The organism is Ensifer sp. MJa1 (genome assembly GCF_037026475.1).
Lineage (GTDB): Bacteria > Pseudomonadota > Alphaproteobacteria > Rhizobiales > Rhizobiaceae > Ensifer.
This window is the reverse complement of sequence record NZ_JAKUMO010000013.1, coordinates 55396-164358: the sequence shown is the minus strand read 5'-3', so window position 1 is coordinate 164358 and position 108963 is coordinate 55396. Positions and strand designations below refer to the sequence as shown.

Annotated in this window: 117 protein-coding genes, 2 tRNA genes and 3 pseudogenes (2 of these 122 cut by a window edge); 58 read left to right on the top strand and 64 right to left on the bottom strand. The window is 63.1% G+C overall.

Annotated elements, in window-relative coordinates; genetic code table 11:
* The 7 genes from truB to MKZ91_RS18670 all read left to right on the top strand — a co-directional run.
* Nucleotides 1-389 carry the final stretch of a tRNA pseudouridine(55) synthase TruB gene (gene truB, locus MKZ91_RS18700; RefSeq protein ID WP_336172556.1) on the top strand. The gene continues 547 nt to the left of window position 1, outside the view, so the window shows 389 of its 936 coding nt (coding positions 548-936); its start codon lies beyond the left edge, outside the window; the stop codon is at nt 387-389.
* A 294-nt stretch (nt 390-683) separates the two neighbouring features.
* Nucleotides 684-2408: a sensor histidine kinase gene (locus MKZ91_RS18695; protein ID WP_336172555.1), complete on the top strand. Its 1725-nt coding sequence runs from the start codon at nt 684-686 to the stop codon at nt 2406-2408.
* A 57-nt stretch (nt 2409-2465) separates the two neighbouring features.
* Nucleotides 2466-2783, top strand: coding sequence for an SH3 domain-containing protein (locus tag MKZ91_RS18690; protein WP_336172554.1), 318 nt, complete (start codon nt 2466-2468; stop codon nt 2781-2783).
* Nucleotides 2784-2953: 170 nt separating this feature from the next.
* Nucleotides 2954-3223 (top strand): 30S ribosomal protein S15, encoded by a 270-nt coding sequence (rpsO, locus tag MKZ91_RS18685; protein ID WP_029742369.1) that lies wholly within the window; start codon nt 2954-2956, stop codon nt 3221-3223.
* A gap of 359 nt (nt 3224-3582) precedes the next feature.
* Nucleotides 3583-5736 carry a polyribonucleotide nucleotidyltransferase gene (gene pnp / locus MKZ91_RS18680; protein ID WP_104662462.1) on the top strand — a complete coding sequence of 718 codons (2154 nt, stop codon included), beginning with the start codon at nt 3583-3585 and terminating at the stop codon, nt 5734-5736.
* Nucleotides 5737-5817: 81 nt separating this feature from the next.
* Nucleotides 5818-6834 carry a class I SAM-dependent methyltransferase gene (locus tag MKZ91_RS18675; protein WP_336172553.1) on the top strand — a complete coding sequence of 339 codons (1017 nt, stop codon included), beginning with the start codon at nt 5818-5820 and terminating at the stop codon, nt 6832-6834.
* Nucleotides 6835-6999: 165 nt separating this feature from the next.
* Nucleotides 7000-7221, top strand: coding sequence for a hypothetical protein (locus MKZ91_RS18670; RefSeq protein ID WP_336172552.1), 222 nt, complete (start codon nt 7000-7002; stop codon nt 7219-7221).
* A 96-nt stretch (nt 7222-7317) separates the two neighbouring features.
* On the opposite strand, the gene MKZ91_RS18665 is transcribed toward MKZ91_RS18670, so the two are convergent.
* A complete protein-coding gene (locus MKZ91_RS18665) occupies nt 7318-7761 on the bottom strand; it encodes a hypothetical protein (RefSeq protein ID WP_336172551.1) in 444 nt (147 codons plus the stop codon).
* A gap of 462 nt (nt 7762-8223) precedes the next feature.
* Here MKZ91_RS18665 and MKZ91_RS18660 point away from each other — a divergent pair, with 462 nt between their 5' ends.
* Both MKZ91_RS18660 and MKZ91_RS18655 read left to right on the top strand, forming a co-directional pair.
* On the top strand, nt 8224-9066 hold the full coding sequence (locus MKZ91_RS18660) for a hypothetical protein (protein ID WP_336172550.1): 843 nt from the start codon (nt 8224-8226) through the stop codon (nt 9064-9066).
* Nucleotides 9067-9085: 19 nt separating this feature from the next.
* Nucleotides 9086-9850, top strand: a complete 765-nt coding sequence (locus MKZ91_RS18655) for a hypothetical protein (RefSeq protein ID WP_336172549.1) — start codon at nt 9086-9088, stop codon at nt 9848-9850.
* 177 nt (nt 9851-10027) lie between these two features.
* On the opposite strand, the gene fabI is transcribed toward MKZ91_RS18655, so the two are convergent.
* The 3 genes from fabI to fabA are packed head-to-tail and all read right to left on the bottom strand — an operon-like array spanning nt 10028 to nt 12622.
* Nucleotides 10028-10834, bottom strand: a complete 807-nt coding sequence (gene fabI, locus MKZ91_RS18650; RefSeq protein WP_336172548.1) for an enoyl-ACP reductase FabI — start codon at nt 10832-10834, stop codon at nt 10028-10030.
* Nucleotides 10835-10838: 4 nt separating this feature from the next.
* On the bottom strand, nt 10839-12062 hold the full coding sequence (gene fabB, locus MKZ91_RS18645; protein WP_336172547.1) for a beta-ketoacyl-ACP synthase I: 1224 nt from the start codon (nt 12060-12062) through the stop codon (nt 10839-10841).
* A gap of 44 nt (nt 12063-12106) precedes the next feature.
* The gene (fabA, locus tag MKZ91_RS18640; RefSeq protein ID WP_327496686.1) at nt 12107-12622 is read right to left on the bottom strand and encodes a 3-hydroxyacyl-[acyl-carrier-protein] dehydratase FabA; all 516 of its coding nucleotides are present in this window, start codon (nt 12620-12622) and stop codon (nt 12107-12109) included.
* 321 nt (nt 12623-12943) lie between these two features.
* On the opposite strand from fabA, the gene irrA reads away from it, so the two are divergent.
* Nucleotides 12944-13366: an iron response transcriptional regulator IrrA gene (gene irrA, locus MKZ91_RS18635; RefSeq protein WP_336172546.1), complete on the top strand. Its 423-nt coding sequence runs from the start codon at nt 12944-12946 to the stop codon at nt 13364-13366.
* A 123-nt stretch (nt 13367-13489) separates the two neighbouring features.
* Here the strand turns inward: irrA and MKZ91_RS18630 are convergent, their stop codons facing one another.
* Both MKZ91_RS18630 and MKZ91_RS18625 read right to left on the bottom strand, forming a co-directional pair.
* Complete coding sequence (locus MKZ91_RS18630) at nt 13490-14125, bottom strand: trimeric intracellular cation channel family protein (protein WP_336172545.1); 636 nt, start codon at nt 14123-14125, stop codon at nt 13490-13492.
* Between the two features lie 63 nt (nt 14126-14188).
* Nucleotides 14189-14977 (bottom strand): YdcF family protein, encoded by a 789-nt coding sequence (locus tag MKZ91_RS18625; protein WP_336172572.1) that lies wholly within the window; start codon nt 14975-14977, stop codon nt 14189-14191.
* Nucleotides 14978-15189: 212 nt separating this feature from the next.
* Between MKZ91_RS18625 and MKZ91_RS18620 the strand changes: the two genes are divergently transcribed.
* On the top strand, nt 15190-15504 hold the full coding sequence (locus MKZ91_RS18620) for a hypothetical protein (RefSeq protein WP_336172544.1): 315 nt from the start codon (nt 15190-15192) through the stop codon (nt 15502-15504).
* A 31-nt stretch (nt 15505-15535) separates the two neighbouring features.
* On the opposite strand, the gene MKZ91_RS18615 is transcribed toward MKZ91_RS18620, so the two are convergent.
* Nucleotides 15536-15611 (bottom strand) — tRNA-Ala (locus tag MKZ91_RS18615).
* A 201-nt stretch (nt 15612-15812) separates the two neighbouring features.
* Nucleotides 15813-16205 carry a TIGR02300 family protein gene (locus MKZ91_RS18610; RefSeq protein ID WP_336172543.1) on the bottom strand — a complete coding sequence of 131 codons (393 nt, stop codon included), beginning with the start codon at nt 16203-16205 and terminating at the stop codon, nt 15813-15815.
* A gap of 300 nt (nt 16206-16505) precedes the next feature.
* Between MKZ91_RS18610 and aroA the strand changes: the two genes are divergently transcribed.
* The 4 genes from aroA (at nt 16506) to rpsA (ending at nt 21199) form a co-directional block, all read left to right on the top strand.
* Nucleotides 16506-17852, top strand: a complete 1347-nt coding sequence (gene aroA / locus MKZ91_RS18605; protein WP_336172542.1) for a 3-phosphoshikimate 1-carboxyvinyltransferase — start codon at nt 16506-16508, stop codon at nt 17850-17852.
* A gap of 8 nt (nt 17853-17860) precedes the next feature.
* Nucleotides 17861-18691, top strand: a complete 831-nt coding sequence (locus tag MKZ91_RS18600; RefSeq protein ID WP_336172541.1) for a hypothetical protein — start codon at nt 17861-17863, stop codon at nt 18689-18691.
* Nucleotides 18688-19326, top strand: coding sequence for a (d)CMP kinase (cmk, locus tag MKZ91_RS18595; RefSeq protein ID WP_336172540.1), 639 nt, complete (start codon nt 18688-18690; stop codon nt 19324-19326). The genes MKZ91_RS18600 and cmk overlap by 4 nt, the downstream gene beginning before the upstream one ends.
* Before the next feature lie 148 nt (nt 19327-19474).
* A complete protein-coding gene (rpsA, locus tag MKZ91_RS18590; protein ID WP_272939246.1) occupies nt 19475-21199 on the top strand; it encodes a 30S ribosomal protein S1 in 1725 nt (574 codons plus the stop codon).
* A 184-nt stretch (nt 21200-21383) separates the two neighbouring features.
* On the opposite strand, the gene MKZ91_RS18585 is transcribed toward rpsA, so the two are convergent.
* Nucleotides 21384-23015, bottom strand: coding sequence for a hypothetical protein (locus tag MKZ91_RS18585; RefSeq protein ID WP_336172539.1), 1632 nt, complete (start codon nt 23013-23015; stop codon nt 21384-21386).
* A 536-nt stretch (nt 23016-23551) separates the two neighbouring features.
* On the opposite strand from MKZ91_RS18585, the gene MKZ91_RS18580 reads away from it, so the two are divergent.
* Nucleotides 23552-23887 (top strand): DUF6665 family protein, encoded by a 336-nt coding sequence (locus tag MKZ91_RS18580; protein ID WP_336172538.1) that lies wholly within the window; start codon nt 23552-23554, stop codon nt 23885-23887.
* Here the strand turns inward: MKZ91_RS18580 and MKZ91_RS18575 are convergent.
* Nucleotides 23884-24639: a hypothetical protein gene (locus MKZ91_RS18575; RefSeq protein ID WP_336172537.1), complete on the bottom strand. Its 756-nt coding sequence runs from the start codon at nt 24637-24639 to the stop codon at nt 23884-23886. The genes MKZ91_RS18580 and MKZ91_RS18575 overlap by 4 nt on opposite strands.
* Nucleotides 24640-24915: 276 nt before the next feature.
* Entirely contained in the window at nt 24916-25455 is a 540-nt protein-coding gene (locus MKZ91_RS18570; RefSeq protein ID WP_336172536.1) for a BA14K family protein, read from the bottom strand.
* Between the two features lie 312 nt (nt 25456-25767).
* Here MKZ91_RS18570 and MKZ91_RS18565 point away from each other — a divergent pair, with 312 nt between their 5' ends.
* From MKZ91_RS18565 to MKZ91_RS18555, 3 genes are all read left to right on the top strand, one after another.
* Nucleotides 25768-27201, top strand: a complete 1434-nt coding sequence (locus MKZ91_RS18565) for a phosphomannomutase (protein WP_336172535.1) — start codon at nt 25768-25770, stop codon at nt 27199-27201.
* A gap of 77 nt (nt 27202-27278) precedes the next feature.
* Nucleotides 27279-27365, top strand: a tRNA-Leu gene (locus tag MKZ91_RS18560).
* Between the two features lie 274 nt (nt 27366-27639).
* On the top strand, nt 27640-28596 hold the full coding sequence (locus MKZ91_RS18555) for an adenylate/guanylate cyclase domain-containing protein (protein WP_336172534.1): 957 nt from the start codon (nt 27640-27642) through the stop codon (nt 28594-28596).
* Nucleotides 28597-28618: 22 nt separating this feature from the next.
* Here MKZ91_RS18555 and MKZ91_RS18550 read toward each other — a convergent pair whose 3' ends face one another.
* The 3 genes from MKZ91_RS18550 to MKZ91_RS18540 form a co-directional block, all read right to left on the bottom strand.
* Nucleotides 28619-30619, bottom strand: coding sequence for an adenylate/guanylate cyclase domain-containing protein (locus MKZ91_RS18550; RefSeq protein WP_336172533.1), 2001 nt, complete (start codon nt 30617-30619; stop codon nt 28619-28621).
* Nucleotides 30620-30918: 299 nt separating this feature from the next.
* Nucleotides 30919-31959 (bottom strand): hydroxyacid dehydrogenase, encoded by a 1041-nt coding sequence (locus tag MKZ91_RS18545; RefSeq protein WP_336172532.1) that lies wholly within the window; start codon nt 31957-31959, stop codon nt 30919-30921.
* A 229-nt stretch (nt 31960-32188) separates the two neighbouring features.
* Complete coding sequence (locus MKZ91_RS18540; RefSeq protein WP_336172531.1) at nt 32189-32500, bottom strand: hypothetical protein; 312 nt, start codon at nt 32498-32500, stop codon at nt 32189-32191.
* A gap of 108 nt (nt 32501-32608) precedes the next feature.
* Here MKZ91_RS18540 and MKZ91_RS18535 point away from each other — a divergent pair, with 108 nt between their 5' ends.
* The gene (locus tag MKZ91_RS18535) at nt 32609-33235 is read left to right on the top strand and encodes a ribonuclease D (RefSeq protein WP_336172530.1); all 627 of its coding nucleotides are present in this window, start codon (nt 32609-32611) and stop codon (nt 33233-33235) included.
* 12 nt (nt 33236-33247) lie between these two features.
* On the opposite strand, the gene MKZ91_RS18530 is transcribed toward MKZ91_RS18535, so the two are convergent.
* The gene (locus tag MKZ91_RS18530; RefSeq protein WP_336172571.1) at nt 33248-33592 is read right to left on the bottom strand and encodes a YqaA family protein; all 345 of its coding nucleotides are present in this window, start codon (nt 33590-33592) and stop codon (nt 33248-33250) included.
* An 83-nt stretch (nt 33593-33675) separates the two neighbouring features.
* The gene (locus tag MKZ91_RS18525; protein WP_104662489.1) at nt 33676-33957 is read right to left on the bottom strand and encodes a SelT/SelW/SelH family protein; all 282 of its coding nucleotides are present in this window, start codon (nt 33955-33957) and stop codon (nt 33676-33678) included.
* A 293-nt stretch (nt 33958-34250) separates the two neighbouring features.
* Here MKZ91_RS18525 and MKZ91_RS18520 point away from each other — a divergent pair, with 293 nt between their 5' ends.
* Nucleotides 34251-34706, top strand: coding sequence for a DoxX family protein (locus MKZ91_RS18520; protein WP_336172529.1), 456 nt, complete (start codon nt 34251-34253; stop codon nt 34704-34706).
* 82 nt (nt 34707-34788) lie between these two features.
* On the opposite strand, the gene rnk is transcribed toward MKZ91_RS18520, so the two are convergent.
* A complete protein-coding gene (gene rnk, locus MKZ91_RS18515) occupies nt 34789-35193 on the bottom strand; it encodes a nucleoside diphosphate kinase regulator (RefSeq protein ID WP_336172528.1) in 405 nt (134 codons plus the stop codon).
* A 367-nt stretch (nt 35194-35560) separates the two neighbouring features.
* Here rnk and MKZ91_RS18510 point away from each other — a divergent pair, with 367 nt between their 5' ends.
* The 5 genes and pseudogenes from MKZ91_RS18510 (at nt 35561) to MKZ91_RS18495 (ending at nt 37888) form a co-directional block, all read left to right on the top strand.
* Nucleotides 35561-36316 carry a type 1 glutamine amidotransferase gene (locus tag MKZ91_RS18510; RefSeq protein WP_336172527.1) on the top strand — a complete coding sequence of 252 codons (756 nt, stop codon included), beginning with the start codon at nt 35561-35563 and terminating at the stop codon, nt 36314-36316.
* Nucleotides 36313-36792: a GFA family protein gene (locus tag MKZ91_RS18505; protein ID WP_336172526.1), complete on the top strand. Its 480-nt coding sequence runs from the start codon at nt 36313-36315 to the stop codon at nt 36790-36792. The genes MKZ91_RS18510 and MKZ91_RS18505 overlap by 4 nt, the downstream gene beginning before the upstream one ends.
* A 20-nt stretch (nt 36793-36812) precedes the next feature.
* Nucleotides 36813-36950: pseudogene (locus MKZ91_RS31630) on the top strand (maltose acetyltransferase domain-containing protein); the annotation flags it as partial.
* 228 nt (nt 36951-37178) lie between these two features.
* Nucleotides 37179-37328 (top strand): annotated as a pseudogene (locus MKZ91_RS31625) (DapH/DapD/GlmU-related protein); the annotation flags it as partial.
* Nucleotides 37329-37375: 47 nt separating this feature from the next.
* Nucleotides 37376-37888 (top strand): GNAT family N-acetyltransferase, encoded by a 513-nt coding sequence (locus tag MKZ91_RS18495; RefSeq protein WP_336172524.1) that lies wholly within the window; start codon nt 37376-37378, stop codon nt 37886-37888.
* Nucleotides 37889-38190: 302 nt separating this feature from the next.
* On the opposite strand, the gene MKZ91_RS18490 is transcribed toward MKZ91_RS18495, so the two are convergent.
* On the bottom strand, nt 38191-38805 hold the full coding sequence (locus tag MKZ91_RS18490) for a TetR/AcrR family transcriptional regulator (protein WP_336172523.1): 615 nt from the start codon (nt 38803-38805) through the stop codon (nt 38191-38193).
* 130 nt (nt 38806-38935) lie between these two features.
* Here MKZ91_RS18490 and MKZ91_RS18485 point away from each other — a divergent pair, with 130 nt between their 5' ends.
* A complete protein-coding gene (locus tag MKZ91_RS18485) occupies nt 38936-40402 on the top strand; it encodes an MFS transporter (protein WP_336172522.1) in 1467 nt (488 codons plus the stop codon).
* A gap of 245 nt (nt 40403-40647) precedes the next feature.
* Here MKZ91_RS18485 and lepA read toward each other — a convergent pair whose 3' ends face one another.
* Entirely contained in the window at nt 40648-42474 is a 1827-nt protein-coding gene (gene lepA, locus MKZ91_RS18480; protein ID WP_427345131.1) for a translation elongation factor 4, read from the bottom strand.
* A gap of 70 nt (nt 42475-42544) precedes the next feature.
* Nucleotides 42545-43786, bottom strand: a complete 1242-nt coding sequence (locus MKZ91_RS18475; protein WP_336172520.1) for an MFS transporter — start codon at nt 43784-43786, stop codon at nt 42545-42547.
* 207 nt (nt 43787-43993) lie between these two features.
* Here MKZ91_RS18475 and MKZ91_RS18470 point away from each other — a divergent pair, with 207 nt between their 5' ends.
* The 4 genes from MKZ91_RS18470 to MKZ91_RS18455 all read left to right on the top strand — a co-directional run bounded on the left by MKZ91_RS18470 (nt 43994) and on the right by MKZ91_RS18455 (nt 46868).
* Complete coding sequence (locus MKZ91_RS18470) at nt 43994-44572, top strand: helix-turn-helix domain-containing protein (protein ID WP_336172519.1); 579 nt, start codon at nt 43994-43996, stop codon at nt 44570-44572.
* Nucleotides 44573-44574: 2 nt separating this feature from the next.
* Complete coding sequence (locus MKZ91_RS18465; protein ID WP_336172518.1) at nt 44575-45102, top strand: GNAT family N-acetyltransferase; 528 nt, start codon at nt 44575-44577, stop codon at nt 45100-45102.
* A 283-nt stretch (nt 45103-45385) separates the two neighbouring features.
* Nucleotides 45386-46411 (top strand): histone deacetylase family protein, encoded by a 1026-nt coding sequence (locus MKZ91_RS18460; protein WP_336172517.1) that lies wholly within the window; start codon nt 45386-45388, stop codon nt 46409-46411.
* Nucleotides 46412-46514: 103 nt separating this feature from the next.
* A complete protein-coding gene (locus MKZ91_RS18455) occupies nt 46515-46868 on the top strand; it encodes an antibiotic biosynthesis monooxygenase (protein ID WP_336172516.1) in 354 nt (117 codons plus the stop codon).
* Nucleotides 46869-46941: 73 nt separating this feature from the next.
* On the opposite strand, the gene MKZ91_RS18450 is transcribed toward MKZ91_RS18455, so the two are convergent.
* Nucleotides 46942-47580 (bottom strand): exopolysaccharide biosynthesis protein, encoded by a 639-nt coding sequence (locus MKZ91_RS18450; RefSeq protein WP_336172515.1) that lies wholly within the window; start codon nt 47578-47580, stop codon nt 46942-46944.
* Between the two features lie 248 nt (nt 47581-47828).
* Between MKZ91_RS18450 and MKZ91_RS18445 the strand changes: the two genes are divergently transcribed.
* Nucleotides 47829-48491 (top strand): OmpA family protein, encoded by a 663-nt coding sequence (locus tag MKZ91_RS18445; protein WP_336172514.1) that lies wholly within the window; start codon nt 47829-47831, stop codon nt 48489-48491.
* Between the two features lie 79 nt (nt 48492-48570).
* On the opposite strand, the gene MKZ91_RS18440 is transcribed toward MKZ91_RS18445, so the two are convergent.
* From MKZ91_RS18440 to epmA, 6 genes are all read right to left on the bottom strand, one after another.
* Nucleotides 48571-49386: a class I SAM-dependent methyltransferase gene (locus MKZ91_RS18440; protein WP_336172513.1), complete on the bottom strand. Its 816-nt coding sequence runs from the start codon at nt 49384-49386 to the stop codon at nt 48571-48573.
* 108 nt (nt 49387-49494) lie between these two features.
* Entirely contained in the window at nt 49495-50922 is a 1428-nt protein-coding gene (locus MKZ91_RS18435; RefSeq protein WP_336172512.1) for an MFS transporter, read from the bottom strand.
* 83 nt (nt 50923-51005) lie between these two features.
* A complete protein-coding gene (gene sigJ / locus MKZ91_RS18430; protein WP_336172511.1) occupies nt 51006-51902 on the bottom strand; it encodes an RNA polymerase sigma factor SigJ in 897 nt (298 codons plus the stop codon).
* Complete coding sequence (locus tag MKZ91_RS18425; protein ID WP_336172510.1) at nt 51902-52333, bottom strand: carboxymuconolactone decarboxylase family protein; 432 nt, start codon at nt 52331-52333, stop codon at nt 51902-51904. Before MKZ91_RS18425 ends, sigJ begins: the two co-directional genes overlap by 1 nt.
* 165 nt (nt 52334-52498) lie before the next feature.
* Nucleotides 52499-53551, bottom strand: a complete 1053-nt coding sequence (locus MKZ91_RS18420; RefSeq protein WP_336172509.1) for a lysine-2,3-aminomutase-like protein — start codon at nt 53549-53551, stop codon at nt 52499-52501.
* On the bottom strand, nt 53548-54600 hold the full coding sequence (gene epmA / locus MKZ91_RS18415) for an EF-P lysine aminoacylase EpmA (RefSeq protein WP_336172508.1): 1053 nt from the start codon (nt 54598-54600) through the stop codon (nt 53548-53550). The genes MKZ91_RS18420 and epmA overlap by 4 nt, the downstream gene beginning before the upstream one ends.
* 160 nt (nt 54601-54760) lie before the next feature.
* Here epmA and efp point away from each other — a divergent pair, with 160 nt between their 5' ends.
* The gene (gene efp / locus MKZ91_RS18410) at nt 54761-55330 is read left to right on the top strand and encodes an elongation factor P (protein WP_336172507.1); all 570 of its coding nucleotides are present in this window, start codon (nt 54761-54763) and stop codon (nt 55328-55330) included.
* A 175-nt stretch (nt 55331-55505) separates the two neighbouring features.
* The gene (locus MKZ91_RS18405) at nt 55506-56747 is read left to right on the top strand and encodes a cyclopropane-fatty-acyl-phospholipid synthase family protein (protein WP_336172506.1); all 1242 of its coding nucleotides are present in this window, start codon (nt 55506-55508) and stop codon (nt 56745-56747) included.
* Here MKZ91_RS18405 and MKZ91_RS18400 read toward each other — a convergent pair.
* The gene (locus MKZ91_RS18400) at nt 56737-57567 is read right to left on the bottom strand and encodes a lipo-like protein (RefSeq protein ID WP_336172505.1); all 831 of its coding nucleotides are present in this window, start codon (nt 57565-57567) and stop codon (nt 56737-56739) included. The two genes, MKZ91_RS18405 and MKZ91_RS18400, sit on opposite strands and share 11 nt — an antisense overlap.
* A 166-nt stretch (nt 57568-57733) precedes the next feature.
* On the opposite strand from MKZ91_RS18400, the gene mbfA reads away from it, so the two are divergent.
* Nucleotides 57734-58717: an iron exporter MbfA gene (gene mbfA / locus MKZ91_RS18395; RefSeq protein WP_336172504.1), complete on the top strand. Its 984-nt coding sequence runs from the start codon at nt 57734-57736 to the stop codon at nt 58715-58717.
* Nucleotides 58718-58822: 105 nt separating this feature from the next.
* Here mbfA and MKZ91_RS18390 read toward each other — a convergent pair whose 3' ends face one another.
* Both MKZ91_RS18390 and MKZ91_RS18385 read right to left on the bottom strand, forming a co-directional pair.
* Complete coding sequence (locus tag MKZ91_RS18390) at nt 58823-59443, bottom strand: transglutaminase-like cysteine peptidase (protein WP_336172503.1); 621 nt, start codon at nt 59441-59443, stop codon at nt 58823-58825.
* A gap of 289 nt (nt 59444-59732) precedes the next feature.
* The gene (locus tag MKZ91_RS18385) at nt 59733-60533 is read right to left on the bottom strand and encodes an alpha/beta hydrolase (protein ID WP_336172502.1); all 801 of its coding nucleotides are present in this window, start codon (nt 60531-60533) and stop codon (nt 59733-59735) included.
* 219 nt (nt 60534-60752) lie between these two features.
* Here MKZ91_RS18385 and infC point away from each other — a divergent pair, with 219 nt between their 5' ends.
* The 9 genes from infC (at nt 60753) to pheT (ending at nt 69656) form a co-directional block, all read left to right on the top strand.
* Nucleotides 60753-61289, top strand: coding sequence for a translation initiation factor IF-3 (gene infC, locus MKZ91_RS18380; RefSeq protein ID WP_173518054.1), 537 nt, complete (start codon nt 60753-60755; stop codon nt 61287-61289).
* Between the two features lie 205 nt (nt 61290-61494).
* Nucleotides 61495-62064, top strand: coding sequence for a hypothetical protein (locus MKZ91_RS18375; protein ID WP_336172501.1), 570 nt, complete (start codon nt 61495-61497; stop codon nt 62062-62064).
* A gap of 254 nt (nt 62065-62318) precedes the next feature.
* Nucleotides 62319-62822 carry a PepSY domain-containing protein gene (locus MKZ91_RS18370; protein WP_336172500.1) on the top strand — a complete coding sequence of 168 codons (504 nt, stop codon included), beginning with the start codon at nt 62319-62321 and terminating at the stop codon, nt 62820-62822.
* Between the two features lie 7 nt (nt 62823-62829).
* The gene (locus MKZ91_RS18365; RefSeq protein WP_336172499.1) at nt 62830-63495 is read left to right on the top strand and encodes a response regulator transcription factor; all 666 of its coding nucleotides are present in this window, start codon (nt 62830-62832) and stop codon (nt 63493-63495) included.
* Nucleotides 63492-64859 (top strand): sensor histidine kinase, encoded by a 1368-nt coding sequence (locus MKZ91_RS18360; protein ID WP_336172498.1) that lies wholly within the window; start codon nt 63492-63494, stop codon nt 64857-64859. Before MKZ91_RS18365 ends, MKZ91_RS18360 begins: the two co-directional genes overlap by 4 nt.
* Before the next feature lie 243 nt (nt 64860-65102).
* Nucleotides 65103-65306, top strand: a complete 204-nt coding sequence (gene rpmI, locus MKZ91_RS18355) for a 50S ribosomal protein L35 (protein WP_077962740.1) — start codon at nt 65103-65105, stop codon at nt 65304-65306.
* Between the two features lie 39 nt (nt 65307-65345).
* Nucleotides 65346-65750: a 50S ribosomal protein L20 gene (gene rplT, locus MKZ91_RS18350; protein ID WP_230807925.1), complete on the top strand. Its 405-nt coding sequence runs from the start codon at nt 65346-65348 to the stop codon at nt 65748-65750.
* A gap of 272 nt (nt 65751-66022) precedes the next feature.
* Complete coding sequence (gene pheS, locus MKZ91_RS18345) at nt 66023-67105, top strand: phenylalanine--tRNA ligase subunit alpha (protein ID WP_336172497.1); 1083 nt, start codon at nt 66023-66025, stop codon at nt 67103-67105.
* Between the two features lie 124 nt (nt 67106-67229).
* Nucleotides 67230-69656, top strand: coding sequence for a phenylalanine--tRNA ligase subunit beta (gene pheT / locus MKZ91_RS18340; protein ID WP_336172496.1), 2427 nt, complete (start codon nt 67230-67232; stop codon nt 69654-69656).
* A gap of 208 nt (nt 69657-69864) precedes the next feature.
* Here the strand turns inward: pheT and MKZ91_RS18335 are convergent, their stop codons facing one another.
* The 3 genes from MKZ91_RS18335 to MKZ91_RS18325 form a co-directional block, all read right to left on the bottom strand.
* The gene (locus MKZ91_RS18335) at nt 69865-70221 is read right to left on the bottom strand and encodes a glyoxalase (RefSeq protein WP_336172495.1); all 357 of its coding nucleotides are present in this window, start codon (nt 70219-70221) and stop codon (nt 69865-69867) included.
* Nucleotides 70218-70580: a nuclear transport factor 2 family protein gene (locus tag MKZ91_RS18330; RefSeq protein WP_336172494.1), complete on the bottom strand. Its 363-nt coding sequence runs from the start codon at nt 70578-70580 to the stop codon at nt 70218-70220. The genes MKZ91_RS18335 and MKZ91_RS18330 overlap by 4 nt, the downstream gene beginning before the upstream one ends.
* A gap of 103 nt (nt 70581-70683) precedes the next feature.
* Nucleotides 70684-71679 (bottom strand): aldo/keto reductase, encoded by a 996-nt coding sequence (locus tag MKZ91_RS18325; protein WP_336172493.1) that lies wholly within the window; start codon nt 71677-71679, stop codon nt 70684-70686.
* Between the two features lie 251 nt (nt 71680-71930).
* Here MKZ91_RS18325 and MKZ91_RS18320 point away from each other — a divergent pair, with 251 nt between their 5' ends.
* Complete coding sequence (locus tag MKZ91_RS18320; protein WP_336172492.1) at nt 71931-72821, top strand: LysR family transcriptional regulator; 891 nt, start codon at nt 71931-71933, stop codon at nt 72819-72821.
* Nucleotides 72822-72932: 111 nt separating this feature from the next.
* Nucleotides 72933-73568, top strand: coding sequence for a hypothetical protein (locus tag MKZ91_RS18315; protein ID WP_336172491.1), 636 nt, complete (start codon nt 72933-72935; stop codon nt 73566-73568).
* Here the strand turns inward: MKZ91_RS18315 and MKZ91_RS18310 are convergent.
* Both MKZ91_RS18310 and MKZ91_RS18305 read right to left on the bottom strand, forming a co-directional pair.
* Nucleotides 73520-73993, bottom strand: a complete 474-nt coding sequence (locus MKZ91_RS18310; RefSeq protein WP_336172490.1) for a GNAT family N-acetyltransferase — start codon at nt 73991-73993, stop codon at nt 73520-73522. The two genes, MKZ91_RS18315 and MKZ91_RS18310, sit on opposite strands and share 49 nt — an antisense overlap.
* Before the next feature lie 19 nt (nt 73994-74012).
* Nucleotides 74013-74963, bottom strand: a complete 951-nt coding sequence (locus MKZ91_RS18305; RefSeq protein WP_336172489.1) for an aldo/keto reductase — start codon at nt 74961-74963, stop codon at nt 74013-74015.
* Between the two features lie 200 nt (nt 74964-75163).
* Here MKZ91_RS18305 and MKZ91_RS18300 point away from each other — a divergent pair, with 200 nt between their 5' ends.
* The gene (locus MKZ91_RS18300) at nt 75164-76150 is read left to right on the top strand and encodes a Gfo/Idh/MocA family protein (protein WP_336172488.1); all 987 of its coding nucleotides are present in this window, start codon (nt 75164-75166) and stop codon (nt 76148-76150) included.
* A gap of 76 nt (nt 76151-76226) precedes the next feature.
* Here MKZ91_RS18300 and MKZ91_RS18295 read toward each other — a convergent pair whose 3' ends face one another.
* Nucleotides 76227-76634 carry a hypothetical protein gene (locus MKZ91_RS18295; protein WP_336172487.1) on the bottom strand — a complete coding sequence of 136 codons (408 nt, stop codon included), beginning with the start codon at nt 76632-76634 and terminating at the stop codon, nt 76227-76229.
* Nucleotides 76635-76759: 125 nt separating this feature from the next.
* Here MKZ91_RS18295 and MKZ91_RS18290 point away from each other — a divergent pair, with 125 nt between their 5' ends.
* The gene (locus MKZ91_RS18290) at nt 76760-77539 is read left to right on the top strand and encodes a helix-turn-helix domain-containing protein (RefSeq protein WP_336172486.1); all 780 of its coding nucleotides are present in this window, start codon (nt 76760-76762) and stop codon (nt 77537-77539) included.
* Between the two features lie 110 nt (nt 77540-77649).
* Here MKZ91_RS18290 and MKZ91_RS18285 read toward each other — a convergent pair whose 3' ends face one another.
* Nucleotides 77650-77796 (bottom strand): hypothetical protein, encoded by a 147-nt coding sequence (locus MKZ91_RS18285; RefSeq protein ID WP_336172485.1) that lies wholly within the window; start codon nt 77794-77796, stop codon nt 77650-77652.
* A 161-nt stretch (nt 77797-77957) separates the two neighbouring features.
* Nucleotides 77958-78143: pseudogene (locus tag MKZ91_RS18280) on the bottom strand (glycosyl transferase); the annotation flags it as partial.
* A 261-nt stretch (nt 78144-78404) separates the two neighbouring features.
* Here MKZ91_RS18280 and xseA point away from each other — a divergent pair.
* Both xseA and MKZ91_RS18270 read left to right on the top strand, forming a co-directional pair.
* The gene (gene xseA, locus MKZ91_RS18275) at nt 78405-80015 is read left to right on the top strand and encodes an exodeoxyribonuclease VII large subunit (RefSeq protein WP_336172484.1); all 1611 of its coding nucleotides are present in this window, start codon (nt 78405-78407) and stop codon (nt 80013-80015) included.
* Between the two features lie 174 nt (nt 80016-80189).
* Nucleotides 80190-80780, top strand: coding sequence for an NAD(P)H-dependent oxidoreductase (locus tag MKZ91_RS18270; RefSeq protein WP_336172483.1), 591 nt, complete (start codon nt 80190-80192; stop codon nt 80778-80780).
* Between the two features lie 22 nt (nt 80781-80802).
* On the opposite strand, the gene MKZ91_RS18265 is transcribed toward MKZ91_RS18270, so the two are convergent.
* Complete coding sequence (locus MKZ91_RS18265) at nt 80803-81285, bottom strand: MarR family winged helix-turn-helix transcriptional regulator (protein WP_336172482.1); 483 nt, start codon at nt 81283-81285, stop codon at nt 80803-80805.
* 108 nt (nt 81286-81393) lie between these two features.
* On the opposite strand from MKZ91_RS18265, the gene MKZ91_RS18260 reads away from it, so the two are divergent.
* The 3 genes from MKZ91_RS18260 to MKZ91_RS18250 all read left to right on the top strand — a co-directional run bounded on the left by MKZ91_RS18260 (nt 81394) and on the right by MKZ91_RS18250 (nt 83403).
* The gene (locus MKZ91_RS18260; protein ID WP_442892311.1) at nt 81394-82272 is read left to right on the top strand and encodes an EamA family transporter; all 879 of its coding nucleotides are present in this window, start codon (nt 81394-81396) and stop codon (nt 82270-82272) included.
* Nucleotides 82273-82346: 74 nt separating this feature from the next.
* On the top strand, nt 82347-82979 hold the full coding sequence (locus MKZ91_RS18255) for an RNA polymerase sigma factor (protein ID WP_336172481.1): 633 nt from the start codon (nt 82347-82349) through the stop codon (nt 82977-82979).
* A gap of 22 nt (nt 82980-83001) precedes the next feature.
* Nucleotides 83002-83403, top strand: coding sequence for a VOC family protein (locus tag MKZ91_RS18250; protein ID WP_336172480.1), 402 nt, complete (start codon nt 83002-83004; stop codon nt 83401-83403).
* Nucleotides 83404-83494: 91 nt separating this feature from the next.
* On the opposite strand, the gene MKZ91_RS18245 is transcribed toward MKZ91_RS18250, so the two are convergent.
* The 3 genes from MKZ91_RS18245 to MKZ91_RS18235 form a co-directional block, all read right to left on the bottom strand.
* A complete protein-coding gene (locus tag MKZ91_RS18245) occupies nt 83495-84748 on the bottom strand; it encodes an aminopeptidase (RefSeq protein WP_336172479.1) in 1254 nt (417 codons plus the stop codon).
* Between the two features lie 88 nt (nt 84749-84836).
* Nucleotides 84837-85757 (bottom strand): MBL fold metallo-hydrolase, encoded by a 921-nt coding sequence (locus tag MKZ91_RS18240; protein WP_336172478.1) that lies wholly within the window; start codon nt 85755-85757, stop codon nt 84837-84839.
* A gap of 49 nt (nt 85758-85806) precedes the next feature.
* Complete coding sequence (locus tag MKZ91_RS18235; protein WP_336172477.1) at nt 85807-86487, bottom strand: glutathione S-transferase family protein; 681 nt, start codon at nt 86485-86487, stop codon at nt 85807-85809.
* 82 nt (nt 86488-86569) lie between these two features.
* Here MKZ91_RS18235 and MKZ91_RS18230 point away from each other — a divergent pair, with 82 nt between their 5' ends.
* Nucleotides 86570-87025: a MarR family winged helix-turn-helix transcriptional regulator gene (locus MKZ91_RS18230; RefSeq protein WP_336172476.1), complete on the top strand. Its 456-nt coding sequence runs from the start codon at nt 86570-86572 to the stop codon at nt 87023-87025.
* A 253-nt stretch (nt 87026-87278) separates the two neighbouring features.
* Here MKZ91_RS18230 and MKZ91_RS18225 read toward each other — a convergent pair whose 3' ends face one another.
* The 5 genes from MKZ91_RS18225 to tatA form a co-directional block, all read right to left on the bottom strand.
* Nucleotides 87279-87866, bottom strand: coding sequence for a dual specificity protein phosphatase family protein (locus MKZ91_RS18225; protein WP_336172475.1), 588 nt, complete (start codon nt 87864-87866; stop codon nt 87279-87281).
* 70 nt (nt 87867-87936) lie between these two features.
* On the bottom strand, nt 87937-88410 hold the full coding sequence (gene ybaK / locus MKZ91_RS18220) for a Cys-tRNA(Pro) deacylase (protein ID WP_336172474.1): 474 nt from the start codon (nt 88408-88410) through the stop codon (nt 87937-87939).
* A 24-nt stretch (nt 88411-88434) separates the two neighbouring features.
* Nucleotides 88435-88788: an ArsC family reductase gene (locus MKZ91_RS18215; RefSeq protein ID WP_336172473.1), complete on the bottom strand. Its 354-nt coding sequence runs from the start codon at nt 88786-88788 to the stop codon at nt 88435-88437.
* 126 nt (nt 88789-88914) lie between these two features.
* A complete protein-coding gene (locus MKZ91_RS18210; RefSeq protein ID WP_336172472.1) occupies nt 88915-89547 on the bottom strand; it encodes a YitT family protein in 633 nt (210 codons plus the stop codon).
* An 8-nt stretch (nt 89548-89555) separates the two neighbouring features.
* Nucleotides 89556-90725, bottom strand: coding sequence for a tyrosine aminotransferase (gene tatA, locus MKZ91_RS18205; RefSeq protein ID WP_336172471.1), 1170 nt, complete (start codon nt 90723-90725; stop codon nt 89556-89558).
* Between the two features lie 205 nt (nt 90726-90930).
* Between tatA and MKZ91_RS18200 the strand changes: the two genes are divergently transcribed.
* Nucleotides 90931-91404 carry an Lrp/AsnC family transcriptional regulator gene (locus MKZ91_RS18200; RefSeq protein WP_336172470.1) on the top strand — a complete coding sequence of 158 codons (474 nt, stop codon included), beginning with the start codon at nt 90931-90933 and terminating at the stop codon, nt 91402-91404.
* A 53-nt stretch (nt 91405-91457) separates the two neighbouring features.
* Here MKZ91_RS18200 and MKZ91_RS18195 read toward each other — a convergent pair whose 3' ends face one another.
* Entirely contained in the window at nt 91458-92516 is a 1059-nt protein-coding gene (locus tag MKZ91_RS18195; protein WP_336172469.1) for a succinylglutamate desuccinylase/aspartoacylase family protein, read from the bottom strand.
* A 168-nt stretch (nt 92517-92684) separates the two neighbouring features.
* On the opposite strand from MKZ91_RS18195, the gene MKZ91_RS18190 reads away from it, so the two are divergent.
* A complete protein-coding gene (locus tag MKZ91_RS18190; RefSeq protein ID WP_336172468.1) occupies nt 92685-93311 on the top strand; it encodes a glutathione S-transferase family protein in 627 nt (208 codons plus the stop codon).
* Nucleotides 93312-93454: 143 nt separating this feature from the next.
* Here the strand turns inward: MKZ91_RS18190 and MKZ91_RS18185 are convergent, their stop codons facing one another.
* From MKZ91_RS18185 to MKZ91_RS18165, 5 genes are all read right to left on the bottom strand, one after another.
* Nucleotides 93455-94366, bottom strand: a complete 912-nt coding sequence (locus MKZ91_RS18185; protein ID WP_336172467.1) for an alpha/beta fold hydrolase — start codon at nt 94364-94366, stop codon at nt 93455-93457.
* 263 nt (nt 94367-94629) lie between these two features.
* Entirely contained in the window at nt 94630-95043 is a 414-nt protein-coding gene (locus MKZ91_RS18180; RefSeq protein ID WP_336172466.1) for a GFA family protein, read from the bottom strand.
* A gap of 124 nt (nt 95044-95167) precedes the next feature.
* Nucleotides 95168-95635, bottom strand: a complete 468-nt coding sequence (locus MKZ91_RS18175; protein ID WP_336172465.1) for an SRPBCC family protein — start codon at nt 95633-95635, stop codon at nt 95168-95170.
* Complete coding sequence (locus MKZ91_RS18170; RefSeq protein WP_336172569.1) at nt 95632-95961, bottom strand: ArsR/SmtB family transcription factor; 330 nt, start codon at nt 95959-95961, stop codon at nt 95632-95634. The genes MKZ91_RS18175 and MKZ91_RS18170 overlap by 4 nt, the downstream gene beginning before the upstream one ends.
* Nucleotides 95962-96094: 133 nt before the next feature.
* A complete protein-coding gene (locus MKZ91_RS18165) occupies nt 96095-96853 on the bottom strand; it encodes an alpha/beta hydrolase (RefSeq protein WP_336172464.1) in 759 nt (252 codons plus the stop codon).
* 151 nt (nt 96854-97004) lie between these two features.
* Between MKZ91_RS18165 and MKZ91_RS18160 the strand changes: the two genes are divergently transcribed.
* A complete protein-coding gene (locus MKZ91_RS18160; RefSeq protein ID WP_336172463.1) occupies nt 97005-97451 on the top strand; it encodes a MarR family winged helix-turn-helix transcriptional regulator in 447 nt (148 codons plus the stop codon).
* A gap of 203 nt (nt 97452-97654) precedes the next feature.
* On the opposite strand, the gene MKZ91_RS18155 is transcribed toward MKZ91_RS18160, so the two are convergent.
* From MKZ91_RS18155 to MKZ91_RS18135, 5 genes are all read right to left on the bottom strand, one after another.
* Entirely contained in the window at nt 97655-98398 is a 744-nt protein-coding gene (locus MKZ91_RS18155) for a class I SAM-dependent methyltransferase (RefSeq protein ID WP_336172462.1), read from the bottom strand.
* A gap of 12 nt (nt 98399-98410) precedes the next feature.
* Nucleotides 98411-99973: a glutamine-hydrolyzing GMP synthase gene (guaA, locus tag MKZ91_RS18150; RefSeq protein WP_336172461.1), complete on the bottom strand. Its 1563-nt coding sequence runs from the start codon at nt 99971-99973 to the stop codon at nt 98411-98413.
* Between the two features lie 112 nt (nt 99974-100085).
* Entirely contained in the window at nt 100086-100724 is a 639-nt protein-coding gene (locus MKZ91_RS18145) for a 5'-methylthioadenosine/S-adenosylhomocysteine nucleosidase (RefSeq protein ID WP_336172460.1), read from the bottom strand.
* Complete coding sequence (locus MKZ91_RS18140) at nt 100721-101173, bottom strand: PaaI family thioesterase (RefSeq protein WP_336172459.1); 453 nt, start codon at nt 101171-101173, stop codon at nt 100721-100723. Before MKZ91_RS18140 ends, MKZ91_RS18145 begins: the two co-directional genes overlap by 4 nt.
* Nucleotides 101174-101252: 79 nt before the next feature.
* Complete coding sequence (locus MKZ91_RS18135) at nt 101253-101705, bottom strand: TspO/MBR family protein (protein WP_336172458.1); 453 nt, start codon at nt 101703-101705, stop codon at nt 101253-101255.
* 83 nt (nt 101706-101788) lie between these two features.
* Between MKZ91_RS18135 and MKZ91_RS18130 the strand changes: the two genes are divergently transcribed.
* Nucleotides 101789-102343, top strand: a complete 555-nt coding sequence (locus tag MKZ91_RS18130) for a GNAT family N-acetyltransferase (RefSeq protein ID WP_336172568.1) — start codon at nt 101789-101791, stop codon at nt 102341-102343.
* A 13-nt stretch (nt 102344-102356) separates the two neighbouring features.
* On the opposite strand, the gene MKZ91_RS18125 is transcribed toward MKZ91_RS18130, so the two are convergent.
* The 6 genes from MKZ91_RS18125 to MKZ91_RS18100 form a co-directional block, all read right to left on the bottom strand.
* Nucleotides 102357-103442, bottom strand: a complete 1086-nt coding sequence (locus MKZ91_RS18125; protein ID WP_336172457.1) for a DUF1513 domain-containing protein — start codon at nt 103440-103442, stop codon at nt 102357-102359.
* A gap of 97 nt (nt 103443-103539) precedes the next feature.
* Nucleotides 103540-104529 (bottom strand): magnesium transporter CorA family protein, encoded by a 990-nt coding sequence (locus MKZ91_RS18120; RefSeq protein WP_336172456.1) that lies wholly within the window; start codon nt 104527-104529, stop codon nt 103540-103542.
* 208 nt (nt 104530-104737) lie between these two features.
* Nucleotides 104738-105850, bottom strand: a complete 1113-nt coding sequence (locus tag MKZ91_RS18115) for an imelysin family protein (RefSeq protein ID WP_336172455.1) — start codon at nt 105848-105850, stop codon at nt 104738-104740.
* A complete protein-coding gene (locus MKZ91_RS18110; protein WP_336172454.1) occupies nt 105850-107379 on the bottom strand; it encodes a di-heme oxidoreductase family protein in 1530 nt (509 codons plus the stop codon). Before MKZ91_RS18110 ends, MKZ91_RS18115 begins: the two co-directional genes overlap by 1 nt.
* 47 nt (nt 107380-107426) lie before the next feature.
* Nucleotides 107427-108707, bottom strand: a complete 1281-nt coding sequence (locus tag MKZ91_RS18105) for an imelysin family protein (protein ID WP_336172453.1) — start codon at nt 108705-108707, stop codon at nt 107427-107429.
* Between the two features lie 189 nt (nt 108708-108896).
* Nucleotides 108897-108963, bottom strand: partial view of an RsmB/NOP family class I SAM-dependent RNA methyltransferase gene (locus MKZ91_RS18100; protein WP_336172452.1) — the 3' portion only. The gene runs 1223 nt beyond the window's last position; the window shows 67 of its 1290 coding nt (coding positions 1224-1290); the start codon falls outside the window, past its right edge; it ends in the stop codon at nt 108897-108899.

Genomic DNA, 108963 nt, shown 5'->3' with positions numbered 1-108963 from the left:
CGCTTGCGCGCGACATGGGCCGTGACCTTAACTGTTTCGGCCATATCGCATCGCTGCGCCGCACCTTCGTCGCTCCCTTCGGCGAAGAGGACATGGTACCGCTCGCCGATCTTGTGGCGCTGGAAAAGATCGAGAACGACGAGGAACGCCTGGCGGCGCTCGACGAATACCTGATCGAGACCGGCGAGGCGCTTTCCAGCCTGCCGCACATTGCCGTCAACGATGATCAGGCCCATCGCCTGAGAATGGGCAACCCGATCATCCTGCGTGGCCGCGATGCGCCGCTGGCAACGCCAGAAGCCTATGCGACGGCGCGCGGCAAGCTGATTGCCATCGGCGAGATCGCCGAGGGTGAATTCCGCCCGAAGCGGGTCTTTGCCACCGGCTGACCGCCGGGCGAAGACGAGGGCTGGAGGGCGCCAATGTTCGGGCGAACGCTCAACGGCGCCCTAGCGCCTTGTTTTCAGGTCATCTTTTGCTTTCCGGTGGTTCGCTCGAAAGTGAATGCGCTAGTGTTTGCCTTTGCCGCAGCCATGACGCATGATCGCCGCTGTGGGTTTCCAATCCATCCGAGGTGATTCCGTTTCCGCACCGTACTCTGGTATCGATTGGCGATCGCGCCCATTCCAGGCGTGCGCGCCGAAGGCGGCTGTGTCGCTGATGCGGAACGAACAAGGGCGATCATGGTGACGGGTGTGTCGGATGAAAGACAAGGGAAGGGGCAGGGTGGCTTGACCGCACTCGCCGATCTTGTCCGTCATCGCCTGACCCGACCGTTCAGCTTTTATCTGACGTCGCTGCTGCTGGTGGCGATCGTGCCGGCCTTCATCTTCTCGCTCGTCGTGCTGAAGCGCAGCGTCGATGCGCAGGAGCAGGTGATAACGGCACTGCTTCAGGCTTCGACCGGATCCGTCACGCGCATCGTCGAGCGCGACATCGAGGGCATGTTGACGACGCTGAAGGTGCTGTCGACGTCGCGGGCGATCGAGGGCGGTAACCTGGAGGCCTTCTATGAGAGGGCAGCGACCGCGCTTGCGCAGACCGACTCCTATCTGCTCGTCATTGATCGAAAACACAACCAGCGGCTCAACACGCGGGTGCCCTTCGGCACGCCGCTTGGGCCAGCCTCCGATCCCGATTCGGTCGAGCGCGCGTTCACCAACAATGGCGCACCGCTGATCTCCAACGTCTTCTTCGGCAGGACCGCCGAGCGGTGGGTGTTCAACGTCTATTTGCCGGCAAAGCTGTCGACCGGCGAGGAATACCTGCTGACGCTCACGCAGAATGCCGAGAGCATGGCCAAGGCCGTCAACCGTGACACGCTCTCTCCCGGCTGGAACGCTGCTTTGGTGGATGGCGCCGGCAAGGTCATTGTCTCGTCGGATGCGGGCGTGAAGCCAGGTGAAGCGTTCTTCCTCGACAAGGTACCGGCGATCAGCATCGGCGTGCGCAACATCAGCGAGAACGGTGTCGAATACCGGGTGGCGACTGAGTTCTCCGTCATCACCGGCTGGCGGATTATCGCCTGGGCACCGCGGTCGATCGTCGACGCGCCCGCCGTCTGGTCTTTCCTTTGGCTGTCGCTCGGCGGCATCATCTTCGCGGGCATCGCGATTGCCGGCTCGCTGGCGATTGCCCGCCTTCTGTCGCAGGGCGTCAAATCGGTGGCACAGGACGCCCGCCGTCTCGGCGCCGGCGAGCGGATCGAGCCGCGCCCGCACATGATCGCCGAGGTCGAGCAGGTTTCAAGGGCGCTGGCAAAGGCCGCAGCGGCCCGCACCAAGGCAGAGGGCGAGATCCGCTTTCTCATGCGCGAGGTGGCGCACCGCTCGAAGAACCAGCTGACCGTCATCCAGTCGATGCTGAACCAGTCGGTCTATACCGCCGAGAGCGCGGCCGATTTTGCCGACAGCTTTCGCAAGCGCATCGCCGGGCTGGCGCGATCCACTGATCTGATGATCGCCAACGCGGCGCAAGGCGTCGATTTCCGCGAGCTCGCGCAGAACCAGTTGCAGCCGTTCATTCCCGATGATCCGAAGCGCGTGATCCTGTCCGGCCCGCCACTGAGGCTCGACACGCAGATTGCCCAGACGCTCGGCATGGCGCTGCACGAGCTTGCCACCAACGCCACCAAATATGGCGCGCTTGCCAACACCACCGGGGTCGTCAAGCTCAGCTGGTCGCTGGAGGATGACGGTACCGCCATACGCTGGCGCGAGGAGGGAGCTGACCTTGCGAGCAAGCCGTCTGATCCGGTCCGCAAGGGTTTTGGAACGCTGGTGCTCGAGCGCATGCTCGGCATGGCACTGAACGCCGGGCTGGAGCGGGTGATGCATGCCGACGGCATCGAATGGCGGATCTCGATTCCACATCAGGAAAAGAACGAAGATCCGAAGTCCGAGGCGTGACAACTGTGATTTGATGGGGCAGTGGCGGTGAAACGATCGATTGGTCGCATTGGCTTCTTGGTAGTCTTGCAGACGGTGCTGATGCTTGTGGTCGGCCAGTTGGCGGCTGCCGAAACCCGATGCACGGTTGCCGATCCCACCGGCACGCCGCTCAATGTGCGTGACGCGCCAAACGGTCGTGTAGTGATGACGCTGTCGAACGGCGCCAAACTGCGCAAGACCGGCGAGCGCGAGCACAAGGGCAAGCGCTGGTCGCTGGTCGCCAATGAGGCGGGCGCACTCGGCTGGGTTTTTTCCGCCTATCTCGACTGCGCCACCGTTGACCTCGATCAGCCGAAATCGGCACCCATGCGGCCGCGTCCGACGAGCAATTGAGACCCAACTGCCAGTGCTCCGGGGTGCCGGTCCATGACCCTTTCCTTTTTCATCCAATTCGTTTATAGGCACGCCAGCAAAAGGCGCATGCCCGTTGCATTCACGGCCGCAGCTGGACGACATCCCGGCTGACGGCGTCCCTAAATCCTCGAAATCGAAAGGATCATCCGATGTCGATTGCTGCAGAGCGTAAGGCTCAGCTCATCAAGGAATTTGCAACCGTTGAAGGCGACACCGGTTCTCCGGAAGTCCAGGTTGCTATCCTGACGGAACGGATCAACAACCTGACCGAACACTTCAAGGGCCACAAGAAGGATAACCATTCCCGCCGTGGCCTGCTCGCAATGGTTTCCAGCCGTCGTTCGCTCCTCGACTATCTGAAGAAGAAAGACGAAGCGCGCTACACCAAGCTGATCGGTGCCTTGGGCATCCGTCGCTAAGCGACTTATCCGGCGGGTCATTGCGGCCCGCCGGCTTTTTTATGGAGCGCTCGGCGCTCAAGAAATGATCTCTCCGGCCGCTTAGGAAGCGGGATACCAGGAGAGCGTCCAGCGAACCGGATGGGCCGGTATCGCGGATCAACCGATGGCCCGTCATGGGGCAGGATTGCAGGATGCTTCGGCGCCTGCTTGCCGGACCGCCGCTCAGCAATGTGGGCGCGGACGGTGAAGCGGACAGCGACCGATTTCAATTGTGAAGCCTCCCGTTGTCTTGCCCGTGATGCGCCATACCATGCGGTTCCTCGACCATTCGCGCTGCAACAGCCGCGAAAAGGTCCGCCGCACACGAAGGACAGAACATGTTCGATACCCACAAGGTAGAAATCGAATGGGCTGGGCGTCCGCTCAAGCTCGAAACCGGCAAGATCGCCCGCCAGGCTGATGGCGCCGTTCTCGCCACCTACGGCGAAACCGTCGTTCTCGCCACCGTCGTTTCGGCCAAGTCGCCGAAGCCGGGCCAGGACTTCTTCCCGCTGACCGTCAACTACCAGGAAAAGACCTACGCCGCCGGCAAGATTCCGGGTGGCTACTTCAAGCGCGAAGGCCGTCCGAGCGAAAACGAAACGCTCGTTTCGCGCCTGATCGACCGCCCGATCCGCCCGCTGTTCCCCGATGGCTACAAGAACGACACGCAGGTCATCGTCACGGTCATGCAGCATGACCTCGAAAACAACCCCGACGTCCTGTCGATGGTTGCCGCTTCTGCAGCGCTGACGCTGTCGGGCATCCCGTTCATGGGCCCGATCGGCGGCGCGCGCGTCGGCTACATCAATGGCCAGTACGTTCTCAACCCGCATCTCGACGAGATGGACGAATCGACCCTCGACCTCGTTGTCGCCGGCACCCAAGAAGCGGTGCTGATGGTCGAATCCGAAGCCAAGGAACTGCCGGAAGACGTCATGCTCGGCGCCGTCGTCTTCGGTCAGAAGGGCTTCCAGCCGGTCATCGACGCCATCATCAAGCTTGCTGAAGTCGCTGCCAAGGAGCCGCGCGAGTTCGAACCGGAAGATCATTCCGCTCTCGAAAACGCCATGCTCTCGATTGCCGAAGACGAGCTGCGCAACGCCTACAAGATCACCGAGAAGGCTGCACGCTACGCTGCCGTCGACGCCGTCAAGGCCAAGGTGAAGGCGCACTTCCTTCCTGAGGGCATCGAGAACCCGGCCCATACGGCCGAAGAAATCGGCGCCGTCTTCAAGCACCTGCAGGCCAAGATCGTTCGCTGGAACATCCTCGACACCAAGAGCCGCATCGACGGCCGCGATCTCGAGACCGTTCGCCCGATCGTGTCGGAAGTCGGTGTTCTGCCGCGCACCCACGGTTCGGCGCTGTTTACCCGCGGTGAAACCCAGGCGATCGTCGTTGCCACGCTCGGCACCGGCGAAGACGAGCAGTACGTTGATTCCTTGACGGGCATGTACAAGGAAAACTTCATGCTGCACTACAACTTCCCGCCCTTCTCGGTCGGTGAAACGGGCCGCATGGGCTCCCCGGGCCGCCGCGAAATCGGCCACGGCAAGCTTGCCTGGCGCGCCATCCACCCGATGCTGCCGACGGCGGAACAGTTCCCCTACACGCTGCGCGTCGTTTCCGAAATCACCGAATCCAACGGCTCCTCGTCGATGGCCACCGTCTGCGGCACCTCGCTCGCACTGATGGACGCCGGCGTTCCGCTGGCCAAGCCGGTTGCCGGTATCGCCATGGGCCTGATCAAGGAAGAAGAGCGCTTCGCCGTTCTGTCCGACATCCTCGGCGACGAAGACCACCTCGGCGACATGGACTTCAAGGTTGCGGGCACCGAAGCCGGCATCACCTCGCTCCAGATGGACATCAAGATCGAGGGCATCACCGAAGAGATCATGGGCATCGCGCTCAACCAGGCCAAGGGCGGTCGTCTCCACATCCTCGGCGAAATGGCCAAGGCCATCTCGGAAAGCCGTGGCCAGCTCGGCGAGTTTGCCCCGCGCATCGAAGTCATGAACATTCCGGTCGACAAGATCCGCGAAGTCATCGGTTCGGGCGGCAAGGTCATCCGCGAAATCGTCGAAAAGACCGGCGCCAAGATTAACATCGAAGACGACGGCACCGTGAAGATCGCCTCCTCGTCCGGCAAGGAGATCGAAGCGGCCCGCAAGTGGATCCACTCGATCGTTGCTGAGCCGGAAGTCGGCCAGATCTACGAAGGCACCGTTGTGAAGACCGCCGACTTCGGCGCCTTCGTCAACTTCTTCGGCGCCCGCGATGGCCTCGTCCACATCTCGCAGCTCGCATCCGAGCGTGTCGCCAAGACCACCGACGTCGTCAAGGAAGGCGACAAGGTCTGGGTCAAGCTCATGGGCTTCGACGAACGCGGCAAGGTTCGCCTGTCGATGAAGGTCGTCGATCAGGCCACCGGCAAGGAAGTTGTTGCCGAGAAGTCTGAAAAGAAGGGCGACGGCGAAGCCGCCGAATAAGCGCGCTTCACCCGAATGCATTCGGGGCGCGGGGCAGATCGCTCCGCGCCCCTTTCTTGTAGGAAGATGACGGATAGACCGATGAGCCGAGATGCGTTGAAGACCCTGTTTTACCCGTTCGACAGCGGCGTGATCGATCCGCCGGGCGAGGGCGAGCGTGTGCTCTTCCTCGGCGCCGAGGCCGGCTACAGGCTGCCAGAGGGCTTTGCCGCATCGATCGTTGCCGTCCAGCCGCTCAGGCCGCTCTATCGCGCCCTGGAGGCCGCTCGCGCCGATGTGGCACCTGAAGTCACTGGCGAAGACTACGACGTCACGCTGGTGCTTGCAGGCAAGCACAAGGGCGAGAACGAGGACCGGATCGGCGAGGCGCTGAAGCGTACCCGCGAAGGCGGCCTGATCGTCGTTGCCGGTGGCAAGGAAGATGGTATCCAGTCGCTGAAGAAACGGATCGCCAAGTTCGAATGGGACGGCGACCACCTGCCGAAGTATCACGGCGTCGCCTTCTGGTTCACCCGTCCGCAAGATGTCACCGAGGCCGTGCAGAAGCTTGCCAAGGTTCCGGTGCGCGTCGACGGCCTGTTCGAGGCTTCGCCCGGCATGTTCTCGCATGATCGCATCGATGCCGGCTCCGAACTGCTCGCCTCGCGCCTGCCGATTGATTTCCACGGCCATGCCGCCGATTTCGGCGCCGGTTGGGGTTATCTCGCGGCGAAGCTTGCCGAAGCGTCGCCGGGCACCAAGGGCATCGACCTGTTCGAGGCGGATCACGAGGCGCTCGAGGCGGCCCGGGTCAACATGATGGCGAACGCCCCGCGCATGCCGGCACGCTTCTACTGGTTCGATCTGACGAGCGAAGAGCCGCGCGACAAGTACGATCTCATCGTCATGAACCCGCCCTTCCATGAAAGCCATGCCGCCGAGCCTGCGCTTGGCGTCGCCATCATCAAGACGGCACTGAAGGCGCTGAAGCAGGGCGGCAAGCTGATGCTCGTCGCCAATCGCGGCCTGCCTTACGAGCAGGTACTCGCCGAGAACTCCAGGGAATACGGCGAGACCTGCCGCAACGCCCGCTTCAAGGTGCTTTGGGCCAAGCGGTAAGCGCAACAGCCTTCAATCAGAACATGGAGCCGGGCCTTAAGCCCGGCTTTCGTTTTTTGGCCGGTCGGTTCTCCACGCAGATCCGGGCGGAGATTGCCTGTTGCCATCGCTTCTGATCGGGCTCACATTGGCGCCGTCGGTAATTCTCGTCAAAGGATGAGTGCCATGACATCAGGACTGAACAGGCCGCCATTGACCGAAGATGCGGCCGAGGCTGTGGCGAGAGACATCAAGCACGCAGAAGGGCACAGCGGGACGTCCGAAGTGCCGATGTCGTTCCTGAAGAGCCTCTATCGAATGCCCCTGGATCCGGCGCGCCGCAAGCATACGGGCTTCATCGCACTGGCGATCATCGTCGCCCTGCTGATCCTGTTTCTTCTGCCCTGAAGCTGCCGGTCTACAGCGGTTCGGAGTGCATCAGGGCACTGCGCCTGCTGCTGCATTCCTCCACCAGTTCGGTGTTTCCCGACCGGTGGCCTCTTCTTAGGCGGGAATAAACTTTCCCTCGTAACGCACGCGAAAATTCCGCCGCTGGGCATCTTCCCGAAAACAGACGAATACCAGTTCAAGGTCGTTCGCACTGCTGCGTCGCCCAAGCAGGCTCAGCGTGATCACGATCACGCCGCCATAGGCACGCGTCAGATCGATCGCGGCTCTTCTGATTTCATTGGTACCAGCGTCGTCCCGCTCTTCGCGCCGTTCGTATACCTGCCAGAAGCTTGCTGCTTCCCAGGCCGAACGCAGCGCCTCGGTGATCTGGTCCTTGAACTCGTCTACGGACCTGCCCTTGCTCCACGAAACCGTCTTTTCGGTGTGATCGCCGAAGATATCGAGATAGCCGTCATAGTCGTATGGATCTGAAAAACACTGTTCGATCATTCCGAATGCTACGTCATCGGAAATCGCTGCCTTGAAGAAAATTGCCATCGAATCGCTAACCTTGCCTTGAGTGCCTATGTTGTCAAAGCGTTGGCAGCGTATCTAGTCCCCAAAGCATGTGAGCGATACCCTGCGATCGATGATCGTCGTGCGGCGGAGTCTTCAGTGATCACGTCGCCTATGACGCGCGATCATATACATGAGTGTTGCCTTATATTGCCGAGGCGTGCTATTTTTGGTTTTATTACTGGTGGATGCAACCGCTTCTGTGTTCGTCTTTCTGCGGACAGTTCCAGTGGGCGCATGATTTGTTTCAATATTGATACTTTGCAACATGAGAGCTTTTAAATCTGGCGCAGTATTGAAGGGCGATCCAGTCTTCGGAGAGATTGCTCTGATTTGAACTCCCATGCAGTAACAGTCGGGGGGTACCGTCTTTTGTTGGGCATGACGTTTCCGCGAAAAGTTTTTCTGCGTTCAGTGGTTATTGTCTGTCTGTTGGTGGGGCTCATGGCCCCTGCCGCGACTGTTCGAGCAGAGCCGGGCGAAGATGCCGACATGCAGTTCCTGGTGGTTCGCAGCGGTCATCCGGGCTGCGAGCCCACCTGTCCGGAGTGGATATCGGCGGAAGGCAAGATTGTGGGCGGCACTCCGGCACGCTTCAAGAAGTTTCTCAAATCCCTTGGCAACCGTCGCTTGCCGATCGTGGTGACATCGCCTGGTGGCGATGTCGATGCCGCGCTGGCGCTCGGGCGGATGATCAGGGCGCGAAAACTGGAAATGGCGGTCGGCAAGACCCGCTTTACCGGTTGCCAGCCGCAGCAGAAGGATTGCGTCCTCAACAACGGCAAGGGGGCCCGCTACATCGGCACGGCCTATTCCGGCGAAGCCTACTGCAATTCCGCCTGTCCGCTGATGCTGGCCGGCGGCGTCCGGCGCGTCGTTGGCCAGTGGGCCTATCTGGGCGTTCACCAGATCACCACCACCTATGTTCGCACGGAGACGCAGTATCGGACCCAGTACCGCATCGTGAACGGCAAGAAGAAGATTACCAGCAAGAAGGTGGTCAGTCGCAAGAATGTCGGCGGCTACAAGGTCTACGAGATGAGCCGGGCGATCGAGCGGCAGTTGGCGGCCTATCTGGCCGAAATGGGTGTCAGCCGTGCGGTCATCGATCGCATGAAGGTCACGCCGGCCTCGGACATGAGCAAGATCGAACCGGTTGCGATGCTGGAGATGGCGCTGACCACGCAACTGGGCGGGGTCGAAACGCTGACGTCCGGCGAGGTTTGCAAGACCGTACCGGCGGCCGCCAATTGCCGGGTCTTCATCATGTCGGATCTGAAGCGTTAGAGCCAAGCTGGAGACCGGGATGCACGCGTGGAGTTCACTTGCCGACAGGACCGTGTACCGCCTGCGACGGGCCGTTCAGTTGATCTTTCTGGTGGTCGCGACTCTCTTGACTGAGTGGCCGGCAATGGCGGAAGAGCAGCAGATGCGGTTCGTCGTCGTGCGCTCCAACCAGGCCGGTTGCGAGCCGACATGCACGGAATGGATATCCGCCGAAGGCGCCATCGGTCCGAAGACGCCGAGCCTGTTGAAAGCAACATTAAAGGCCATCGGCGACAGAAAGCTGCCGCTGGTGCTTGCATCGTCTGGCGGCGACATGGCCGCCGCCATGGCAATTGGCCGCCTCGTTCGCAAGAACAAGCTGAGCGTTGCCGTGGGAACGACGAATTTCGTCGGCTGCCAGCGGGACCAGGAGAACTGCACGGCAAATGACAAAAGAGGGGCGCACTACATCGGCGACGCGGCCTCGTACGGCGAATGCGTGCGTGCCTGCACTCTGGTTCTGGCATCAGGTGTTCGGCGTCTCGCCGGAGAGGGAACATTCGTCGCGGACGCTCCGATGACCGCTGCCAGTTTGGCCGAAACCAAGCGGCTGGTGGCCTATTACGGCGAAATGGGCGTGCGATACAACGCGCTTGTCGAAGGCGATCCCGGCCACTGGCAATTGTTCAAAGCGCTGCTGTTGACCAGCACGCTTCCCGTCGGCCAGGTGGTTGATGCGGAGATTTGCCGGGGTACGCCCGCGCCCAACAATTGCCGGGTCTTCACAACGATGGACCTGGAGTAGATATCGGCGACGTGAGCCGTCCTATCCTGCCAGTGATGAGCCCACGCCGCCGGAGTAGTGGGCCGGCGCGATCTGCCGAACCGCATCCCCACCCCTTAACGAAAAGCCCCGACGAGAATGTCGCCGGGGCTTTCGCATGAAGGCTGTGTTTCTATCGATCAGTGATCGCGCCCGCTGTTACTCGGCGTCCGCGGACCTCAGCGTGTCGAGCGCGGGCATCGAGGTGATGTTGTAGCCGCTATCGACATAGTGGATCTCGCCGGTGACCCCGCGCGAAAGATCAGACAGCAGATAGAGCGCCGAGTTGCCGACGTCGTCGATCGTGACGGTGCGGCGCAGCGGCGAGTTCTTCTGCTGCCAGGAAAGCATCGCCCGGGCGTCGGAAATGCCGGCGCCGGCAAGCGTGCGGATCGGGCCGGCGGAAATCGCGTTGACGCGGATGCCGCGCGCGCCGTAGTCGGCGGCGAGGTAGCGCACTGACGCTTCGAGTGCCGCCTTGGCGACACCCATGACGTTGTAGTTCGGCATGACGCGCGTCGAGCCGCCATAGGTGAGCGTCAGCATCGAGCCGCCGTCATTCATCAGTTCGGCTGCCCGCTTGGCGATCTCGGTGAAGGAGAAGCAGGAGATCACCATCGTGCGGCTGAAATTGTCGCGCGACGTGTCCGCGTAGAGCCCCTTCAGTTCGTTCTTGTCGGAAAAGCCGATGGCATGCACGATGAAGTCGAGCTTGCCCCAGCGCGCCTTGATCTCGGCAATGACCGCGTCGACCGACGCGATGTCCTCGACGTCGCATGGCAGCAGGAAGTCGGATCCGACCTCGGCAGCAAGCGGCTTCACCCGCTTGCCAAGCGCTTCGCCCTGGTAGGTGAACGCGAGTTCCGCGCCTTGCGCTGCAAGCGCCTTGGAAATGCCCCAGGCAATGGAGTGGTTGTTGGCCACACCCATGATGAGGCCACGCTTTCCGGTCATCAGTCCCGTCATGGTTTTACCCGTTGTAGCGCTGGAAGACGAGCGTCGCATTGGTGCCGCCAAAGCCGAAGGAGTTCGACAGAACAGTGTCGATCTTGGCATTGTCGATGCGCTTGCGGACGATCGGAACACCGTCGAATTCCGGGTCGAGCTCGGTGATGTGTGCGCTTTCGCCGATGAAACCGGCCTGCATCATCAGGAGGCCGTAGATCGACTCCTGCACGCCGGCTGCACCGAGCGAGTGACCGGTCAGCGACTTCGTCGACTGGATGTGCGGGATCTTGTTGCCGAAGACCTCGCGGATCGCGCCGATCTCCTTGCTGTCACCAACCGGCGTCGAGGTGCCGTGGGTGTTGATGTAGTCAACCTCGCCCTTCACGGTCGAGAGCGCCTGGCGCATGCAGCGGACAGCACCTTCGCCCGACGGGGCGACCATGTCGTAACCGTCGGAGGTCGCGCCATAGCCGACGATCTCGGCATAGATCTTGGCACCGCGCGCCTTGGCGTGCTCCAGCTCTTCGAGCACCAGAACGCCCGCGCCGCCGGCGATCACGAAACCGTCGCGGTTGAGGTCATAGGCGCGCGAGGCGGTCGCCGGCGTGTCGTTGTACTTCGACGACATCGCGCCCATGGCGTCGAAGAGGTTGGACATGGTCCAGTCGAGATCTTCGTGGCCACCGGCAAACATCACGTCCTGCTTGCCCCACTGGATCATTTCAGCGGCATTGCCGATGCAGTGCGCCGAGGTCGAGCAGGCCGACGAGATCGAATAGTTGACGCCGTGGATCTGGAACCAGGTGGCAAGTGTCGCCGATGCGGTGGACGACATCGCCTTCGGAACGGCGAACGGGCCGATGCGCTTCGGGCTGACATTCTTGCGGGTGATGTCGGACGCCTCGACGATGGTGCGGGTCGACGGGCCGCCCGAACCCATGATGATGCCGGTGCGCTCGTTGCGGGCGATGACGGCTTCTTCGAGACCGGAATCGGCAATCGCCTGCTTCATGGCGACGTGGTTCCAGGCGCCGCCCTGCGACAGGAAGCGCATGGCGCGGCGGTCGACGAGCTCGGTCGGATCAAGCGACGGCGCGCCCCAGACCTGGCATTTGAAGCCATTCTCGGCGAAATCCGGAGAAAACGTGATGCCCGACTTGGCGTCGCGCAACGACGACGTGACTTCGTCTGCATTGTTTCCGATCGAGGAAACAATGCCGAGGCCCGTGACAACAACCCGTCTCATGATAGTGACCTTTTCGTTATTTCGTTCGGTGCGGCAGGCCCGGATTACTCGGCCTTGTCCTTGGACAGGCCGACGCGCAGGTCGGTCGCCTGATAGATAGTCTCGCCATCGGCCTTCAGCCAGCCGTCGGCCGTGCCGAGCACGAGCCGGCCGCGCATGACGCGCTTGAAGTCGATGCCGTACTCAAGCAGCTTCGTGTGGGGACGAACCATGCCCTTGAACTTCACTTCGCCGGTCGAGAGCGCCATGCCGCGGCCGGGCTCGCCGAGCCAGCCGAGGTAGAAGCCGGTCAATTGCCACATGCCGTCGAGGCCAAGGCAGCCCGGCATGATCGGGTTGCCCTGGAAGTGGCAGGGGAAATACCAGTCGTCTGGCCGCACGTCATATTCTGCGCGCAGGAAGCCCTTGTCGAAGGCGCCGCCGGTTTCCGAGATCTCGGTGATGCGGTGAACCATCAGCATCGGCGGCAGCGGCAGCTGGGCGTTGCCGGGGCCAAACAACTCACCACGGCCGCAGGCCAGGATTTCCTCATAGCTGAAGCTGGATTGTCTGGTCGTCATGAATGGTTGTTTCCCCACGTAACAAAATGTGTTGTCCGACCTGCTTTAGAGCAAGTTCGTCATGAAATGAAGCGCAACAACGCAAACCTTGCAGTTTCCGGCCCGGTCTTGGGCGCTTCCGCTGGCATTTTCATTCCGCCGTCGCTTACAGGATCAATGTGGGCGCGACCAGAGTTAATTGCCAGCCTTCCCCGAGTTTGACCGGTTTTTCGGGCTTTGCAACGCATGTTGCGGCCGGAATCTATTGAAAGGAGTGGGCGCAAAAGTTATATCGCAAGGGAAGTATTGTGAATTTCGCCGGGATACATGGAACGACCCTTGATGACGAAAGCAACTGAAGTGAGTTCGGGAGAAAGGCTGCGCCATTCCGGCCTGCGTCCGACACGTCAGCGCGTTGCCCTCGCCGATCTCATCTTTGCCAAGGGTGATCGCCATCTGACCGTCGAGGAGCTGCACGAGGAGGCCGTCATGGCTGGCGTGCCCGTTTCACTGGCAACCGTCTACAACACGCTGCACCAGTTCACCGAGGCCGGGATGATCCGCGTTCTCGCTGTCGAAAGCGCCAAGACCTATTTCGACACCAACGTCTCGGACCACCATCACTTCTTCATCGAGGGCCAGAACGAGGTTCTCGACATTCCGGTCAGCAACATCCAGATCGACAATCTGCCGGAGCCTCCCGAAGGCATGGAGATCGCGCATGTCGACGTGGTGATCCGGCTGCGCCGCAAGGGCGGTCGCTGATCGCGCCGTCTTCAGCGCCGCGCGCCTGACAGGTGCGCAAAGGTCGGTAGCCGTAGCGCTTTGCAGTAGCCAGTGTTCAAGATAAGTTGATCGCGCGTTGCCTGTGCCGAACACCAGCACCTCTCACATCACATCGTCAGGATCCCGGCCCGGCAGTGCCTTGCCCGTCGGCAGGGTCCAGCCGAACTTGAGTGCGCCGCCGCGGACCGCAAAGGCTGAAATCACGCCGAGCGTCGATGCTGCCGTAAGCGGCAGTCCGGCGATTGTCGCCAGCACGAAGGCGCCGGCGCCGATCAGGGCTGCCGTGACATAGACTTCCGGCCGCAGAAGCACGGATGGTTCTCCGGCAAGAATGTCGCGAAGAACGCCGCCGAAGGTCGCGGTCAGCATGCCGGTGACGAGCGCTACCGTCGCCGAGCCGGTCGCCGCGAACCCCTTGGCAGCCCCCATGACGCTATAGGCCGAAAGGCCGACCGCATCGAGCCAGACGAGCACCCGGTAGCGCGAGTCGAACAGGTGTGCGGTGAAGAACAGGGCGACTGCGACCGTGACGCAGACGAGCAGGTAATTGGGATTGGTGACCCAGAAGACCGGAGTGGCCCCCAGCACGACGTCGCGCATCGTGCCGCCGCCAATGCCGGTCACCGATGCGAGAAACAGGTAGCCGATGATGTCGAGCTGCTTGCGCGAGGCCGAGAGCGCGCCCGTGGCCGCAAAGACGGCGACACCGGCATAGTCGAGGATTTCGAGGATCGGCATGGGGGCTCCAAGATTCGGCGTGTCGTTGAAGCTGGGGCATTCTGCGCCCCCGCGTCAACAGCCTCATGGGGCAGGCAGCATCGACGGTGTCCGTCCCGAGAGGTAGTAGGCAAGAAGCCCGATCCATTCGCGCACCGCCGTCGTCGTCAGCTGAGCGTTCAGCGACGGTTGGGTAAAATCGAAGCCAAGGCCAATGTTGCCGCTGGTGCGGTAGTCCGTCGGCCAGGGGATGATCGGAATGTCGAGCGCGCGGAAAAGCCCGACCGAGCGCGGCATATGGAAGGCGGAGGTGACGAGGGCGCAGTTCGAAAGGCCGTTTTCTGCAAGAATCGCCTTGGTGTTGCGGGCATTCTCGAACGTCGTGCGCGACTCCTCCTCACGGATCAGCCGCTCATCGCTCACACCGAATGCGGCGAGGAAACCGCGCGACGCGTCGGCATCGCCGGCATAGGCGCCGCTGAACGAGCCGTCTCCGCCGGAAACCAGGATACGCGCCTCAGGATAGCGCTTCGCCAGGACCACCGTCTCGATGAAACGGTCCGCCGCCTGATTGAACTCCATGCCGCCACGGCCGGCCATCACCTCGTTTTCGAAGGCGCCGCCAAGCACGATGATGCAGGCGAGCGAGGCGGGCGCCGCCGGGCGCGGGAAGCGATCCTCGAGCGTTTGCAGGGCGTAGGGGCCGGCGGCGGTAAACAGGGTGACAAAGAGCGTGAGCGCGCCGAGGCCGGAGAACAGGACGCCGATGCGCCGCAAGCCCGCAGCCATTGCCATGAGCCCGGCAAGGGCTGCGAGGAACGAGAGCGACAGCGGCTGCGCCACGAGCCAGAAGATTTTCGAGACCAGGAACATGGACACCAGCTTCTGCGTTCCGATGCTTAACAAATCGTCAATGCGGTCCGTTGCGGTGGCTCTTGGGACGCGGCCATGGATGCGTGTTTTCCGGATCTGGGCGTACGCGCGTGTAGCTTTGTGCCCGCGCCCATGTTGTCCTCACCCGAACGTTGCACGTCCGCAAGGAGCTACCACTTTCATTTGAGCCCGAAAGGAGTATCATTGCGGAGATGACCACGATATCGGGCTTCAGATCCCAGCTGTTCCGCGCCGCCAATGAGGTCCATCAACTCACCCCGTTGCAGGCGCAACGGCTGCTCGAAGGCGCAGTGGCGCTGATCCGCTGCATGCGCGAGCAAACCGGCATGGAGCCGAACACCGACGCGCCTGACGTCACCAATGTCCTCTTGGATATCGCCGCCTCCATACCGACCCGGTCGGAGCGTGAAATCCGCAACGCCCTGCTCGAATCGGCCGACATCATCCGGCTGTTGACGATGATCCTGGACTCGCTCGACGAAATGGAAGCGGGCAGCGGACCTTAGGGTTTTTACAGTTATCGCTTCGAGAGAAGTTTGGTGGAGCTAAGCGGGATCGAACCGCTGACCTCTTGCATGCCATGCAAGCGCTCTCCCAGCTGAGCTATAGCCCCATATCGGGTTCCGGCTAGGCCGGTCCGGGAAGTTCGTCGGGCTGTTTGTTTCCGGCGAGTGGCGGCTTATTACTTCCCCTTTTTGAGGATGGCAAGCCGAAAAATGCGTGGCCTGTGGATTTATTTTTGTCCGGGCCTGTTTTCTCCCGTCCGGGCCGCTATCGGCCGAGGACGGGAGCATTCCTTTGTCATTTGAAGCGCTTAGACGTCTTCGTCGTCGTCCGAAACGCCGATGAGGTCGCTCATGTCGTCGTCATCGTCTTCGTCGTCGGTCTGCAGGAAGGTGTCGTCATCGTCGTCGCCGTCGATCTCGACATCGTCGTCGCCGAGATCCGGCAGGTCGTCGCCGCCCGCTGCCTCATCATCGGCATCCTCGAGCGAAACGAGTTCGACTTCGGTGTTCTCTGCATCGACTTCCGTGACGTCTTCTTCTTCTTCCTTCTCGAGCACCTTGGCGACCGAGGTTTCTTCGAAGAAGTTCAGCGGGTAGGACTTGCCGGTGTAAGGCGAAACGATCGGATCACGGTTCAGATCGTAGAATTTGCGCCCCGTTTCCGGGTCGATGCGCTTTGTTCCAAGTTCCGGTTTTGCCACTGTCAAAGCCTCTTGAATGGCCGGCCGAGCCGGCGCTTGCCGGAAAACCGGCGGGTGGAAAGGGTATCAAGCTTATGATGATTAGCCGGTCCCCATAATCATCTTGACCGCATCTGTCAAAGGCAAAACGCCAAAGCCCCGGTGCGGCGGGCCTCGGAGCGCTTGCGAGGATCGCTGCTCGCCATGTTTTATGGGAACATGCAGCAGGGGTTGTGATAGGAGTGCTGCGCAAAATGGGTGCGGGTGCGCGCCTGTCTGCAGGATCGCGCCAGCGGCCTGTACTTGCTTTAAGGAAACCGCATGTCCCAAGGACTGGGTCCAAGACCCGCCACCGCTCGTAAGTCGGCTGATCTTCGCGGTATCGTCCGCGTTCCCGGCGACAAGTCGATCTCGCACCGGGCGCTGATGCTGGGCGGGCTTGCCGCCGGCGAAACGCGCATCACCGGCCTGCTCGAGGGCGCGGACGTGATCGCCACCGCCAAAGCGATGCAGGCGATGGGAGCAAGGATCCGCAAGGAAGCTGATGGCTGGCGCGTCGATGGCACCGGCAACGGCGCGCTGCTTGCGCCCGAAGCGCCGCTCGATTTCGGCAATGCCGGCATCGGCTGCCGCCTCGTGATGGGGCTTGCCGGCGTCTATGATTTCGAGACGACGTTTATCGGTGATGCCTCGCTCGCAAAGCGGCCGATGGCACGGGTGCTCGATCCGCTGCGCGCAATGGGCGTACAGGTGAAGGCTGCGGTCGGTGACCGGCTGCCGGCAACGCTTCGCGGCCCGAAGACGCCGACGCCGATCAGCTATCGCGTGCCGCTTGCGTCCGCCCAGGTCAAATCGGCCGTACTCCTTGCCGGTCTCAATGCGCCGGGCATCACAAGCGTGACCGAACCGGTGATGACCCGCGACCATACGGAGCGAATGCTCAGGGGATTCGGCGCCGCGCTTTCGGTCGAGACTGATGTCGAGGGCGTGCGCACCATTCGCCTTGAAGGTCGTGGCAGGCTCGCCGGCCAGTCGATCGATGTGCCGGGCGATCCGTCCTCGGCGGCCTTCCCGCTGGTTGCAGCCCTTATCGTCCCGGGTTCGGACATCATCATCGAGAACGTGCTGATGAACCCGGCGCGCACCGGCCTCATCCTGACGCTGCAGGACATGGGAGCGGATATCGAGGTGCTGAACGCCCGGTCGTCCGGGGGCGAGGACGTGGCAGACCTGAAGGTGCGCCACTCCGAACTGAAGGGCGTGAAAGTGCCGGTCGAGCGGGCGCCGTCGATGATCGATGAGTATCCGGTACTCGCCATCGCCGCCGCCTTTGCCGAGGGCGCAACGACCATGAACGGCCTCGAAGAACTGCGGGTGAAGGAGTCGGATCGTCTTTCGGCCGTGGCCGAAGGCTTGAAGCTGAATGGCGTCGATTGCGAGGAGGCAAAGTCCTCGCTCGTCGTGCGTGGCCGCCCAGGCGGCAAGGGCCTTGGCAATGCCTCCGGCGAACGCGTCGAGACCCACCTCGACCACCGTATCGCCATGAGCTTCCTGGTGATGGGGCTCGCCTCTGAGCACCCGGTCACCGTCGACGACACGACGATGATTGCCACCAGTTTTCCTGGTTTCACCGAGCTGATGACCGGCCTTGGGGCGAGGATCGAGTGAAGGGCGACGTGAGCCCGAAGCTGAAGACCAAGGGGCTGCTGGCGACCGCTGCCGTCCTCGTCCTCACGCTGCTGACGCAGATCGGCGGCGTCATTCTCATCCTCTCGTTCGCCCTCGCACGGCTGAGGAAAGGTGGCGTCGGCGCCTTCGGTTTTCTCGCGCTTTTCGTTGGTCTCTACACGATCGGCAGCGGGCTAAGCTATGCGGTTGCGCCACTCTTCGGCCGGGTGCCGTTGCCCTGCCTTGACGATGGCTCCTCGCGTCTCAGAATGCAGTCACCGCTGTATTGTGCTTTGAACCGCCAATATGTCTCACCGAAGCTGCAGGAAGCGGCGACGGCCTTGTCGCAACGAATGGATCAGGCATTTCCGGGAACCACCACCTTGGCTCTCGACGCCAACTTTCCGTTCTTCGATGGCTTTCCGCTGTTTCCGCATCTGTCCCACTCGGACGGCCGCAAACTCGACGTGGCGTTCTTTTATCAGGATGCCGACGGCCGCTTTCTGGACCAGGCGACACGCTCGCCGATCGGCTACTTCGCCTTCGAAGAGCCGCTTCCGGGCAGCCCTCTTCCCTGCGGCAATCGTCAGGACCTCTTGACCTTGCGCTGGGATTTGGCGTTCTTGCAGCCACTGTGGCGACCGGTGCCGCTCGAACAGGGCCGGACGCGGGAGGCGCTTCGCTGGCTCTCCGACGAAGGTCGTGGCTTCGGCGTCGCGAAAATATTCGTGGAACCGCATCTGGCGCAAAGGCTTGGCGTCGAGGCGGACTCCATTAGGTTTCAGGGGTGCCGGGCCGCCAGGCACGACGACCATATACATATGCAGGTTGGAAAATGACATTCACCATCGCCATCGACGGGCCGGCCGCGGCCGGCAAGGGCACGCTCTCGCGCCGGATCGCCGAGGAATACGGCTTCCACCATCTCGACACGGGGCTCACCTATCGCGCCACTGCGAAAGCGCTGCTCGATGCCGGCCTGCCGCTTGACGACGAAGCGGTTGCCGAGACGATGGCGCGCGAGGTGGAGCTGGCGGGTCTCGATCGCGCGGTGCTTTCAGCTCACGCAATCGGCGAGGCGGCCTCGAAGATCGCGGTCATGCCGGCGGTGCGCCGAGCCCTGGTCGAGGCGCAGCGCGCCTTTTCGCTGCGCGAGCCCGGAACGGTACTCGACGGCCGCGACATCGGCACGGTCGTTTGCCCGGATGCGCCCGTGAAGCTCTATGTCACCGCGTCGCCAGAGGTGCGGGCGAAGCGTCGCTATGACGAGATCATCGGCAACGGCCAGACGGCCGACTACGCTGCGATTTTCGACGATGTAAAGAAGCGCGACGAGCGCGACATGGGCCGTGCCGACAGTCCATTGCGCCCGGCCGACGACGCGCACTTGCTTGATACGTCTGAAATGAGTATAGAGGCGGCGTTTCAGGCCGCGAAGACTTTGATCGATGCGGCCCTGATCAAGAAGATCTGAAGAAGAGCCCATCCCCGACTTGGTCAGGATCGCCCTTCTTGCATAGCCTGAAATTCCGTCCACGCGCCGGATTGCTTCTTAGACGAAGCGGACTGGGTTCAGGCCTGTTCAACACCAGCCCCCCGGCGCATGTGCGTCTCCACGCGAGATGCATGCAGGAGATTCCATGTCTGCTACCAATCCTACCCGTGACGATTTCGCCGCCCTTCTCGAAGAATCCTTCGCGAAGACCGATCTCGCCGAAGGCTATGTTGCCAAGGGCATCGTTACGGCCATCGAAAAGGACGTCGCCGTTGTCGACGTCGGTCTGAAGGTCGAAGGCCGCATCGCTCTGAAGGAATTCGGCGCGAAGGCCAAGGACGGCTCGCTCAAGGTCGGCGACGAAGTCGAAGTCTACGTTGAGCGTATCGAAAACGCGCTCGGCGAAGCTGTTCTGTCGCGCGAAAAGGCTCGCCGCGAAGAAAGCTGGATGCGCCTGGAAGTGAAGTTCGAAGCCGGCGAACGCGTCGAAGGCATCATCTTCAACCAGGTCAAGGGTGGCTTCACCGTCGATCTCGACGGCGCAGTCGCCTTCCTTCCGCGCTCGCAGGTCGACATTCGTCCGATCCGCGACGTGACCCCGCTGATGCACAACCCGCAGCCCTTCGAAATCCTCAAGATGGACAAGCGCCGCGGCAACATCGTCGTTTCGCGTCGTACGGTTCTTGAAGAGTCCCGCGCCGAGCAGCGTTCTGAAATCGTTCAGAACCTTGAAGAAGGCCAGGTTGTCGAAGGCGTCGTCAAGAACATCACCGACTACGGTGCGTTCGTCGACCTCGGCGGCATCGACGGTCTGCTCCATGTCACCGACATGGCATGGCGCCGCGTGAACCATCCGTCGGAGATCCTGAACATCGGCCAGCAGGTCAAGGTTCAGATCATCCGCATCAACCAGGAAACCCACCGCATCTCGCTCGGCATGAAGCAGCTCGAGTCGGATCCGTGGGATGGCATCGGTGCGAAGTACCCGGTCGGCAAGAAGATCTCCGGTACCGTCACGAACATCACCGACTACGGTGCGTTCGTCGAGCTGGAGCCGGGCATCGAAGGCCTGATCCACATCTCCGAAATGTCCTGGACCAAGAAGAACGTACACCCCGGCAAGATCCTGTCCACGAGCCAGGAAGTCGACGTTGTCGTTCTCGAAGTCGATCCGACCAAGCGTCGTATCTCGCTCGGCCTCAAGCAGACGCTCGAGAACCCGTGGCAGGCATTCGCGCATAGCCACCCGGCTGGCACCGAAGTCGAAGGCGAAGTCAAGAACAAGACCGAATTCGGCCTGTTCATCGGCCTCGACGGCGACGTCGACGGCATGGTTCACCTTTCCGACCTCGACTGGAACCGTCCGGGCGAGCAGGTCATCGAAGAGTTCAACAAGGGCGACGTCGTTCGCGCTGTTGTGCTCGACGTCGACGTCGAGAAGGAGCGCATCTCGCTCGGCATCAAGCAGCTCGGCAAGGATGCAGTCGGCGACGCCGCTGCTTCGGGCGAACTGCGCAAGAACGCCGTTGTCTCGGCTGAAGTCATCGCGATCAACGATGGCGGCATCGAAGTGAAGCTCGTCAACCACGAAGACATCACCTCGTTCATCCGCCGCGCTGACCTGTCGCGTGACCGTGACGAACAGCGTCCGGAGCGTTTCTCGGTTGGTCAGGTTGTCGACGCTCGCGTCACCAACTTCTCCAAGAAGGACCGCAAGATCCAGCTGTCGATCAAGGCTCTGGAAATCGCTGAAGAGAAGGAAGCCGTTGCTCAGTTCGGTTCGTCCGACTCGGGCGCTTCGCTCGGCGACATCCTCGGTGCCGCTCTGAAGAACCGCCAGAACAACGAGTAATCGTTGCCTGACGTTTGAATTGGAAGACCCGCGGAGAGCGATCTCCGCGGGTTTTTCTTTGCGAACGCCAATGGGAAAAAAGAGGGACCGATCTGCCCGCCGAGCACCGAAATTGCGGGTTCACCCCGCAGAAGCGGCGTCAATCCTGACTGACGGTCATCTCACGCCGTCCTTGGGCCTCCCCTCAGCCAAGGCCGCCAAGTCTGCGATAGAGATCATAGGCGTCCGAGGCTTCGGGCACGTTGTCTTCCGCCAGGGCGTCGTTCATCTCGCCAGCGTTTTCGTCTGCCTCCGCGCCACCATCTTCCGCTGGCGCTTCCTGTTCTTCCGCCGATGCCTCATCTTCCGACCCACCGGGCATTTCGTGCGCGGCGTCTTTGAAATGCTCGGCATCATCGGCGGCGGCTGGGTAGGGGATGATGGTGAAGGGAATGGCTTCGCGCGGAAGACCGTTTTCGACCAGCCGGGCGATCACCTGCTGCATCGTCTGCTCGTCGGCCGGGCGTTGCGGTTGCATGTCGGTCGGCGCCCTTTGTGCTGTCGCCGTGTCTTCAGGCTGATCGTCGAGCAGCGACGGCAGGGGACTGCCGCCGTCCGGTGCCTCGCGTCGGCGGGCTGCCGCATCGGCTTCGCGTCCCGGCAGAGCGGCCTCTTCTGCCGACGTCGGAGGCGGTGCAGACAACGGCCCGGTGTCGTCCGGCTGCGTTTCAGCCGCGGCCGCCCCCGCGGGCAGCGCCACGCTGTCACGAATGAGCGTCTTGATCGCGTCGGAAAGCACCCGGGCCGGGCGTGTTTCCGCTTCGCCCCGTCCGGGCGATCTTGTTGCTGTCCTGTCGACGTCCTCATCCGTGTCTGGCAGCGGGCCGTAGGTCCCATCGGGATCCTGGTCATCGACCACGTCACCGATCGGGCTGTCGACGGTTTCACCCGCCTCCATCTCATTGGCCTGCTGTGCCTCGGGAGCGGTGTCACTGGTCGTCGGATCGGTCGCGGGGGGATTGCGGACCGGCTCGGAATGTGGCTCGGTTGCCTGGGCGATTTCGGCTGTTTCGGCACGAAGCGGCGCCACGTCGTCGATCTCGCCTTCGCCGGCAAGCAGCGCGGCAGCGCTGCCGGCCTCGGCACCATCGGTGGACGGGTGCCTTCCCGTACGAGCCTCGGCCCGCGCTGGTGCTCTGTCAGCCCGGTCCTGTTGCAGGTTGGATGGCGACGGCCGCTCGCTGTCTTCCCCTTGCGCTTCGAAGACATCGCTGTCGTTGCCGACGCTGAATGTCTTGCGCAGCACAGCCTGCAGCAATGCGACTTCCCCGGCAACGGCGGCGCGTGCAGCGCTCGGGTTCAGCGGCATGGCAGGCTGGAGCGAGGGATTGCGCAGGATCACGTCGCGCGCCTGGGCGGGCATCGGCGTCGCCGTACCGTTCGGCGCGGGCGCACCGTTGCGGATGGCCGGCAGGTCGGCAAGCAGGCCGACCCGAAGGGCGAGGCTGCGGCCGCCAAGCTGGCGCTCCAAGAGCAGCCGGTCGGACGGCGGCATGGTTTCGAGGAAGGCCACCAGGCGCCTGACGAAATCGCGCCCGCCCTCCTGCGGCAGCGGCGGAAACTTGAGGATCCGTGCCAGGTCCTCCATCAGCCGCACCAGCGCATCCTTTGACAGGATCTCGCGACCGGAAAGGTGTCGCGTCAGTGCATCGAGAATCTTCTGGATCGCTTCGCCGCGCTGCGAGGCCGGTAACGGAATGGCCGGCTGCTGCGTCTTGAGGCTGGCGTCCTCGGCGGGAGCGGCCGCGGCTCGGGCCGTCTGGATGGGTATCAGCATTCTGGTCTCCATCTCGCTTGGCCTACAGCGCCGCGCGCCTTACCGGACGCGCAAAGGTCGCCTTGGCCCTTTGAATCGCTGCATGTTTTTATCCTTCAATCGACCACGATCAAAGGAAACATGCAGTAGGGTTGACCAATCGTCGTTAGCCGACGAAACGCGGGTGCACGCTTGGGCGCTGGCCAATTTCCGGGCCGCGCGGACTGTTCACTTCGTCACTGACGGGTTGGCGCCTCATGCGCGTCTCGGCCAAGGGCCGGACAGCCGCGGCCCGGCCGCGGATAGGGGATTCGGCATGATGGCCAAGATTAGGAGAAAGAGGTTTACGAAACCTTAACCATGTTCGACGGGCCCGCAGGCAGCGTCACCGCTTGCCTGAGGCGCTGCAGAGGTCCATCTTTAACGGGGCTAGACCGGCTGAGCCCCCGACAGCGTCGCGCGCGTGCCAGACGCCGATGGTCGCTGTGGCACTTGTGAACCGCGGCATCTTTCGTCGTTTCATCGGCTGCGGTCAAAGGATGCAGTAGGAGTTTCGGATGACCCTTCGTCCCCCACGGGGCTTGAGCTCGAACATCTCCACCGGCAGCGCCTTCAACGTGCTCGAATACGAACTGATGTCGGAACGGGCGGATGCGCTCGGACGGCATGGCCTCAAGGTGGAAAAGGCGCTGGCGGCGTTGTCGGATCTCAAGGCGGAGGCGGGACCGGATCTGCGCGAACGTCTTCTCGATGAAGCCGCCGATGCCGTCTGGGCCTTCTTCATCCAGCGCGAGATTTGCGGTCTGCGCGACAGCCGGGATGCGGTTCGCCGCTACGGCATCCCGAAGGAAGTGCTGGCGCGGCTCGGTATCGTGCGCAGAAAACAGGTCTAGAGGCTCTGGGCGGCGGGACTGTAGAGGCCGCTCTCATCAATGCGGATCAAGGGCAGCTGTCGCTCGCGCCTGTCGGCGACGCTCTCCAGTTCATCCTTCAGTTGAAGGGCGCGCACCTGTTGTTCCTGTTCGTCCAGCGACTGCTTGTTGGTGCTGCGGGTCGGATCGTTGCGCAAGCTGTTGACCTGCGCCTCTTCGAGCGACCCGGTCTCGCTCGCGGATTTCAGGCGATCGACCGCCTTGGCGGCCTGTGCTTGGCCCTGTGCGCCGTTTTCGCCCGTTTCGCCCAGCGCCGCCTTCAGCATTTCGTTTTCTCGGCCTGAAGGGTTCTTGAGCGCCTCGACCAGATCGCCGAGGGACATGCCGAGTTTGTCGACGCCGAGTTCCTCCTCGATCTTGGCAATCTCGTCCGCCTTCAGGTTCTTGAGCTGGTTTTCGACGTTTCGGGCAAAGGCGGCGTCGGAGTTGAACGTCTCGCGATCGATGCCGAAGTACTCGCCGACCGCGCGGATCAGCACGGCGCGGTTGTTGCTGGCGTCTCCCCGGGCATTGTCGAAGAAGTGGGCGTTGATCTTCTCGTTGGCGGCCTTGCGGGCATCGTCGGATATGACCTGAGCCTTCAGGATCTTGTCGTCCTTGGTGCCCTTGGCCTTTTCCTCTTCTTCCGCCTGCCGCTTTTCGATGTCCTTGAGGATCGAGCCGACGAGGCTGGTCGTGGCGGTGGCGGATGATTGCTGGGTCGGAAGCAGCATGATTTATCCCGGCAGCATTGTGGAGCTTTCCGGAACGCTAGATTCTTGCGGTTAATGGCGGCTTAACCGAGAACTCCGACATATCGGGACACAACGGTCACCTTCCCGCAGGTGCGGGCTATTGCATGTTTCCGTTCATCGCAGTCGATTAAAGGATAAATACATGCAGCCCTTTAAAGGGCTACAGCATCCTTTCGCACGTCCGGCAAGACGCGCGGCGCTGTAGGTACGATGGGAAACGATGCGGCAATTACGCCGCATCGCGGGTGAAAATGCCTATCGGTACGGCGAATAGCAGATCTTGTAGACGCCGCTGTAGCTCAAGAACCGGTTGGTGGCCGGATTATAGGAGCGGTAGCGCGACAGGCACCAACTGACATGCGTATTGCCGCCGCCGACATAGCGGTCGCGATAGTAGTAGTTGCCGCCGTAATAATTGCCGCCGTAGTAGCGCCGCGGGTAGTAGCGCGGGTAGTAGCCATAGCGCGGGTAGTAACCGTAGCGGGGATAGTAGCCGTAGCGGGGGTAGTAGCCGCCGCCATAGTAGCTGCCGCCATAGTATCCGCCCGTGCCGAAGGAGAAGCTCAGGCCAGAGCCGTAGTAGGGGCCGCCCCAGCCGCGCCGGTAGTAGGGTCCGCCCCATCCGTACCCACCATAGTAACGCCGATGGTAGTATTGCACCGTTTGGACGTCGCCCTGTGCCTTGATCTTGAGGTCGGGCGCCTGGATCGGCATTGCCTGAACAGGTCCGAGGGGGGTGATCAGGGAGGCGGCGGCCACACTGCAGCCGATAACGAAATTGCGAAATCCCGTCATTTTGTCCTCACTTTCAGAAGGCTATGCCTTCCGGTTGTGTCCCTGCATGCATTACGTTTGTTTTTCTTGGTTTATTCATGGCGAGGAACGCACGGCAACCGCTGCCGGAAACCGCCGGATTTCCGTCCTTTCGCCGTCCTGGCAGCGCCGCGCGCCCTTCGGTGCGCAAGGTCGCTGTAGCACTTTGAATTTCCGTATGTTTCTATCCATAAACCGGCGACGATCCAGGGAAACACGCCCTAGGATGCGCCAGACCTTCGGCCGTGTCACTGTGATTCTGTCCGATAACGCCTGATGCCAGCGAGGAATGCCATGCAATTGAAGTTCGGTACCAGCGGCCTGCGTGGCCTTTCCGAGGAGTTGAAGGGCGAGCCCTCGGCCCGCTACGCGACTGCTTTTGCCCGGCATCTCGTCGCAAGCGGTCATGCGAGGTCGGGCGATCCCATCCTGATTGCCCGCGATTTTCGCGATTCGAGCCCGGAGATTGCCGCAGTCTGTGCCGCAGCACTCTCGCAGGAAGGTCTGCGCGTGCTCGATTGCGGCACCGTGCCGACGCCGGCGCTTGCGCTCTACGGCCTTGCAAACGGCGCAGCGGGACTGATGATCACCGGCTCCCATATCCCGGCCGATCGCAACGGCATCAAGTTCTATCGACCCGATGGCGAGATCGACAAGGCGGATGAACTGGCGATCGGCCGCATCGCCGACGGCATCGCCGGCCAGATCGAGCCGATCGCCGATGCCGGGATCGGTGAGGACCATGCGGACCGGGCCGCCGATCTCTTCCACAACAGAAACCGCCACCTGCTGCCGGCCGGCGCGCTTTCCGGCCTCAAGGTCGGCGTCTACCAGCACAGCACCGTCGCGCGGGATCTGATGGCCGAGCTCTTGGCGTTTTTCGGTGCCGATGTCGTTGCGCTCGGGCGCTCGGAACATTTCATCCCTGTTGATACCGAGGCCGTGTCGGCCGAGACGATTGGACGACTGCAGGGCTGGGCTCGGGAACATCGGCTCGACGCCATCGTTTCGGCGGACGGCGATGGCGACCGCCCGCTCGTTGCCGACGAGACCGGGTTGCCACTGCGTGGCGATCTCTTGGGCCTGGTGGCATGCCGTTTCCTCGGTGCGACGCTTGCCGTAACCCCCGTCACCTCGAATTCCGGGCTGGAGCGCAGCGAGGGGCTGTCGATCCTGCGCACCCGCGTCGGTTCGCCTTTCGTCATCGAGGGCATGCAGCAGGCACTGAAGGATGGTGCGCGGAAAGTGGCGGGCTTCGAGGCCAATGGCGGTACGCTGACGGCAAGCGCCTTCCTCGTCAACGGCAGCGAGCTCGGTGCGCTGCCGACCCGTGACAGCATCCTGCCCATTGTCGCCATGCTGGCAGCGGCGGCTGAGGCAAAGCTCTCGCTCTCGGCGTTCGCCGCCTCTTACCGGCTCCCGGTGGCACTCAGCGACCGGCTCGAAAACTTCGCGGTCGAAACCAGTTCGCGGCTGATGGCCTTTCTGCGCGGCAGCGAAGCGAACCTTGCCGATTTCCTTGCTCCAATCGCTCGGCCGCAGGTCGTGAGCGACATCGATGGGCTCAGGGTGACGCTCGATGATGGCCGGATCATCCATTTCCGCCCCTCCGGCAACGCGCCGGAGATGCGCTGTTATGTCGAGGCGGAGTCGGCGGAGGCGGCCGAAGCGCTGCTTGCAACAGGTCTATCCACAATCCGCCGATGGGCAGAAACCGCCTCGAACTGAGTTTTTTGCAATCCGACACGAAAACTTCAAAATGCCTGTTGACACTTCAGCTCTGGCCTTTTACATCCCCGCTCGTCGCCCAGATGGCGGAATTGGTAGACGCGCCAGCTTCAGGTGCTGGTACTCGAAAGGGTGTGGAGGTTCGAGTCCTCTTCTGGGCACCATTCCTTTAGCCAAATCTTTGATTTTGTTTCGAAAAACCCCGGTCCTCCGGGGTTTTTTCGTTTCCGGCACATCGTCGGATTTTGCGGCGATTTCCTGCTTGCAAATCTCTGTTCTATCTTCCTGATGGTTGCATGTCGGCGTTATTTTCGCGCGGCGCGCCTTGAAGCTTTCGCGGGCAGCATTGATATTCTATGCGCAGCGAAAGGGCTGGACCGCACGAATGCGGCATGATGCAATCGTCCGCGGCGGCGGATCTTGAGCGAGGACGGAGCGATGTCTGAGACGCGTCGCAAGCTGACGACAATCCTATCCGCAGATGTTCAGGACTACACGCGGCTGATGCGTGCCGACGAAGAGGGCACGCTTGCGACGCTGAAGCGTCATCGCGATCAAATGGGGCGGCTGATCGAGGCGCGTGAGGGGCGCGTGGTCAACACCTGGGGCGATGGTCTGATCGCCGAGTTTCCGAGCGTGGTGGAGGCGCTGCGCACGGCAATCGACGTCCAGAACGAATTGGCTGGCTGCAACGCCACGTGCCCTGCCGACCAGCAGATGCTGTTTCGCATTGGCATCAATCTCGGCGATGTGATTGCCGAAGGTGACGATCTCTACGGCGACGGCGTCAATGTCGCGGCGCGCCTGCAGGCCTCGGCTCCGGCCGGCGGTATCGTCATCTCCAACACAGTTTATGACCAGGTGCGCAACAAGGTCGCCGTCGGCTTCGATTTCCTCGGCCAACTCGAGGTGAAGAACATCGATGGCGGGATTGCGAGCTATGCCGTGCGCATTGGCACGACTGACGCCCGCCCGGCGGTTGGCGGCACGGGTTTTGGCCGTCCCACCGGTGGTGCTGCCCCCGAAACGTCCAGCCTTGCTGCCAGCGCAACCGCGGCCAGCGGAGCGATGGCGGCGGCCAAGCGCGGATCGTTGCCCGTGCTTGCAGTGATTGCTGCGGGGCTGGTCGCACTCAACCTGCTCACATGGGACGGTGTCCTCTGGTCCATCTGGCCGCTGCTTGGTCTTGGGATCCTTTGGGGCCTTGCCTGGCTCAAGCAGAACCCGTGGCTCGATCGTGGCATTGGAATTCTGGCGCTTGCCGGATTGGTGCTGCTGGCGATCAATCTTCTGACCTGGCGGGGCGTGTTCTGGTCCGTCTGGCCCCTGCTTGCCTTTGCCGTCATCGGCGGTATCCGCTGGGTAATCCGAGCGCGCCGCAGCGCCAGACCCTGAGGCCTCTTGGACAAGAAGTAGTCTAGGTGCTTTGCCCGTTCTGTAAGCCTTCCGGATCGGCCGGCGGCGTTTGGGTGGGTGCGTTTTCTTCGGGCTCCGCCCCCAGCACCTCGTAGATATCGAGTGCGGTCGCGCGGCCCTTGGCCTGCGCCGCCCCGAGCGGCCTGAAACGGATCGCGTCGCCGGCCTGGGCGACCACCGCGCCGCTCGCCATGATCGTCGTGTCGTAGTTCTTGTTCATGCCCTCGAGGCGCGAGGCAACGTTCACCGTGTCGCCCATGGCGGTATATTGCAGCCGCTCCTTGGCGCCGACATTGCCGACGACGGCGGTGCCGGTGTGGATGCCGAAGCGGGTGCGAAACTCCGGCAGCCCCTTCTTGCGCTGACCCTCGTTGAAGACGCGCAGGCGTGCTTCGACGGCGAGCGCGCAGCGACAGGCATGTTCGGCATGCCTGTCGTCCGGCGCTGGTGCGTTCCACATCGCAAACACCGAATCGCCGAGAAACTGGATGATCGTGCCGTCGTGCTGCCCCACGGTTTCGCTGAAGATGTCGAAATACTCCGACAGCATCGCCACGACCTCTTCCGGCGAGTGCTTCTCGCTGAGCGTGGTGAAGTCATAGATGTCGGTGAACAGCGCGGTGACCTCCTGCCGCCACGCCGAGCGGCCGCTGAAGTGGCCGGATTCGATGCCCTTGCGCACCAGTTCTTTCGGCACATAGAGCGCGAAGGTGAAGATGGCATCGCGCGCCCGGTTCATCGCGCCGCCGAGCGTCGAGATCTCGCTGACATGCGACGACACGTCGATCGGCGTGGTAAAGTCGAGATCCTGCAGCCGGTTGGCGCTGGCGGTCAGCTGGTTCAGCCCCTTGGTGATCAGATGAGCGAGCACCAGCGAGGCGAGCACCGCAAGCGCCACGACCGCGCCGGAAATCGCCAGGCCCTGCACCAGGGTGCGGTTCGCCTCCGCCATCAGCTCGTCGAGCGGCGCGGCCACCACGGCGCGGTTGCCGGAGAGAAGCAGCGCGGACTCAAGCGGCGTCACCATGACGAGATAGGTTCGGTCGCCGACTTGAACGAAGTCAGCTTTTCCGGGCGCCGGCGGGTGGAGCCGGATGCTCTGGATGAGGGGATCGCTCTCGGCCTGGACAATCGGGCTATCCTTGTCCTTCGCCGCCATGATGCGGCGCATCATCACCCGGTCGGAATGGATGATCGGTCGACCGAAGGCATCGAGGATGAACGAAACGGAACCGGCCGTCAGTCGTTCGCGGGCGAGAAAATCGGTGATCGTATCGAGGATCACATCGGCGCCGATGACGATCTGCGGATTGCCGCGATGGGCTTGCGAGATGGTCATTCCAAGCGTTTGGGTCGTCGCACTTTCGTAAGGACCGGTCGAGACCGCAGCCTTTCCGTTGACGGCTGCCCGATACCAGGGCCTGGTGCGGGGATCGAAACCTGTCGGTGGCACGACCCGCTCGGAGAACTGCATGCCGTCCTTGTCGAGGAAAAGCACGCGCTGAAGCGGCTTGTCGTTGGCGTCCCTTTCCATCGAGCGCACGGCGATGGCTGCGCCTCGCGGTGCATCGAGGGCCACGCGCCAGGCGACCTGCTTCAGGTCGACCATCTGAAAGAAGGCGCCATTGGGATAGCCGACATAGACGCCGTCAATATGTGGCGAACGGGTGATGCCCTCGCGCAGGACCGCCACCTTGTCGCTCATTCGCTCCGGCGGCGGCACGAGGAAGGAATTGGCGACGGAGGAGACGAGGCTGACGAGCGCCGAGGTGTCGCCCGAGAGCACGCCCAGTCGGTCGACAAGCCGGCTCATGAAGCCTTGCATGTTGGCCTCGGCGTCGGCGATAGCGGCATTGCGCGAGCGATGATAGTCAAGCCCGACCAGTATGGCCGATACGGCAATCAGCATGGCCACCATGACCAGGCTGAACAGCGATCGGAGCGAGCTGTTCCAGGTGTCGCTTGTGTTGCTGCGTCGAGCGCTTTGCGCCTTGTCTGCCATTGCGGATCTCTGGTTCGTGCTGCCATCTGTCGCTCCGGCTCGATCGGAAGCTTCGGGCGTCAAGCGGTCAAGTGCTGTCGCGACCTTGGCGTGCACCACCGGTCGCATGTGCAGGCAAAGTTAAATGCGATTCCCATAAAACATGTTAATCAGCGCCAATGCATCAGCCGCTGAAGCGGTTGGCAACAGTCGGCTGCTATCACCAGCCTCTCGCGCTCAGGTGCGGCAGTCTTGCGTCAACGGCACGCTGAAATCAAACAGTTAAGCGCACAACGGTTCGATCACGCTTTGCCCAAGGCTCAGTTCATCGTCACCGGCTTTGAACGCATGCGGGCCACCGTTTCGCGCTCGGCGCGTTTGCAGCGCATGGGCGGCAGGTCGCGGTCCATCAGGTCCATGTCCTCGAGCACCATGTCGCCCATCTTCTTGAAGGCGCTGTCGAGCGCGCCGGCGCGGTGGGCCGAACGCAGGAATCCGGGAAGCTTGCGAACCGGATGATTGAGCGGCAAAGGTTCTTCCGGAAAGACGTCGCTTGCCGCCACGATGTGGCCGCGCCCGACCGCCGCCATCAGGGCATCGAAATCGACGACGCCGGCGCGGCTCAAGAGGATGAAGGCAGCGCCGGGGCGCATGCGGGCAAAGGCTTTCTCGCCGAGAAAACCTTCGTTCTCGCTGGTGACGGCAGCAACGACGAAGACGAAGTCGCTCTCGGTCAGAACGGTTTCAAGTGTCGCCGGCTCGACGCCGTTGTCCTTCAGGATCGATGCCGGCATCCACGGGTCGAAGACGCGGATCCGGGCGCGGAAGCCCGAAAGCACCCGGTTGAGCGCCCTGCCGAGATCGCCGAAGCCGATGATGCCGATGTCGGAGCCGGAGAGCAGGCGCGCCGAGCGGTTGCCGTCGCCACCCCAGAGCTCTCGGCCCTCGCGAAAGGCAAGATCTGCGTCGACGATGCCGCGGGCGATGTTGAGCGCCATGGCGAGACCCAGTTCCGCCACCGGTTCGGCAAACACCTGCCCGGTCGTCACCACATGGATGCCCCTCTCGAACAGCACCTCGTAGGGCATGTTGTTGATCAGGTTGCTCTCGACATTCAGGATCGCCTTCAGCTTGCCCATGCGATCAAGCGTCGCGTGGTCGAGCGGCGGCTGGCCGATGATGTAACGGGCTTCAGCCAGCACCTCGTCACGAAGGCTGGCGATATTGTCCGGCTCGGCTTCGATGATGCGGTAGCGTCGATGGAGGTCGCCAAGCGCCGCCGGCGTGAAGATCAGCTCAAGCGTGCGCGGAGCTGGGGCGCTGATCGCGAACGGCCGGTTGTCGGATACGGTATCGGGCATGCTTCCCCCCACAGCGTGTTTCCCTCGATCGCAGCCGATTAAAGGATAAAACGTGCGACAATTCAAAGGGCAACATCGCCCTTTGCGCGCCTGAGAAGACGCGCGGCGCTGAAGATGGCGGTGGCCTCCGCTTCCGGCCGTCAGACTGAGAACAGATCCAGGCTTCGCCAAGCGGCAGGCGGAAGGCACGTGGCGGAAGGATTGACAGGACGCGCCAAAGCGCGCCGGGTCAATACCCCAGCCCACGCTTCTGCCGATAAAGCGACGGCGGCAGGTCGCTGCCCTGGAAGACCGGTCCGTCGCCACGGCGGCAGTTGTAGATCGTGTCGTAGACCGGGCGGCCGCGGGCAGTCGATTCGAACGGATAGTTGCGGTCGACGAAGGTCTGCTCACAAACGATCCTGTCGCCATTGCCGTTCAGCGGGTCCATCTCCCGCACGCCGGGCAGGTCCCGATAGGTTTGCGCCGGTGCGGGCAGGGCCGTCAAGGCCAGTGCCAGAGAGAGGGCCGAAAGAGCAAGAGCGGGGCGAAACGGCGTCATTGTCAGGACTTTCGAGGCGGCGGACGGCGGGTGTGGCGCGTCGGCGGTATCGCTAGCGTCAACTTTGCGCTATAGGCCACACCGTTTCATTTGATCTGGGGATTTTCGATGGCGAATGCAATACGGTTCCACGAAGGTGACATCTCCGCGTCCGATGCCGACCGTTACAGGGGTGCGATCGCGATCGACACGGAAACCCTCGGCCTCATACCGCGCCGCGACCGCCTCTGCGTCGTGCAGCTTTCCCCAGGCGATGGTACCGCTGATGTGATCCGCATCGCCGCCGGCCAGAAGGAGGCGCCGAACCTCGTCGCCATGCTCGCCGATCCGGCCCGCCAGAAGATCTTCCATTTCGGCCGCTTCGATATCGCTGTGTTGTTTCACACCTTCGGGGTGACGACGACGCCGGTGTTTTGCACCAAGATCGCCTCGCGTCTGACGCGGACCTATACCGACCGCCATGGTCTCAAGGACAATCTCAAGGAAATGCTCGACGTCGACATTTCCAAGCAGCAGCAGTCGTCGGACTGGGCAGCGGAAATCCTGTCGCCGGCGCAGCTCGAATATGCCGCTTCCGACGTGCTGCACCTGCATGCGCTGCGGGAGAAGCTGACGGCCCGCCTGCTGCGCGACGGCCGCATGGAGCATGCGGATGCCTGCTTTGCCTTCCTGCCGACCCGCTCCAAGCTCGACCTGCTCGGCTGGGACGAGACGGATATCTTCGCGCACAGCTGAGGTGTTGCGCGGCTACGGTGTCAGGTAGAGCACGACCGCATAACGTGCCGCCTTGCCGATCGTGACGAACAGCAGGAACAGCGGCAGTTTCATGCGCAAGAGGCCCGCAACCAAAGTCAGCGGGTCGCCGATGATGGGCACCCAGGAAAGCAGCAGCACCGGTTGGCCATAGCGGGCAAACAACGTCTCCGCCTTCTGCCGCGCCGAAGGGGACACGGGAAACCAGCGCCGCCCCTCGAAGCGGATGAGAAAGCGTCCGAGCACGAAATTGACGACGGCGCCAAGCACATTGCCGAGTGTCGCCGCAAGGAAAAGGGCCGCTCGATCAGTCTGTCCGTGCAGTGCGGCCGCGACGATTGCCGCTTCCGACATGCCAAAGAGTAGCGTCGCCGACAGGAACGCGGCGGAAAAGACGCCGGCGAGAATTCCGAAATCCAGGATCAGCTCCTGTCGGTGTGGCCGAGATCGCGCTCCGGCTCGATGATGTCGCGGATGCGCTGCTTCAGTTCCTTCGGTCCCGGAAAGCCGCCATCGCGCTTGCGTTCCCAGACGAGCGCGTCATTGACGCGGATCTCGAAATTGCCGCCGGTGCCGGGAATGAGCGCCACTTCGCCGAGCGATTGCCCAAAGGTCTGCAGCAGTTCCTGCGCCATCCAGCCAGCCCGCAGCAGCCAGTTGCACTGGGTGCAGTAGAGGATGGTGATGCGTGGCTTCTGGTCCATCGATCGTTCCAGTTTCAAGCACAGTGTCCGGATCCAGGCGATCCGAAATCTTGCAGTGTTTCAAGGTGGTAGCGCACCCGGCGCGCAAGGCTGACTATTTGCGCGCGGGCGCCGACCATACCGGCGACGCAGCGCGGAAACAACTGCGGCACGATGCTCACGCTGCGCTCACATAATTGTCAACCAATCTAGTCATGTTTTTATCGCGTGGCAGCTTGCTTTGAGCGCCGGTCGCGGCGAGACATTGCGGCATTGCACAAATTGTCGCACCCCAACCGCCGGAGAGGCCAACCATGACCGACGTCACCGCTACCACTTCCCGCCCGCGTGCCATCCTGCCGGCGCTGGAGAAGATCTATCTGCCGCTCGACACCTTTGCCGAGACGCTTCTGCGCATTCTGGCCGGCGTCCTGCTCGCGGTGCACGGCTTCGGCAAGATCACCAATCCCTTCGGCGCGATCGGCATGGTCGAGGGCCTTGGCTTCTATCCGGGTGTCTTCTGGTCGCCGCTTCTCGCCGCTACCGAATTCTTCGGCGGCATCCTGATCGCAATCGGCCTTCTGACCCGCCCGGCTGCCTTTGCCGGCATGATCGTTCTGCTCGTCACCGTCTATTTCCACGGCATCGTGCAGGCCGAAGGTCTCTTCGGCGCCGAGAAGTCGATCCTTTGGGCGGCGATCCTGTTCTTCTTCGCCATCCGCGGCGCCAACAGCCAGTCGGTCGACGCCAAGCTCGGCAAACAGTTCTGATCTGTCGAGCGACGGTCAGAGGAACGGGGAGGCGGTGAAAACCGGCCTCCCCGTTTTCGTTTGGGCGCCTGCCTAAAGGCGCTCAGGCGCTTTCGCTCGCCGTCACCGTGCGGATCGTCATGCGATGGACCTTGCCCGAGCGATCCAGCCAGTCGATCGACTGGCCGACGGAAAGGCCGATCAGTGCCGCTCCGATCGGCGTCAGCACCGAAATACGTCCGGCTTCGATATCGGCCTCGCCGGGATAGACGAGCGTTACCTGTTTGGAAAAGCCGTTGTCGGCTTCGAAGGCGACGGTGGAGCCCATTTGGACGCTATCGGCAGGCAGCTTGGCCGGATCGCCGATCCGTGCGCGATCGAGTTCGGCGAGCAATGCCTCGGCAACTTCGGGCACGCGCTCGAGTGCGGCCGAGGCGAGCGCCGTCAACCGCTTGTGGTCCTCGGCATTGATGATGATCGGTGGAAGTTTCTTGCGGGATGCTGCCATGATGTGACCTGACACATAAGATCGACGCGCACCGGTGGGGCGCAATCGAAACGGATTCTTTTGGAGATTCGGCGCTCGTTCGGTCGCGTTCGGAAATTCCTTTGCCGACGCGAAAGGCTCCCCTCACCCGGAGAGCGCAAGCATCCGGGCCGGGGTCAGGTTCCTGCGATCGGGCACACCCGGAAGCAGCTGTTTGAAGACATTGTCGACATCATGATGCGCCAAGGGTCGGAAAGTTTGGCGGCGAAGTCAAGGCCGCCCCGCGTGCTGCGCACCGTGCGGCGGCTCGATCGCCCGAGCAATCGCCTCTTGAACAGCGAAGGCGCTCGTGGTCATTTTCTGTTCGCAATGGCGAAGGGAAGCGGTGATGCGGATATTGGTGATTGAAAACATGGCGAAGACCGAGCTCGGCCAGGTCGGCACGGCCCTTCGCGAGGCAAAGGCCGAGATCGAAGTCCGCCGCGCCTATCTGGGCGAAGCCGTACCCGAAGCGCCCGACGGCTATGATGCGCTGGTCGTGCTCGGCGGCGAGCAGAGCGCGCTCGACGATGCCGCCTATCCTTATTTGCCTGATCTTGCCGCGCTGATGCGCGCCTTTGGCGACAGCGACCGCTCCGTGCTCGGCATCTGCCTCGGCAGCCAGCTTCTGGCGCGCGCCTATGGGGCTGCAAACCTTCTCGGCGCCGCCAAGGAGTTTGGCTGGTGCCAGGTGCATGTGCGTGGCGAGGGTGCCGCTGACCCGGTGCTATCCAGCGTCGGCGAGAGCTTTCCGATCTTCCAGTGGCATGGCGATACCTTCACCCTGCCGGAGGGTGCGGTGCATCTCGCCGAAAACACCGTCACCACCCACCAGGCGTTCCGCGTCGGCCGCGCCGCCTATGGCACGCAGTTCCATTTCGAAGCCGACACGCATCTGGTCGAGGATTGGAACCGCGCCTTTCCGGAGACGATCAACAGGCTCGATCCCACCTGGCTCGCGCGCTATCGTGAGCACGCCGCACGCCATGGCCGGGAGGCCGATGCCGCCGGCCTGGCACTGGCGCGGGCCTGGGTGGCGACGATCGGCGGCCGCAATGGCGCGGCTGCAACTGCTGGGCCGGTGCTGGAGGATGTCGACGGATGAGCGAGATTGCACATGGCGGCTGTTTCTGCGGTCGCATTCGCTATCGGCTGAAAGCCGCGCCGATGTTCGTCAACTGCTGCCATTGCAGCGATTGCCAGCGCCAGGTCGGCAGCGCCTTCGTCGTCAATGGCGTGATCGAGCGCGACAACATCGAGCTCAAAAAGGGCGAGCCCGTCGTCGTGACGCTGCCCACCGACAGCGGCCGGCCGCATGACGTCTACCGCTGCGCCTCCTGCCAGACGGCGCTCTGGAGCGACTATGGCCGGCGCGGCTGGCTCTCCTTCCTCAGGATCGCCAGCCTCGACCGTCCCTCGGATTTCCCGCCGGATGCCCATATCTTTACCCGCTCCAAGGTCAGCTGGCTGTCGCTTGAAGGCGGCGCCCCGGCCTTCGAGATCTTCTACGACATGAAGACGATGTGGCCGCCTGAAAGCCTGGCGCGGCGCGCGGCGGCGGAAGCAAAGGCAAAAGCGTGAGCAGCAGCGAGCGCGAGAAAATGGCCGCCGGCGAGTGGTATTCGTGCCTCGACCCCGAGCTCGACGCACTTCGGATGACGGCGCGTGAAGCTGTCCACCAGCACAACACCATGCCGCCGAACGAACGCGGAAACATGGCGCCGCGCCTGCGCGCGCTCTTTGGAGCGATTGCCGACGACGTTTTCATTGAAGCGCCGTTCCATTGCTCCTACGGCATCAACATCAAACTTGGCGCCCGGGTCTATCTCAATGCCGGTTGCACCATCCTCGATAGCGGTGCCGTGACCATCGGCGAGGGAACGATGCTCGGGCCGGGTGTGCAGATCTATTGCGCCGAACACCACAAGGATACGGTGCTGCGCGGCCAGGGTCTCGAGGTTGCCCGCCCGGTGACGATCGGCAGCGATGTCTGGATCGGTGGCGGCGCGATCATCCTCGGCGGAATTTCGATCGGTGACGGTGCGATCGTCGGCGCGGGCTCGGTGGTGACCAAGGACGTGCCGGCCGGGGCGACCGTGGTCGGCAACCCGGCGCGCCAGCTCGGCCAATCGATATGATAAGACATTTCAGGAGGCCATTTTTAATGACGAACGAGACCAGGACGATCCATGTGCGCCCGGCGCGGCACGACGATGCACCAGCGCTGTGCGCCTTCCTCAACGAAATCATCCGCATCGGTGGCACCACCGCCCACCAGACGCCATTCACGTCCGAAGCCTTTGTCGAGCATTATCTCGCCGGTCCAGGCTTCGTCAGCTGCTTCGTCGCCGAGGACGAAACCGGTGCGCCCTGCGCCTTCCAGGCACTGGACCGCTGGGATGGAATTCCCGAGGATTGGGCCGATATCGGAACCTTCTCGCGTCCCGGCAACAAGGTTCCCGGCGCCGGCACAGCGCTCTTCAAAGCCACCTGCGATTTTGCCCGCTCGATCGGTCTCAAAGCCCTTAACGCCACCATCCGCGCTGACAATACCGGCGGGCTTGCCTATTACGGCAAGATGGGTTTCGTCGATTACAAGGTCGACAAGGCGGTGCCGCTGAAGGACGGCAAGCTGGTGGACCGCATTTCGAAGCGGTTTTTGCTTGGGCAGGCGTGACGTGGATGCTCTCGCACTGACGCTGCCTCACTCTCCGCGACGTCATCCTCGGGCTTGACCCGAGGATCCAGACCCAAGCCCGAATGATCATGAGCCAGACCCGAGGCCAATCGGCCAACTTTCCATTGTTGACGCCAATGCTTAGATTTTGCAGGGCTGGATGGCGGCCCTGCGTCGGATGCATCTTCGCTGCCCCGCCCTTCGTCGGCATGACCGGCCATACACGCAGCTCACCGATGCATGCATCCTCGGGTCAAGCCAGAGGATGACTGAAACAGAGGACGTCCGCGTTCCGTTCCGGGCTACCGGCCGCCTCTTTGCACCATGGCAACGATCGTCTCGTAGAGTTCGCGCTCCGCCTCGTCGGCCGTGATCTCTCCTGTCGCTGCAGCATTGGACAGGCCATCGGCGGCGCCAAGCATTGCCCAGAATCCGGCCGCAGCTATGCCCTTCTCATCCGTGAACGGGCTCAGCACCTTTCGGCACTTCTCGATGTAGACCCGTTGGTAAGCCCGCTTGACGGTCTCAAGCTCGGGTGAACCGGCAAGCGCCGCCAGCACGCCGGGGATCTCGCGGCCCTGCGTCAGCACGCAGTCGACATAGGACGAGGCAATGGTCCTGGCTGTTGCCTCCAGTGTCGGCTCGCTCGCCGCAATGGCAGCGTCCATCACCACCGTCTGGCGTGCGTCGAAGTCCTGGTAGAGCGCCGCAAGCAATCCGTTGCGCGTGCCGAAATGGTCGTAGACCACCGGCTTGGCGACGGCAGCCTCTTCGGCCAGGCGCGGCAGCGTCAGCGCATCGGTTCCCTCCTCGCGAACGAGCCTCCACGCCACATCGATGAGCTGATTTAGCCGTTGTTCGCGGGTGAGACGAACGCGTTTCGTGGCGACAGGGTTCTTTTCCGTTGCGCTTGACATCACTATATACCAAAAGTAACTTACCTGAAGTATATAGAACTAAACCTCCGACCGCAACCATTCGCCAGCCTCATCGCCGGCGGCGGACGCGGCATGCGATCGCATGCCGTTCGCAAAGGATTTGTGCCCGATGACTGACACTTCTCTATCAAGATCCACAGATCGAAGCGCGTGGCTCGGCCTGATCGCCGTGCTGCCCCTGGTGCTGCTCGTGGCCATGGATGGCTCCATCCTCTATCTCGCCATGCCGCGCGTGACCTCGGCGCTCATGCCCACCGCCGACCAGGCGCTCTGGATCCTCGATATCTACGGCTTCGTGGTCGGGTCACTGCTGATCGCCTTCGGCAATATCGGCGATCGTTATGGCCGGCTGAAGCTGATCATGATCGGTGCCGTAGTCTTCGGCGCTGGATCGCTCGGGGCTGCCTATTCGCAGTCACCCATGGCGCTGATCGCCTCGCGGGCGCTGATGGGGCTCGGTGGTGCGACCTTGCTGCCCTCTGGGCTTGCGATCGTCAGCGCCCTGTTCCCCGACCCGCGCCAGCGCGCCCAGGCGATCGGCATCTTCGCGGCCACCTTTGCCGCCGGCTTTGCCATCGGTCCGGTTCTCGGCGGCCTGCTGTTGCAGCGGCTGGAGTGGGGTTCTGTGTTCCTGATCAATGTCCCCTTCGTGCTCGGCTTCCTGGTCGCCGCACCGATCCTCTTACGTGAAGTGCGCACCACGACTTATGGCCGCATCGACCTGCCGAGCTTCGTCTTGTCCTTTGCCGGCATCCTGCTCTTCACCTATTCGCTGAAGACGGCTGCCGTCCACGGATTCACGGCGCTGCAAGCCGCCGCCGGGATCGTCGGCATCCTTGCGATCGCGCTGTTCCTTCGCAGGCAAACGCGGATCGCCTATCCGCTGCTCGACCTTAGTCTGTTCCGCGACCGGATCTTTTCCATCGCCGTCCTCACCGGCCTCCTGCCGCTGGTCGTCTGGTCCGCTGTCGGCTACCTCTCGGGCATCTATCTGCAGTCGGTGCTGGGCTTTGACGTCTTCACCGCGGCGCTGCTGACCTTGCCCGGCGCCGTCGTGCTCATGGCAACCTGTGTCGGCACGGCCCGCATCGTCGATGAGATCGGCCGCAGGACGGCGCTCGTCGCGACGCATTTCCTGATCGCGGCCGGTGTCTTCCTCCTTCTCTTTACGACCGCCGAGGCTGGCGTCGCCCTCTTCATCGCCTCGACTGTTGTTGCGGGCATCGGCTACGGCCTTTCCTTCAGCCTCGTGGCCGAGATCGCCGTGTCGGCCGTGCCTGCCGAACGCGCCGGTGCGGCCGGTTCGATCGCCGAGACCAGCAACGAACTCGGCAACGCATTGGGCATCACCCTGCTGGGCTCGCTGGCGGCGCTCAGTTTCCGCCTCTTCGGTCCCGGTGTGGCGGGTACGCTCAATGAAACGCTCGATCAGCCGGACCTGTCGCCCGAAACGGTCGGTCAAGCCAAGGAGGCTTTCCTCACCGGCCTGCATGTGGCCGCCTCCGTCGGAGGGCTGGCACTCCTCGCATTGGGCATCATCGCGTGGCTCTGGCTGCCGAAGAAGCTGCCGGAGTGAGGGTCACGAGAATTAACGGACATCGCGATCGGTGACCGTGACGTGAGAACCCGGCAACGATGCATTGGTGGTCGAGGGCGATAGAACAGCCCTGCAATTCAAGCATTGCCAACCCTCTCGGTTGTCATCCTCGGGCTTGAGCCCGAGGATGACGTCGGAGGAGACGGCGAGACTCCCACACAAAAAAGAAAAGGGAGGCAAAGCCTCTGGCAATGCCTCCCTGATCGATCCGACCTGACTGGTCCTCACTCGTCGCCCATCTTGAGCGCGGCGATGAAGGCCTCCTGCGGGATCTCCACCTTGCCGAACTGGCGCATGCGCTTCTTGCCGGCCTTCTGCTTTTCCAAGAGCTTGCGCTTGCGGGTGGCGTCGCCGCCGTAGCACTTGGCGGTCACGTCCTTGCGCAGCGCCGAGATGGTCTCGCGGGCAATGACGTTGCCGCCGATCGCCGCCTGGATTGGGATCTTGAACATGTGCTTCGGGATCAGCTCCTTGAGCTTCTCGCACATTTCGCGGCCGCGCTTCTCCGCCGCCATCCGGTGCACCATCATCGACAGCGCGTCGACCGGCTCGCCGTTGACGAGGATCGACATCTTCACAAGGTTGCCTTCCTTGTGCTCGGTGATCTGGTAGTCGAACGAGGCGTAGCCCTTGGAGATCGACTTCAGCCGGTCGTAGAAGTCGAAGACGACTTCGTTGAGCGGCAGGTCGTAGGTCAGCATCGCGCGGGTGCCGACGTAGGTCAGCTCGATCTGGATGCCGCGGCGGTCCTGGCAGAGCTTCAGGATACCGCCGAGATAATCGTCGGGGGTCAGGATCGTCGCGCGGATCCACGGCTCGTGGATTTCCGAGATCTTGACGACGTCGGGCATGTCGGCCGGGTTGTGCAGCTCGCGCTCGGAACCGTCGGTCATGAACAGCTTGTAGACGACCGAAGGGGCGGTCGCGATCAGGTCGAGGTCGAACTCGCGCTCCAGGCGCTCCTGGATGATTTCGAGGTGCAAGAGGCCGAGGAAGCCGCAGCGAAAGCCGAAGCCGAGGGCTGCGGACGATTCCATTTCGAAGGAGAACGACGCGTCGTTGAGGCGCAGCTTGCCCATCGCCGAGCGCAGGTCCTCGAAGTCGGCAGCATCAACCGGGAAGAGGCCGCAGAAGACCACCGGCTGTGCCGGCTTGAAGCCCGGCAGCGCCTTGTCGGTCGGGCGCTTGTCCTCGGTGATGGTGTCGCCGACGCGGGTGTCGGCCACTTCCTTGATCGAGGCGGTGATGAAGCCGATCTCGCCGGGCCCAAGCGCATCCATCGCCACCATCTTCGGCGTCAGCACGCCGACGCGTTCGATCGTGTACTTGGCGTCGGTGCCCATCATGCGGATGGTCATGCCCTTTTTCAGCGTGCCGTCGATGATGCGCACGAGAACCATGACGCCGAGATAGGTGTCGTACCAGCTGTCGACGAGCAGCGCCTTCAAAGGGGCGGCGTCGCCGCCGTCGCTCTTCGGCGCCGGCAGCTTGGTGACGATCGCTTCGAGCACGTCGGGGATGCCGAGGCCGGTCTTGGCCGAAATCAGCACCGCGTCGGACGCGTCGATGCCGATCACTTCCTCGATCTGCTCCTTGATGCGGTCGGGTTCGGCCGCCGGCAGGTCGATCTTGTTGAGCACGGTGACGAGTTCGTGGTTGTTGTCGATCGCCTGGTAGACGTTGGCGAGCGTCTGCGCTTCCACGCCCTGGGAGGCATCGACGACGAGCAGCGAGCCTTCGCAGGCCGACAGCGAGCGCGACACCTCATAGGCGAAGTCGACGTGGCCGGGCGTGTCGATCAGGTTCAGCACATAGGTCTCGCCGTCATTGGCCTTGTAGTGCAGGCGCACCGTCTGGGCCTTGATGGTGATGCCGCGCTCGCGCTCGATATCCATGCTGTCGAGCACCTGCTCGGACATCTCGCGCTCGGCGAGGCCGCCGGTGGACTGGATCAGCCGGTCGGCAAGCGTCGACTTGCCGTGGTCGATGTGGGCCACGATCGAGAAGTTGCGGATATGCGAAAGGGGCGTTTTCGAAGATGTTGTGCTCATGGGCCGCATATAGCAGTGCCTTCAACCGCCGCAAAGCGGGAAATGAAGGCTTCGTTCACTATAAATCAGGCTATTCGGCGCTCGCCTCTGCTTCAACAAGAGCGCCCGCGTTGGGCATCTGTGCGCTCCTGATCTCGAAGCTCTCGCGCTCGGCCACCGGAACCTCGTCCCGTTTCCTAAGGCGTGCCAGCACGAAGAGCGCGTAGAGGGCTGCAACCACCATAGCCGCATAGATGAAGGTGCGCGGTCCAAAGACCGGCATCAGCAACGTGACCAGCAAGGGCACCACCGTTGCGGCGGTCGACCAGGCGACCAGCATGGTGCTCGCAAGCGGCACGAAATCGGCCGGATCCGTGCGGTCGTTGGCATGGGCATTGGCGATCGAATAGACAGTCTCGACTGCGCCGGCAAAGAGAGCGAAGACCAGCATCAACAGGATCAGGTTGTTGAACGAGGCGGAGAGCGCGAAGAAGCCGGCGGCAAGAATCAAGAAGCAGGTGCCGATCAGCACGAGGCGGCGGTCGATCCGGTCAGACAGTGTGCCCATCGGATACTGGATGGCGATCAGGCCGAACTGCATGACGAACATCAGGTTGGCGATGTCGCCCTGGCTGACATCGTTGGCGGCGGCATAGATCGGCGTGAAGCCCTGCACCACCATCGAGAGGCCGCCGGCGGCCAGCACGCCGATGAAGGCGACCGGCGAATTGCGCCAGACCATGGGGATGTCGATGCTGACCTTGGCAGGTGCCGGCGGGGTCGGCAGTCGCGTCAGCCCGATCGGCAGCAGCGCAAGCGCCGTGAAGAAGATGGTGACGAGCGGCGGCAGGTTGCCGTCGGCGGGGATCTGGCCGAACAGCCAGGCGCCGGTGCCAAGGCCGATGACATAGGCCATGTAGAACAGCGCCATCGCCTTGCCACGCCAGTGGTTCTCACTCGCATGGTTGAGCCAGCTCTGGGCGATGATGAAGTTGGTGTTGCCGGACGCGCCATAGAGCCCGCGGGCAAGAACCCACAGCAGCGGGTGCATGCCGAGCGCGATCGTCAGGGCGGAGAGAATGACGAGCGCCATCGAGCAGGAGAAGGCGCGGGCATGGCCGACGCGACGGATCATTGGTCCGGCAATGACGCAGCCGACCAGCCCGCCGAAAGCGATCATCGTCACAGCGGCACCCGGCACCCAGTCCGGCGCGTCCGAGCGCGTCAGCGCGAAGGGAACGTAGGCGAGCATCATGCCGTTGCCGATCGCAACCGCCGTCATCGAGGCGACGATGCTGGCGATCGAGGTCAGCGAAGAAGGCTGCTTGGTCATGGTCAACCTGTCGGTGAGGGCCGCATGTGGCGTGGCGATTGAGAACTATCTAAAGTATTGAAGTGTAAGCTTTTCTCGATTTTGGCCGCAAGGTCGCCACTATAGCCGAAAGAGCGGTATCGCGCTGTCGCCAAAGCGGCATCGCATGCCCGTATTTTCAGCCTTTCCACTCTTGACTCCATTATATGAGAAATGCAATCTCAAATAATGGAAAACGCAACCGACCCCTTGGAATATGCCATCGGCGAACGCATCCGGGCGCTGCGCGCGGAGCAGGCCCTGACGCTCGATGAGCTCGCCGCCAGCTCCGGCGTCAGCCGGGCGATGATCTCACGCATCGAGCGCGGCGAGACGAGCCCGACGGCCCAGCTTCTCGCCAAGCTTTGCAGTGCGCTCTCGACCACGCTGTCCGCTCTTTTTGCTTTCGAGACAAAGGAAGCGTCGCCGGTTGCAAGACGCGCTGACCAACGCCTCTGGCGCGATCCGGAATCCGGCTATCTGCGCCGCTCGGTGTCGCCGGAGGGCCTCGGCTCTCCTGTCGACATCGTCGAGGTCGAGTTTCCGCCCGGTGCCCGCGTCGTCTTCGAGCGGCAGCTGTCGGACCGGGGCATCACCCAGCATCTCTGGCTGTTCTCCGGCCGGCTGGAGCTGACAATGGAATCCGGCCCCCATTCACTTGAGCCCGGCGATTGCCTGTTCATGGGCCTGGAACAGGCCCACATTTTTCACAATCCGCACGATGAGCCGGCTCACTACGCCGTCATCCTCTGCCGCACCAAGGTTTGACCATGTCCGATATAGAGATCCGTCTGCTCGATGAATCAGAGGCCCGTGCGGCCATACCGGCGCTTGCCGCGGTGCTGTCCGATTGCGTCGAGGGCGGCGCGTCGGTCGGTTTCATGCAGCCCTATCCGCCGGAAAGCGCTGTTGCCTATTGGCAGGGTGTCGCCCAGTCGGTGGCGGCAGGCGACACGCTGTTGATGGTGGCGGAAGTGGAGGGGCGGGTCCTCGGAACCGTCCAGGTCGGCGTCGCGCAGATGCCGAACCAGCCGCATCGCGGTGACCTGAAGAAGCTGCTGGTCCACCGCGCCGCTCGTGGCAAGGGTCTGGCGCGCCGGCTGATGGACGCGGTCGAGCGCGAGGCAGCTGCGCGCGGCAAGACGCTGCTGGTGCTCGACACTGCGACCGGCAGCGAGGCGGAGGCGATCTATCCGCGTCTCGGCTGGGAGCGCGTCGGCGTCATTCCTGATTATGCGATGTGGCCGGAAGGCGGCCTCTGCGCCACCACGTTTTTCTACAAGCGGATCGCGGCTTAGCGAGATTGCAGTTCCTGGAGACTGCCCCTCATGCTGACCCTCTCCCCGCAGGCGGGGAGAGGGAACGCGGAAGTTCCGCGGATACCTCATCTGCCATATCCGGATATCTTGCGAGTTGAGCATGGAGCAAGTGCGTGCAACGGGTGTCCTTCGCTCCGCTTGCGGGGAGAAGGTGGCCGGCAGGCCGGATGAGGGGCGCGTGCCGAGGCGCTAGGACGCGGTTGCCAAGCCGGCACGCTGGGGTAGGTTATCGGCACCCTTCTTGCCGTTCAGGACCCACTCCATGCGCATCTTCTACTCCGAGGACCACAAGCTTCGCGACGCCAAGACCGAACTTTTCGGCGGCGAACTGGTGACCCCCTTTGAGGCGCCGTTCCGGGCCGAATGGATTCTCAAGGCGGTGAAGGAGGCGGGATTCCATGATGTCGTCGCACCCGATCACCATGGCCTCGAGGTTGCTCTCAAGCTGCATTCGCCTGACTACCTCGACTTCCTCGAAACCGCCTGGGCGCGCTGGGTGGCCGATGGCTATCGCGGCGAGGCGATAGCGACCTGCTTTCCCGCCCGGCGCATGCGCCAGCACCCGCCGCGCGATATCGACGGGGCAATCGGCTACTACTCCTTCGCCGCCGAAACGGCGATCACCGAGGGCACCTATGCCGCCGCACGTGCTGCAATGGACTGCGCGCTTTCGGCCGCCGACCATGTGCATGCCGGCAACCGCGCCGCCTTCGCGCTCTGCCGGCCGCCGGGACACCATGCGGCGATCGATCTCTATGGCGGCTATTCCTTCATCAACAATGCTGCTTGTGCTGCCCAGCGCCTAAAGGACCACGGCGCGTGCAAGGTGGCGGTGCTTGATGTCGACTTTCACCACGGCAACGGCACCCAGGATATCTTTTACGAGCGCGGCGACGTCTACTTCGCCTCGCTGCATGGCGATCCGGTCGATGCCTTTCCGTATTTCCTCGGCTTTGCCGATGAGGAAGGGGCCGGCGAGGGGCAGGGTACGACGAAGAACTATCCCATGCCGCGCCGCACCGGCTACGACGTCTGGTCGGCGGCGATGGAAGACGCGCTGTCGCGTATCGCCGCCTTCGGTGCCGAGGCACTGGTCGTTTCGCTCGGCGTCGACACCTTCGAGCGCGACCCGATCTCCTTCTTCCGTCTGAAGTCCGACGACTATATCCGCATGGGCGAGGCGCTGAGGCGCTCGGGCCTGCCGGTGGTCGTCTCCATGGAGGGCGGCTACGGCGTACCGGAGATCGGGCTCAATGTCGCCAACGTGCTGAAGGGCCTTTCCGGCTGACAGCGCTCGCCTAAGAGAAAAAGCGATAGACCGCTATTGACCTCAGCTTTACTTGAGGTCGTACGACTGCTCCCGTTCAAAAGAGATCAAGAGGAAAAGAGCAATGAGCAGTCTGTCAAACCCGGCCGTCGTGGCGCCGCTTTACCGCATCAACAAATACACCGTGCCGCTGGACGCGCGTCAGCAGTTCGTCGAACTCGTCGACAAGACGCTTGCGGTCATCCGCAAGCAGGACGGCTACGTCAAAGACCTGTTCCTGGAGCAGCATGCCGGTCCCGGCCAGTTCGATTTCATTACCATGATCGAGTTTGCCAGCGCCGACGTTGCGCCGAAGGTGGCCGCCGCTCTCGTAGAGTTTGACCGTAAGCTTGGCCTTGACCGAGAAGCGCTGATGAAGACGCTCGGCATCCGCACTGATTTTGCCAGCTACCGGGCCTTCGGCGGTCTGGCTGCCTAGAAGCAATTTCAGGAACCAAGCGGCCCGGCAACTTGGCCGGGCTCATTCAAGCAAGTGCGGGATCGCCCTTTCGTCAGGAAACGAAGAACGTCGACAGGCCCTGGCCGGCGGCAAAGGCCATGTAGGCGAGCACGGTGAAATAGACTGATGTCGCGATCAGGAAGAGATAGCCGCCGGCCACCATCAGTCCGTCACGCTGGATGATGCCAAGCGAGAGCAGCAGGATCGCGATACCCGGAAGCGTGTTCGACAGCGGGATCAGCCCGAGCGGGAACATCAACAACACGCCGCCCGCCATGATCATCAGGCCGTTGAAGCGGTTCATCACCGTTCCTTGCGTCAGGAAGCCGAGGCGTGGCCGGACGTAACGGTCGAGCTTGGAGACGAGGCTCGCCCCCTTCTGCAATGTCGGTACCAGTTTCTCGGTCTCGATCTTGCGGTCGAGAATGCGCTGCGGCACCCAGGGCAGGCGGTTGAGCGTGATCGAAACGGAGATCAGGATGATGGCCGCGCCGAAGACGGTGCTGACGCCGGGGATCGAGACCGGCAGAAGGAAGGGCAGCGTCAAGAGCGCGCAGAGCAGCAGGAACCCCTGTTCGCCGATCTCGGTCATCAGCTCGCGCAGCGTGATGGTCTCGCCGCGGATCGAGGCAATCATGCCGTTGAGCGTGTCGCTGAGACTGCGTTGCGTGTCGCCGAACTCGATTGCCATCGATACCTGCCTCATTTCCTATTGATGCGCGGGACCGCGGCTGCGCAGAGCTTCCTGGTCCCGTTTCCGGGTGTCCGTCCTATCAAGGGCATGTGAAGGATCGGTTATGGTGTGCCCCGATCGGCACACCGACTGCTGGCAAACGCCATTTGCCGGTAAACCATGGCGTGATTGGGACGCCTCTTCATCTTCCTGCCGCAATCCGTAGTATGAAGCAACTTTGAGCACCAATGGGGACAACTGATTCCATGATCAAGAAATGCGCCATTCTGGCAGTCGCCGCCCTCTATCTTTCGGGTTGCACCACCACTGATCCCTATACGGGTGAACAGAAGATGTCGAATACTGCCGGTGGCGCGCTGATCGGCGCTGGCCTCGGTGCAGCGACCGGTCTGCTGGTTGGCGGTAGTGCTGCCGGTCGGCGCGACTCCGCACTCGTCGGCGCCGCGATCGGCGGTCTCGGCGGCGGCCTGATCGGCAACTACATGGACAACCAGGAAGCCGAACTGCGCGCCCAGCTTCAGGGCACCGGCGTTTCGGTCACCCGCGCTGGCGACCGCATCATCCTCAACATGCCGTCGAACATCACCTTTGCGACCGATCGCGACCAGGTGATCCCGGCCTTCTACGACACGCTGAACTCGGTGGCGATCGTACTGCGCAAGTTCAACAAGACGATGATCGACGTCGACGGTCACACGGATGCGACCGGCAGCGCCTCCTACAACCAGGGCCTTTCCGAGCGCCGCGCCGCTTCGGTTGCCAACTACCTGGCTGGCCAGGGCGTCGACCAGCGCCGCATGTCGGCCATGGGCTACGGCAAGGAGCGTCCGATCGCCTCCAACTCGACCGAAGCCGGCCGCGCGCAGAACCGCCGCGTCGAAATCTCGATCGCGCCGATCAAGGCCTGATCCGAAGCGATCGGTCACCAGCTATCGAAGGGCTGCGCCGCACGGCGCGGCCCTTTTTTCATCCGCCCTCGCAAGTGGGCTAGAAACGGTAGCGCAGCAGCCGTCCCATGCGACGCAGCATGGGGATTGCGCTGAAGAAGTGGATGGCAACCCGCGCCACCGGCGACATGCGCGCGATCTGGCCGGCGTCGTAGTTGTGGATGTCTTCGAGCAGGGTCAGTCCGGCCACGTCCCGTTCCAGTGCGCGCGCATCCTCGATGCCCCAGCGCAACTCGGCGCCGGTGGCGCGCAAGGATGGATTGAAACGCAAAAGCTCGATGCCGAGGTGACTATAGGCATCGAAGACGATTTCGCCGCCGGAAAGGCACGTCGTTAGCCGGCGCAGAAGATCGAGCACGTCCTGGCCGCTGAGATAGGGCAGCACGCCCTCGGCGACGACGATGGCCGGCCGGTCGCTCGGGATCTCGTCGATCCAGCTCCTTTCGGTGATGGATGAGGCAATCATCGTGCAGCCGGCTCTCTCGGGGAAGAGTCGTCGTCGCAGGGCGATCACATCGGGAAAGTCGACATCGAACCAGGCGATCGAAGACGACGGATCGAGCCGAAGGATACGCGTGTCGAGGCCGCAGCCGAGGTTGAGCACGGCCGCATCCGGATGGCGGTCGATGAAGGCCCGCGTCCACCGATCGAGCATATAGGCGCGCATCGCGATGCCGATCGTCATGTCGTGGCCGACATCGGGTGTTTTCGCCTTGCCGTCGAGGCGTCGCAGGAGGTCGGCGGCAAAGCGGTCACGCAACAGAGAATCGGGCAACGCACTCTCCGCGGCCTTCGCCCGGAGCGTGATCAGCAGCGTTTCCCGCACGCCATGAAGGCCGATGCTCTCGGCTTCCATTGTCTCCTCCCTAAGGCGGCTCCTCGTCGGTCGATGCGTTCAGGTACCATAGCCTTTCGACGAGCGGGTCCGCCGTCCCGTCCGGCGGACCCCAGCGCCCGAGGACGCCTATGCGTGTTGGCGCCTTGCTCGCCAGACGCGCCTCGCAGTGAGGGCCGCAAGTGCCGGCATCAGCGAAAACAGCCAGAACAGCCATGTCGTTGCCAGTGCGACACCATCCTGCGTTGGCGACTCGATGCCGGCGACGTTGGCGGTCAGTCCGGCAAGGGCGGCACCCAGTGCGGCGGCAAAGAGTTGCACCGTGGTGATCGAACTCGAGGCTTTCTCCGCTTCTCCATCGGGCGCGAACTCGTAGACAGCGGTTACGATGTGCGGCCAGGCAAAACCCATGCCGAAGCCCACGGCAATGATGCCTGCGCACAGCGGTCCGGCGATCGCCATAAACACAGCGCCTGCCATCGGCATGAACAGGGCGATGAGCGCCAGGCCGACGAAACCGCAGGCCGGACCGGCGAAGATCGTCTGCTTTGCGCGTTCCCCATGCCAATGGGCACTCGCCATCGAACCCATCGTCCAGCCGATCGACATCAGCGCTGCGATGTAGCCGGCCAAAAGCGGCGACAACTCGTGCAACTCCTGCAGCAGATACGGCACATAGATCTCCGGCTGCAGGCCGATCATCAGCAGAGTAATCGTAGCATAAAGGGCGGCAAGCGGGGAGGCGAGCGTGAAGCTGCCTGATGGCAGCAGCCTGCCTTTTGCCCGTCGCTCGGTGAGCAGCAGTCCGAGGAAAAGGACGATGGCAGCGCCGACGCAGGCAATTTGTTCGAAGGCCGAGCCGCGCGTACTTGCGACCGAGAGCGCAAGCACGATGCCGACGAGCAGCAGCAGCTGCATCACGGGGAGCGGCGTACGTTCTTCTTCGTTGGTGGCCTTGCGCGGCAGCGTCGAGAAGGCGAGGGCTGCCAGAAGTGCCGTCAGGGGCAGCAATGACCAGAAGGCGGCGCGCCAGGTGGAAAATTCCGCAAACATGCCGCCGATCGCCGGCCCGATCAGTGTGGCCGTGCCCCAGGTCGCCGAGATGAGCCCGATGGCGCGGGTCCATAGCTCCGGCCGGAAAACCAGGCGGATGACGCTGTAGGCGAGGGCATAAAGCAGCCCCCCGCCGAAACCCTGGATCGCGCGGCCGGCGAGCAGCATCGCCATGGATGGCGCGATGGCGCAGAGAAGCGTGCCGAGACCAAAGACGAGCGCCCCGATCGCATAGGCGCCGCCGGCGCCGACGGCACCGAGCAGGCGGGCCGAAAGGGCCGCTCCGAGAATGGAGGCAGCGACGAAGACCGTTGTGCTCCAGGCGTAGTATTCGAGCCCACCGATCTCGCGCACGATCGACGGCATGATCGTCGTCACCACGTAGATGTTGAGCGCATGCAGGGCGACGCCACCGCTGAGTACCAGCGAATGTATGGCGTTCTCACCCGAAAGCAGCGCCCGCCAGCCGGTTTCCTGTTGGGGGATAGGAGTTTTTTCAAGCATGTCAGAACCTCGGTGTGGCACAAGCGCGCTCAAGGGCACTGGCGGTTCGCCAGCCTCCTGGTCGGCAGCGCAGCGCCGCAATGTCAGTGGAGCGCAGCCTCGCCGAAATGCGTGAGCTTGTCCGGGTTGCGCATGATGAAGATGTCGTCGACGTTTCCGTCGCCGTCATAGCCGAAGGCGACGGTCGCGGCGATCTCGTTTTTCGCCTCGTCCCGAAGCACAATGCCGCGGCCGCCGTTGATGTCGCCGATTTCCCAGACGTAATGCGCCCAGTATTCGGTGAGCCGGTCGATGATGAAGGCGAGCACCGCTTCCTTGCCCGAGAGCACGCCGAGCACGGTCGCGACCTTGCCGCCGCCGTCCGCCGTCAGCTTTACGTCGGCCGAAAGCAGCGCCGAGAGCGAGGCGACATTGCCGCCGTGGATCGCCCGGTGAAAAGCCAAGAGCAGCTCGTCCTGCCGTTCACGCGGCGTCTGGTGCCGGGCTTTTTCGAGGCCGATATTGGTCTTGGCGCGCGACACCAGCTTGCGGGCGGCGGTTTCCTGCATGTCGAGCGTTTCGGCCACTTCCTCATAGGGTTGGCCGAAGATTTCGTGCAGCAGATAGGCAGCGCGCTCCTTCGGCGTCAGCCGTTCGAGCATCAGTAGGAATGCCGTCGTCAACGACGAGGTCAGCGCCAGCTTTTCCTCGGCATTGTCGTCGCTTGCCGTGTGGATCGGTTCCGGCAGCCACGCGCCGACATAGTCGACGCGCTTGCGGTGCGCGGCCTTCAACAGATCGAGGCAGCGCCGCGTGCAGGCGGTGGTGAGCCAGGCGGCCGGTGTGTCGATCGAGGCGCGGTCGACCTCCTGCCATTTCAGGAACGTGTCCTGAACCGCATCCTCGGCGTCGGCGCGCGAGCCGAGGATGCGGTAGGCAAGGCCGAGAAGGCGCGGGCGCGCCTCCTCGAACATCTGCATGTGGCTGATGTCGCTCATCATCAGTGCCTCGAGATCTGAATGCGGTTCCAAAGGTTGATCATCGCCACCGTCGCGGTGATGACACTGATTTCCTTTTCGCTGAAATGCTGGCGCAGTTCGGCACGAAGGGGGCCAAAATCGGTGCGCGGCTCGAGTTCGGTCAAGGCTTCGGTCCAGGCGAGCGCTGCCTTCTCGCGCGGCGAAAAATCATTGACCTGGTCCCAGACGATGATCCGGTCGAGCCGCTCGCTGCTTTCGCCCTCGGTCCGGGATTCCTTGGTGTGCATCTTCACGCAGAAGCCGCAGCGGTTGATCTGCGAGGCGCGCAGCTGGACGAGATTGTGGATCGTCCGGTCGAGCCCGTGCAGGTCCATGGTCTTGTGCACATCGGCGAGGGCGCCGAGTACATCGGGGATTTCCTGATCGTAGCGGACGGCTTTGGTATCGGTCATGGTCTCAACTCCATCGTCGTTGTGTGCCTATGACCAGTTGACGATTGACGCCGGGACGCTGTGACGCGCCTCTCAAGATTTTTCTCGCGTGATGCCAAGAAAAATGCACTACCTGAATATTTTGAAGAAGTTTCAATAGGTTGACGGGTGGGGGTTGGCGGCGCGTTAGGCCTTCGGGGGGTAGCTATGCTCGCCGCCGCGAAAATCCGTGACCGTGTAACAGCCGCCGCCGTCGGCTTCGATCGTGGCCGCGCTGATCACCGCCTTGCCGTGGCCGCCGGGGATGTCGAGGATGTAGGTCGGCTGGCAGAGGCCGGAGACCCGCCCGCGCAAGGCTGAAACCAGCGCCTGGCCCTCCTCGATCGTGAGGCGGAAATGGCTGGTGCCGGGCGCCAGGTCCGGATGATGCAGGTAATAGGGTTTGATCCGCGTCTCGACGAAGGCGCGCATCAGGCTTGCCAGCACCTCCGCATCGTCGTTGATGCCCTTCAGAAGCACCGACTGGCTCACCATGGCGATTCCGGCGTCGATCAGCCGCGCCGAGGCGGCGCGCGCGTCCTGCGTCAGTTCGCGTGGGTGGTTGGCGTGCAGCGCCACATAGGTCGCCTTGCCGCTCGCCTTCAGCGCTTCGATCAGGCTTGCGTCGACGCGCGACGGCTCGACCACCGGCACGCGGGTATGAAAGCGGACGATCTTCACATGCGGGATCGGCTTCAGCCGTTCCATGAGCTCGGTCAGCCGGCGCGGCGACAACACCAGCGGATCGCCGCCGGTGAGGATCACCTCCCATATTTCCTCATGATCAGCGATATAGGCGATCGCCGCGTCGAGTTCGGCCGGCGTCAGCGTGCCGAGCCCCTGCGGCCCGACCATTTCGCGGCGGAAGCAGAAGCGGCAATAGACCGGGCAGACATGCACGGCCTTCAGCAGCACCCGGTCCGGATAGCGGTGGACGATCCCCGTGACCGGGCTGTGCGGCTTGTCGCCGATCGGGTCTTCGCGCTCTTCGGCAAGCAGCGTCAGTTCGGCGGCATCCGGCACGAACTGCCGCGCGATCGGGTCCGCCGGGTCGTTTGGGTCGATCAGGTTGGCAATGGCGGGGCTGATCGCAACCGCATAGCGCTCGGCGACCGCAGCGACCGCGGTCTCGCTGGCGCCGTCGACGAGGCCGGCTTCCACCAGTTCGCGCGCGGTCTTGATCGGGCGGTGGACGTTCACGCTCGTGTCTCCGCCACCGGCGCCCAGAGCACCTGGTCGATGCGCGCCGCACCGGTTGCAAGCATCACCAGCCGGTCGAAGCCAAGTGCGATGCCGCTTGCCTCGGGCATGATCGCAAGTGCTGCCAGAAAATCTTCATCGAGCGGATAAGTCTCGCCGTAGACGCGGGTCTTCTCCGCCATTTCCATCTCGAAACGTCGGCGCTGCTCGGCGGGATCGGTCAGCTCGCCAAACGCATTGGCGAGCTCGACGCCGCAGGCATAGAGCTCGAAACGCTCGGCGACGCGGCGATCGCGTGCGGCCGGTCGCGCCAGTGCTGCCTCGGCCGTCGGGTATTCGTCGAGGATCGTTGCACGGCCGAAGCCGAGATGCGGCTCGACCTTTTCCACGAGCACGCGGCTGAAGAGATCGGCCCAGGTGTCGTCGGAGGCGACGCGGAGGCCGGCCGACGTCATCGCCGTGGCGAGATGTTCGCGATCGGTCTCGCCGCTCGGGGCAATCGAGGCGAGAAGATCGATGCGGGCAAAGCGTTGGAAGGCCTCCGCCACGCTCAGCCGTTCCGGCGTCGCGAAGGGATCGCAATTCTGTCCCTGGAATGCGAACCGCTTCGTGCCGGTGGTTTCGGCCGCCAGCGCCAGGATCTCGGCGCAGTCGCGCATCAGCGCCTCGTAGCTTTCGCCGGCGCGATACCATTCCAGCATGGTGAATTCGGGGTGATGCAGCGGCCCGCGCTCGCGGTTGCGGTAGACATGGGCGAAACAGGCGATGCGCTGTTCGCCGGCGGCCAGCAGCTTCTTGCAGGCAAATTCCGGTGAGGTGTGGAGGTAGAGCGGGTGGCTGGTGCCGTCGTGGTTCAGAGCCTCGGTGGCGAAGGCATGCAGATGCGCCTCGTTGCCGGGCGAGACCTGCAGCGTCGCCGTGTCGACCTCGATGAAATCGCGCGCGTCGAAGAACCGGCGCAACGCCGATTGCACCCGGTTGCGGCCGAGAAGAAACGGGCGCCGGTCGGCATGGACATCGGGTGTCCACCAGGGTGAGGCATGCGGCATGGTCGGTTCAGTCCAGGCTTTCTTCGTGCAGACAGCGGCTCAGGCTGGCTATTTGCGCGAAATTAGGGTAGTGGCGGCGCGAAATCCTTCTTTCCGCGTCCTTCAGGGCCAGTGTTTCCGGCCCGCCGTGTCGCGCATACCTCTGTTACAAGGAAGACTAATGGTCAAGGTCATCGCTTCATCTGTCCGTAAGGGCAACGTTCTCGACGTCGACGGCAAGCTCTATGTCGTGCTTACCGCGCAGAACTTCCACCCGGGCAAGGGCACGCCGGTCACCCAGGTCGACATGCGCCGCATCTCCGACGGCGTGAAGGTCTCCGAGCGCTACCGCACGACCGAGCAGGTCGAGCGCGCCTTCGTCGAAGACCGCGAGCATACCTTCCTCTACGAAGATGCCGAAGGCTTCCACTTCATGAACCCGGAAAGCTATGACCAGCTGGTCATGTCCTCGGACGACATCGGCGACCTGAAGGCCTACCTGCAGGAAGGCATGGCCTGCATTCTTTCGGTCCACGAAGGCCTGGCGATCGCCATCGACCTGCCGCGCCACGTGATCCTCGAAATCACCGAGACCGAGCCGGTCGTCAAGGGCCAGACGGCGTCGTCGTCCTACAAGCCGGCGGTTCTGTCGAACGGCGTTCGCACGCTCGTTCCGCCGCACATCCAGGCGGGCACCCGCGTCGTCATCGCGACGGAAGACGGTTCTTACGTCGAGCGCGCCAAGGACTGATACGGTTCTAAGACCGGCACGATTGTGTATCGCATTGAACGGGGACGGCAGGTTCAACCTGCCGTCCCCGTTGTCGTTCGGGAGCGTCGATCGTCAACCAGAAATTTAGGGGGCGCATTTCGAAAAACGGGTGCTAGGATGCCGGCGCTACGACGCGTGTCACGAGAGGGCCTGCATGTTCCCATTGTCGCATATGATGAAGTCGTTCATTCGCAAGGGTCGCCTGACGGTGATCGATGCCGATGGCAAGCGCCATGTCTTTTCGGGCACGCCGGGGCCGGAAGTGACGATGCGGCTGACCGACAAGAAGCTCTATCGCAGCCTCGTCTTCAATGCGGAACTGGCCGCCGGCGAAGCCTATATGGACGGCACCATGCGCTTCGAGGAGGGTTCGACCCTCCGGGACTTCCTGACGCTGTTTTCGATCAACCGCCTGTCGCTCGGTTCCTACCCGATCCAGAAGGTGCTGCGGGCGATTAAGATGCGCTTCCGCAAGCGCCAGCAGGCCAACCCCAAGGGCAAGGCGCAAGAGAACGTCGCCCACCACTACGATCTCGGCAACGCGTTCTACAAGCTGTTCCTCGATGAGAACATGCTCTACTCCTGCGCCTATTTTCGCGAGCCGAACGAGACGCTCGAAAAGGCGCAGCGCAACAAGCTGAGGCTGCTCGCTTCCAAGCTCTGCCTGGAACCCGGCATGAAGGTGCTGGATATCGGTTGCGGCTGGGGCGATCTCGCGATGTACCTTGCCGAGCTTGCGGATGTTCAGGTGCTGGGCGTGACGCTTTCGAAGGAGCAGCAGGCGCTTGCCACCGAACGGGCGCGAAAGGCAGGGCTATCGGACCGGGTACGCTTCGAGCTCAAGGACTACCGCGATGTCCAGGGTCCGTTCGACCGCATCGTCTCGGTCGGCATGTTCGAGCATGTCGGCGCGCATCACTACGATGAGTTCTTCAAGAAGCTGAACGCCCTGATGCCGGACGATGGGCTGGCCGTGCTGCACTCGATCGGCCATATGAGCCCGCCCGGCATGGCAAGCCCGTGGCTTCGCAAGTACATCTTTCCCGGAGCCTATTCCCCGGCGCTCTCGGAGGTCTTCGAGGTCGTCGAGCGCAACAGTCTCTGGGTCACCGACCTCGAGTTCCTGCGCGTGCACTATGCGACCACGCTCGCGCACTGGGGCGCACGTTTCGAGGCCAACCGCGACAAGGTGATCGCCATGTACGACGAGCGCTTCGCCCGCATGTGGGAATTCTATCTGATCAGCGCCGAGATGATGTTCCGCACCGGCAGCCAGCTCGTCTTCCACATGCAGCTGTCGCGCTCGCGCGATGCAGCCCCGATCGTGCGCGACTACATCACCGATCGCCAGCGCGATTACATGGCCCGGGAACAGGCGCTCGCGCTCAACCTTTGAACGGCTGTTCCGTGTCGCCCTGCCAGCGCAGCCGCTTGTAGTCGAAGCCGAATTCGAGGGTCGGCTTCACGATCGCGAAGAAGGGCGAGAGGTCGAAATCCCTGGGCGTGTAGAGCGAGTGATGACGGATGTGCAGGATCTCTTCACGTGAATAGGTGGAGGTCGCAGACGCCCGCCCCGGTGCGCGCGTGACCTCGGGCAGGATCGGATAGCGGATCTGCTCGAAGGCAGCTGCGATCAGCGTCGAGCAGATCGCCCGCGTCGGATCGCCGGAGCCAAAGGCGAGCAGGCGCCTGCGCCAGCGCACGGGCACCGGCGGTGTCGGCAGGAAGTAGCGCAGCATGTCCAGGATGTTCTTCAGGTCATACTTCATCCCCAGCCGCGAGATCATGAAGCCGACGAGCGCCGTCCGGTCGTCGGGCGTCAGCGCGATCGGCCGGCAAATGCGGGTATTGAACGAGGCGTACTTCTTCAGCGGCACGGCGACGCAGCCCTCGCCGATATTGACCTCGATCAGCTGCGGCCGCTCGATGACAGGCAGCGTCGCCTGGTCGAGCGTCAGCGGCATCTGGTCGCCGGCAAAAAAGGCGGCATGCGACCAGGTCGATTGCGTCAGATACTTGATCGCCGCCGAAACCTTCTGGTTGCCCTCGATCAACAACACGTCGCCCGGCCGAAGTGTGCGCGCCAGCGTTTCCTGGTCGGATGGCGTGTAGGGCTCGTAGCCCAAGGTTTGCGTCTGCAAGCGTGCGGCGAGCCTGGCGCCAAGGCGGTCGAGAAACGTGTCCTTGCTATCGGAAAGCGGATAGATGGTCCTCATCGAGGCAATTGCTCCGCGGAGGGAAAAGGGGGCAATGGGGCGAGCCCATGGTGGCTGAGACGTGACACTCTGTCGAGCAATTGTTGCATGATTGCATGGCTTTGGCCTTGACGGCCGGTTCTCGGATTTCTATTTTAGAATTATTCTAAAGAAGGTTTCTTTCTCCATGTTTTCGCGCCTTTTCTCCCGCTCCAAACGTCCCTTTCTTTCTCTCAGCGAACAGGAAATCCTGGCGCTCGCCATCTCCTCCGAGGAGGACGATGGGCGCATCTATCTCGCCTATGCCGACGCGCTGCGCGCGCAGTATCCGCACTCGGCAAAAGTGTTCGAGGAGATGGCGGAGGAGGAAAGCCACCACAGGCAATGGTTGATCGACCTGCACGTTGCCCGCTTTGGCAACCGTATCCCGCTGATCCGGCGCGAGCATGTGCGCGATTTTCCCGAGCGCAAACCCGATTGGCTGATCGCCGAAATGCCGATCGAAAAGGCGCGCGAGGAGGCGGAGGCGATGGAGGAGACTGCGCACCGCTTTTATGTCCAGGCGGCAGCCAGAACCCAGGATGCTGCGACCCGCAAGCTGCTCGGCGATCTCGCAATCGCCGAAAAATCGCACGAGTCGCTCGCCCGGCGGCTTGGGGAGAAACATACGCCTGAGGATGTGCGCGCCGAGGAGGAGCAGACGTCCCGCCGTCAGTTCATCCTGACCTACGTTCAGCCGGGCCTTGCCGGCCTGATGGACGGCTCGGTCTCGACACTGGCGCCGATCTTTGCCGCTGCCTTTGCCACCCAGGATACGTGGCAGACCTTCCTGGTGGGCCTGTCGGCCTCTGTCGGTGCCGGCATCTCCATGGGCTTCACCGAGGCCGCCCACGACGACGGCAAGCTCTCCGGCCGCGGCTCACCGATCAAGCGAGGGCTTGCCTCCGGCATCATGACGGCGCTCGGCGGCCTTGGCCACGCGCTGCCCTATCTAATTCCACATTTCTGGACGGCGACCATCACGGCCGCGGTGATCGTGTTCTTCGAACTCTGGGCGATCGCCTTCATCCAGAACCGCTACATGGAAACGCCTTTCCTGCGTGCGGCCTTCCAGGTCGTGCTTGGTGGCGGGTTGGTGCTGGCAGCCGGCATCCTCATCGGCAATGCGTGATCGAGCGATCGTGACCGTTGAGCAAGGCATAAAAAAGCAAAGGGCCGGTCAAACCGGCTGCCGGTCAAACCGGCCCTTTCTTAAAACTCTTTGCCTTGGCTCAGATCAGTTGCCGACCGAGCCGACGAGGACTTCCGCGCCGTTCTGGATGGTGACCCAACGGCCGCTGTTATAGGAAGCCTGACGCTTCAGGTAGCGGTAGGGCGTGTGGGTCCAGAGCTTCACGCCGTTTTCGAGGTTGTCGAGGATGAAGTCCCCCTGGCCGGTGCGCACGGTCAACACCGCATGACCCTCGCCATCGGGCTTGCGAACCACGGTGATGAGCAGGTCGCTGGCGGAGAAGCCCTTCTTCATCAAGCGCTTGCGCTTCTCGAGCACGAAGTCTTCACAGTCGCCGGCGTCCTGCGGATAGGACCAGACCTCATCCCTGCCGTGAAGTTCCTGGTCGGTAATCGGCGTGATCTCACGGTTGACGGCGGCATTCACCTGGCGGATGGCAGCCCAGCCGCGTTCCGTCACCCGCGGAGCAACGGCCGCCTTGGACTTCACGTTGCATTCGCTCTTGTACTTCTGACAGAATTCATAGTGCCCGATCGGCTGCGAAGTCGCCGAGCCTGTCTGCATCCAAGGAGAGGAACCCGCCTGTGCGGGAATTGCCGTGTTTGCTGAAATGAAAAGTGCGCAGAACGCCGCGATACTTCCCTTAACTCCAGTCCAAGACGCCATACAGATCCCCTGCAACGCGGTATGCCGGGCTCTTGCGTCCGGACGTATTCGCGCAATCCTGAGTTGAAGGCAGCTTGTGTAGGTCTTTCCCCTGGCGCTGCTCTAATCGTTAATAAAGAGTTAATAGCGTTGCAGGCGCGGAGTCAATCTCCGGAATCGGAGTATCGGATTCATGGTTAAGATCGGATCCGAAGACGCGCCAACCCGTTGCGCCGCAGGCGTTGCGCGGCGTAATCCCTCTTATGGGCAGGCATGTCATGGAAAAGGCGGCGCTTTTTCGCCTGTCTGCTCAGGCCAGCATCGTGCCGATCGCCTGTTTCATTTTAGCAATATCTTCTTCACGCGAAAGGCGATGATCGCCGTCGCGAATGAGCGTCATGACCACGTCGTCGGAGGGCAGGTGTTCCATCAGCAGGAGTGCATGGGTGTAGGGCACATCGGGGTCGCGCATGCCCTGCAGGATATGCACCGGGCATCCGGTCGTGATCGTGCCATCGAGCACCCGGTTGGCGCGGCCATCCTCGATCAGCGCCCGGGTAAAGATGTTGGGCTCGGGGCTATATTCGGACGGTTCCTCGAAATAGCCGCGTTCGGCCAGCGAGGTTCTTTCCGCTTCCGTCAGGTTCGGCTCGATCAGTTCGGCGGTGAAATCCGGTGCCGGAGCGATCAGCACGAGGCCGGCAACGCGGCTTGTATCGCCGCGGCGTCTGAGTTCCTGGATCGCCCTGAGCGCAATCCAGCCACCCATCGACGAGCCGATCAGGATGACGCGCCCGTGTGCCGCGTGGTCGATGACGGCGAGGCTCTCTTCCAACCAGCGCGATATCGTGCCGTCGGTAAAGGCGCCGCCGGAGGACCCGTGTCCAGAGTAGTCGAAGCGCACACAGGCCGTGCCCCGCTCAATCGCATAGCGCTCGACTTCGACGGCCTTCGTGCCGGTCATGTCCGAGCGGTACCCCCCGAGCCAGACCAGTGTCGGCAGTCCGGACGGTGTCTCCGGTTGCCGGACACGCATCGCGATCCTGCGCGCGGCTTCTGCTTTGCCAACGTCGATGAAGCCGATTTCCGTGTCGGTTGGCGTGTCCTGCATGCGATTTCTCTCCAAATGCCCGGTGTCGTGGCGCTTTTCTTTCTAAAACAGATTCGCCTGTGCATCGACAGGTGGTGATTTTCCTTGCGAGCCGTGCTATTGACTCTGCCGTCGCAATTCACACATTGCCGTCGGTGAAAGATTCAGGCGCTTCGTTTGGGATCGCGCCGACGATCGTATCAAACAACATTATGGAAACAGCTCGAGGAGAGTACGACCATTCGCAGACCGTTCAAAGCGGACGCCCCAGTCAAGGAGGGGCCGCGCTCAAACAAGGAAATCCGGGTTCCCCGGGTTCAGCTTATCGATGCCGAAGGCCAGAACATCGGCGTCGTGCCCATTGACCAGGCGCTCCGCATGGCGGAAGAGGCCGGTCTGGATCTGGTCGAAATCGCACCGAACTCCGAACCGCCGGTGTGCAAGATCCTCGATCTTGGCAAGCTGAAATACGCCAACCAGAAGAAGGCGGCCGAAGCGCGCAAGAAGCAGAAGATCGTCGAAATCAAAGAAATCAAGATGCGCCCGAACATCGACACGCATGACTATGACGTGAAGATGAAGGCGATGAACCGGTTCTTCGAGGACGGCGACAAGGTCAAGGTCACGCTGAAGTTCCGCGGCCGCGAAATGGCGCACCAGGAACTCGGCATGAAGCTCCTGCTTCAGGTCAAGGACGACACCCAGGCGATCGCCAAGGTCGAGGCGGAGCCGAAGCTGGAAGGCCGTCAGATGATGATGGTTCTCGCGCCGCGGTAAGCCTTCGCTGAGTGAGCCGGCAGGCACGCCCAGCCGATACTGCGTTGATAAGAAGCCGCCTTCGGGCGGCTTTTTCTATTTCGGCGTCCTTTCGTTCAGGGTCCCTCCGGCACGGCTGACAAAATCCTGACAACCGGCCTCAGCCTCCTGTCAGCCATCGGCTGTCATTCTCCTTGCATGATGCAATCGAGAAGGACGAGAGATCATGCACGCAGCGCTTCGTAAGGCCTTGCTCGTTTCCACTGTCGGCACATGCAGCCTCCTGTCGGCACCCTTGGCCGCCACGTTTGTCGCCGGCGGCCCGACGCATCTCCTCTCGGCTGCAGCGCTCGCCCACGATGACGACGGTGATGATCGCAGCGGCGGCGATGATCGCGGCGACCGTGGCCGCGATGACAGTGGCCGAGACGACCGCGACCACAATCGGGGTCATGATGACCGTGACGACGACAACGACGATCGAGATGATGACGACGACGATCACGGCGGCCCGGGTCGTCACGGCGACGCCGATGATGATGATGATGATGATGATGACGGTCGCCACGGCCGCGATGATCGGGGTCGGCCCGAGATCGAGCTTCGGGTTTCCGAGGAAAGTCTCCGCGGTCTGCGCGACGGGTCACTGATCGCCGTCGACAATCTCGGCCGTGTGCTCGAAGTCGAAGTGGAGTTCGAGCATGGCGTACGCACCGTGACGGTTAAACCGCATCGCGGCGATATCCGCCGAAACCCGGGACCGATCGACAGCGTCTCGATTCAGCCGGCGATCTGATCTTAGCAATATGCCCGGCGCAAAACCCCACAGGCGCCGGCGCGTAGGGCCTGCCGTCATCAGCCCGCCCGGCGGCTTGGCCCAGCCAGTGCATGCCCCCTGTGCCCAGCGGCACAGGGGGCATGCACGTTCTGGCTTTGCAGCCATGGGTGGCGTAGGCTCTTCCGGCGCCCTTCTCGAGACTGGCCCCGCGGATTGGCTGCTCAATCGAAACTGAAGGAACATGCGCGACGGGATGAGATGAAGTTATGGCAATGAGACGACGAGACCTGATCGCGCTCTTTTGCGGCTCGCTGTTGCTGTCGCTTGTGCCCTTGCCCGGCGGCATGGCGGCCTTGGCCAGCGACGACGATTCCGCCAATAGCGGCAGCTCGCATGGCGGCAGCGACGACAGCGACAACAGTGGTCGAGGCGGTGGCGGTCACGGTGGCGATGACGACGATGACGATCGCGGCAAGAATGATGATGACGACAACGATGACGATGCCGATGACGACGACAATTCCGGCCAGGGCAGCGGTCGCCGCAGCGACCAGGAGCGCGCGCGCGATGGGGTCGCGAAGGGCAACATCCTGCCGCTGAAGGACGTCTTGCGTCTGGTCGACGAAGATAAATACGGCAGGGTGATCGCCATTGATCTCAGGCGCTCCGGGGATGGCGACGTCTATCGGCTGCGCACGCGCGATCGGCAAGGAACGATCCGCAATCTGCGTATGAATGCGCGAACGGGAAAATTCATAAACATCTTCGGCTTTTGAGGGCGGCATGCGCATTCTTCTGGCGGAGGACGATCCCAACATTGCGACCCACGTCGCAAGCAGGCTCGAAGCGGAAGGCTATCACGTCGATACGCTTTCACGCGGACCGGATGTCTGGGAGCAGGGCGAGAGCAGCGGCTATGCCGCAATCGTTCTCGACCTCGGCCTTCCGGGGCTGGATGGGCTTTCAATCCTCAAGCGCTGGCGCCAGGCCGGGCTCGAGACGCCTGTCCTGGTTTTGACGGCGCGCGGCTCGTGGATGGAGCGGGTCGATGGTTTTGATGCCGGCGCCGACGACTATCTGCCCAAACCTTTTCGCGTCGAAGAACTGTTGGCACGGCTGAGGGCGCTGTTGCGGCGCGCCGGTCCCCGCCTGGCATCGGTGCGGGCGGCCGGCCGGTTCACGCTGGACGAGGCAACGCGGCGCGTGACCTTCGACGGGCAACCGCTTGATCTCAGTCCGCTCGAGTACCGCATGATCGCCCTGTTCATGGAACGCAAGGGCCAGGTCATCACCCCGCTGGAACTGGCAAGCCATGTTCAGGGGCGTGATGATGACGCAGCCAAGAACGCTGTCGAGGCCATGGTTGCGCGACTGCGCAGGAAGACCGAGAGCGGCGCGATCGAGACGCGGCGCGGCTTCGGCTACGTCCTGCCGGACGGGCCGGCATGATCCGCTCGCTGCGCGTGAGGCTCGCGATCGGCGCGTCGATTGCGATCGGCCTGGTCCTGCTGGTGGTCTGGTTTGCCTTGAGCCAACTCTTCACCGATTACGTCGTCGGCCGCTATCGCGCCGAAATGGCGACGCTTGTCGACACGGTCGCCGCCGAAGTCGTGCTTCGCGATGGCGAACTTGTGCTGCCGCGCGAGCCGGCTGACCCGCGCTTCAGCCTCCCGGCCGGCGGTCGCTATTGGCAGCTGACCCGTGCCCCGGCCGCGCCTTTGCGCTCGCGCTCCCTCTGGGACACGGTGATTGATGTCGGCCAGCCGCCGGCACGGCAATATCTCGGTTTCCACGAGCTTGAAGGTCCTGATGGGGCGCCGATGCTGGTCCATAGCCAGAGCCTCGCGCTTGGCGACGGACCGGACGCGCAACGGTTTTCGGTGGCGGCCGGCTTTGCGCGCAATGAACTCGACGAGGCCCTGGCCGCCTTTCACGGGCAGATGCGGCGGATGCTGCTGGCAACCGCTTTCGTCCTTGCGGGCGCTGCCTTTCTGCAAGGCGCGCTCGGCCTCTTGCCGCTGGCGCGGTTGCGGGAACAGGCTGCACGCGTGCGCGCCGGTGACGCCCGGGACTTCGGCTCTGCCGGCCCGAGCGAAGTGCAGCCGCTCGTCAGCGAAATCAACCAGCTTTTGGCCGAGCGCGAAACGGCGCTGGAGAGGGCTCGGGCGCGGGCCAGCGACCTTGCGCACGGGCTGAAAACGCCGCTGACCGTGCTTGCCCATCTCGCCGAAAACCTGCCGGAGGAACAGCGCCGCATCGCCTTCGAACAGGTCGACCTCGTGCGCCAGCGTGCCGATCGCCAGTTGCAGGCCGCTCGCATGGGGGTCGAGCGCATGGCGACGACCTCGATCGCCGGCCTCGGCGGCAAGCTCGTCAGCGTGCTGCGGCCGGTGACGGCGGAGCGCGGTGTCGTCTGGGAGATCGATGTCGATCCGTCGATCTCGCTCGACGTCGATCCGGCAGACCTTGCCGAATGTCTCGGCAACCTCCTCGACAATGCTGCCAAGTGGGCACGCACCCGTATCCGTCTTTCGGCTGCCCGCATGGACGATCGGGTGCGGATTGCCGTCGACGACGATGGCCCGGGTATTGCGGAAGGCGAGCGGGAACGCATGTTGCGCCGTGGCGCACATGGCGATGCGGCGGGACACGGCCGTGCGGCCGGCAACGGTCTCGGGCTTGCCATCAGCGCCGATATCGCCGAAGCCTACGGCGCCACCCTGTCGCTGGGGCACTCGGCTCTTGGCGGTCTGGAAGCCGTCTTGCTCTTCGACCTCGCGTCCGGCGGGCGGCGACCCTATGATCCTGCTTGAGGCCGATAACGGATGATGGCGTCCGGCTGCGGCGCAAACGTTGCGGGAAACCTCGAAACCGGGCGCAATGCCGCCTGATGGCCGCCTGAAGCGGCATCTGCGATTCCCCAGTTGCGCTTTTTCGGATGTGCGGTTATAAGCCCCCGTCCGAACGGTCCGGCAGGGCATGCCGTGGCCGTTCTTAACGCTGGAAATGGACCTCGTCTGTCCGTTTCGAATTCTTAAGAACAATGGAGTAGCAAAATGCCCAAGATGAAGACGAAATCGTCTGCCAAGAAGCGGTTCAAGATCACCGCGACCGGCAAGGTTCGTGCTGCCGCTGCTGGTAAGCGCCACGGCATGATCAAGCGTACCAACAAGTTCATCCGCGACGCGCGTGGAACCATGGTTCTCGCCGAGCCTGACGGCAAGAAGGTCGTCAAGAACTACCTGCCGAACGGTCTCTAAGACTTTCAGGCCTATTGGATACGTTAAGGAGATCATGACATGGCACGTGTAAAACGCGGCGTTACCGCCCACGCCAAGCACAAGAAGACACTCAAGGCAGCCAAGGGTTTCTACGGCCGCCGCAAGAACACCATCCGCGCTGCAAAGGCTGCGGTTGACCGTTCGAAGCAGTACGCTTACCGCGACCGCAAGGTAAACAAGCGCAACTTCCGCGCTCTCTGGATCCAGCGCATCAACGCAGCTGTCCGCGAATTCGGCCTGACCTACGGCCGCTTCATCGACGGCCTGAACAAGGCTGGCATCGAAGTCGACCGCAAGGTTCTGTCCGACATGGCGATCCATGAGCCGGCAGCATTCGGCGCCCTCGTCGAAGCTTCCAAGAAGGCGCTTGCCTACCTCAAGGACGCCGGCACGACGAACGAGTTTGAAAGCGCTGTCCGTTAAGCCAGCGTTTTCCCAAAGCCGTACTTAAAATTCGTTGGGAAACCCGCGCTGGCAGGGCTAGCGCGGGTTTTTCTTATTTCGCGAGATGAACGTGCGAGACGATCGAAAGGAACCGGTGCCGGTTCCGCCATTTGACGACGTTTGGGGCCGGCCTCCGGCTCCCTCGTCCGTCGCCCTTGCACTGCCATCCTTCGCGACCGCGGCGCGATCATATTCCTGAAGACTTCAGCCGATATAGAACCGAACCCATTCCCGCATCGAGGCAGGACAGAATGAGCGAACTGGAAACACTGGAACGGACACTGCTGGCGGACATCGGTGCCGCAGGCGATGAAGGATCGATCGAGGCCGTGCGCGTCAATGCGCTCGGAAAGAAGGGCTCGATCTCCGAACTCCTGAAGACGCTCGGCACCATGTCGCCGGAAGAGCGCCAGACCCGCGGCGCACAGATCAACGCGCTGAAGAACACCGTGGCCGAGGCTATTGCTGCCCGCAAGTCGGCGCTGAAGGATCAGGCGATCGCCGACCGCCTGGCGCGTGAGACCGTCGACATCAGCCTGCCGGTGCGCTCATCGCCGGCGGAACGCGGCCGTATTCATCCGATCAGCCAGATCGTCGACGAGATCACCGCGATCTTCGGCGACATGGGTTTCTCGATCGCCGAAGGCCCGGACATCGAGACCGACTATTACAACTTCACGGCGCTCAACTTCCCCGAGGGCCATCCGGCCCGCGAGATGCACGACACCTTCTTCTTCAATCCGGATGAAAAGGGTGAGCGCAAGGTGCTGCGCACCCACACCTCGCCGGTGCAGATCCGCACCATGGAAGCGCAAAAGCCGCCGATCCGCATCATCATCCCCGGCAAGACCTACCGGCAGGATTCCGACGCGACCCATTCGCCGATGTTCCATCAGGTCGAGGGCCTGGTGATCGACAAGACCGCGAATGTCGCCAACATGCGCTGGGTGCTGGAAGAGTTCTGCAAGGCCTTCTTCGAGGTCGACCAGGTGACGATGCGCTTCCGCCCGTCCTTCTTCCCCTTCACCGAGCCGTCCTTCGAGGTCGATATCCAGTGCGACCGCTCCGGCCCGATCGTCAAGTTCGGCGAAGGCACCGACTGGATGGAGATCCTGGGCTGCGGCATGGTGCACCCGAACGTGCTGCGCTCCGGCGGCCTCGATCCGGACGAGTACCAGGGCTTTGCCTGGGGCATGGGCCTCGACCGCATCGCCATGCTCAAATACGGCATGCCGGACCTGCGTGACTTCTTCAACGCCGACGTTCGCTGGATGACCCATTACGGCTTCCGTCCGCTCGACATGCCGACCTTGTTCGGCGGTCTCTCGGCCTGATCGCGTAGAAATTGGAGCATTTCCAGGAAAAGTGCGAAGCGGTTTTCCGTCCGGAAATGCGAAAAACAAAGGGATAGAGCGTTTCTGCGCTTCGCTGGAAATGCTCGAGGACACAGGTGAAATCATGAAATTCACGCTTTCCTGGCTCAAGGACCACCTTGATACCGACGCTTCGCTGGAAGAGATCTGCGCCCGCCTGACGATGATCGGGCTCGAGGTGGAAGACGTCGACGACAAGGCCGCCTTCAAGCCCTTCGTCATCGCCAAGGTCGTCTCGGCCGAACAGCATCCGAACGCCGACAAGCTTCGGGTGCTGATGGTCGACACTGGTTCGGGCGCCCCGACCCAGGTCGTCTGCGGTGCACCGAATGCGCGCGCCGGCCTCGTCGGCGCCTTCGCGGCACCCGGCACCTACGTTCCCGGTATCGACGTGACGCTTGCCGTCGGCACCATCCGCGGCGTCGAAAGCCGCGGCATGATGTGCTCGGAAAAGGAGTTGCAGATCTCCGACGATCATAACGGCATCATCGATCTTCCTGCCGATGCGCCGGTTGGTGCGAGCTATGCCGCTTACGCCGGTCTCGACGACCCGATGATCGAGATCAACCTCACGCCCAACCGCCCGGACTGCACCAGCGTCTACGGCATTGCCCGCGACCTCGCGGCTTCGGGCCTCGGCGCGCTGAAGGCGCGGAAGGCACCTTCGTTCGCTGTCGAGGGTGACACGCCCACCAAGCTGACGCTCGATCTCGGCGAAGACACGCATCTTTGCCCGGGCTTCTCGCTGCGGCTGGTGCGCGGCGTCAAGAATGGCCCGTCGCCGAAGTGGATGCAGCAGCGGCTGCTGGCGATCGGCCTGCGCCCGATCAACGCGCTGGTCGACATCACCAACTACATGACCTTCGATCAGGGCCGGCCGATGCACGTCTTCGACGCCGCCAAGGTCAAGGGCAACCTGACGGTTCGCCGCGCCAAGGACGGCGAGACGGTGCTGGCGCTCGACCAGCGCGAATACAAGCTTGGACCCAACAACGTCGTTATCGCTGACGAGAAGTCGATCGAGTCGATCGGCGGCGTCATGGGTGGCGAACACTCCGGTTGCGACGAAAACACCACCGACGTGCTGATCGAATCGGCGCTCTGGGATCCGATGAACATCGCCAAGACCGGCCGCACGCTCGGCATCATCACCGATGCGCGCTACCGCTTCGAGCGCGGCGTCGACCCGGAATACATGGTGCCGGGCCTCGAGCGCACCACCGAACTGGTGCTGGAGCTCTGCGGCGGCAAGGCTGCCAAGGCCGAGATCGTCGGCTACGCCGGCTATCAGCCGAAGATCGTCGACTTCCCGGTTTCCGAAGTGAAGCGCCTGACCGGCCTTGAGGTTTCTTCGGACGAGAGCATCTCGATCCTGAAGAAGCTCGGCTTCGGCGTCGAAGGCTCCGGTGAGCGCTTCAAGGTGTCGGTTCCGTCCTGGCGCCCGGATGTCGACGGCAAGGCCGATCTCGTCGAAGAGGTCATGCGCATCCACGGCGTCGACAACATCGTCGCATCGCCGCTGCCGAGCCATGGCACCGTCAACGGCAAGATCCTGACGACGCTGCAGATCCGCACCCGCCTTGCCAAGCGCACGCTTGCAAGCCGCGGCATGCTGGAAGCCGTCACCTGGTCGTTCATTTCGGAAGATCAGGCCAAGCTCTTCGGCGGAGGCTCCGCTGCCCTGAAGCTCGCCAACCCGATCGCTGCCGACATGTCCGACATGCGCCCTTCGCTGCTGCCGGGTCTCTTGACCGCTGCCCAGCGCAACGCCGACAAGGGTTTTGGCGATGTCGCGCTGTTCGAAGTGTCCGGCACCTATGAAGGCGACACGCCGGAGGCCCAGCGCCGTGTTGCCGGCGGCATCCGCCGCGGCACGGCCTCGCTCACCGGCGCCGGCCGTCTCTGGTCGAATGCCGCCAAGGGCGGTGGCAAGCCGGTCGACGTCTTCGACGCCAAGGCCGACGCGATTGCCGTGCTTGAAGCCTGCGGCGTGCCGATGGGCAATGTCCAGTTCGAACCGGGCGGCCCCGCCTGGTACCATCCGGGCCGCTCCGGCACGATCAAGCTGGGCCCGAAGATCGTGCTCGGCACCTTCGGCGAATTCCACCCGAAGACGCTCGAAGCGCTTGATGTCTCCGGCGCGCTCGCAGGCTTCGAGATCTATGTCGATGCCTTGCCCGAGCCGAAGAAGAAGGCGACCCGCACCAAGCCGGCGCTCGATCTGTCGCCGTTCCAGGCGGTGAAGCGCGACTTCGCCTTCGTCGTCGACAAGACGGTGGAAGCGGGCGCCATTCTGCGCGCGGCCTCCGGCGCCGACCGCAAGCTGGTGACCGGCGTCAGCGTCTTCGACGTGTTCGAAGGCGCGTCGCTCGGTGAAGGCAAGAAGTCGATCGCCATCGAAGTCACCATCCAGCCGGTCGAGCGCACGCTGACCGACGAGGACTTCGAGGCGCTGACCGCCAAGATCGTCGCCAATGTGACGAAGACGACCGGCGGCGTGCTGCGCGCCTGACCGCAGCCCACACGATCGACATGCAAAGGGCCGCTGCACCGCAGCGGCCGCTTCTTTTGGCGGTCACTCTGTCCGTTGCATCAGTTCTGTCCGGTTGCCGACGGGATCGCTGACGAAGCATCTACAGCGCCGCGCGTCTTATCAGACGCGCGAAGGACGCTGTAGCACTTTGAATTGCTGCATGTTTTTGTCCTTTAATCGGCTACGATTAAAGAAAACATGCAGTAGCGTAGCCGACGAGCGGCTCGTCGTGAACGATTGCCACGCCTGACTCCTCGAGCCGCAGGATCAGGCGGTCGAGGTCGTCAACCAGGAAAGCAGGATGCGCCTTGCGTGCCGGCGCGAAGGTCCTGTCGCTTCCGAGATGCAGGCGAATGCCACTCGCCTCGAACCAGCAGCCGCCGCGCGCCAACAGATTGGCCGGCTTGGCAACTTCGACCATGCCGAGAGGTCCGCCATAGAAGCCGCGCGCCGCCCCTTCGCCGCCTTCGGGCATGGCAAGCTGCACGTGATCGATGCCAAGCAGCCGGCCAACTGGCTGCACGTGTTCGTCGATGGCGGTCATGCGTTGTGCAGGTGGAAGATCTTGTTGACGATCACCCAGCGTCCATCGATTTTCACCAGCGACAGATAGTCGGTGAAGCGCTCGCCGGCAAAGCTGTCGACGACCTTGACGGTGGCAGCGCCACTGGTCAGGTCGATCATCTGCACGTCCATCTCCGGTTGCGTTCCGGGCGGCGCGGCGCCGGTCTCGAGGATCGACTTGATGAAACCGTCGCGCGTCGTCCATTCGAGCGCGCCCTTGTAGTTGCCGATGATCGCTGCGTCGGGATGAAACGCCTTGCGCAGCGCCCCTTCGTTGGCAAATGCCATGCCGTCGACATAGAGGTGCACCACCGCGCTGATCGCCTGCTCGTCGGACATTCCCGCTCCTCCGGATTGTTGCCGTCAGATCAGAGGTAGTGCGGCCGGCCGAAATTTCGATGGGGAATTTCCCCGCCTCCGGTGGGAGGCGGGGCCAATTGGCTCAGCGGTTGGTGAGCGCCAGGGATGCGTCGGTGTAGCGCTTTCCGGCGACAAGTGCTGGCGACAGCGCCTCTGCAAGCCGGGCGAGCTCATCGGCGCTGAGCGTGATTTCCGCGGCTTCCGCGTTCTGCTCCAGGTGGTCGAGCTTGCGTGCACCGGGGATCGGCACGATGAAGTCGCCCTGGTTGACCACCCAGGCGAGCGCCAACTGGGCGGCGGTCACGCCCTTTTCGCGCGCAAGGGCGGCCAGCGTCTCGACGAGGCGCGCATTGGCGTCGAAATTTTCCGCCTGGAAGCGCGGCAGCGACCGGCGAAAATCGCCGGCTTCGAGGTCATCGGCCTTGCGGATCGCCCCCGTCAGCATGCCGCGCCCGAGCGGGCTGTAAGGCACGAAGCCGATGCCCAGTTCGCGGCAGGTGGAAAGCACGTCTTCCTCCGGATCGCGCGACCACAACGAATACTCGCTCTGGACGGCGGCGATCGGGTGGACCTTGTGGGCGCGGCGGATGGTGGCGGCACTGGCCTCGGAGAGGCCGAGCGCCCGCACCTTGCCCTCGCGCACCAGCTCTGCCATTGCCCCCACCGTTTCCTCGATCGGCACTGTCGGATCGACGCGGTGCTGGTAGTAGAGGTCGATGACATCGGTCCCGAGCCGCTTCAGTGAGGCTTCGGCCACCGCCTTTGCATGCTCCGGCCGTCCGTCGACGCCCTTGATCGCCTGGGCTGCCGGCACCCCCGGCTCGATGCGGAAGCCGAATTTGGTGGCGATCGTCACCCTGTCACGCACAGATACCAAGGCTCGGCCGAGCAGTTTTTCGTTCTCGAACGGCCCATAGACTTCTGCCGTGTCGAAGAAGGTGACGCCGAGATCAACGGCGCGGTGCAGCGTGCGGATGGATTCGGTCTCGTCGCTGGCGCCATAGGCAAAGCTCATGCCCATGCAGCCGAGGCCGATGGTGGAGACGGTGAGGTCACTTCCGAGTTTGCGGGTCTTCATGTCGTTTCCTTGTCTCGCTGAAACGCTTCGAAGCAAACGCGTCGGGAGCGCGCGTCCATTGGTTCGAGGCGTGAAGTGGTGATCGGAGTTGACGCGTCCCTCGCGGGTGAGCGGCGAGCTCAGAATTGCCGTCCGTTCGGGTGGGGCTCCTCGCTCCGTTTCCAAAGTCGGCGACGGATAAAGAATAGGCCTGCGACCAGTGCTTTGAAAATCACTGTCAATTCTCACGGGCTGTTCTATTATTTAGATCAATGAACAGAACCCAGCTCTCCCAACTCGCGGTTCTTGCCGCCGTTGCCGCCCATGGCAGCTTTCGCGGTGCCGCGCGTGAACTCAGCGTCGCGCCCTCGGCCGTCAGCCACGCCGTCGGCAGTCTGGAGGCGAGCCTCGGCATTCGCCTGCTTTCGCGCACCACACGCAGCGTCGCGCCGACGGAGGAAGGGCGCCGGCTGCTCGAAAGGCTGGCGCCGGCGCTCGACGAGATTGCCCATGCGCTCGAAGCGGCCGCCGACGCGCGCGAACGCCCAGCCGGTAACCTGCGCATCACCGCGCCGCGTTTTGCGGCCGACCTCATCCTTGCGCCGCGGCTCGGTGTCTTTCTCGATCTCTATCCCGAAATCGTACTCGAAATCGCCAACGAGGACGGTTTTACTGACATCGTCGAAGAGGGATATGACGCAGGCATCAGGCTCGGTGAAAGCCTCGAAGGAGACATGATCGCCGTCAAGGTCGGACCGGAGCTCGAAAGCGCGGTCGTCGCATCGCCGGACTATTTCGCGCGCTATGGCCGGCCGCAGCATCCGCGTGATCTGGCACAGCATCGCTGCATCCGTCGGCGTTTTTCCAACGGCACGCTCTATCGCTGGGAGTTCGAGAAGGATGGCGAGGAACTCGCCGTGTCCGTCGAAGGCCCCCTGATCCTTGGCGAAGATCGCCCGATCATCAAGGCGGCCATGGGTGGGGCCGGACTTGCCTACCTGTTTGTCTCCCGCGTCGAGACGGCGATCGCGGAAGGCCGGCTCGAGCGCGTGATGGTAGATTGGTGCGCCCCCTATGCCGGTCCCTATCTCTATTATCCGAGCCGCCGGCAGATGCGACCGGCCCTGCGCGCCTTCATCGATTTCTTCCGGCACAGCCGATAGCGGCCGAACCGGAATCGGGTGGCGCGATGTGGCATGATCTGGAATGCCAACGGCTCACGTCTGGAGCCTTGCGATGCGTGCTGGATGGTTGGAACAGGGAGAGGAAGGCGCATGAAGAAACCCGGATCGATGAAGGGGCTTGAAGACCTCGGCCGCGTGCGGCTGTCCCGCAACTTCTTCTTCCGTGAGTTCCTGCATTCGGAGATCGCCGACTTCTACCGCATCCCCAACATTCCTGATGATCCGGAACTGGCAATCGAGGCGGGCCGGCGTCTCTGCGAGGAACTGCTGGAGCCGCTGGAGGCGACCTTCGGCCGTCTCGTGATACGCTCGGGCTACCGCAACCGCGCCGTCAACGGCTTCGGCAATGCCAGTGGCCTCAACTGCTCGACCAATGCCGCTTCCGCCGCCGACCACATCTGGGACATGCGCGACGCCGACGGATGCATCGGCGCCACCGCCTGCATCGTCATCCCCTGGGTCTGGGACCGGCGCGGCGACATTGGCGGCTGGCAGTCGATCGCCTGGTGGATCCACGACCATCTGCCCTATGCATCGCTGTGCTTCTTTCCGAAGCTCTGGGCCTTCAACATCCAGTGGCACGAGCGGCCGGCGCGCCGGATCATGAGCTTTGTCGAGCCGCGCGGGGTGTTGACGAAATCGGGAATGGCAAACCAGGCCGGCAGTCATGCCGACGCCTATGCCGCGTTTCCGGATTTCAGGACCGTGCCGAAATTGACCTTGTAGCGCACATGCTCGTCGGTGCCAGAATAGCGGTCGTAGAGCCGTCGTGCCGTCTGGTTGTCGGCCTCCGTATACCAGTAGAGCCGATCCCAGTCCTTGTCCCGGCAAAGTGCGATCAGGTGGTCGATCATCGCCCGTGCCACACCTTGGCCGCGGGCCGAAGGATCGACATAGAGATCCTCGATGTAGCAGATCGGGCGCCGGAAGAAGGTGGCGAGCTGCTCCTGGCAGATGGCAAAGCCGATCGTCTCCCCGTCAAGGATCGCTAGGCGCGCAAAGAGCGGCGCTGACGGATCGGTCAACCGCTGCCAGGTAAGGTCGATGATGTCCTCTGCCAGCTCGGTGCCGGAAAAGGCGACGTAGCCGGCAAAGAGCCGGCGCCAGTCTGCTGCGTCGTTCTGCGTTGCCGCGCGTACCGTCAATGCCATTACCGCTGTCGTTCTTCGGTCATTCGCCAACGTCGTTGAGCTGTCGGATCGCCTCGCCCGACAACGTCAGTTCGGCCGAACGAATGAGGCTCTGCAACTGCGCAAGGCTGGTGGCGCTGGCGATCGGCGCGGTGACGCCCTTGCGGGACCTGATCCAGGCAAGCGCGATCTCGGCCTGGGTTGCGCCCGTATCGGCGGCAATGTCGTCGAGCACGCCGAGGATGCGCATGCCGCGCCCGTCGAGATATTTTTCGACGCCGCTGCCCCGTGCCGACCCCTCGAGATCCTTGTGTGTGCGGTACTTTCCCGAGAGAAAACCGCGCGCCAGCCCGAAATAGCTGATGACGCCAATCTCCTCGGCAATGCAGAGGTCGCGCAGCGGCCCTTCGAAGGCGTCGCGGTCGTAGAGATTGTACTCCGGCTGCAGCACCGCATATCGCGGCAGGCCCTGGTTTGCGGAAACGTCGAGCGCGTCGCGCAGCTGCAGCGAGTTCAGATTGGATGCGCCGATGTGACGGACCTTGCCCTGCGAGAGCAACTGGTCATAGGCCGAAAGCGTTTCCTCGTAGGGCGTTTCCGGATCCGGCCAATGCGAGAGATAAAGGTCGATGTAGTCGGTCTGCAGCCGTCTCAGCGAATCTTCGACCGCCTGCAGGATCCAGCGGCGCGAAAGCCCCTTGCGGTCGGGGCCGAGTTCGGAGCCAACCTTGGTGACGATGACCGCCTTGTCGCGCGATCGGCCCGACTGTTTCAGCCATTTGCCGATGATCGCTTCGGACTCGCCGCCCTCGTTGCCCGGTGCCCAGGAGGAATAGACGTCGGCCGTGTCGATGGCGTTGAAACCGGCATCGAAGAAGGCGTCGAGCAGGGCGAATGAGGTCTTCTCGTCGGCGGTCCAGCCGAAGACGTTGCCGCCGAAGACGAGGGGTGCAATTTCGAGGTCAGTACGGCCAAGTCTCAGTTTTTCCATGGTTTCGCTCCATTGGACTGGATGTAGGCATAGTGCGATCGGGAGGATTGCGAAGGGAAAGATAGGGCAGAAAAGCTGACATTGTCACCCGCTGTCCGGCATTTTTCTGCGATAGCGTTTTACTCGGTCGAACGACAACGGCCGCTTGATAGGTACGTACCTCGACGCTAGTCTCGGTCACCAAATCAGGGAGCTTTGCCATGTTACGCTTTGGAATTCTGTCGACGGCCAGGATCGGCCGCGATCTCGTCGTGCCGGCCATTCAGGACGCGGAGAACTGCGTCGTCTCGGCGGTCGCCAGTCGTGACCTTGCCAAGGCACGCGCCATGGCCGATCGTTTCTCGGCGCCGCACGCCTTCGGTTCCTACGAGGAAATGCTGGCCTCCGACGTCATCGACGCGGTCTATATCCCGCTGCCGACATCGCAGCATGTGGAATGGTCGGTGAAAGCCGCCAACGCCGGCAAGCATGTGCTCTGTGAAAAGCCGATTGCGCTGCGCGCCTCCGAGATCGATGCGTTGATCGCCGCACGCGACCGCAACGGCGTGCTGATCGCCGAGGCCTTCATGGTCACCTACAGCCCGGTCTGGCGGAAAGTTCGCTCGCTGATCGCCGAAGGTGCGATCGGCCGGCTGCGCCATGTCCAGGGCGCCTTCACCTACTACAACCGCGACCCCGGCAACATGCGCAACATTCCAGCCCTTGGTGGCGGCGGTCTGCCGGATATCGGCGTCTACCCGACGATCACCACCCGCTTTGTCACCGGCAAGGAGCCGGTTCGGGTGCAGGCGAGCACCGATCGCGATCCGGAGTTCGGTACCGACATCTATTCGAGCGTGCGGGCCGATTTCGGCGACTTCGAGCTGAGCTTCTACATCTCCACCCAGCTAGCCGCCCGCCAGGTCATGGTCTTCCATGGCGACAAGGGTTTCATCGAGGTGAAGTCGCCGTTCAACGCCGATCGCTACGGCCGCGAGGAAGTCGAGCTCACCAACCAGAACCACGCCCAGTCGCAGCTCTTCCGCTTCCAGGATGCGCGTCAGTACAAGCTGCAGGCGGAAGCCTTTTCGCGCGCCGCCAAGGGCGAGCCGGAAGAAGTCGTGACGCTTGAGAACTCGCGGCTCAACCAGAAGCTCATCGACGCGATCTACCGCGCCAGCGACAAGGACGGTTGGGAGAAGATCTGATTTTTCGTCTGCGACCTCACGCGTACGACAAGAGCCCGCCGATGAAAGTCGGCGGGCTCTTGTCGTTTCTGCCGGGTCAGGCGAGCGTTGCGCGTTCGCGGCCAAAGCCCTTCAGCTTGAAGAACAGGAAGTCGCCGACACCGATGAGGCCGACGATCACCAGCCCTATGCCGACCGGCGTCAGCACGCTGTAGGCCGTCGCCAGAAGCGCGAGGCTCGCGACTTGCCACAGGATATCACCGGCGATGCTGATCCGGGCGGCTGCCGATACCGGACCACCGTTGCGGGCGGCCGACAGATGGAAGATCCCCCAGGCGATCAGCCCGACGCCGAGAAGTTTCATCATCACGGCTGTAGCGGCCGGGCTGATGAGGGCGGCAAGCGCGGCGGCGTCGAAGATGAGGATTGCCCCGACGAGCAGCGAAAATGCGCCATCGGCAAGGAAGGTCTTGTTGAGCAGGCTGCGGTTGGAAAGGGTCAACATGTGCGGCTCCAATCGTTTGTCGATGGCCGGATGCTGCCGGTTCGGCGTCATCAATCCAATTACCTTGGAGGTAATGGATTTTACGCGCGGGAGGCGCCAACCTGCAGGTGAATAGGGAGAATCACATGCAGTTCGGCAATCACCTGAAGGAGTGGCGCGGGCACCGCCGCATGAGCCAGCTCGATCTGGCTGTCGCGGCCGGCATCTCGGCGCGGCACCTGTCCTTTCTTGAGACCGGTCGCTCAAAGCCGTCGGAGGGAATGATCCTGCGGCTGGCTTCGGTGCTGGACATCCCGGCGCGCGATCAGGGGACACTGTTTTCTGCAGCCGGCTATCGACCGCGTATGGCGACGCGCTCCGCCGCGGGGCTCGACGCCATGCCGCCGGTCGTCGCCAATGCCATCAGGCTTATTCTCGCCCGTCACGATCCCTATCCCGGTCTGGTGCTCGATCACGAATACACGCTGCTCGTCGTCAATCCGGCGCTGGCTGCCCTGGCTGCGGCAGCCGACGTGCCCTTCAGCCCCGGAGAGAATTTCCTCGATGCCTTCCTCGGCAACGAAAAGGTGCGCGCGCTCGTGGTCAACTGGGAAGCGGCTGCTGCCGATCTGGTGCAACGCGTGCGCACCGAAGCCTGGCTGCAGGGCCCGCGCAGCCGCCTCGGCAAACGCCTCGAAAAGGTCGCGTCCGATCCTGCGGTAGAGAAGGCACTCGAGAACCATCCCGATACCGACAGGCTGCCGGTGCTGCCGATCGATCTTGATGTCGGTGGCCTGCGGCTGAGCTTCATCACCACTTTGCAGACCTTCGGCTCGACCCAGGATGCGCTGGTGGAAGGCGTGCTGATTGAATCCTTCTTCCCGGCGGACGACGAGACGAAGGCGTTTTTCGAACGGAAAGGGTGAGGGGACGAGGAAACGCGCCTGAGGACGTCCGGTCCGCAGTTGCGTCGGCTCAGCTGTCGCGGCGCGTCGTGACGGCGATGGTGCCACACAGCGCAAGCGCGATGCCCATGTTAGGCGCCGACCGCGGCGGCAACCTGGATCCAGTCGCCAGCCGTCGCTGCAAGCGCCAGCAATGCGTTGCCGGCGAACAGGCAGGCGCGGGCCGATTTCAGGCCGCAGGCGGCAAGGCCGAGAAGGAAGGAAGCGATGACGACCATGAGGCGCTGATCCCGGGGCTCGCTTACGAGTTGATGATGATCTTGCCGCTGATGATCAGCAGGGCACCGGCGGCGTAGCGCAGCGTCACCGCTTCGCCGAGGAAGACGGCAGCAAGCAGCGGCACCAGGCAGAAGGTCAGCGCCATGAACGAATAGGCGATGGTTCCGACCACCATGTCGGCGCGCTCGGTGATCAATGTGCGGATGAGGTCCTCCGCGTCCGTCGGGCAATAGGTGCTGTCGCCGTCGGCCATGACATAGATGTCGGCATCGATGTCGGCGAGCATGCGGCGTACCACGTGCCCCTTGCCCTGCCTACGTTCGCGCACGACGGTCGCACCGGCGATCGCCTTTTACGCCTTCGCGCTGACCGGCGGCATGTCGCTTGTCTTCGCCGCCATCCTGGCAAGCCGGCGCCCGAGAAGCGTGCGACTGGTCGCCCTCGGGGCCTGCGGTCTTGGCGTGCTCGGTGTGGTTCCTTGCCGACATCGCCCCAGACGCCCATCCGGCTCTACGCTCTGAAGCCGTGAGGCTGTGACGCCGCGGCAGCTCGGGTGAAAGCGCAGCGGATAGACTGGCCTTCGGCGACGGGTGCGGTAAAAGAAGCCATGGCTTCTTTCTTCGACAGCGATTCTCCGAGCAACCTCACCGAATATTCGGTGTCAGAGCTTTCCGGTTCGATCAAGCGAACGGTCGAGCAGGCCTTCGACCAGGTGCGCGTGCGCGGCGAAATTTCCGGCTATCGCGGCCCGCATTCGTCGGGCCACGCCTATTTCGCGCTCAAGGATGACCGGGCGCGCATCGATGCGGTGATCTGGAAGGGCACGTTCTCGCGCCTGCGCTTCCGCCCGGAAGAGGGCATGGAGGTGATCGCGACCGGCAAGGTCACGACCTTCCCCGGATCGTCGAAGTACCAGATCGCCATTGAATCGATGGAGCCGGCGGGAGCCGGCGCGCTGATGGCGCTGCTCGAAGAGCGCAAGCGCAAGCTGGCGGCGGAAGGGCTGTTCGACGCCAACCGCAAGCGGCCGCTGCCTTACATGCCCAGGGCCATCGGCGTCGTGACTTCGCCGACCGGCGCCGTCATCCGCGATATCCTGCACCGCATCGCCGATCGGTTCCCGGTGCATGTCGTCGTCTGGCCGGTGCGCGTCCAGGGCGACGGTTCGGGTGACGAGGTGGCGGCAGCGATCCGCGGCTTCAACGACATCGAACCCGGTGGGCCGATCGCGCGGCCGGACGTGCTGATCGTCGCCCGTGGCGGCGGCAGCCTCGAAGACCTCTGGGGCTTCAACGACGAGGCGGTGGTTCGTGCCGCGGCGGCCTCCCGGATCCCGCTGATTTCTGCCGTCGGCCACGAGACCGACTGGACGTTGATCGACTACGCCGCCGACCAACGTGCGCCGACACCGACGGGTGCCGCGGAGATGGCGGTGCCGGTCAAGGCCGATCTCGAAGCGAGCGTTTCCGGCCTCTCGGCGCGCCTCAAGGCGGCGGTCGGTCGGCAGATGGACAATCGCCGCCAGTCGGTGCGGGCACTGGCACGTGCCCTGCCGTCGCTCGATCAATTGCTCGCCTTGCCGCGCCGCCGCTTCGACGAGGCCGCCCTCGGGCTTGGACGCGGCCTCACGATGAATACCGCCAACAAGCGCCGCCAGTTCGAGCGGGTCTCGGCCGAGCTGCGCGCGGATCTTCTCAAGGGCAAGCTCTCCGAGCGCCGCCAGCGCCTTGTCGACGCCATGCACAAGGCCGAGCGCATCGTCGAGCGACAGGTGCATCGTGGCGAGGCACGGGTGTCGGCGGCGGACGCCGCGCTGCGTGCGCTGCCGTCACGTCTGATCGGCCAGATCCATCGGGCATCCGATCGCGTCACCGGGCTTGCCGCCCGCTCCGACGCGGCCGTCCGTGCCGACGTTCGCCGGCTGCGGAGTGTCATCGTCGCCCAGGATCGCATCCTGCAGTCGCTCTCCTATCGCAACGTCCTGCAGCGCGGTTTCGCGCTGGTGCGTGATGCCGATGGCGGTCCGGTACGCCAGGCCGCTGCCGTCGCGCCAGGCATGGCGCTGAGCCTTGAGTTCGCCGACGGTCGCGTCTCGGCAACAGCAGGCGAGGGCGGTGACGAGCCGGTTTCTCCGGCCCCGGCACCCCGCAAGAAGCCGGTGCCGGCGAAGGCGTCGGAGCCGACTGGCAACCCGCCAAAACAGGGCAGCCTGTTCTAAAGCGCCGCGCGTCTTATCAGACGCGCAAAGGTCGCTCGAGCACATTGAAGTGCTGCATGTTTTCGTCCTTTAGTCGGCTGCGATTGAAGGAAACATGCAGTAGACAATTCGCAGGCTATCACCGATCTTCAATCTGAATCCGGCAAACGTCCTCGTCATCTGTTCGGGAAAACCATGCGCATTCTTCTCGTGCTCGCCCACCCGCTTGAAGACAGTTTCGCCGCGAGCGTCGCGCGTGAAGCGCGCGCTGTATTGGAGGCGAACGGCCATTCCGTGGACCTGCTCGATCTCTATCGCGAGGATTTCGATCCGCGCCTCAGCGTGGCAGAACGCGGCAGCTACCTCACCGATAAATATGATTGGTCCGCGGCGGCCGACTGGATTTCGCGCCTTCAGGCGGCCGATGGCCTCGTCCTCGTCTTTCCGCAGTGGTGGTTCAATTTTCCGGCGATCTTGAAGGGCTTCTTCGATCGTGTCTTTGCGCCGGGCGTCGCCTTCGACAACGATCCGGCCGGCGGCCGCATCATCCCGCGCCTCAACAACATCAAGCTCTTCTGGGCGCTGACGACGACTGGCTCGCCCTGGTGGGTGGTGCATCTCTACATGGGCAATCCCGTAAGGCGGCTGTTGAGGCGCGGCATCGCTGCCTTCTGCGCCAAGGGGCTGAACTTCCGCATGCTCAGCCTGCACGACATGGACCGGGCGACCGACGCCAAGCGCCAGGCGCATCTGGCGCGTGTACGGGCACTGGTCGGGCGAATCTGACTGTGCGCTGACGCGTCCCCGCCTATTCGAACGTAGCGAGGTATTTGCGCAGCAAGGCGTCGAGGGTTTCCCGCTCCTTTTGCGAGAGGCTCGAAACCACGCGGTGCTGGTTTGCCACATGGGCGGTTGCCGCCTCCTCGACGCGCCGCAGTCCTTCCTCGGTCAAGGCGATGATGACGCTGCGGCGGTCCTCCGGATTGGCGATCCGCTCGACCAGGCCAGCCTTCTCCAGCTGGTCGATGCGGTTGGTCATGGTGCCGGAACTGACCATGGTCGTATCCAGCAGTTCGCCCGGCGAAAGCTGGAATGGCGGGCCGGACCGGCGGAGCGTGGCGAGCACGTCGAAGCTCGATGCGGAAAGACCGCGTTCGGCAAAGGTCTTCTCGATCTCGCGGCCAATATGGGTCGAGAGCCGCGAGAGCCGGCCAAGAAGGCCCATGGCCGAAACGTCGAGATCAGGCCGTTCCCGATTCCATTGGGCCAAAATCCTGTCGACGCGATCCATGATGCCTAGCCTCCACCGTTGCTGTCGCCAGCTATAGAGTATCTTGACGTAGAGATAAACTGTGATAGCCTCAATTTATCTTGATATAGAGATTCTTGAGGTAAAGATATGATCGCCAACCGCAACCTCGACCTCGCATTGACCGCGCTGGCGCCGGCCATCTGGGGCAGCACCTATCTCGTCACAACGCAGTTTCTGCCGGCCGGCTACCCGTTGACAGTCGCCATGCTGCGCGCCCTGCCCGCCGGGCTGCTGCTGTTGCTGATCGTACGGCGGCTGCCTGAGGGCATCTGGTGGCCGCGCACCTTCGTTCTCGGCGCGCTCAACTTCTCCTTTTTCTGGGCGATGTTGTTCGTCTCGGCTTACCGATTGCCAGGCGGCGTTGCCGCAACCGTCGGCGCCGTCCAGCCGTTGATTGTCATCGTGCTGTCCCGTGTTTTTCTCGGCTCGCCCATCCGCACGCTCAGTGTCATCGCTGGTCTCGCTGGTATTGTCGGCGTGGCCCTCCTTGTGTTGACGCCGGGCGCCAAACTCGATCCGCTCGGGGTGCTCGCCGGTCTTGCCGGCGCGGTTTCCATGGCTTTCGGCACCGTGCTCAGCCGCCATTGGGCACCGCCGGTGCCGCCGCTCACCTTCACCGCCTGGCAGCTGGCGGCCGGCGGTCTGCTGCTCGCGCCGGTGGCGCTGTTCTTCGAACCGTCGCTGCCGTCGCTGACCACGGCAAATATTCTCGGCCTTGCCTATCTCGGCCTGATCGGCGCGGCCTTCACCTATCTGCTCTGGTTCCGCGGCCTGTCGCGGCTTGAACCGTCCGCCGTCTCGCCGCTCGGTTTCCTGAGTCCGGTCGTGGCAATCCTGCTAGGCTGGGGCGTGCTTGGCGAACAGCTCACGCCGGCCCAGGCCCTCGGCATCCTCGTCGTCTTCGCAAGCGTCTGGCTCAGCCAGCGGGCGCAACTGGCGCCGAAGGCGCGACCGGCCCGCGCTTGAGGGCCGGACTTGCAACCAAAGGGCACGCGCTTCACAGTGCCGGAAATGTCAATCCTCACCAAGCGCTGCCCCTCATGACCGAGCACCTCACGCCGGCGAACTATTCCGATCTCCTCCGCTTCGCCCGGCGCCAGACCCGTCGCGCCGCCGAAGCGGAGGATCTTCTGCACGAAGCGCTGATCGTCGCGCTCAAGGCCAGGCGCTTCCCCACCGGCGACGATCGCGCCTGGTTCTGCGGCGTCATCCGCAAGCTCGCCGCCATGCAGGCGCGCACGGCGGCACGGCGTCTCCGGCGCGAGCAGCAGGCGTTCGCGCCGGAGGGCCAAGGCGCGGCGGCGTCCGGCGATCCGCTGAGATTTGCGGCCACACTGACACCCAGTCTCAGGATCGTGATGCTCCTTGCCATCGCCGGCCACAACCGGATTGAGATCCGCCACCTCCTGAAGATCTCCGACGAGGCCTTGCGTCAGCGTATCCTCGTGCTTCGGCGTGCCTGGCGCGACGCTGGCTACAGCGAACCGGGCCTGGAACTGACCGGGCTGCGTTACCCGCTGGAAAGTGGCCGCATCCGCCAGGCGCTTCTGCCGGTGACACGCCACGGCCGGGCGGCGTTCGCGAGCCATGATCCCGACGGCCATCTCTTCGCGGTCAGTTTTTCTTCGCGCGCCTCTCACGAAACGACAACCGGCGGCAACAAGCCGGCGTAACCATCAGAAAAGGGAGCAAGCAATGCTGTCGAAACCGCGTATCGGAGCCGTCTGCTACTACGTGAAGGAGATCGCCCGGACAGAGGCCTTCTATCGCGATGTTCTGGGCTTAAGCGTCCAGCGCATGGACGATGACGGCGCCGGCAATGACTGGCTGATCGCCACCATCGAAAGCAATGTCGAACTGCTGTTCTTCGTCGCCGAAAGCAAACCCGGCAACTCACCGATCATCGTCTTCGATCTCGCCGAAGGCGGCATCGATGATGTGGTCGGCGGTCTTGCCGAAAAGGGCACGACGATCGTCACGCCGGTCAGCCATGCGCCGGGTGGCTGGTCGGCGGAATTCGCCGATCCGGATGGCCACGTCCTGTCGCTCTACCAGTCGGCGGAGATGCCGCGCGTGAAACGCGCCGCAGGCGGGTGAGCGGCCGGGCGTATCAAGAAAAAGGCCGCCGCATTCGAGCGGCGGCCTAGGCATTATGGTTGGTGGGACCGGTTTGTAGCCGGGACTTTGATCAGGCCCATTCGCCCTTTCGCATGACGGGGGCGCGGCTGCCGTCGGCGCGCACGCCGTCGATGTCGACCTCGCCCGAACCGATCATCCAGTCGATGTGGATCAGGCTCGAATTGCCGCCCTGGGCGCGGATCTGGTCCGGCGTGAGCTTGGCATCGTCGATGAAGCAGCCGGAATAGCACTGGCCGAGCGCGATGTGGCACGAGGCATTTTCGTCAAACAGCGTGTTGTAGAACAGGATGCCGCTCGCCGAGATCGGCGAGGAATGCGGCACCAGCGCCACTTCGCCGAGCCGGCGCGCGCCTTCGTCGGTGTCGAGCACCTTGTTGAGCACCTCTTCGCCGCGCGACGCCTTTGCCTCGACGATGCGGCCGCCCTCGAAGCGCACCTGGATATTGTCGATCAGCGTGCCCTGGTGCGACAATGGCTTGGTCGAGGAAACATGACCCTCGACCCGCAGCGCATGCGGCGTCGTGAACACTTCCTCGGTCGGGATGTTCGGGTTGCAGGTAATGCCGTTCTTGGCTTCGGACGCGCCGCCGCACCACAGATGACCGTCGGCAAGCCCTACCGTCAGGTCGGTGCCGGGGCCGGTGAAGTGCAACGCCGCAAAGCGCTCGCCGTTCAGCCAGGCCGAGCGCCGGGCGAGATTGGCATTGTGCTCCTTCCAGGCGGCGACCGGATCGGCGACATCGACGCGCGAGGCGGCGAAGATGGCGTTGGCGAGCTTCTCGACGGCAACCGCCTCGGGATCATCGGGGAAGACCAGCTTTGCCCAGGAGGGGTTCGGGTAGGAGACGATGTTCCAGTTGATGTCGAAGTTGGAGATCTTTTCGAGTGCCGGCTTGTAGGCGATCGAATTCGCCTTGTTGGCGCGCGCGACCTTGGCCGGATCCTGTGACGACAGCATCATCGGATTGTCACCGGAGATCGCCAGGCGCGCAGCACCACCGGCAAAAGCCTCGGCCATGCCCTTGAACAGCCAGTCGCTTGCCCGGTCGAAGCTCTCGTCCGGCGCATAGACATAGCGTGCGAGCGTCGTGTCCTCGTCCGAATAGAGCGTGGTCACCAGGCCCGCGCCCGCCTTGTAGGCGTGTTTGGTGATCAGCCTCACCAGCGGCATTGCTGCGACCGGCGCCGTCATCACCAGATCCTGGCCGCGCTCAAGCTGCAGCCCGATCTGGATTGCGACTTCCGCAAGCTTTTCGAGTTTTACCGGATCGATGGGGTTGGGCGTATTGGCGGGATAGGTCATGGACTGCCTGTCTTTCTGAATTCGGAAGAAGAAGACTTAGAGCGCTTTGCGGCGAAATTGAAGGTGGCTCATCATGCCGCTCTTCAGTTCAACTCGTCGCGAGAACGGCCTGCACCCGCTCGATATTGCTTTGGTGGACAGTCTCGTAGGGCTCGAAATAGAGGATCGCGCCCGCGGCGATCTCCTCGGCGACGAACTCCTTGAGTCTGCCAACCGCGGCGCCGACCGAGAGCGTATCCGTCAATCGCTCGATATAACGGCGATTGGCATCGATCAGTTCCGGCCCGTAGCCACCGCCGGCGATGCGATCGCGGTCGCCGTGGCTTGGCAGGATCCTGGCGATCGGCCATTGCCGCAGGCGCTTCAGTTCCGCGACGTGCGTCGCCGTCTGGTCGGCTTCGCTGATATAGGTCACGCTGTCCTCGAGCGTGTCGCCGGCAAGCAGCAGCTTTTCGTCCGGCAGCCAGATCACATTGCCGTCGGCGCTGTGAATGGCGAAATGGTGCAATTCCACTTGCCGCTTGCCAACGGTAAGCGCGAGCTTCCCGTCGAACAGCCGGTTGGGCATGACGAGGGGCTGGATCGGCGGCGTCGCCGCCTCGATCTTTTCGCGGTTGTCGGCAAGTCGCTCGGCTGTCAGCTTGAGCGCGATGATCTCGCAATCGGCAAAGACCGCATTTCCCGCCACGTGGTCCTTGTGCCAGTGGCTGAGCACGACACGGATCGAGGTAACGCCGAGGCCCTCGAGATGCCCGCGGATCGCCCGGGCGTGGTCGAGGGAGATATGGGTGTCGTAGACCAAGGCTTCGCGGCTGTCGACGATGGCATAGGAGGCGACACCAAGCTCATAGGCGCCATCATCGAGCCAATTCGACGCCTCCGAGTAAAGCCGTACCCCGGCGACACGCCCGTCGAAATAGGCATAGATGCCGGGGTAGGGTTCCAGGATCGTCAGGGTCGAGGTCATGTCCGTCACGTCGTGCTCCTCCAGTAGGCTCGGCACCGTCATAGGCCAGTCTCGCGCCAAACTGAAGAATGGCATCATCGCTGCTTTCCGATCATGCTTTGCCGGTGCGCAGCAGATAGGCGTCATGCTCCTTCAGGAAGGTCATCAGCCGATCGCCGTAGTCGGCGGTCACCGCTGCCTTGACGCTCGGCCGCGCGGCAAGCGCGCTGCGCCACGCGCGGACGCGTTCGAGCCCGTCGAAAATGCCGTGGTCGGCCAGCGTATCGAACAGGTCGAAATAGCGGAAGATCGGCGCGAACACCGCATCGACAAGCGAAAACACGCTTCCGGCGAAATACGGTCCTTCACCCAGCGCCGCCTCGACGGTCGCGAACTTGGCGCCCAGCGCCTTGCGTTTATCTTCGTAGGTCTGCGCATCCTTGGCGGTTTCGAAACCCCACAGATCCGAAAGGATAGACGAGCCGAATTCCATCCAGCCGCGATGGCGGGCGCGCTCCAGGGCGTTCTCCGGGTGAAGCCTGGGGCCGTCCTGGGAGTCATCGACATATTCGGCGATGACCGAGCTTTCGAACAGCACGGTTTCGCCGCTTTCGGTCGGCACCTGCAGCAGCGGCACCTTGCCGAGCGGGGAGATCTTCAGGAACCAGTCGGGCTTGGCCTTGAGGTCGATGTTGGTTCGCTCGAAGCGGATGCCCTTTTCGTCGAGCGCGATCGAGGCGCGTTGCACGTAGGGGCAGAGATGGTGGCTGACGAGGGTAAGCGTGGTGGACATCGCGGTCTCCCGGTTGCTGAAGTAGATGCAATTGCATGTATGTGGGCTTGCGTCGGTTTTCAAGATGGATGTAATTGCATCAATGAGCGACAACGAAAAAAATGACGGCAAGCGCCCGGGACCGGAAACGACCGCGGCCTGGGTCGGCTTGATGCGCGCCCGCGAACGCGTGCTTGCCCGCATCGAGGCCGATTTCAAGACGGCTGCCCTGCCGCCGCTTGGCTGGTACGACGTGCTGTGGGAACTGGTTCAGGCAGAAGAAGGCAGGCTGCGGCCCTTCGAGATCGAGGCGCGCACGCTGCTTGCGCAATACAATCTCTCCCGCCTGATCGATCGCCTCGTCAAGGAAGGCCTGGTCCGCCGCGAGGCTTTCGATGCCGACGGGCGCGGGCAATGGGTTGTCATCACCGAGGCTGGCCGGGCGATGCGCGAACGCATGTGGCTGACGTACGGCCCATCGATCGAGGCGCATGTCGGCGCCAGATTGACTGAGGCCGAGGCACGGCAACTGGCGGCGCTGTTGGCAAAGCTCAAGTAGTTTGTGACGTCCGGACGGCGATCAGATCGGCTCCGCTCCTCGGGTTTAACCCGAGGACTAACCCTCTCTGCGTATACGGGAAGAGCGACATGCCTCGTTCGCAACGCTCTGAGCGGAACCCATGAGGGAGGAAACCTAAAAGTGCAGTTGTCGAGGCGGGCGGGTGCCGCGAGTCTCCTTCGCCCCGCTAGCGGGGAGAAGGTGGCAGGCAGGCCGGATGAGGGGGAGCGGCTGAGCTAGGCGTCGTCGCCGCCTAGCTGTTCAACCCGAAGGATTTCTCCAGCGCTTCCCAGGTCTCGTCCATGGCAAAGGTACCGGAAAGATAGGGCAGGGCGAGGTGGCCATAGAGCGGCGAAAGTTGCCACTCGGCCGTCTCCTCGTCGACGCCGGCAATCTGCTGCAGGTAGATCGTCGAGACGAGGCCGGTGCGGTCGGCGCCGGCCTTGCAGTGGATCAACAGCGGCTTTGGCGCGTCCCTGAGGATCGCCATCAGTGCGTCGGTTTCCTTGCGGTCGATTTCGGCCGAGGCTGACATGGGGAAGTTGATGAGCCGGATACCGTTCTTTTCGGCGGCGGCAACTTCATCGCGGTACCAGCGCTCGTCCGTTTTCGCGCCGCGCAGATTGAGAATGGTGCGGATGCCATAGGCCTTGGAATAGGCCGAGATCGCGTCCGGCGTCGGCTGCGCCGAACGGTAGACTTCGCCGGCCACAAGCGTGTGGAAATTGCCGGTCCATTGCAAGCCTACAAGATAGAGAGCCAGGCTCGCGCCAAGCGCAGCCGTAACGGCGGCGAGACGCTTCAAGAGGCGTTTCGCGCGCAGACGATTTGCAGATGCCATGATGTAACCTCGGAGCGAGCCTGCTCTCGTCCGCTGCTACAGGGCATCCGTGATCTTTTGATGGCGAAGATCAGGCGATGAGCGGGGCGGCGATCGCCTTCAACGCGGCCAGGGCGTCGCGCGGCTGAAGCCGCACCTGCAGCCCGCGCTGGCCGCCATTGATATAGACCTGCGGCTCGGCAAGCGCGGCTTCCTCGATAGCTGTCGGCACCAGCTTCTTCTGGCCGAACGGACTGATGCCGCCGACATGGTAGCCGGTCAGCCGCTCGGCATCCGCCGGTTTCATCATCACGGCCGACTTGCCGCCGAAGGCGGCGGCGAGCTTCTTCATGCTCACCTCCCGGTCGGAGGGCACGACACAGCACACCGGCTTGCCGTCGACCTCCGCCATCAGCGTCTTCAGCACCCGGCTCGGATCCTCGCCAAGCGCTTCGGCCGCCTGCAGGCCGACGCGTTCGGCGTTGGGGTCGTAGTCGTAGGTATGGACGCTGAAGGTGACGCCGGCCTTTGCGAGCGTCTGCGTGGCGCGCGTGGTCTTCGACATTGCTTTCGCTCCGAAAGAGAGGCTTCAGGCTTTGGCGAGCACGGCCTCGTAGAGATCCGGCTTGAAGCCGACCAAAAGATTGCCGTCGGCCTCGAGCACCGGGCGCTTGATCATCGACGGCTGCGCCAGCATCAGCGCAATCGCCTTTTCCTGGTCAAGACCCTGCTTGTCGGCGTCGTCGAGCTTGCGGAAGGTCGTGCCGGCGCGGTTGAGCACGGTTTCCCAGCCGGCTTCCTTGCACCAGCGCTCGAGATGCGGGCGGTCGATACCTTCAGCCTTGTAGTTGTGGAAGTGATGGGCAATGCCCCGGCCTTCGAGCCAGGTGCGCGCCTTCTTCATCGTGTCGCAGTTCTTGATGCCGTAAATCGTGACTGTCATGCCATGCCCCTGGACCGCTCACGGCAATTCCGGGGAACGGACGCAACCGTCCGGAATCGCACAATTTCACAAAGTGGCAGGAGTGATAGCGCCCCCGCCCGTCCGAGGGAAGACGGCAACGTTGCTTCAGGTCACGCCGGCATAGCGCCCCGGCTTGTGGTTGATCGCCAGCGTCATGTTGACGACGGCGGCACCGATGACGGACAGGGCGAGGTTTGCGGGCGGCAGCACGAAGAAGGCCACGGCAAGAATGGCTAGGTCGACGCCCAGTTGGAAATAGCCGGCGCGGATGCCGAATTTTTCCTGCAGATAGATCGCCAGGATGTTGATGCCGCCAAGCCCGGTGCGATGGCGAAAGAGGATGAGCAGGCCGGTGCCCATCAGCCCGCCGCCGACAACAGCCGCATAGATCGGGTCGAGCCTTGCGAACTCTACCCAGCCGGCCGTGAGCCGTGAAAACAGTGCGACCAGGCTGACGGCCAGAAAGGTGCGCAACGCGAACATCCAGCCGAGCCGTTTGACCGCCAGCACGTAGAACGGCAGGTTGACGAGCGAGAAGACCAGCCAGAACTCGGCCCCGGTTGCATACTGTAAAAGCAGCGCCAGGCCCGAGGTGCTGCCCGTGAGCAGCATCGCCTTGCTGTAGATGATGACGCCGAGCGACATGATCAGCGTGCCCGTCAGGATCGCCAGCGCATCCTCATAGAGTTGGTGGCGATCGGTCGGGATCTTGGTCGCGTCAATGCGTCGCTCGGCCATCGTGGTTCTCAGAGGTTCTTGAATTTTGCGATGACGCCGTCCACCTCGGCGGTCTTCAGGCCGGCGATGTTGATGCGGCCCGAGCCCGGCATGTAGATGCCGTGCTCGCTTCTCAACCGCATGACGTCGGCCTCGGCGAGTGGCAGAAGCGAGAACATGCCCTCCTGTCCGGCAACGGCGCCAAGCGCCTGCCAGCGGTCGCGCAGGCCTTCGGCAAGCGCGCGGCGAATGTTGGTGATGCGCAGCCGCATGGTCTCGAGCTCTGCCTGCCAGTCGCGCTTAAGTTCGGGATCTGAAAGGATCATGCGCACGATGGCCGCACCATGATCCGGCGGCATCGAATAGCTGGTGCGCGCCAGGCCCGCGAGATTGGAGCGGACCGTATCGGCCGAGGAAGACGAACTCGTGACCGCAAAGATGGCGCCGGCGCGCTCGCGGTAGAGACCGAAGGATTTGGAGCAGGAGACGGCGACAAGCGCCTCGGGCACGACGCCGATGAGGTGGCGAAGGCCGGCGACATCCTCGTCGAGGCCGCGACCGAAACCCTGATAGGCAAGGTCGATGAGCGGTAGCAGGCCGCGCTCGGCGATGACGGCGGCAAGCTCCATCCACTGCGCTTCGGTAATCACGCCGCCGGTCGGGTTGTGGCAGCTCGCATGCAGCAGCACGGCGTCGCCGGCGGAAGCCCCCTGCAGCGCCGTCATCATGCTGTCGAAGAGCACGGCCTGCGACGGCACATCGAAGAACGGGTAGCCTGCGGTTTCGAGACCGGCAGCCCTGAAGATGCTTGCATGGTTCGGCCAGCTTGGCAGCCCGATCCAGATGCGCTTGCCACCCATCTGGCGAATGAGGTCGGCCGCAAGCCGGAGCGCACCGGAGCCACCCGGCGTCTGGACGCCCGCGACGTGGCTGCGATCGACGGTGTCGCCGCCGACAAGTGTCCAGAGGTGGTCGACGAAAACGAGATCGCCTTCCGGGCCGACATAGGCCTTGCTGTCCTGGGTCTCGAGCAGGCGTGCCTCGGCCGCCTTGACGGCGCGGAAGATCGGAGTGTGGCCGGTTTCGTCGCGGTAGACGCCGACACCGAGATCGACCTTTCCGGGGCGTTCGTCCTTTCGATAGAGCCCGATCAGGGCCAGCAACGGATCGTCGGGTTGGCGGGTCAGAGCGTCGAACATGCCGGAATTCCCCCTTGAGTGGCAGCGATGCGAATATCGGTAGAGAAAGCGTGCTGGCTGCCGCTGGCCGGCCGCCCCGTCTTCTTCTTAAGTCAGGATCAGCGCAAAATCGATGCGATTTTTGCCACGGATACAATGTTGACGATGGGCTGTTTGCGCAAAATCGTGCATATCATTTGCGAATTTGCGCAAATAGGGTTTGGGCATGGTCGAGAAGGTGTCGTTGGAACTGGATCAGGTCGACCGGCGGATCATCCGGTTGCTGGTCGAAGATGCGTCGCTGAGCAACAACGAGCTTGCGGCGAGGGTCGGTCTCTCGCCGGCGCCACTGTCGCGCCGCCTTGCCAGGCTTTATGCCTCAGGTGTCATCCGACAGACGGTCGTTGTCGACCCGAAGGCCGCCGGCATCGGCTTCCAGGCCTTTGTCGAAGTGACGCTCGAGCGCACCGCAAGCAAGGTCGGGCAGCGCTTCATCGAGCTCGTCTCGCGCATGCCGGAGGTGGTGGAGTGTCACACGGTCGCCGGCGACTTTGACTTTCTCTTGAAGATCGCCGTGCGAGACGTGGCAGACTACAAGCGGTTGCTGTGGAGCGAGTTCGAGCAGGTCGCCGAGATCAAGACGCTGCGTTCGACCATTCTGCTCGACAGTCCGAAGATGACGGCCGCCACGGTGGCGTGACGGCCGCTGCATCCCTTCGGCGTGGAAAGCCGTCGACGCCTCTGGAATGGCGTTTAGGCTTCGAGCGGTCCCGGCTTGCGCACGGTGCCGGAGGGCCGGGCGCAGGCGATCTTCATCAGGTCCGAGCGGCGGCGCGCCAGGCGCGTCGAGACGCGTGTGACGATCAGCCCGTCCTGCGGGGCACGCACCTCGAGCGCGCCGCCCATCTGGCCCGGACGCGCAAGGATCGTCGCCAGCAGGTCCCCGGCTCTTACACTTTCGCCAATGTCGCGATGGAACAGGATTGCGCCCGCCTCCGGCGCGCGGATCATCTCGATATTGTCGAGCGGCGCGACGACGCCGGCAAATGGCGGGAGCGTTTCATCTTCGCCGGAAAGTACGCCGCGGGCGGCGAGGAAGCGGAAGACCCCTTCGGCATCCTTGCGGGCGATCTCCGGGTAGACGTCACGCGTGCCGCGAAGCTCGACCGTCACCGACAGGCGACCGGGAAGCCGCGCCTTCTTCTGGCTGGTTTCGTATTTCCAGGCATAGGCGACGGCCTCTTCGAAGGCAGAGCTCTCGCCATCGGACAGGAACACCGCCTCCATGTCGAGCGCTGCAGCGAGATCGCCTGCTTCCGGCCAGAACGCGTCATCGATATAGGCGTATTGCAGCGCCTCGTCGTCGCAGTGAAGATCAAGCATCAGGTCGGCGCCAAGCGCCATGTGCAACAGTTGCCGTTTCAGCCGGTCGGTGGCCGAAAAGCGGTCGAGATCGTCGATGAGGCTGTCTCGGTCGGAAAGCGCAATCAGCGGAAAGTCGCGGTTGAAGTTGGTGCGTGAGCCGAGATCGAAACGTCCCTGCAACTCGCCAAAGTGTGACTGCGCCGTGCCAATCGGGTTTGCCTGCGGCACGACGGTGATGTCGCCGAGAATGGCGCCGTTCTTCTCCGCCTGCTGCAGCTTTTCAACCAGGAAATGCGCAAGCGCCGTGCCCGGCAACTCGTTGGCATGCAGCGCTGCCTGGATATAGGTCTTCGGTGCCGCGACGGTCCTGCCCTTGAAACGAAAGACCGGCAGGCGCCACTCGATACCCGGCGTATCGCCGGCGATGATGATTTCGGAAATGTCCATGATGTCCTCCCGTATCGTTTGTTGGGGGGCTTATCGGCATTCCGCCAGCGCTCCGCAAGTCGCTAAGAACTGGGGGGCTGCTATCGGGTGCTCAAATCGCGCTTTGGCTTTGAGATCCTGAGCCTTATTCTCTCACTCAAACCGCCAGCACAGACAGGGCACTGAAAAATGATCCTGATCGGCCAATATGACTCGCCGTTCGTCCGCCGCGTGGGGATTGCGCTTACCCTCTATGGCATTGCGTTTGAACACCGCCCCTGGTCGTCCTTTGCCGATGCGGACCAGATCCGCGCCTATAATCCTCTGACGCGGGTGCCGACCCTGGTTCTGGACGACGGGCTGGCGCTGACTGACAGCCACGTCATTCTCGACTATCTCGACAGCCTCGTATCTGACGATCGGGCCATGTTCCCGCGAGCCGAGCCGGCGCGACACCGGGCCCTGAGGATCGCCACGCTCGCAACCGGACTGGGCGACAAGGCCGTCAGCCTTTTCTACGAGCGACGCTTGCACGGCGAAGTCTCGGCCCTCTGGGTCGATCGTTGCCGCAGGCAGATCGAGGAGACGCTCGCGGTGCTCGAAGCGAGCCGTGCAGAGGGCGGACCCGCGTACTGGTTCGGCGAGCACATCGGCCATGCCGATATCGCCGTCGCGGTTGTCCTGCGGTTCCTGAACGACGTCCATCCCGGGCTCGTCGCGGTCGCGCATTACCCGCACTTACAGGCGCATGCGCAGAAACTGGAGGCGCTCGCGGTGTTCGAGGAGATCAGCCAGGCATTCATTCCGCCGGCGTAAGCATGGTTCGCTCGGCCCAACGAGCCAAGCGTTGGAGGTGTGCAGGGTTGACCCGGATCGCTCTCGCCGCGCGTCCGAAAGGGCGCGCGGCGAGAGTGGTCAGGAAAATCGGGCCGAGGCTGGCCGCGTTTCACACGTTGCGGTTATTCGGCATCGAGAAAGCTGCGGATCGCCTTCACCGTCGCTTCCGGCTGTTCTTCCATCAACCAGTGTCCGGATGCCGGAATGACCACGCCGGTGACATTGTCGGCCGCCGCGCGGGCAACAACGGCCATTGTCGGTCCGAAGGACTTTTCGCCACCGACGGCCAGCACCGGCATGTTAAGCTTGCCCTGCTGCAACAGAGACTGGTCGTCGATCACGTCCTGGTCGAAGGCTGCGAACTGAGCAAAACCGGCGCGCATCGCTCCGGGCTGGGCATAGAGCTTGGCGTAATGTTCGCGCGATTGCTCGTCCCATTTCTTCGGATCGGCGGAGAATTCGTTCCAGAAGCGGTCGAGGTAGATGCGTTCGCGACCCGCAACCAGCCGCTCCATATCTGGTCCGCCAAAACGGAAGTGCCAGAGCAGCGGGCTCTTGAGGATTTCCTCCCAGGGGCCGATACCGGGCAGCGGCGCGTCCATGAGCACGAGTTTTGTCGTCCGGGAGGGATACTGCGCGGCGAAGGAGTAGCCGACCATGTTGCCGATGTCGTGCGCGACAACGTCCGCCTTGTCCGCCTTCAAGGCGTCCAGCACGCCGGCGATATCCTTGGCTTCGTTCTTCTTGTCGTAGCCGGTTTCAGGCTTTTGCGAGAGGCCCATGCCCCTGAGATCGGGCACGATGACGCGGTGATCGCGGGCAAGCTCTTCGGCCAGCGGCGCCCACATGTCACCGGTTTCACCATAACCGTGCAGCAGCACGACGGTTGGCCCCGATCCGCCGACGCGAACGTGGAGCATGGTACCGTTGGTGGCGATATTCTGGGTGGTGAAGTTCGCTGGAAAAGAAGGAACGTCGGCCAGTGCTGGGGCGGCAACAGCGATGGCGGCGCTGGCGATGAGGGAACGAAGCATTCTGTCTCTCCTGTTTGCGGGTTTGCCGAATGGCGTTTCGACGGGCAGAAGATGACATTGGGCCGATGTTCGAACTAGTAGCCGGAAAGCGGAGCTATTGTTCGCCATTGCCGAACGACACAACCTTGTCCATCTATCGCCTGCAGCGACGGATGGCCTGAGGTTCAGGGAAAGCCGGCGACGTGGCAAGCCTCCCGAGCCGGCGGCAGGGGAGGCGGGGTGCGTGCCGAGGCACCAGCCTTCGATGGCCGTCAACGACGATTCTACATTGGCGGCATCCGCTCGAATTTTGGCAGGGCCGGATCGTGATGGTCCCAGTCATGCCCGCGCACCACATAGGTCACGACCTCCGGCTTGTAGCGGCTCGGGTCGTCGAGGCTTGCAGCCCGCACGGTGAAGAATTCCGGCATGGCGGCAAAGGTCATGTAGACGGGTGAGCCGCAGGTGGGGCAGAAGGCACGCGTCTTCACGTTGCCGCTGTCGGCAACCATGTCCCAGTGCGTGGCTTCGCCTTGCAGCGTCACGCCGTCGCGGCGAAATGTCAGGTGCGATCCGTGCCCGGTGCCGCTCTCGCGCTGGCAGTCGCGGCACTGGCAGTCGTTCGAGAACACCGGTTCGCCGGAAATCTCGTAGCGGATGGCGCCGCAGGCGCATCCGCCGATGTAGGACTTGCCCATGTCTTCCTCCTGTTTCGGGCACAGCCGAAGCCTGGCGTGGCGCGATGCGCGACGCCGACCCTTCGGGTGTTGTGGTGTCTGTGGGCCGGTGAGACTTGTCGAGCCGACCGGTCCGGCGCTGCCGCTAGTTCTGTTCGTCGGTGAGCGAACCGAGGCGCGACAGTACTTTCGGCCAGCCGTTGCTCATGTTGCTGAAGGCGGTGTCGTTCTTCGGCCTGACGAAGCCCGAATGCACGAGGCGTAGGCGGGTTCCGCCATCGACCTTCGTCAGCGTGAAGGTGACGACCGTGTCGAGGCGGGAACCGTAGCCGACATTGCTTTCATCCCCACCTCTCCAGGCATACACGAAGCGCTCATGGGGAAGGACCTCCAGCACCTGGCAATGGATCGTTCCGTCCCAGGCACCGGCCGGTGTCGTCTGGAAGGTGAAACGGGTGCCTTCGATCGGGGCAAACCCCGTGGGCGGCATGATCCAGCGGCCCATCAACTCGCCGTCGGTGAGCGTCTTCCAGATCGTCTCAGGTGCATGGGGAAACACTTCGTCGATGACGATGTCCTGCGTCTCGACTTTCAGGGCTGCGGCGTCGGTCATGGATCGATCTCCTTGAGAAGAGTGCGCAGGTTGGCAAAGCGGTCACGCCAGAAGCTGCCGTAGTGGCTCATCCAGTCGACGAGCGGCGCCAGGCCCTCGGGCTCGGCACGGTAGTAGACGTTGCGTCCTTCCGGCCGTTCGGCCACGAGGCCGGCTTGCTTCAACGACTTGAGGTGCTGGGAAATCGCGCCCTGCGTCACCCCGCTGCCGCGCGTCAGCTCGACCACGGTGATTTCGTCGGCATTGGTGATGCGCTCGAACACGGCTCGCCGGGTCGGGTCGGCAAGGGCGCGCATGACGGTGGTAATGGGGGCGGTTTCGATCATCATGAGAAAACTATTAGCGCACACTGATTGATTAGTCAATGCTATTGAAAATGCGCAGCAAGAAGGGGCGGTCCGTTGGACCGCCCCTTCTTGCTGCGCACGGCCGCGAACGTGGCCGCGGTAGGGACTGTGATTATTCGCTCGCTTGCGCGGCCTGCGCGATCAGTGCCGCGACGGCCTCGGGCTTCGAGACGTAGACGGCGTGGCTGCCAGCGGTCTCGACCACGGTCGAGCCGGCGCGCTTTGCCATCTGGCGCTGGGCAGCCGGCGGGATCATGTGGTCGTCGGTCGCGACCAGGTAGAAGCTCGGCTTTTCCTTCCAGGCGGGAGCGGTGACGGCGCCGGCCGCCGCTTCGACGCCCCACGGTACCTGCGAGTCGGCCATGAAGGCTGCGATCTCCGGGTCGACGTCGGCCGCAAAGGCTGCAGCGAACTTCGCCTTGTCGAGCGCCAGGAAGCCGTCGACCGGGGGCAGGATCGGCGGAACGGGAGCGCCGGCCGGCGGGTTGGCGATGAGCGAGGAAACGGACTCGCCCTTGTCCGGTGCGAAGGCGGCGACATAGACGACGGATTTCACCTTTTCGTCGGTGCCGGCTTCGGAAACGACCACGCCACCATAGGAGTGGCCGACGAGCACAACCGGGCCGTCCTGCGCGGCGATCGCACGCTTGGTGACGGCGACGTCGTCGGCCAGCGAAAGCGTCGGATTCTGGACGATCGTGACGTTGTAGCCATCCTTCTTCAGGATGTTGTAGACGCCCTGCCAACCGGAGCCATCGACGAAGCCGCCATGGACGAGCACGACATTCTTGGTGACGGGGGCGGCCTGGGCCGGCGTGAGCGCGCTTGCGGAGAGGGCGAAAGCGGCGGCAGCGATGAGGGACTTGAGCATTTCGGGTCTCCTTTGATTTCTGTTATTTCCGCGAAAATCATTATCGCGATAATTATCGTGTACGCCGACTCGGTTTTCTTGTAAAGATATTAATTATCGCGATATTGATTTTTGCAGCAGAAAACGCGCTGCGCATTCTTAGGAGTCCCAGATGTCCACTGATCCCACAACCGTGCCGCTGGATAGCCAGCTCTGTTTTTCGATCTATTCGGCATCGATCGCCATCAACCGCGTCTACAAGCCGATGCTCGACGCGCTCGGCGTGACCTACACCCAATATCTTGTCTTGAGCACGCTGTGGGAAAAGGACGGCCTGACGATCTCGGCGATCGCCGATCGGCTTGGCCTGGAGCCGAGCACGATCACGCCTGCCGTCAAACGACTAGAGACTGCCGGCTTTCTCGGCCGGCACCGCAGCACGGTCGACGAGCGGCTTGTGGAGGTTCACCTGACGACGAAGGGGCGCGGTCTCCACGTGAAGACGGGGTGCCTGACCGCTTCCCTGCTCGAGCACTCGGGTTTCACCGTGCCGGAGATGATCGATCTGAATGAGAAGGTCCGCAAACTGCGCGACGGGATGCGGGACGCTGCGAAGTAAGGCGCGAAGTTCGGAGCAAGCGGCGGCGTAGCAAAGATTGCTGCTGGATCGCCAGGCGTTCCGATGAACGCGCTTGCACCTTGATGACGCATCCGCCGCCGCCTGCGACCAGACGACCATCCAGAGCCTGACCTTGGTGAGGATGCGAGACTGTTCATGCGTGTGCTTCGGGCGGCAGTGACGCCGCAGGCGGGCTAAACCGGCTAGCAGCGCCGGCCGATGGGGATGATTTCCGGAGCCCTCGTCGTGAACGGCTGACCGTCCCATCCGCCAAGCCAGCGCTCGACAACGAGGCCGGCTTCGTCGATCATCGCGACGAGATCGTCGTAAGATGGAAAGGCGATCTTCGACTGCGCCGAATAGGTGCGATCGTCCGCGATCCGGTAGAACGTGTCGTACTGGACGATGCCGGTTTGCGGGTCGTGCCGCACGTCATTCCAGGCGAGAACCGTGCCAAGCACCGGATGTTCGATGTCCCGCTCGGATTCGGCCGGGGTCCATTCCTTCCATTCCTCGACCACCGGATTGCGGCTGTCGAAAACGAACTGGCCATTGGGTGACAGATGCGCAGCGATCGTCTTCAGGGCCGCAATCTGGTCGTCCCTCGTGAGGAACACCTGGAAGGCATGGCCGCTCAAGAGCACCAAGTCGAAGCTCTCGTCGAGGCGGATTGTTCGGCCGTCGCCCTCTATCCAGCGCACCCGGTCGCCGCCGGGTCTCTGTCGTGCGACATCGAGCATGGCTGCGGCCGGATCGACGCCGACGACGCGCTTGCCGCCGCCGTGCGCCAGTCCTGCGGCAAGCAGGCCAGTGCCGCACCCGAGATCAAGGATCGAGGTGCGGCCTTCGGCCATGGTCTTCAGATATTCGCTGTCGGCGGTCCAGCCGTTCTCGATGTCGTAGAACGCGACAAGATCCGGATCGTCATAGAGCCTGTCGGACGCCATCGAACTTCCGGCTTATTCCCACTCGATCGTACCCGGCGGCTTCGAGGTTACGTCGTAGACGACGCGGTTGATGCCGCGGACCTCGTTGATGATGCGCGTTGCCGCGCGGCCGAGGAATTCCATGTCGTAGTGGTAGAAGTCCGCCGTCATGCCGTCGACCGAGGTGACGGCGCGCAGCGCACAGACGAATTCGTAGGTGCGGCCGTCGCCCATGACGCCGACGGTCTGGACCGGCAGCAGCACGGCAAAGGCCTGCCAGATGGCGTCGTAGAGACCGGCCTTGCGGATCTCGTCGAGATAGATCGCATCGGCTTCGCGGAGAATCTCGAGCTTCTCGCGGCTGATGCCGCCCGGGCAGCGGATGGCAAGGCCCGGACCCGGGAAGGGATGGCGGCCGATGAAGCTGTCGGGCAGGCCGAGCTCGCGGCCAAGCACGCGGACCTCGTCCTTGAACAGTTCGCGCAGCGGCTCGACGAGCTGCATGTTCATGCGCTCCGGCAGGCCGCCGACATTGTGGTGCGACTTGATCGTCACCGACGGGCCGCCGGTGAACGACACGCTTTCGATCACATCCGGATAGAGCGTGCCCTGGGCAAGGAAATCCGCGCCGCCGAGCTTCTTTGCCTCTTCCTCGAACACTTCGATGAACAGGCGGCCGATGATCTTGCGCTTGGTCTCCGGGTCGCTCTGGCCTTCGAGTTCGCCGATGAAGCGGTCGGACGCGTCGACGTGCAGCAGATGCAGGTTGTAGTGCTCCTCGAACATCGCAACGACGTTCTTGGCCTCATCCTTGCGCATCAGGCCATGGTCGACGAGGATGCAGGTGAGCTGGTCGCCGACGGCCTCATGGATCAAAAGTGCCGCGACCGAGCTGTCGACGCCGCCGGAAAGCGCGCAGATGACCTTCTTGTCGCCGACCTGTTTGCGGATCGCTTCGACCGCCTTGGCGCGATAGGCCGACATCGACCAATCACCCTTGATGCCGGCGATCTTGTGCACGAAGTTGGAGATCAGCTTGGCGCCATCGGGCGTGTGCACCACTTCCGGGTGGAACTGCACGGCGTAATACTTGCGCTTCTCGTCGGCGATGAAGGCGAAGGGCGCGTTGGCCGAGGTCGCGACGACCTCGAAGCCTTCGGGGATCGCGGTGACGCGGTCGCCATGCGACATCCAGACCTGATGGCGCGAGCCGACCGACCAGAGGCCTTCAAACAGCGGGCAATCCTTCTCGACCTCCAGGAAGGCGCGGCCGAATTCGCGGTGATGGCCGCTCTCGACCTTGCCGCCGAGCTGGGCGCACATGGTCTGCTGGCCATAGCAGATGCCGAAGACCGGCAGGCCGGAATCGAAGATCACCTGGGATGCGCGCGGCGAGCCGATGTCGAGCGTCGAGGCCGGGCTGCCGGAAAGGATCACGGCCTTCGGCTTCAGCTGGCGGAAGCCTTCTTCGGCCGACTGGAACGGCACGATTTCGCAGTAGACACCGGATTCGCGCACGCGCCGGGCGATGAGCTGCGTCACCTGGCTGCCGAAGTCGACGATGAGGACGGTGTCGGGATGGGCTGTCTGGGTCATTGGAAGCCTTCAAACAAGCTTGATCATGGCGAGCCTTTAATGAAAGCCCGCCATCAGCGCAACGATTCAATTGCACCCCGACAATTCCGGGGTTTCAGGGCGGGACGGGCAGCTAGAGCCGGATCGCGCCGCTCGAAACCGCATTCTCCAACCGGTCGATCACGGCTGCAAGCTTCTCGTCGATGACGTGAAGATACTCCGTCCAGTCGCTGACGTGCTTGAGTTCGGCCTTGCCGTCGGAAATGCCGCGCAGCGCGACCAGAGGAATGCCGAAAGACTGGCAGGCGCGCAGGACCGCGAAGGTCTCCATCTCGACCATGTCGGCGTCGATCGTCTCATAGGCGGCGCCCGAGACAATATTGGCGCCGGTCGAAAGCCGGGCTTCGGGTATGCCTGGGATCCTGAGCGGCAGTGGCACCACGGCCGGCAGGTCGAGAAACGGTGTTGCGCCCTTCTCGAAACCGAGCGGCGAGGCGTCCATGTCGCGATAGCCGACGGAGACGGCCTGGTAAACCTCGGTCTGTTCGAGAGTGGCCGCGCCGGCCGAACCGAGCGAGACGACCAGATCCGGCAGCGACCGCTCTGCTGACAGTTCGGCAAGCGTGCGCGTCAACACGACGGCAGCCTCGACCGGGCCAACGCCGGTCATCAGCGGTTTGATGCGCTCCTTGAGGTGCGGCCCATATTCGGCGTCGACGGCCATGACGTAGAGCACCTTGTGGCCGGCGACGTTTTTAATCGCAAAATTCATCCTTCGATTCCCTCGCGTCCGCGCACCACCATCATCGTTCCGGTCATCGAGGCGATCAGTTTGGCCGGCCCGTCGGCGCGGATCGCATAGCCGCGACCGTCCGAAACGATGATCGTCGAGCCGGGTTTGGTGACCTCGCCCCGGAAGAGGAAGCGCTCACCCCGCCCCGGCGAAAGCAGGTTGACCTTGAACTCGATCGTCAGGATCGAGGCGTCCGGGTCGATCACCGAATAGGCGGCATAGGTTCCGGCCGAATCCATGGCAGCCGAGATCACGCCGGCATGCAGGAACCCATGCTGTTGTGTCAGCTTGTCGTCGAAAGGCAGTTCGATTTCGACAGTGCCCTGTTCGACGAGCGTTAGCTCGGCGCCGATCGTTCGCATGGCCGCCTGCCGCGCGAAACTGTCGCGGATGCGCTTTCGGAAATCGGGGGGATCACGCTCGTCCATCAATGAGAAAAGCCCTTGTTGGCGGCATCATTGCCGGCACGTCGGCGGACAGTGGCATGGCCGCCAAGGCACGACAAGTTCAATTCATGAGGAAAATCGAACCGTTGAGCATGGTCGCGAAGGCCACCCAGGCGAGATAGGGCAGGAACAGCAGGGCCGAAATGCGGTCTCTCTGCCAGCTTGCCACGACGAACGTGATAACCGCAATCAGCAGCGCGATGATGACGATCAGGGCCGACGCGATGTCCTGCATGCCGAAAAACAGCGGCGACCAGAGGAAGTTGAAGATCATTTGCGCCAGCCACAAACGCATCGCGGCGCTGCGTCGATGGTCGAGAAACATACGAACGCCGGCGATGCCGATCATCACGTAAAGGACCGACCAGACCGGAGCGAAGATCCAGTTCGGCGGATTGAAGGTCGGCTTTTTGAGTGACTGATACCATTCGCCGGGGATGTTGTTGTAACCGATGAGAAGACCAAGGCCGAGAACGGCGGCGACAAAGACCAGATAGACGAGGGGTCTGTTCATGGCGCCGGCAGATAGAGCGCCAGGCAGCGTTTTCCAGCCGTCCGGCTGTTTCGAAGCGTCCATGTGTGACCTATATGAGTGCCATGAAGAGCTTCCGACGCATCGACATTCGGCCGGGCGCCCCCGACGACATCATGATGATAGCCTCCGTCATCGTCGAAACCTGGCGATCGACCTTCCGCGGGCTGATCTCCGACGCCTTCCTTGACGCCATGACTGTCGAGGAGCAGGCGTTGCGCCATGCCCGGCGCATGCGCGTCGCCGAGGTCTACCACTTGGTCGCCGTCGACATGAGCAGCAACAAGGTGATCGGCTTCGCCAACTATGGCAAAGCCCGCTCGATGCCACCGCGTTTCGATCGCGAACTCTATGCGCTTTATGTGCTCGATGAATTCCAAGGCGCCGGTATCGGCTCTGGCTTGGTGCGTAGTGTCGCTGCCCACTGCCGGGAGCTGGACGGGAAGTCATTGTTTGCCTGGGTGCTTTCCAGCAATCCGAACAGGGCCTTCTACGAGCATCTGGGCGCGGTTGCGGTCGGCCAGGGTCAGGTGAGCCTTGGCGGCGAAAATCACGAGCAGACCGCCTACCGCTGGGACAACCTGGCAAAGCTTGCCGGCGAGGGGCGCTTTTCGGCCTGAGCCGGCCTGTGCCCTATCCCAATCGAACGATGTGCTGATCCCAGGCGACGCGGCTTTGTTTTCGCTCGAAGTGGCCGTCATAGGAGGAGACGGCAAAGCCGTGTTCGGCGGCGGCGACACCCGCGGCATCGGCGACGCGCTCTTCGTTCAAGACCGCGCCGGTGCGGGCATCGAGCGTCACGGCGACGCCGCCTTTCGGCGACGTCAGACCAATCAGGCACTCGCGGCGGTTGACGGCGATCGCGCCGACATAGTTCGCCAGCGCCTCCGTCGTGTGTTGGGGCAAAGTCAGGAATTTGAGGTCCTCGCCCCTGGAGAAGGATCCAACCAACGGCGGCAGCTCGTTGCGCGCGCCTTCATACTGGCAGGCAAACCAGATTTCGCCCTTCGGGCCGATATCGACGTGCCGGGTCGACAGCCGGCTCAGGTCCGCGGGTAGCCCGTGCTTCTGGACGAGTGCGCCCGTCCTGGTGTCGACCAGCGTCAGGCTCGGCTCCATATGGTCGAGATTGAGCTTGGTGCGGCCGAAATCCGGATGGGTCTCGATGCCGCCATTGGCAATGGCGAGCAGGTGGCCATCGGCGGCAAGCGTCATGTCGTGCGGACCGATGCCATAGGTCGGGAATTCGCCGATGCGGGCAAATTTGTTGCTGCCATCATAGATGCCGACCATGCCGCGATTGGTGGCGAAGTCGTTTTCCGTGGCGTAGAGCAGCTTGCCGTCGGCCGAAAAGCAGCCGTGGCCGTAGAAGTGCCGGCCCTCTGCCGCGGTAATCACCACCGGTTCGGCCGTGCCGTCGGTCGCAAGGATCATTGCGTAGGTGCCCGGGCGACGGGCGAAGGCGACGGCGCGGTGGCTGACCGGCGAGTAGGCCATGCCGTGCGCCCGCGCCGGCAGCACCGTGCGGTCGATGATCTCGCCTGTCTCCGTCAGCGTCGCAACGCCGTAGCTGCCATTGGGCGCCATGAAGGCGGAGGCAAAGACCGCGTCCGTCTTGCCGAGCGCGAAGGCCCGGTCGGGCGCAAGGCCCGCTACCCAAAGGGCGCCCGCCATCTTCAGAAAACTGCGCCGGTCGATCAGACCCGTTGCGGCCGCCATGCCCTTGTCTCCAACACTGGAAATGCTCTGCCTGCAATTGTCGGACGGCGGCGCAAGGCGCCGCCGTTCACGCTAATCTGCTCCGGCGGTTCGGGTGTCAGAGCCAGCCGCGCCGCTTGAAGTAGAAATACGGCACGATCGCCGAAATCACCATCAGCATCAGTGCCGCAGGATAGCCGAACTCCCACTGCAGCTCCGGCATCACGCCGAAGTTCATGCCGTAGATCGAGGCGACCAGTGTCGGCGGCAGGAAGACGACGGCGGCGACCGAGAAGATCTTGATGATCTGGTTCTGCTCGAGATTGATGAGGCCGAGCGTCGCGTCGAGCAGGAAGTTGATCTTGTTCGACAGGAACAGCGCGTGATCGCCGAGCGACGTTGCGTCCCGTTGGATCAGCTTGATCCGCTGCCGGCTTTCCTTGCCCGCCTTGCGCGGCCCCATGCCTTCGAGCGCCACGTGATAGGCGACGAGCCGGCCGATGCTGACCAAGCTTTCGCGGATGACGGTCAAGAGATCACCCTTCTGGCCGATCTGCTCGATCAGCGACTGCAGGTCGCGCGTCTTCTTGGTGGCGCTGGCATTGGTCTTGCGGAACACCTCGCGCGAGATCGCGTCGACCTCGCTGCCGGCGCGCTCCAGCGCGTCCGCGGTGCGGTCGATGATCGCTTCCAAGAGGCCGAGCATCACCAGTTCGCCGCTCTCGCAGATCTGGCCGTTCGCCTTCTGGATCCGATGGGAGAAGGTCTGGAACGGCTTGGGGTCCGCATGGCGCACGGTAACCAGTGTCGTGCCCTTGAGGATGAAGGTCACCGGCACCTTGACCGGGTAGTCGCTGTCAAGCTTGGCGGCCGCCGTCATGGTCATGAACTCGGCGCCGTCTTCCTGGTAAAGGCGGTCGGAAAGCTCGATCTCCTGCATCTCGTCACGGGTCGGGATCTCGATGCCGAGTTGGCCCTCGACAAGCCGCGTTTCCTCAGGCGACGGATTGAGAAGATCATACCAGATGGCAGGGGTCGGCAAGGCGATGCCATCGAGCATGTCGACGAGCACGAGGTGGCTGTTCTGGCTTTTGAAGATGCGCAGCATTTTGGGCTCCATAGGGCGAGTCATCCGACCGCCTGAAGCCCTGATCAATCAGGACCGGACGGCCGTGAGCGTGAAGGCTCGACTTCGACTGTCGGGGTTCATTGTGAGTGGGTCCTTGTGGTGAAACGCGCCCGCGAGAGCGGACACGAGATGCGCTTTGCGCCCAAAAGCCGGGATTGTCAACACCCGCTCTGAAGGGCTGCTTTTGTCAGTCGCCGTCGGCAAACGAGAAGCCGGCGCCAAGCCCGATCGCGCCGCCGAAATCCTTGTTCAGGCGATCAAGAAGGTCGTTGGTGTTTAGCGAAAGGAAGGCAAGCTTGGCGCGCTTGTCCTCGTCGGCAAGGGCCGCGTCGATCGGGCCATCGATGTTTCCGGCCATGCCGATCACCGACTTGAAGACGAAATCGGCAGAGCCCGCGACCGAGCGGCTGTCGTCCGGCAGCAGGCTCTGCATGTCGGCAACGTCGAACAGCGCCTTGAGCCCCCGGACATTGCCAGCGATCGAGGCCATGGTGTTGCCGGAACGCCAGTAGATCGCGAGCTTCGGATGGCCCTTGTCATCCTTGCCTTCATAGAAGGGCTTCAGCCGCTGGTCCTTCACGGTCTCAACGCCATGGACGAGAATGCCGAGCAGTTCGGTCGCCGCTTCCCTGTTGTCGCGGAACTCGGGATTGTCAGGACCCGGATGCTTCCAGGCGGCCTGAATACCGTCCGGCTTCTGCCAGGCTGCCAGGAACTCGTTGGCGATTGCGTCGAGGTTCTTGGTGATCGCCAGGCCGTAGCGGCAGCGGAAGTCGCCGTCCTTGCTCGCAAGCACCTCGGCGTCGGTGCCGTAGAGCACGAACTCGAGTGCGCCCAGGCCCTGTGCGGCGACGCTCTTCCCCTTGAGCTTGGCTACATCGGTGGCGCTTTCGTCCTTCTTTGAGAGGATCGCCTGGACCTGCTTCAGGCCTGTGCTCTTGCGGTCGGGGTAGAAGAGGAAACGTTCGAAGCGGTTCTGCTCAAGCGCCGGACCGAGCCTGACAATCTCGATCACCGACCAGGCGCCAACCAGGTCGGAAAACGCGCCGCGCGCGTTCTCAAGCGCCGACTGTGACGGCGCTTGGCAGAGCTTGGCGGTTGCTTCGGTTGCCGCCGCAGTCTTCTGCGTGAGGTTGCGATAGCCGGGGATGATAAAATTATCGACGGCCTTGGCCATTACGGTCGGCACGGCAGTCTCGTTGACGACCCGGGGGGAAAGCGCGCTCCCCTCCTGTGCCAGTGCCGGAAAGGCGACGGCGCTCAAGGCGAGAGCAAGGGCGAATGATCGTATGCGGGACATCACAAGGACTCCAGGAATGCAAGGAGATTGCGACGATCGGCTGTGGCAAGGCCGACAAAGGCATCCCGGGCCTTCTGTCCTTCTCCGCCATGCCAGAGGATCGCTTCGGTGAAATTGCGGGCGCGTCCGTCGTGCAGCAGGAAAGTGTGACCGCTGACGGTCTTCGTCAAGCCGATGCCCCAGAGCGGCGGCGTGCGCCATTCGCGGCCGCTGGCGACGCCCACCTGCTGGCCGTCGGCAAGGCCATCGCCCATGTCGTGCAGCAGAAAATCGGAATAGGGCCAGATGAGCTGGAAGGACTGCGCCTTGTTGGCGGCGTCGCGACGGGTGACGAATTTCGGTCGATGACAGCTCGCGCAGCCGAGGTCGTAGAACACCTTCTTGCCGCCAAGGGTTTCGGCAAAACTCGCCTTGCGCCGAGCCGGCACGGCGAGGTTCTCCGAATAGAAGGCCAGGAGTTCGAGCACCGGATCGGGTGCCTCCGTCGCACCAAGCCGCTCCTGTACGCCAGTCGCCATCTTGAAGCATTTCGCCTGGGTGGGCGTGCAGTCGCCATGCGGCCGGTCGGCGTCGGGAGAAGAGATGCCGATATCGGTGGCAAGCGCGTCGGCGCTCTGCTGGCGCACCGTGGCATTCTGGGCTTTCCAGCCAAACCGCCCGAGCATAAGCGCACCGGTCTTTGCATCGCGCGTCAGTCCCGCGCGGCCGCTGATTCCGTCGCCGTCGCTGTCGTCGGGATCGGCGAGCGCCAGGACGTCCGCCTCATGGATCGCCTCGATCAGGCCAAGTCCGAGCATCGGCTGGGCCACGCGCGGCGACAGCGTCGTCGCCGGATCGAGTGGCCCGTAGGCGAGGTCGGCAACGGAATAGCTTGGTTGCCGCAAGGACGCCGTTTCGCCGTCGGGGAAGGTGAAGGGTTCTTCGGTATAGGTGATCGTCAGGCGCCCTTCGGCGACAAGACCGGGCACGGCGCTGTCCTGCAACTGCGCACCATAGGCCGGGTCGGGGAAATTGAGCACCTGTTGCGTCTCGACGCGCTGGCGTTCGGCGTCGTTGAGCGCCGGCCTCGCCAGCCGAAACAGCATCGAGGTCGTGTCGACCGCACCTTCCGGGGGGCGGCCGCGGCCATCCCTCGGGTGACAGCTCTGGCAGGCCCGGGCGTTGTAGAGCGGACCGAGCCCGTCGGAGGCCTGGGTAGAGGAGGGAGAGGAAACCCAGAGTTTCTCGAAGAAGGCATCGCCAAGCCTGAAACGCTCCTCGTCCTCGGATGCGAGATTGGCCGAGATATGCTCGAAACTGTTGGCATTGACCGGCGCGATCGAGGTGGTGGCGCCTCCGGACATGGCCTCAAACGTTTCTGCGCTGGTGAAATCGGTCGCCGGGCGGGTCACTGCCTCGACGCGGGCGCGGTCTGCCTTGCTAAGGTCTGTACGTTCTGTCGGAAGGCTGTCGCCGGCGGCAGCGGGCAGGGTGGTCGCAAGGACCTGAGCAACAAGTAACGCGAGAAGGCGAGGAGCGCCTGGTTTCATCAGGAGGATCGGGCCGCACCGTTGGCGGTGCGGCCCGCCTTTTCAGCTTATTGGAAAACAGCGTTAGGATTGTCCAAGCTGTCGGAACCTTCAAGCTCGATCGTGCCAAGATCGAGTGCCGCAATGACACGCTGCACAGTTTTCGCCTGGGCGATCAGCCCGTCGATCGCCGCCTGTACCGTGGCGTTACCCTCGGCATTGCCTTCGCCGATCATCTGGTCGTAGGCCTCGGTCGTCTCCGCGCGCTTGGCCATCGCCTGCATCTTCTCGACCGTGGTCGAAAGGTTGCCGGTCATTTCCTTGTCGAGTGCCGCATCCTTGGCAGCGACGAGTTCGGAAAGCGACGGACCGGTCATCTTCGTACCGTCGGTGCGGGTGTACTCGCCGGTATAGGCCGACTGGATACCGATCGCGTCGTGCAGATGCGAGTTGTGCGTATTGTCGGAGAAGCAGTCATGCTCCTCTTCCGGATCATGCAGCAGCAGGCCGAGCTTCATGCGCTCGCCGGCAAGTTCCCCATAGGAGAGCGAGCCCATGCCGGTGAGGATGGCAACAAGGCCGGCCTTCGGGTCGGCCTCGACGGCCTTGGTGGCGGCACCATCCGGCGTCCAGTTGGCAACCATTTCCTTGAGGTCGGAAACCAGCAGCTCGGTCGAAGCCTTCAGATAGGCGGCGCGGCGGTCGCAATTGCCGCCGGTGCAGGCCTTGGTGTCGTAGTCCGTGTAGGGGCGGTTGCCGGCGCCGGCCTTGGTGCCGTTCAGGTCCTGGCCCCAGAGCAGGAACTCGATCGCATGGTAGCCCGTCGCGACGTTGGCTTCGATGCCGCCGGCTTCCTGCAGGGTGCCGGCCAGGAACTCCGGCGTGATGTTGGAGGCGTCGACCTCCTTGCCGTCGATCTTGATCGTCTTGCTGGCAATGACATTGGCGGTGAACAGCGCGTTTTCGTCGCTCTCGGTGCCATAGCTCGGATCGACATAGTCGATCAGGCCTTCATCGAGCGGCCAGGCGTTGACCTTGCCTTCCCACTCGTCAACGATGGCGTTGCCGAAGCGGTAGACTTCGGTTTCCTGGTAGGGGTTGCGGGCCTTCAGCCACGCCTCGCGCGCCGCCTTCAGCGTGTCCTCGCTCGGCGTGGCGATCAGTGCGTCGACCGCCTTGTTGAGCGCTTCGGCAGTCGTCAGCGCATCCTCGAACTTGGCATGGGCGACGGCGGTGTAGTGCTTCACCACGGCTGCGGCATCGGTTGCGGCGCGGGCCGGCTGCAGGGCCAGCGCCGACGTTGCCGTCATGAGCGCCAGTGCGGCGCCGCGGAAGAAATTCTTTGTCATGACCCTCTCCTGTTGCTTCTTCGGCGCAGCCGAGCGAGCCCGCGGATGCGGCGTCGTTCAGGCGTCGGGCCAAAAGAAAAAGGCCCCGCCGGGCCTGCTTCTCATGAACCAAAAGCAAACTTGTGTCAAAGTGTATAGTTTAGAACGTTTTCAATCTGATGCGCGGGTTTTGACTGATGTCAAAACCCGTCAACCCTTGCGCTGCATCAGGCAGAAGAAGAAGCCGTCCGTGCCGGTCGAGGCGGGCGTCAGCGTC

Bases quoted from the DNA above. Each gene is read 5' to 3' on its own strand.
- rpmI (WP_077962740.1), top strand. From the start codon at position 65,103: ATGCCCAAGATGAAGACGAAATCGTCTGCCAAGAAGCGGTTCAAGATC.
- MKZ91_RS18200 (WP_336172470.1), top strand. From the start codon at position 90,931: ATGGTCGAGAAGGTGTCGTTGGAACTGGATCAGGTCGACCGGCGGATC.
- MKZ91_RS18580 (WP_336172538.1), top strand. From the start codon at position 23,552: ATGACCCTTCGTCCCCCACGGGGCTTGAGCTCGAACATCTCCACCGGC.
- fabB (WP_336172547.1), bottom strand. From the start codon at position 12,062: ATGAGACGGGTTGTTGTCACGGGCCTCGGCATTGTTTCCTCGATCGGA.
- MKZ91_RS18335 (WP_336172495.1), bottom strand. From the start codon at position 70,221: ATGACCGCCATCGACGAACACGTGCAGCCAGTTGGCCGGCTGCTTGGC.
- MKZ91_RS18440 (WP_336172513.1), bottom strand. From the start codon at position 49,386: ATGGAAGCCGAGAGCATCGGCCTTCATGGCGTGCGGGAAACGCTGCTG.
- MKZ91_RS18255 (WP_336172481.1), top strand. From the start codon at position 82,347: ATGACCGAGCACCTCACGCCGGCGAACTATTCCGATCTCCTCCGCTTC.
- MKZ91_RS18310 (WP_336172490.1), bottom strand. From the start codon at position 73,993: ATGGCATTGACGGTACGCGCGGCAACGCAGAACGACGCAGCAGACTGG.
- MKZ91_RS18300 (WP_336172488.1), top strand. From the start codon at position 75,164: ATGTTACGCTTTGGAATTCTGTCGACGGCCAGGATCGGCCGCGATCTC.
- MKZ91_RS18585 (WP_336172539.1), bottom strand. From the start codon at position 23,015: ATGCTGATACCCATCCAGACGGCCCGAGCCGCGGCCGCTCCCGCCGAG.
- MKZ91_RS18290 (WP_336172486.1), top strand. From the start codon at position 76,760: ATGCAGTTCGGCAATCACCTGAAGGAGTGGCGCGGGCACCGCCGCATG.
- MKZ91_RS18695 (WP_336172555.1), top strand. From the start codon at position 684: ATGGTGACGGGTGTGTCGGATGAAAGACAAGGGAAGGGGCAGGGTGGC.
- MKZ91_RS18630 (WP_336172545.1), bottom strand. From the start codon at position 14,125: ATGCCGATCCTCGAAATCCTCGACTATGCCGGTGTCGCCGTCTTTGCG.
- MKZ91_RS18655 (WP_336172549.1), top strand. From the start codon at position 9,086: ATGCACGCGTGGAGTTCACTTGCCGACAGGACCGTGTACCGCCTGCGA.
- MKZ91_RS18210 (WP_336172472.1), bottom strand. From the start codon at position 89,547: ATGGCCGAGCGACGCATTGACGCGACCAAGATCCCGACCGATCGCCAC.
- MKZ91_RS18185 (WP_336172467.1), bottom strand. From the start codon at position 94,366: ATGCTTCGTTCCCTCATCGCCAGCGCCGCCATCGCTGTTGCCGCCCCA.
- fabA (WP_327496686.1), bottom strand. From the start codon at position 12,622: ATGACGACCAGACAATCCAGCTTCAGCTATGAGGAAATCCTGGCCTGC.
- MKZ91_RS18450 (WP_336172515.1), bottom strand. From the start codon at position 47,580: ATGGCAATCGAGTTCGGCGACACGCAACGCAGTCTCAGCGACACGCTC.
- MKZ91_RS18330 (WP_336172494.1), bottom strand. From the start codon at position 70,580: ATGTCCGACGAGCAGGCGATCAGCGCGGTGGTGCACCTCTATGTCGAC.
- pheS (WP_336172497.1), top strand. From the start codon at position 66,023: ATGAGCGAACTGGAAACACTGGAACGGACACTGCTGGCGGACATCGGT.
- MKZ91_RS18535 (WP_336172530.1), top strand. From the start codon at position 32,609: ATGGCGAATGCAATACGGTTCCACGAAGGTGACATCTCCGCGTCCGAT.
- aroA (WP_336172542.1), top strand. From the start codon at position 16,506: ATGTCCCAAGGACTGGGTCCAAGACCCGCCACCGCTCGTAAGTCGGCT.
- efp (WP_336172507.1), top strand. From the start codon at position 54,761: ATGGTCAAGGTCATCGCTTCATCTGTCCGTAAGGGCAACGTTCTCGAC.
- MKZ91_RS18215 (WP_336172473.1), bottom strand. From the start codon at position 88,788: ATGACAGTCACGATTTACGGCATCAAGAACTGCGACACGATGAAGAAG.
- MKZ91_RS18165 (WP_336172464.1), bottom strand. From the start codon at position 96,853: ATGCTCAAGTCCCTCATCGCTGCCGCCGCTTTCGCCCTCTCCGCAAGC.
- MKZ91_RS18550 (WP_336172533.1), bottom strand. From the start codon at position 30,619: ATGGCAGACAAGGCGCAAAGCGCTCGACGCAGCAACACAAGCGACACC.
- mbfA (WP_336172504.1), top strand. From the start codon at position 57,734: ATGTTTTCGCGCCTTTTCTCCCGCTCCAAACGTCCCTTTCTTTCTCTC.
- MKZ91_RS18260 (WP_442892311.1), top strand. From the start codon at position 81,394: ATGATCGCCAACCGCAACCTCGACCTCGCATTGACCGCGCTGGCGCCG.
- MKZ91_RS18405 (WP_336172506.1), top strand. From the start codon at position 55,506: ATGTTCCCATTGTCGCATATGATGAAGTCGTTCATTCGCAAGGGTCGC.
- MKZ91_RS18265 (WP_336172482.1), bottom strand. From the start codon at position 81,285: ATGGATCGCGTCGACAGGATTTTGGCCCAATGGAATCGGGAACGGCCT.
- MKZ91_RS18175 (WP_336172465.1), bottom strand. From the start codon at position 95,635: ATGACCGACGCCGCAGCCCTGAAAGTCGAGACGCAGGACATCGTCATC.
- MKZ91_RS18460 (WP_336172517.1), top strand. From the start codon at position 45,386: ATGCGCATCTTCTACTCCGAGGACCACAAGCTTCGCGACGCCAAGACC.
- sigJ (WP_336172511.1), bottom strand. From the start codon at position 51,902: ATGATGAGCGACATCAGCCACATGCAGATGTTCGAGGAGGCGCGCCCG.
- epmA (WP_336172508.1), bottom strand. From the start codon at position 54,600: ATGCCGCATGCCTCACCCTGGTGGACACCCGATGTCCATGCCGACCGG.
- MKZ91_RS18305 (WP_336172489.1), bottom strand. From the start codon at position 74,963: ATGGAAAAACTGAGACTTGGCCGTACTGACCTCGAAATTGCACCCCTC.
- pheT (WP_336172496.1), top strand. From the start codon at position 67,230: ATGAAATTCACGCTTTCCTGGCTCAAGGACCACCTTGATACCGACGCT.
- rplT (WP_230807925.1), top strand. From the start codon at position 65,346: ATGGCACGTGTAAAACGCGGCGTTACCGCCCACGCCAAGCACAAGAAG.
- rnk (WP_336172528.1), bottom strand. From the start codon at position 35,193: ATGGCAGCATCCCGCAAGAAACTTCCACCGATCATCATCAATGCCGAG.
- lepA (WP_427345131.1), bottom strand. From the start codon at position 42,474: ATGAGCACAACATCTTCGAAAACGCCCCTTTCGCATATCCGCAACTTC.
- MKZ91_RS18545 (WP_336172532.1), bottom strand. From the start codon at position 31,959: ATGCCCGATACCGTATCCGACAACCGGCCGTTCGCGATCAGCGCCCCA.
- irrA (WP_336172546.1), top strand. From the start codon at position 12,944: ATGACGAAAGCAACTGAAGTGAGTTCGGGAGAAAGGCTGCGCCATTCC.
- MKZ91_RS18325 (WP_336172493.1), bottom strand. From the start codon at position 71,679: ATGAAGACCCGCAAACTCGGAAGTGACCTCACCGTCTCCACCATCGGC.
- MKZ91_RS18295 (WP_336172487.1), bottom strand. From the start codon at position 76,634: ATGTTGACCCTTTCCAACCGCAGCCTGCTCAACAAGACCTTCCTTGCC.
- MKZ91_RS18270 (WP_336172483.1), top strand. From the start codon at position 80,190: ATGCGCATTCTTCTCGTGCTCGCCCACCCGCTTGAAGACAGTTTCGCC.
- MKZ91_RS18145 (WP_336172460.1), bottom strand. From the start codon at position 100,724: ATGAATTTTGCGATTAAAAACGTCGCCGGCCACAAGGTGCTCTACGTC.
- MKZ91_RS18495 (WP_336172524.1), top strand. From the start codon at position 37,376: ATGACGAACGAGACCAGGACGATCCATGTGCGCCCGGCGCGGCACGAC.
- fabI (WP_336172548.1), bottom strand. From the start codon at position 10,834: ATGACGGGACTGATGACCGGAAAGCGTGGCCTCATCATGGGTGTGGCC.
- MKZ91_RS18665 (WP_336172551.1), bottom strand. From the start codon at position 7,761: ATGGCAATTTTCTTCAAGGCAGCGATTTCCGATGACGTAGCATTCGGA.
- tatA (WP_336172471.1), bottom strand. From the start codon at position 90,725: ATGTTCGACGCTCTGACCCGCCAACCCGACGATCCGTTGCTGGCCCTG.
- MKZ91_RS18235 (WP_336172477.1), bottom strand. From the start codon at position 86,487: ATGTCCACCACGCTTACCCTCGTCAGCCACCATCTCTGCCCCTACGTG.
- pnp (WP_104662462.1), top strand. From the start codon at position 3,583: ATGTTCGATACCCACAAGGTAGAAATCGAATGGGCTGGGCGTCCGCTC.
- MKZ91_RS18455 (WP_336172516.1), top strand. From the start codon at position 46,515: ATGAGCAGTCTGTCAAACCCGGCCGTCGTGGCGCCGCTTTACCGCATC.
- MKZ91_RS18475 (WP_336172520.1), bottom strand. From the start codon at position 43,786: ATGACCAAGCAGCCTTCTTCGCTGACCTCGATCGCCAGCATCGTCGCC.
- MKZ91_RS18180 (WP_336172466.1), bottom strand. From the start codon at position 95,043: ATGGGCAAGTCCTACATCGGCGGATGCGCCTGCGGCGCCATCCGCTAC.
- MKZ91_RS18400 (WP_336172505.1), bottom strand. From the start codon at position 57,567: ATGAGGACCATCTATCCGCTTTCCGATAGCAAGGACACGTTTCTCGAC.
- MKZ91_RS18155 (WP_336172462.1), bottom strand. From the start codon at position 98,398: ATGGCGTCCGACAGGCTCTATGACGATCCGGATCTTGTCGCGTTCTAC.
- MKZ91_RS18190 (WP_336172468.1), top strand. From the start codon at position 92,685: ATGATCCTGATCGGCCAATATGACTCGCCGTTCGTCCGCCGCGTGGGG.
- MKZ91_RS18540 (WP_336172531.1), bottom strand. From the start codon at position 32,500: ATGACGCCGTTTCGCCCCGCTCTTGCTCTTTCGGCCCTCTCTCTGGCA.
- MKZ91_RS18315 (WP_336172491.1), top strand. From the start codon at position 72,933: ATGAAGAAACCCGGATCGATGAAGGGGCTTGAAGACCTCGGCCGCGTG.
- MKZ91_RS18520 (WP_336172529.1), top strand. From the start codon at position 34,251: ATGACCGACGTCACCGCTACCACTTCCCGCCCGCGTGCCATCCTGCCG.
- MKZ91_RS18620 (WP_336172544.1), top strand. From the start codon at position 15,190: ATGACCACGATATCGGGCTTCAGATCCCAGCTGTTCCGCGCCGCCAAT.
- MKZ91_RS18675 (WP_336172553.1), top strand. From the start codon at position 5,818: ATGAGCCGAGATGCGTTGAAGACCCTGTTTTACCCGTTCGACAGCGGC.
- MKZ91_RS18130 (WP_336172568.1), top strand. From the start codon at position 101,789: ATGAAGAGCTTCCGACGCATCGACATTCGGCCGGGCGCCCCCGACGAC.
- MKZ91_RS18375 (WP_336172501.1), top strand. From the start codon at position 61,495: ATGCACGCAGCGCTTCGTAAGGCCTTGCTCGTTTCCACTGTCGGCACA.
- MKZ91_RS18160 (WP_336172463.1), top strand. From the start codon at position 97,005: ATGTCCACTGATCCCACAACCGTGCCGCTGGATAGCCAGCTCTGTTTT.
- guaA (WP_336172461.1), bottom strand. From the start codon at position 99,973: ATGACCCAGACAGCCCATCCCGACACCGTCCTCATCGTCGACTTCGGC.
- rpsA (WP_272939246.1), top strand. From the start codon at position 19,475: ATGCATGCAGGAGATTCCATGTCTGCTACCAATCCTACCCGTGACGAT.
- MKZ91_RS18370 (WP_336172500.1), top strand. From the start codon at position 62,319: ATGAGACGACGAGACCTGATCGCGCTCTTTTGCGGCTCGCTGTTGCTG.
- MKZ91_RS18170 (WP_336172569.1), bottom strand. From the start codon at position 95,961: ATGATCGAAACCGCCCCCATTACCACCGTCATGCGCGCCCTTGCCGAC.
- MKZ91_RS18385 (WP_336172502.1), bottom strand. From the start codon at position 60,533: ATGCAGGACACGCCAACCGACACGGAAATCGGCTTCATCGACGTTGGC.
- MKZ91_RS18195 (WP_336172469.1), bottom strand. From the start codon at position 92,516: ATGGACATTTCCGAAATCATCATCGCCGGCGATACGCCGGGTATCGAG.
- MKZ91_RS18285 (WP_336172485.1), bottom strand. From the start codon at position 77,796: ATGGTCGTCATCGCTTCCTTCCTTCTCGGCCTTGCCGCCTGCGGCCTG.
- MKZ91_RS18135 (WP_336172458.1), bottom strand. From the start codon at position 101,705: ATGAACAGACCCCTCGTCTATCTGGTCTTTGTCGCCGCCGTTCTCGGC.
- MKZ91_RS18490 (WP_336172523.1), bottom strand. From the start codon at position 38,805: ATGTCAAGCGCAACGGAAAAGAACCCTGTCGCCACGAAACGCGTTCGT.
- rpsO (WP_029742369.1), top strand. From the start codon at position 2,954: ATGTCGATTGCTGCAGAGCGTAAGGCTCAGCTCATCAAGGAATTTGCA.
- MKZ91_RS18505 (WP_336172526.1), top strand. From the start codon at position 36,313: ATGAGCGAGATTGCACATGGCGGCTGTTTCTGCGGTCGCATTCGCTAT.
- MKZ91_RS18250 (WP_336172480.1), top strand. From the start codon at position 83,002: ATGCTGTCGAAACCGCGTATCGGAGCCGTCTGCTACTACGTGAAGGAG.
- MKZ91_RS18575 (WP_336172537.1), bottom strand. From the start codon at position 24,639: ATGCTGCTTCCGACCCAGCAATCATCCGCCACCGCCACGACCAGCCTC.
- MKZ91_RS18425 (WP_336172510.1), bottom strand. From the start codon at position 52,333: ATGACCGATACCAAAGCCGTCCGCTACGATCAGGAAATCCCCGATGTA.
- MKZ91_RS18660 (WP_336172550.1), top strand. From the start codon at position 8,224: ATGGCCCCTGCCGCGACTGTTCGAGCAGAGCCGGGCGAAGATGCCGAC.
- MKZ91_RS18125 (WP_336172457.1), bottom strand. From the start codon at position 103,442: ATGGCGGCCGCAACGGGTCTGATCGACCGGCGCAGTTTTCTGAAGATG.
- MKZ91_RS18115 (WP_336172455.1), bottom strand. From the start codon at position 105,850: ATGTCCCGCATACGATCATTCGCCCTTGCTCTCGCCTTGAGCGCCGTC.
- MKZ91_RS18465 (WP_336172518.1), top strand. From the start codon at position 44,575: ATGTCCGATATAGAGATCCGTCTGCTCGATGAATCAGAGGCCCGTGCG.
- MKZ91_RS18245 (WP_336172479.1), bottom strand. From the start codon at position 84,748: ATGACCTATCCCGCCAATACGCCCAACCCCATCGATCCGGTAAAACTC.
- MKZ91_RS18240 (WP_336172478.1), bottom strand. From the start codon at position 85,757: ATGACGGTGCCGAGCCTACTGGAGGAGCACGACGTGACGGACATGACC.
- MKZ91_RS18230 (WP_336172476.1), top strand. From the start codon at position 86,570: ATGAGCGACAACGAAAAAAATGACGGCAAGCGCCCGGGACCGGAAACG.
- MKZ91_RS18485 (WP_336172522.1), top strand. From the start codon at position 38,936: ATGACTGACACTTCTCTATCAAGATCCACAGATCGAAGCGCGTGGCTC.
- MKZ91_RS18105 (WP_336172453.1), bottom strand. From the start codon at position 108,707: ATGACAAAGAATTTCTTCCGCGGCGCCGCACTGGCGCTCATGACGGCA.
- cmk (WP_336172540.1), top strand. From the start codon at position 18,688: ATGACATTCACCATCGCCATCGACGGGCCGGCCGCGGCCGGCAAGGGC.
- MKZ91_RS18510 (WP_336172527.1), top strand. From the start codon at position 35,561: ATGCGGATATTGGTGATTGAAAACATGGCGAAGACCGAGCTCGGCCAG.
- MKZ91_RS18565 (WP_336172535.1), top strand. From the start codon at position 25,768: ATGCAATTGAAGTTCGGTACCAGCGGCCTGCGTGGCCTTTCCGAGGAG.
- MKZ91_RS18390 (WP_336172503.1), bottom strand. From the start codon at position 59,443: ATGGCGTCTTGGACTGGAGTTAAGGGAAGTATCGCGGCGTTCTGCGCA.
- MKZ91_RS18525 (WP_104662489.1), bottom strand. From the start codon at position 33,957: ATGGACCAGAAGCCACGCATCACCATCCTCTACTGCACCCAGTGCAAC.
- MKZ91_RS18445 (WP_336172514.1), top strand. From the start codon at position 47,829: ATGATCAAGAAATGCGCCATTCTGGCAGTCGCCGCCCTCTATCTTTCG.
- MKZ91_RS18625 (WP_336172572.1), bottom strand. From the start codon at position 14,977: ATGTTCCTGGTCTCGAAAATCTTCTGGCTCGTGGCGCAGCCGCTGTCG.
- xseA (WP_336172484.1), top strand. From the start codon at position 78,405: ATGGCTTCTTTCTTCGACAGCGATTCTCCGAGCAACCTCACCGAATAT.
- MKZ91_RS18320 (WP_336172492.1), top strand. From the start codon at position 71,931: ATGAACAGAACCCAGCTCTCCCAACTCGCGGTTCTTGCCGCCGTTGCC.
- MKZ91_RS18435 (WP_336172512.1), bottom strand. From the start codon at position 50,922: ATGCTTGAAAAAACTCCTATCCCCCAACAGGAAACCGGCTGGCGGGCG.
- MKZ91_RS18120 (WP_336172456.1), bottom strand. From the start codon at position 104,529: ATGCTGCGCATCTTCAAAAGCCAGAACAGCCACCTCGTGCTCGTCGAC.
- MKZ91_RS18555 (WP_336172534.1), top strand. From the start codon at position 27,640: ATGTCTGAGACGCGTCGCAAGCTGACGACAATCCTATCCGCAGATGTT.
- MKZ91_RS18225 (WP_336172475.1), bottom strand. From the start codon at position 87,866: ATGGCATCTGCAAATCGTCTGCGCGCGAAACGCCTCTTGAAGCGTCTC.
- MKZ91_RS18365 (WP_336172499.1), top strand. From the start codon at position 62,830: ATGCGCATTCTTCTGGCGGAGGACGATCCCAACATTGCGACCCACGTC.
- MKZ91_RS18570 (WP_336172536.1), bottom strand. From the start codon at position 25,455: ATGACGGGATTTCGCAATTTCGTTATCGGCTGCAGTGTGGCCGCCGCC.
- ybaK (WP_336172474.1), bottom strand. From the start codon at position 88,410: ATGTCGAAGACCACGCGCGCCACGCAGACGCTCGCAAAGGCCGGCGTC.
- MKZ91_RS18470 (WP_336172519.1), top strand. From the start codon at position 43,994: ATGGAAAACGCAACCGACCCCTTGGAATATGCCATCGGCGAACGCATC.
- MKZ91_RS18360 (WP_336172498.1), top strand. From the start codon at position 63,492: ATGATCCGCTCGCTGCGCGTGAGGCTCGCGATCGGCGCGTCGATTGCG.
- MKZ91_RS18110 (WP_336172454.1), bottom strand. From the start codon at position 107,379: ATGAAACCAGGCGCTCCTCGCCTTCTCGCGTTACTTGTTGCTCAGGTC.
- MKZ91_RS18140 (WP_336172459.1), bottom strand. From the start codon at position 101,173: ATGGACGAGCGTGATCCCCCCGATTTCCGAAAGCGCATCCGCGACAGT.
- MKZ91_RS18670 (WP_336172552.1), top strand. From the start codon at position 7,000: ATGACATCAGGACTGAACAGGCCGCCATTGACCGAAGATGCGGCCGAG.